The sequence below is a fragment of the Streptomyces sp. NPDC057854 genome, from assembly GCF_042797055.1.
In the GTDB taxonomy this organism is placed as follows: Bacteria; Actinomycetota; Actinomycetes; order Streptomycetales; family Streptomycetaceae; genus Streptomyces.
Map to the genome: position 1 here is coordinate 71,509 of NZ_JBHVMF010000003.1, position 111,317 is coordinate 182,825.

Consider the following 111,317-nt stretch of genomic DNA (forward strand, 5'->3'; position numbering starts at 1 on the left):
TCGGCGGCGTACGCCCTCGGACTCGTCCGGGGCGGCAAGCTCGCCGTGGAGCCCATGCTCAACATGGCCCGCGACACCCGCAGGGACGGGGAGATACGCCAGGTCGAGCTGGACCTCCCCCGGCGCGGCGGCGGACGCGGCGAGGCCCTCGCCGTCTCCGCGCGCGTCGCCCCGCTGGGCTCGCGGCTCGTGCTGCTCCTGGTCGAGGACCTGACGGAGGCCCGCCGTATCGAAGCGGTACGGCGCGACTTCGTCGCGAACGTGAGCCACGAGCTGAAGACCCCCGTCGGGGCGCTCTCGCTGCTCTCCGAGGCCGTCATGGACGCCTCGGACGACCCCGAGGCGGTCATGCGCTTCGCGGGCCGGATGCAGATCGAGGCGACCCGGCTGACCAACCTGGTCCAGGAGCTCATCGACCTCTCGCGGGTGCAGAACGACGACCCGCTGGAGGACTCCGAGCCGGTGTCCGTGGACGAGCTGGTCGCCGAGGCGATCGACCGCTCCCGGCACCCGGCCTCCACCAAGCAGATCACCATGGCCTCCGGCGGCGCCGCCGACCTGTACGTCTGGGGCAGCCGCGGCCAGCTCGCCGCCGCCCTCGGCAACCTCGTCGAGAACGCCGTCAACTACTCGCCGGCCCGGACCCGCGTGGGCATCGCCGCCCGCCGGGTCGCGGCGCCCGGCGGGGACCTCATCGAGATAGCCGTGACCGACCAGGGCATCGGCATCCCGGAGAAGGACCGCGAGCGGATCTTCGAGCGCTTCTACCGCGTCGACCCGGCACGCTCGCGTGCCACCGGCGGTACGGGGCTCGGGCTCGCGATCGTCAAGCACGTGGCCGCCTCGCACGGCGGAGAGGTCACGGTGTGGAGCACCGAGGGTCAGGGCTCCACCTTCACCCTGCGGCTGCCCGAGGCGGGCTCCGCACGGGACCGCCGGACCGCCGCCTCCTCCCTCACCCCCGATCTCATGACCGAACCGCTTCCCGCACCGGAGGTCCTTCCGTGACCCGAGTCCTTGTCGTCGAGGATGAGGAATCCTTCAGCGACGCCCTGTCGTACATGCTCCGCAAGGAGGGCTTCGAGGTCGCCGTGGCGGCGACCGGGCCCGACGGCCTCGACGAGTTCGAGCGCAACGGAGCGGACCTCGTCCTCCTCGACCTGATGCTGCCGGGCCTGCCCGGCACGGAGGTCTGCCGGCAGCTGCGGGGCCGCTCCAACGTCCCGGTCATCATGGTGACCGCGAAGGACAGCGAGATCGACAAGGTCGTCGGGCTGGAGATAGGAGCCGACGACTACGTGACGAAGCCCTTCTCCTCGCGCGAGCTGGTCGCCCGCATCCGCGCGGTGCTGCGCCGGCGCGGCGAGCCGGAGGAGGTCACCCCGGCGGCCCTGGAGGCCGGCCCGGTCCGCATGGACGTCGACCGGCACGTGGTGACGGTCGCCGGCGCGAAGATCGACCTCCCGCTGAAGGAGTTCGACCTCCTGGAGATGCTGCTGCGCAACGCGGGCCGCGTGCTCACCCGCATGCAGCTCATCGACCGCGTCTGGGGCGCGGACTACGTGGGCGACACCAAGACCCTCGACGTCCACGTCAAGCGCCTCCGCGCCAAGATCGAACCCGACCCCGGCGCCCCGCGCTACCTGGTGACGGTCCGCGGCCTGGGCTACAAGTTCGAGCCGTAGGATCCCCGCCCGCCCCGAGGCCGGGCGGAGCCCGGCGCAGCGTCCCGAAGCCCGGGAGGCCCCCAGGGGCCGAGCGGCGCGAGGGGCGCACGCGGGGCAGGGGCTCGAGCCCCGGACCCCGGTGCCCCGCGCTACCTGGTGACGGTCCGCGGCCTGGGCTACAAGTTCGAGCCGTAGGAAGGCCTGAGCGTACGCCGCTACGCCGAGAGGGGCGCCCCTGGTGGGGCGCCCCTCTCGGCGTGTGCGGGTGACTCAGTGGCCGGCGGTGGGGCTCGCCTCGCCGTGCCCGCCGGACTCGGCGCCGTGGCTGCCCGACTCGGAGCCGTGGCCGCCGTGCTCGCCCGACTCGGCCGTGGCCTCGGCGGACGGGGTGGCGCCGGGCGGGAGCGGGACCTCGGACGGGCCGAAGTCCTTGTAGTAGCTCGTCGACGGGACGACGAACGCCTCCAGGGAGACGTCACCGGTCTTGCTGAACGTGAACGTGACCTTCTGCGCGTCGCCGTTCTTCGCGGCCTCGTGGCCGTTCTCGATCGTGGCGGTGGCGTTGCCCGTGCCGCCGATGACGACGGAGCCGCCGGCCGGGACGACGACCGGGCCGCTGCCCTTGGCGGACTTCAGGGCGACCGGCGCGTTGCTGCCGGGCAGGCTGATGGACTCCAGCGTCTGCGGGGCGCGGCCGTTGTTGAAGACGGTCGCGGCGACGACGGCCGGGCCCTTGGCGCCGGCGGTCGGCTGGGTGATGACGACCGCGTTCTGGATCTTGACGTCGTCCACGGTGACGGCGGCGTTGTCCGGACGGATCTGGAGCGTCTGGGCGTCGTTGCCCGCACCGCAGGCGGACAGCGCGGCGATCGAGAACACGATGGCGGTGGCGGCGAGGGCGCCGCGTCGAAGGCTGCGGCTCACGGCGGCGGCAACTCCTAGGACGTACGGACGAGAGGGACTAAGGACCAGCTAAAGGTGCGTCAGCGCGCTTAGGTTACCGAGCCGCACTCTCCGTCCCGCACCCGACCCGCCCCTAAGCCCCCGCCGCCGCGCGGCGGCCGGTCCCGGCCCCGTGCCGCGCGGCCCCGGAGCGGCCCCCGTGCCGCCCGGAGCGGCGCCGCGCGCGGTGCGGCGGAGGCGTGGCCGGATCACATCCCATTGGCCCCGCGTTCACATAACCGACGTGATCAATTCCGTCGGCCGCGTCGCATTCCGCATGCCTTCCCTTACGGAAAAGCACCGGCGGACCGCCCGCTGATCAATTCCGGATTCTCGGCGCGATCCCTCCGTACGGGTGGTCGATCCTCGAACGGAGTACGCGAACGGGCCCCCTCCGGGTCGGACGAACCAGGACATAACGCCCTCTCTGGGGAGCCCGGGAAGTGTGTGACGCCCATGTTTCTCTCCGTCGACGCAGCCGCTCCGACCTGCGAATACCGCCTTCCGGAAGCCCTCCGCAGCACGCGGGCGACGCACTTGTCAAGCCCCGAGATATGCCCTGACCTGCGGAAACGCCATTCAGAAGAAGCCGTTTCCGTGTTACCCTGGATAGCCACGGAAGGGGTACCTGTCACATGACGTTCAAGGTTGGCGACACCGTGGTCTATCCCCATCACGGGGCCGCGCTGATCGAGGCCATCGAAACTCGCCAGATCAAAGGCGTGGACAAGACCTACTTGGTGCTCAAGGTCGCGCAGGGCGACCTGACGGTTCGCGTGCCGGCGGACAACGCGGAGTTCGTAGGCGTGCGCGACGTTGTCGGGCAGGACGGGCTGGACCGGGTCTTCGAGGTGCTGCGCGCGCCGTACGCCGAGGAGCCGACGAACTGGTCCCGCCGCTACAAGGCGAACCTCGAGAAGCTCGCCTCCGGCGATGTCATCAAGGTCGCCGAAGTGGTCCGCGACCTCTGGCGCCGCGAGCGCGAGCGCGGTCTCTCCGCAGGGGAGAAGCGCATGCTCGCCAAGGCGCGCCAGATCCTGGTGAGCGAACTGGCGCTCGCCGAGAACACCAACGAGGACAAGGCCGAGGCCCTCCTCGACGAGGTGCTCGCGTCCTGACGCCCGGCCTTCCAGGTCCGGCGCACATCACGCCCAGCAGCACTGCCGCGGTGCCCGCCGACGAGCTGTGAATCACCGATTCCCCGAATCACCGATTCCACAGTCCCGTCGCCGGGCACTGCGGCATGTCCGCCCCTCCTCAGTCCTCCCCCACACGCCCCCACGCACGAAAGAACCGGGACGCGTCCCGGCCACGGCTCCCGCATGGCGACGCCCCGACCGTCGTCACGGAAAGGGCCCGGTCGAGGCGTCGTCTCACAGCCTGCTGACGCCATACCCACGTCGCCCGCGGAAACAAACCTGCCGGAGTGCAACCGATGTCTGACGAAGCGCGTCCCCGTCGAACCGCCGTGGTGATCCCGGCCGCCGGGCGGGGCGTACGCCTCGGTCCGGGCGCCCCGAAAGCGCTGCGCGCGCTGAACGGCACCCCCATGCTCATCCACGCCGTCCGCGCCATGGCCGCCTCCCGCGCGGTCCAGCTCGTCGTCGTGGTCGCCCCCGCCGACGGCGTCGCCGAGGTCAAACACCTCCTCGACGCCCACGCCCTCCCCGAGCGCACCGATTACCTCGTCGTCGCCGGCGGCGACACCCGCCAGGAGTCCGTCCACCTCGGACTCAAGGCGCTCCCCGCCGGCATCGACACCGTCCTCGTCCACGACGCGGCCCGCCCCCTCGTCCCCGTCGACACCGTCGACGCCGTCATCGAGGCCGTCCGCGACGGCGCCGTCGCCGTCGTCCCCGCGCTCCCCGTCGCCGACACCGTCAAGGAGGTCGAGCCGGCCGCGCGGCCCGGCGACCCCGAACAGGTCGTCGCCACCCCGGTCCGCTCCCGCCTCCGCGCCGTCCAGACCCCCCAGGGCTTCGACCACGCCACCCTGGCCGACGCCCACGCCACCATCGCCCTCGCCGGCGACGGCGCCACCGACGACGCCGGCATGGTCGAACGGCTCGGCGTCCCCGTCGTCGTCGTCCCCGGCCACGAAGAGGCGTTCAAGGTGACCCGCCCCCTCGACCTCGTCCTCGCCGAGGCCGTACTCGCCCGCAGGAGGGCCAACGATGGCTTCTGATTCCCCCGTCCTCCCCCGCACCGGCATCGGCACCGACGTCCACGCCTTCGAGCAGGGCCGCCCCCTCTGGTGCGCCGGCCTCCTCTGGGACGACCGGGACAGCGACGGGTACGGACTCGCCGGGCACTCCGACGGCGACGTCGCCGCCCACGCCGCCTGCGACGCGCTCTTCTCCGCCGCCGGCGTCGGCGACCTCGGCGCCCACTTCGGCACCTCCCGCCCCGAGTACGCCGGCGCCTCCGGCACCACCCTCCTCGCCGAGGCCGCCCGCATCGTCCGCGCCGAGGGATACGAGATCGGCAACATCGCCGTCCAGGTCATCGGCGTCCGCCCCAAGATCGGCAAGCGCCGCGACGAAGCCCAGAAGGCGCTGAGCGAAGCGGCCGGCGCCCCCGTCTCCGTCTCCGGCACCACCACCGACGGGCTCGGCCTCACCGGCCGCGCCGAGGGCCTCGCCGCCCTCGCGACCGCCCTGGTGTACCCCGTACCGAGGTAGCGGCCGCGAAAATCGTGCCCCGGGACCCACGATCGGTCGCGGGGCACCGCCCCGCGCCCACTACCCTGGACCCGTGACTATTCGCCTGTACGACACCAGCGCCCGGCAGATCCGTGACTTCACCCCGCTCACGCCGGGCTCCGTCTCGATCTACCTCTGTGGCGCCACCGTCCAGGCGGCCCCCCACATCGGACACATCCGGTCCGGCCTCAACTTCGACATCATGCGCCGCTGGTTCGCCTACCGCGGCTACGACGTCACCTTCGTCCGCAATGTCACCGACATCGACGACAAGATCATCGCCAAGGGCCAGGACCAGAACCGCCCCTGGTGGTCGATCGGGTACGAGAACGAGCGCGCCTTCAACGACGGCTACGACGTCCTGGGATGCCTGCCGCCCACCTACGAGCCCCGCGCCACCGGCCACGTCCCCGAGATGATCGAGATGATGCGCGGCCTCATCGAGCGCGGCCACGCCTACGAGGCCGACGGCAGCGTCTACTTCGACGTCCGCTCCTTCCCCGGCTACCTGGAGCTCTCCAACCAGGACCTCGACGACCTCCGCCAGCCCGACGAAGGCGTCTCCGGCAAGCGCGACCCCCGCGACTTCGCCATGTGGAAGGCCACCAAGCCCGGCGAGCCCGACTGGGAGACCCCCTGGGGCCGCGGCCGCCCCGGCTGGCACCTCGAATGCTCGGCCATGGCCCACAAGTACCTCGGCTCCGCCTTCGACATCCACGGCGGCGGCCTCGACCTGATCTTCCCCCACCACGAGAACGAGATCGCCCAGGCCAAGGCGTTCGGTGACGAGTTCGCCCGCTACTGGGTCCACAACGCGTGGGTCACCATGAGCGGCGAGAAGATGTCGAAGTCGCTCGGCAACTCCGTCCTCGTCTCGGAGATGGTCAAGAACTGGCGCCCCATCGTCCTCCGCTACTACCTGGGCACCCCGCACTACCGCTCGATGATCGAGTACAGCGAGGAGTCCCTGCGCGAGGCCGAGGCCGCCTTCGGCCGCATCGAGGGCTTCGTCCAGCGCGCCACCGAGAAGGCCGGCCGGACCGTCCCGCCCGCCGCCGAGGTCCCCCCGGCCTTCGCCGAGGCCATGGACGACGACCTGGGCGTCCCGCACGCCCTCGCGATCATCCACACCACCGTCCGCCAGGGCAACAGCGCCCTCGCCGCCGACGACAAGGACGAGGCCATCGCCCGCCTCGCCGAGGTCCGCGCCATGCTCGGCGTTCTCGGCCTCGACCCCCTCGACCCCCAGTGGGCCGACGAGACCGGCGGCGGCGAAGAGCTCCACGGCGTCGTCGACACCCTCGTCCGCCTCGTCCTCCAGCAGCGCGAAGCCGCCCGCGAGCGCAAGGACTGGGCCACCGCCGACGCCATCCGCGACCAGCTCACCCAGTCCGGCCTCTCCATCGAGGACGGCCCCGACGGCCCCCGCTGGACCATCGCCAACCGGTAGAACACCCCGATGATGTGCCGCCCGGAGACCCGGGCGGCACACTTCACTTACAGACTTCATACGCACGCAGTCAGAGGAACAGGTAACAACCATGGCCGGGAACAGCCAGCGCAGGGGACGTCGCACGTCGAACAAGAAGGGCGCGACGGTCGGCAGCGGTGGCCAGCGGCGCAAGGGCCTCGAAGGCAAGGGCCCCACGCCCAAGGCCGAGAACCGCAAGGGCCACAAGGCGTACCGCGTCTCCAACGCCATGGCGCGCAACGCCGCCAAGCGCAAGCCCGTCGCCCGCCGCGGCGGCAAGGGCCAGGCCGAGATGGTCGTCGGCCGCAACCCCGTCTTCGAGGCCCTGCGCGACGGCGTCCCCGCCACCACCCTGTACGTCCAGCAGTTCATCGACAACGACGAGCGCGTGCGCGAGGCCCTCAACCTCGCCACCGGCCGCGGCACCATCAACATCATGGAGGCGCCGCGCCCCGAGCTCGACCGGATGACCAACGGCCTCAACCACCAGGGCCTCGTCCTCCAGGTCCCGCCCTACGAGTACGCCCACCCCGAGGACCTCGCCGCGGCGGCCTACGACGACCACGAGGACCCGCTGATCGTCGCCCTCGACGGCGTCACCGACCCGCGCAACCTCGGCGCCGTCGTCCGCTCCGTCTCCGCCTTCGGCGGCCACGGCGTCGTCGTCCCCGAGCGCCGCGCCGCCGGCATGACCGCCGGAGCCTGGAAGACCTCCGCCGGCACCGCCGCCCGCACCCCGGTGGCCCGCGCCACCAACCTCACCCGCTGCCTGCAGGAGTACCAGAAGGCCGGCCTCACCGTCGTCGGCCTCTCCGCCGACGGCGACACCGAGGTCCACGAGCTCGAAGCCCTCGAAGGCCCCGTCGTCATCGTCGTCGGCTCCGAGGGCAAGGGCCTCTCCCGGCTCGTCGGCGAGACCTGCGACCACCTCGTCCGCATCCCCATGCCCGGCGGCGCCGAGTCCCTCAACGCCGGTGTCGCCGCCGGCGTCGTCCTCTACGAGGCCGCCCGTCGCCGCAGGTGACCGCCCTCCCCCGGACGGACCGGAACCGTACGGGGGACCCGCCCCGGCCGTGATCTTGACGGACCTCGGACATCCGAGCCCGTCAAGGCAGTGTCCAAACCCCGCGTCACTCGGTTAGATGAGTGTGGACACCAGAACGCCCCGGCCGGGGTTCGACGATCAGCCCGCGCTGAGCATGGTCAAGGTGGATTCCGATCCCGCCCAGGTGATCGTGAACCACGCCAGCTTCCGTGTGCGGCTCGCGCCGGCCCAGCAGCCGAAGTTCGGCGCGAACCCGCGCGTGGCCGCCCTCTCCGGAGCCGGCGGCGCCGGGGCGCCGCGCCGACGACCCGTCGTGTGGACCGGCAAGGCCAACCCCGGAGCCACCGGACTCCTCCAGGCCGTACGCGAGTCCTCGGCAGCCCCGGCCGGCGCCGTCTCCACACTGGAGCCGACCACCCAGGCCATCCCCCGCATCGACGACACGATGCCCACCCCGATGGTCCCCGCCGAAGCCGCCGCGCCCCTCCTGCCGCCCATGCGACGGGCCGAAGGCGCCTACGACGACGTGTACGACCTGCGGCCCGAGCCCGAGGCGTACGAGGAGACCCGGCACGACGGCCGGCGCCACGGCTCCACGGAGACATCAGCCGCTTCCGCGGCGGGCGTCCGGCACGCGTACTACCCCGGCCGCCGCATGAACCTCGGCGTGGTGCTGCTGCCGCTCCGCGTCTTCCTCGGCTTCATCTCCATCTACGCCGGCATGGGCAAGCTCTGCGACCCCGTCTACTTCGACGGCGGCGAACGCGGCTCCATGGTCAAGTGGCTCACCCAGCTCCACCCCTGGCCGCTCGCCGAACCGCTCCGCGACTTCGCCCTCCAGCACCCCGTCGGCGCCGGACTCACCGTCGCCTTCCTCCAGGTCGTCGTCGGCGTCCTCACCGTCCTCGGCCTCTGGCAGCGCGTCGCCGCCGTCGTCGGCGCCCTCCTCTCCGCCGCCCTCATCCTCACCGTCAGCTGGCGCACCGTCCCCGTCTACGACGCGCCCGACATCATCTACCTCGCCGCCTGGTCCCCGCTGATCATCGCCGGCGCCCCCGTCTACTCCCTCGACGGACGCCTCGCCGGCGAAGCCTGGCGCACCCTCGGCCCCCGCGCCGAACTCTGGGAACTCCGCCGCCGGGTGCTGCGCCGCTCCATGCTGTACGCCTCCGTCGTCGTCGGCCTCACCCTCCTCATCGGCTCCGTCCTCGGCGGCGCCGTCCGCTCCACCGAGATGGTCACCGTCCCCGGCCCCAACGACGACCCGGTCAACCACCTCCCCGGCCAGCCGCTCCCCACCGAACCCGAGCGCCGCCGCACCCCCTCCGAGACCCCCCGCGACACCCGCCCCGAACCGTCGGAGGCCGAGACCACCGAAGCCGGCGAGGAGAGCCCGGCGACCGAGGAGGCCACCCGGCCCACCGAGACCGGCACCGGCCGCGAGACCGGCTCCACCCCGACCCAGGAACAGCGCCCCACCGCCACCGACGGCACAGGCGGCGGCACCGGCAGCCGTACCCCCACCCAGTCCGAGCCCGCGCCGCCGCCCACCACCAGCGACAGCCCGAGCGGCACCACCGACACCTCCACCGGCGGCGGTTCCTCGTCCACCGGCGGCTCCTCCACCGGCACCCCCACCCAGGAGACGCCCACTGAGGAGGCCCCCAGCAGCGGTGGCGACGCCCCGCAGAACCCGATCGGCGGCCTGCTCGGCTGACCCGCGGTCGCACCCGCACACACGAAGGCGGCACCACCCCCCCAGGGGCGGTGCCGCCTTCGCGCGTCTCAGTGGGTCTGCGCGGCCAGCTCCTTGGCGGCCTCCGTCAGGTCCTTCGCGGTGTCGATCGCCCTCCAGTACGCCCCCTGCGGCAGCGGGAAGCCGGCCAGGCGCCGCTCGCGGGCGAGGCGCGGGAACGCGGTCCGCTCGTGGTCCCCGACGTCCGGCAGCTCACGGACGAAGGCGGCGGAGAAGACGTACACGCCGGCGTTGATGAGGAACGGCGACGGCGGCGCCTCGACGAAGTCGGTGATGTGCCCGAACGTGTCGGTCTCGACGGCGCCCCATGGGATCCGCGGGCGGGCCAGGGCGAGCGTCGCGGTGGCGTCCCGCTCGTCGTGGAAGGCGGCCATCTCCCGCAGCGAGAAGCGGGTCCAGATGTCGCCGTTCGTGGCGTACCACGGCCGGTCCGGCTCCGGCAGGTGCGCGGCCGCGTACTTGAGGCCGCCGCCCCGGCCCAGCGGTTCGGTCTCGACGACCGTGGTCACCTTCAGGGGCAGCTCCGCCCCCTCCAGCCACTCCTGGAGGACCTCGGCGAGGTGCCCGCAGGAGACGACCGCGTCGGTCACGCCCTCGGCGGCCAGCCAGGAAAGCTGATGGCCGATGATCGGGGTCCCGGTACCCGGGATCTCGACCATCGGCTTGGGGCGGTCATCGGTGTAGGGGCGCAGCCGCGAGCCCTGGCCGCCCGCCAGGACCACGGCCTGCGTCGGAGTGGTGTGCATACGGGGAACCATAGGTCCCCCGCCGCCGCGGGCGCGGTGACGGCGCTCAGCTCGTCGCGCGCATCACGCCGGTCGCGTACGAGGTGTCGCAGACCGGGCGGGAGAAGGACTGGGCCCGGGCGGGGCCGTAGTGCTCGACCGCGGCGCGGCCGAGGGCGCGGGCGATCGACACGCAGTGCTCGGCGAGCGAGGGGCGGTTCTCCACCTCGCGCTGGAGGTGCGTCAGGGCGACGCCGGGGTCCTTCTCCTGGAGCTCGGCGAGGAGCCGGTCGCGCAGCACGTCCTGCGGGGCGCGGGACTTGGCGCGGGTGGAGACGTCCGAGGCGGAGGCGGTCAGCATCTGGCCTTCGGCGTCCTGGCCGGCCCACGGCACGGCGGACACCGCGAGCGTTCCCGACAGGACCAGGACGACGGGCAGGACGAGGGCGAGGGAGCGGCCGATTCGGCGGGCAGTGTGCGTCACGCAGGCGAGCGTAGCGGCCGGTAGTGATATGGCGACATTTAGTCACTCTCGCGGGCGATGGTTCGACGCGGCTTTTCGAATCCCGTGTTGACGCGGAGGGGTCGGGCGGGCCCCGAATGCCGGGGTTTTCCGGGGTAAGCCCGTTTAAACGAACGACCCCGCGTCCGCCAGGGACACGGGGCCGTTCGCCACGGGCCGGTTTCGGCCCCGGGGTCACTCGCTGATGCGCTGCTCCGTGGACTTGGAGAAGACGTGCAGCTCGCCGGCGCGCGGCACGACGTGCAGCGTGGAGCCCTTGGCCGGGATCTCGCGGCCGCCGACGCGGATCACGATGTCCTTGTCCTCGCCGCCGACGCGGGTGGAGCCGTAGACGAAGCCGTCGGAGCCGAGCTCCTCGACGACGTTCACGGTCACGGCCACGCCGTCCTTGCTGGTCGGGCCGGACACGTCGAAGTGCTCCGGGCGGACGCCGACGACGACGGTCGTGTCGCCGTTCGCGGCGGCGGCGGCGAGCGCGTCGCGCGGGACCGGGACGACGCTGTTGCCGAACTTGACGCCGCCCTCGGTGATCGGGACCTCGATCAGGTTCATGGCGGGGGAGCCGATGAAGCCGGCGACGAAGAGGTTCGCGGGCCTGTCGTACATGTTGCGCGGGGTGTCGACCTGCTGGAGCAGACCGTCCTTCAGCACGGCGACGCGGTCGCCCATGGTGAGGGCCTCGGTCTGGTCGTGGGTGACGTAGACCGTCGTGATGCCGAGCCGGCGCTGGAGGCCGGCGATCTGCGTACGGGTCGAGACGCGGAGCTTGGCGTCGAGGTTCGACAGCGGCTCGTCCATGAGGAAGACCTGCGGCTCGCGGACGATGGCGCGGCCCATGGCGACGCGCTGGCGCTGACCGCCGGAGAGCGCCTTCGGCTTGCGGTCCAGGTACTGGGTGAGGTCGAGGATCTTCGCGGCCTCTTCGACCTTCGCGCGGATCTCGCTCTTGTTGACGCCGGCGATCTTGAGCGCGAAGCCCATGTTGTCGGCGACGGTCATGTGCGGGTACAGCGCGTAGTTCTGGAACACCATGGCGATGTCCCGGTCCTTCGGCGGCAGGTGGGTGACGTCGCGGTCCCCGATGCGGATGGCACCCGCGTTCACGTCCTCCAGCCCCGCGAGCATCCGCAGCGAGGTCGACTTGCCGCAGCCCGAGGGCCCGACGAGGACGAGGAACTCGCCGTCGCCGATCTCGATGTCGAGCTGGTCGACGGAGGGGGTCTTGGCGCCGGGGTAGATCCGCGTCGCCTTGTCGAAAGTGACAGAAGCCATGGTGAAAGGTCCCTTCACCGGCAGGAACGTGCCGGACGATCCGAGTAAAGGAAGAGTTGAGGTCTAGTCCACCTGGGTGAACTCCGCTCGACGCTACCTGGCGGCGCCGGTTCTGTCAGCAGTCCGGGGGGCGTGAGATTTCCGACCGCGGGCCGGGCGGGGTTGGTTAGACTGCACTCGCTGCCGCCTTAGCTCAGTTGGCTAGAGCGCTTGACTTGTAATCTTGAGGTCGTCGGTTCGATTCCGACAGGCGGCTCTGTACGACGAAGACCCCGCCCCCGCCGTCCGGGGGGCGGGGTCTTCGCGGTAGCGTGCGGCGCGCGCACCCAGGGGGGGTGCCGTTGCGACGAAGGATGATCGCTTGCGCAAGACCATTGCTCTGGGGGGAACGGCCGCGCTGCTCGTGGCCGGGTTGGTGTCCGGGGGTTCCGCTTCCGCCGCCGACAGTTGGTATCCCGGGTTCGAGATCCGGGACCGGGTGATTCAGCCGGGTACGTGGCCGGCCGAGGTGAGTCCGACCGGGGTGTCGTACGACGGGCCGTTCTCCGGGACGCTCGTGTACGCCTTCAGCAAGGCGCCGCTGACCGACGCGGCGTGGACGCGGGGCGGTCTGCCCGCGGGGATGACGCTGCAGGCGGACGGCTGCGAGGCGCGGCCGGGGGTGACCGGGGTGTACACCTGCGCGGTCACGGACGAGAACTACTACCCGTACCTCGGCGTCGAGGCGTCGGCCGCGACCGCCGACAACACGACGCTGCACTACGGCTTCGTCTACGTGCCGGAGGGCGGGGACCTCGCCGCCGCCGTGAAGGAGGCGCAGACGGTCGACCTCTACGTGGAGGACCACCAGCGTGCCGCCCGTACCGTCACGGTGAAGACGGCGGAGCACGTCACGCAGAACACCGTCCAGCTGTCCACGCCGCCGGTGGCGCCCGGCACCACGGTGACGCACACCGCGAAGGTGCACGCGGTGGACAAGGGGCGGCTCGACATCGGCTTCGAGCCGGGCGAGGGCATGCGGCACTGGGAGGAGGGCGAGCTCCAGGTCGGCATCTCCAGCGTCCGGCAGGACTCCGGGACCACCGAGTGCGACCTGACCAGCGGGTACCTGTCGCCCGGCGGGGTGAGCTGCGAGATCGACCCCGGTACGGAGGGGCCGGTCGACGTCACCGTCACGTACACGGTGAAGGCGAGCCCGACCGCCGCGGCGTGGCGGATCGGCACGTACGCCATCTTCGAGGTGTACGACAGCGGCGTCGACAACCCGGAGGCCCGCAGCGAGTTCGCGGTGCAGAGCTCCCGGCCGGTGCCGACGCACCACGCGATGGTGTCCCGGGACAAGGGCGGGCTGCTGTACTGGCACCACGGCACCGGCAAGGCGTCCGCGCCGTTCCGGGAGTGGTCGGAGACGGTCGGGCGCGGGTGGGGCGTGTACAACGCCGTCACCAAGCTCGCGCCGATCACGACCGAGGCGGCCGGCGGCGGTGTCGTCGCGCGGGACACGTCCGGCGTGCTGTGGTCGTACCGGACCACCGGCAGCTCGTACGAGCCGCTGACCGCGCGGGTGCGGGTCGGTGGCGGCTGGGGGATCTACAACCAGCTCACCGGTGTCGGGGACGTCAGCGGTGACGGCCGGCCGGACATGATCGCGCGGGACACCTCGGGCGTGCTGTGGCTGTACAAGGGCACGACGAGCACGACCGCGCCGTTCGCGACCCGGGTGCGCATCGGCGGTGGCTGGGGCATCTACAACCAGTTCACCGGGGCCGGTGACCTCAACGGCGACGGGCGGGCCGACCTGATCGCCCGTGACACGTCCGGTGTGCTGTGGCTGTACCCGGCGACGGGCAAGGCCGACGTGCCGTACGGCACGCGGGTGCGGGTCGGGTCCGGCTGGCAGGGGTACTCGCTCGTGTCGTCCCCGGGCGACCTGACGGACGACGGGCGGGCCGACCTGGTCGCGCGGGACGGTTCCGGGAACGTGTACCTGTACAAGGGCACGGGCAGCGGTACGGCCCCGTACGCGGCGCGGGTGAAGATCTCGCTGGGCGAGGGTCCCGCCGTGACCTCGCTGAACGCGCTGCTCTGACGCGGCTGTGACGAAGGCCCCGGCCCCCGTGGGGGGGTCGGGGCCTTCGGCGTGCCGGGGGTCAGCGGCCGGCCACGCGGTTGGCCCAGCGCGCGACGCGGTCGGTGGTCGCGGCGTGGCCGGCGGTCTCGCGGCGGTCGGCGCCGCGGAAGGCGGCGTACATGCCCTGGACGCCGAGCCAGCGGAAGGGTTCCGGCTCCCACTTGCGGACCTTGTGGTTCACCCAGGGGAGGGTGGTGAGGTCGGTGGGGCCGGACTGGCCGGAGTCCTGCTGGATGAGGTCGCGCAGGGTGCGGGCGGCGAGGTTGGTGGTGGCGACGCCGGAGCCGACGTAGCCGCCGGCCCAGCCGATGCCGGTGGTGCGGTCGAGGGTGGCGGTGGCGCACCAGTCGCGGGGGACGCCGAGGACGCCGGACCAGGCGTGGTCGACGCGGACGCCCGCGAGCTGCGGGAAGAAGCGGATCAGCAGGTCGTGGAGGGCCCGGACGGTCTGGGGCTGGGTGCGGCCGTCGTTGTCGGTCTTCGAGCCGTAGCGGTACGGGACGCCCCGGCCGCCGAGGGCGATGCGGCCGTCGGCGGTGCGCTGGGCGTACATGTAGGCGTGGGCCATGTCGCCGAGGGTTTCGAGGCCGTTCCAGCCGACGGAGTCCCACTGGGCGTCGGTGAGCGGCTCCGTGGCGATCATGGAGGAGTTCATGGGGAGCCAGGTGCGGCGCTGGCCGGCGAGGGAGGCGGTGAAGCCCTCGGTGCAGCGCAGGACGTAGGGGGCGCGGACGGTGCCGTAGGGGGTGACGGCGTGCTTGGGCTTGATCTCGGTGACCGGGGTGGACTCGTGGATCGTGACGCCGAGGGCTTCGACGGCGGCGCGCAGGCCGGTGACGAGCTTGACGGGGTGGAGGCGGGCGCCGTGGGGGGTCCAGGAGGAGCCGACGGCGCCGGCGACGCGGATGCGGTCGGCGGTCTCGCGGGCGCCGTAGATCTCGCGGTCGGTCTCGCCGAAGGCGTGCTCGACGGCGTGGAACTCCTTGAGGCGGGTCAGCTGGGCGGGGGTGAGGGCGACTTCGAGGACGCCGCCGCGGTGCTGGTCGGCGTCGATCTTCTCGGCGTCGAGGACGTCGAGGACCTCGGTGACGGTGGCGTTCATGGCCTGCTGGAGGCGGACGGCGGCGTCGTGGCCGTGGAGTTTCGCGTAGCGGTCGCGGCCGGCGATGCCGTTGTAGAGCCAGCCGCCGTTGCGGCCGGAGGCGCCGTAGCCGCAGAAGCGGGCCTCCAGGACGACGATGTCGAGGAAGGGCACCGCCTTCTTGAGGTAGTAGGCGGTCCACAGGCCGGTGTAGCCGCCGCCGACGACGCAGACGTCGGCGGTGCGGTCGCCGGGGAGCGGTTCGCGGGGGTCCGGCAGTCCCTGCTGCGCGAACCAGAACGAGATGCCGCCGTTGACCGTGCTGGTGTTCATGTTGTCCCTCTTCCCGGTGCGTGGCGGGAGGGTACCGGGGGCGTCGGTCCCCTGGAAACGGGTGGTTCGGCGGCGGGCGGGCGCGGGGGCGCGCCGGGGTCGTAGGGTCGTGGGGTGATTCACGTACCGGAGGAACTGGCGAGGTCTCAGGAGCGGTACAACGGCGCGGCGGGGCGGGCGTTCGTCGCCGCGCTGCCGGGGCGGGCGGAGGAGTTCCTGGACCGGTGGGGGCTGCGGCTCGCGGGCGCCTCGATGCACGGGGTGGCGTCGCTGGTGCTGCCGGTGGAGCGGGCGGACGGGACGCCGGCGGCGCTGAAGCTCCAGCTGCTCGACGAGGAGAGCGAGGGGGAGCCGGCCGCGCTGCGCGCGTGGGGCGGCGACGGGGCGGTACGGCTTCTGGAGCACGATCCGGAGACGTGCACGATGCTGCTGGAACGGGCCGACGAGCGGCGGCACTTGTCGCGGCTGGGCGACGAGCGGGAGGCGGTGCGGGTCCTGGCCGGGCTGCTCGCCCGGCTGTCCGCGCTGCCCGCGCCGCCGGGGCTGCGGCGGCTGGACGCGATCGCCGCGCGGATGCTCGCCCGGGTGCCGGGCGTGGTGGCGCGGCTGGGCGCGGCGGACGCGGCGCTGCTGGCGGACTGCGCGGCGGCGGTCCGTGAGGTGGTGGGGGAGCCGGGGGACCGGCTGCTGCACTGGGACCTGCACTACGACAACGTGCTGGGCGCGGAGCGCGAGCCGTGGCTGGCGATCGACCCGAAGCCGCTGGCCGGGGATCCGGGCTTCGAGCTGCTGCCGGCGCTGACGGACCTGTGGAATCCGGATCCGGCGGAGATCCGGTGGCGGTTCGACCTGCTGACGGAGCGGCTGGGGCTCGACCGGGAGCGGGCGCTGGCGTGGACGCTGGGCCGGGTGCTGCAGAACGGGCTGTGGGAGGTGGAGGACGGCGCGCCGGCGCTGGACGCGGACCAGGTGGTCATCGCGCGGGCGCTGCTGGCACGCTGAGGGCATGATCCGTACCGCCACACCGGCCGACGTGCCCGTCATCCATGCCCTGATCCGTGACCTCGCGGAGTACGAGAAGGCCCTCGACGAGGTCCGGGCGACCCCCGGGCAGCTGCGCGAGGCGCTGTTCGGGGAGCGGCCGGCCGCCTTCGCGCACCTCGCGGAGACCGAGGACGGGAAGCCGGTCGGCTTCGCGCTCTGGTTCCTCAACTTCTCGACGTGGCGCGGGGTGCACGGCATCTACCTGGAGGACCTGTACGTGCGTCCGGAGGCGCGCGGCGGCGGTCACGGCAAGGCGCTGCTGACGGAGCTGGCGCGGATCTGCGTGGAGCGCGGCTACGAGCGGCTGGAGTGGTCGGTGCTGAAGTGGAACAAGCCGTCGATCGACTTCTACGAGTCGCTGGGCGCCCGCCCGCAGGAGGAGTGGTCGGTGTACCGGCTGACGGACGGGGCCCTGGCGGCGCTGGGCGCTCCGGCGACGGTGTAGGAAGTCCTCATGTGCAACGATCACGGCAATCACGGTGACGACATGGGCGTCGAGGCCCGGTTCCAGCGGATCACCGACTTCATCGAGGCGCGGCTGACCCCGCTGTTCGACCCGGCGAACGGCAGCGACCACGGTTTCGGGATGGACGACACCTCCCGCTCCCTGCGGGCCCTGCGGTACACGGTGCAGGCGGCCTCGCAGGTGGGCGGTCTGGTGGAGAAGCGGGAGACGGCGCCGGAGCTGCGCCAGGTGGTGGACCAGGCGCTGGAGCACAACTGGGACGTGCTGCGCTCCATCGCCCGGATGTGGGAGGACCACGAGGACTTCCGCAAGGAGTTCAAGGCGCACTCGTGGGACGTGCTCGGCGTCTGAGCCTGCGTCAGGGAATCAGGACCACCTTGCCCATCGTGCCCCGGGTCTCCAGGGCGCGGTGGGCTTTTGCCGCTTCGGCGAGGGGGAAGCGGTGGACGGCGGGGCGGAGGGTGCCGGCGGAGGCGGCGGCGAGGGCGGCGCGTTCGAGGTTCCGGACGTCGCCGCCGGCCTTCTGGATCATGACGGGGCCGAGGACGGAGCCGGAGGTGATGCCGCGCGCGGTGAGTTCGTCCTCGGTGAAGGTGAGGGGTTCGCCTTCGTGGATCCCGGTGCTGGACCAGCCGAAGACGAGGTGCTGTCCGCCCTTGCCGAGGAGGTCGACGGCGGCGCGGCCGGTGGCGCCGCCGACGGAGTCGAAGACGACGGTGGCGGTGCGGTCGCCGAGGAAGGCGCGGACGTCGGCGGGCCAGTCGGGGCGGGTGTAGTCGACGGCGAGGTCGGCGCCGTTGTCGCGGACGCGGGCGGTCTTGGCGGGGCCGCCGGCGAGGCCGACGACGGTGGCGCCGGCGTTCTTGGCGTACTGGACGAGGAGGGTGCCGATGCCGCCGGCGGCGGCGGGGACGATCGCGACCGAGTCGGGGCCGAGGTCGGTGAACTGGAGGATGCCGAGGGTGGTGCGGCCGGTGCCGATCATGGCGACGGCTTCGGCGTCGCCGAGGTGGTCGGGGAGGGCGTGGAGGCGGTCGGCGTCGGTGACGGCGCGTTCGGCGTAGCCGCCGGGGTTCATGCCGAGGTGGGCGACGACGCGCTTGCCGAGCCAGGAGGGGTCGGTGCCGTCGCCGAGGGCGTCGACGGTGCCGGCGACCTCGCGGCCGGGGACGGTGGGGAGCGCGGCGGGGGCGGGGAAGGGGCCGGGGTGGCCCTGGCGGAGGGCGGTGTCGAGGAGGTGGACGCCGGCGGCGGTGACCGCGATCCGGACCTGGCCGGGGCCGGGGACGGGGTCGGGCACCTCTTCGTAGGTGAGGTTCTCGGCGGGGCCGAAGGCGTGGAGGCGGACGGCGTGCATGACGGTTCCCCTGTCGTCGGTGGCGGTGCGTCTTGCGGAGGTGCTGTGCTGTGCGGCCCACCCTGCTACCTCGACCTTGGTTGAGGTCAAGGGCCGGTTGTCGGTGGCGTGCGCCACGATGGACGCATGAAGCGAACGACCAGGGCGCCCCGCCGGGTGGAGCTGCGGCTGCCGCCCCTGGAGCCGTACCAGGGCGGGCTGGAGCCCCACGGGGACTACGACGGCCTGGAGCTGGCCGGGCTCGATCTGGCGGGCGCGTCGGGGGAGGGCGCCCGCTTCCTGGACTGCGCGCTGCGCGCGTGCGCGCTCGACGAGGCGCGGCTGACGGGGGCGCGTCTCCTGGACTCCCGCCTGGAGGCCGTACGGGGCGTGGGCACCGACCTGTCGGAGGCGCAGCTGCGGGACGCGGAGGTGGTGGAGGCGCGGTTCGGGGGGACGCGGCTGCACGGCTCGGTGTGGGAGCGGGTGCTGGTGCGGGGCGGGAAGTGGGACTACCCGAACCTGCGGGGGGCGCGGCTGCGGGACGTCGTCTTCGAGGGGTGCGTGCTGGTGGAGCCGGACTTCGGCGGGGCGGTCCTGGAGCGGGTGTCGTTCGTGGACTGCGAGCTGGCCGGGGTGGACTTCTCGGGGGCGCGGCTGGCGGACGTGGACCTGCGCGGGGTGCGGCGGCTGGAGATCGCGCGCGGGGTGGAGTCGCTGGCGGGCGCGGTGGTCTCGACGGCGCAGCTGCTCGACCTGGCGCCGGTCCTCGCGGCGCGGCTGGGGGTGCGGGTGGAGGACTGAGAGGGGGCTAGCGGACGCGGGGGAAGCGGGCCTGGAGGTCCCAGACGGCCGGGTTGTCGGCCAGGCCCTCGTGCATGTCGGTGAGGTCGGCGATCAGGTCGTGGAGGAAGTCGCGGGCCTCGCGGCGGAGTTCGGCGTGCGCGAAGGTGAGGGGGCGTTCGTCGCCGGGCATCCAGTCCGCCTCGACGTCGACCCAGCCGAAGCGGCGCTCGAAGAGCATCCGGTCCGACGACTCGGTGAAGTCGAGTTCGGCGTACTGGGGGCGGGAGGCGCGGCTGCCGCGCGGGTCGCGGTCGAGCTGCTCGACGATGTCGCAGAGCGCCCACGCGAAGTCGAGGACCGGCACCCATCCCCAGGCTGTGGACAGCTCCCGGTCCTCCTTGGTGTCCGCGAGGTAGACGTCGCCGCAGAAGAGGTCGTGCCGCAGCGCGTGCACGTCCGCCCGCCGGTAGTCGGTCTGCGGGGGGTCGGGGAAGCGCCGGGAGAGGGAGTAGCCGATGTCGAGCACGCCCTGATGGTGTCACGGCCCCGCGGCGGTGTCAGACGCGGTGGACCGCCCGCGCCAGCCGCGGGCCCAGCCAGCGCTTGAGGCGGCGCAGCGGCTCCAGGCTGCCGGCGGCCCGGTCGAGCCGGTAGTAGAGCTGCGGGGGGACGTACGGCAGGAGGGGGGAGTGGCGCTGGCCGAGGAGCGCGAACATCTGCCCCGGCGGCAGGTCCATGTAGCGGGGCAGGTTCTCGTACCACTGGGCGCTGAGGCGGGCGGCGCTCTGCGCGGAGACGAGTTCGGCGCGGCGCCGCTTCCCGTAGAGACCAAGAGCGGTGTCGAGGTCGTCCGGGTGGGCGCGCAGGGCGGCGGCGAGCGCGAGGGCGTCCTCCAGGGCGAGGGTGGTGCCGGCACCGATCGAGTAGTGGGTGGTGTGGGCGGCGTCGCCGAGGAGGACGGTCCGGCCGTGGTGCCAGGCGCGGGTGGTGAGGGTGCGGAAGCGGAGCCACTGGGCGGGTTCGGCGCCCCGGTCGCGGCCGATGAGCTCGTGCCCGTCGAGGAGGTCGTGGAAGAGCTTCTCCAGCAGGGCCAGGCAGTCGGCCTCGGGCAGGGTGTCCAGGCCGAGGCCGGTCCAGGTGCCGGGGGCGCACTCGACGACGCAGGTGGAGCGCTCGCCGCTGAAGCCGTAGGCGTAGCACCAGATCCAGCCGTGCTCGGTCTCCTTGAAGGCGAAGCTGAAGGAGTCGAACACCTTGCTGGTGCCGAGCCAGATGTAGGGGTTGCGGCCGGTGGTGAAGGCGGCGCCGTACTGCTCGGCGTGCGCCTCCCGCAGCACGCTGTGGACGCCGTCGGCGGCGACGACGAGGTCCGCGCCGGCCAGTTCCGGCGCGTCCGGGCCGGCGACCGGGTGCTCGTACGCGATCTCGACGCCGAGCGCGGCGGCCCGGTCGGCGAGCAGGCCGAGCATCCGGCGGCGGCCGATGCCGAAGCCGGCGTCGCCGCGGTGCACGGTCCGCTCGTCGCGGACGATCGCCAGCCCGTCGGTCCAGGTCACCGACGCGTCGGCGACGGCGGCGGCGGACTCCGGGTCACCCGCCCGCAGCTTGTCGAGGAGCCCGGCCCAGTAGGTGACGCCCCAGCCGTAGGTGGAGCCGGCCGCGTTCCGCTCGTACACGGTGATCTCGTGCGCGGGGTCCTGGCGCTTCAGCAGGATCGAGAGGTACAGGCCGGCGGGCCCGCCACCGACGACGGCGATCTTCACGTGCGCTCTCCCACGGGGCGTGACGCTGTGTACGGGAACGACAGCGCACGGTAGCAGCCTCAGGGGAGCAGGCGCTGTTCCTTCGCGACGGCCACGGCGCCGGCCCGCGTGTCGACGCCGAGCTTGGCGTAGATCCGGCCGAGGTGGGTCTTCACGGTCGCCTCGCTGATGAAGAGCGCCCGGGCGATCTCCTTGTTGCCGAGGCCGTGCGCCAGCTGGCCGAGGATGTCCCGCTCCCGGTCGGTGAGCGACGGTCCCGCCGCGCCCCGCATCCGGTCCATGACCCGGCTCGCGACCGGCGGCGACAGCGCGGTGCGGCCCTGGGCGGCGGAGTGGATGGCGGCGAACAGCTCCTCGGGCCGCTCGGCCTTCAGCAGGTAGCCGGTGGCGCCCGCCTCGATGGCCCGGGTGATGTCGGCGTCGGTGTCGTACGTGGTGAGGACGAGGACGTGCACGCCGGTCGGCGCGATCCGGCGGGTCGCCTCCACCCCGTCGATGCCGGCACCGAGCTGGAGGTCCATCAGGACCACGTCCGGCTTCAGCTTCGCGGCCATCGCGACCGCCTCCTCGCCGCTGCCCGCCTCGCCGACGACCTCGATGTCGGGGGTGGAGCCCAGCAGGGCGAGCAGTCCGGCGCGGACCACGACGTGGTCGTCGCAGAGGAGGATGCGTACGGTCACGGGCGGGCCTCCACGGGGGGTGCGAGGGGGATGGCGGCGGAGAGCACCGTGCCCTCGCCGGGGGACGACTCCACCGTAAGCGTGCCGCCCAGCTGCTGGGCGCGGACCCGCATGGCCGGCAGGCCGTGGCCGCGGACGCCGGCGCCGTCCCGGCCCGCCGCCGGGTCGAAGCCGCTGCCGTCGTCGGCGACGTCCAGGACCACCTGGTCGTCCAGGTAGGTGAGGGTGAGCGCGGCGGAGGTGGCGGCGGCGTGCTCCCGGATGTTGGCCAGCGCGCCCTGCGCGATCCGCAGCAGCGCCGACTGCGCCCGGTCCGGCAGCGGCACCGGCGTGCCGTCGACCCGGAAGGCGGCCGACTCGCGGGACGCGAGCCCGCGCAGCGCCTGCTCCAGGCCGCCGCCCTCGGCGAGGTCGGCGGGGGCCAGGTCGTGGACGAAGCGGCGGGCCTCGGCGAGGTTCCGCTCGGCGATCGACTCGGCGGTCCGCACGTGCCGGCGGGCGGTGCCCGGGTCGCTGTCCCAGGTGCGGTCGGCGGCCTGCAGCAGCATCTGCTGGCTCGACAGGCCCTGCGCGAGGGTGTCGTGGATCTCCATGGACAGCCGCTGCCGCTCGGCGAGGGTGCCCTCGCGCCGCTCGATCGCGGCGAGTTCCCGGCGGGTGCGGATCAGGTCGTCGATGAGGGCGCGCTGGCGGGCCGCCTGCCGGTCGGCGTGGACGAAGACGCCGGTGGCGAGGGCGGCGACGGCCGGCGGGGCGACGATCAGGTTGGGGTCCCAGCCGCCGTGCGAGAGCTGCACCTGCGCGAAGACGACGAAGGCGGTGAGCAGGGCGACGAGGACGACGGACGCCTTGTGCGGCAGGGTCCGCAGGCCGGTGTAGAAGAGCGGGACCGCGCACCACGCGAAGCTGGGCGCGAGGACGACGAGCACCACCCACACGGCGACGACCGTGCACAGCCAGGCGATCCGGCGCGGTGTGGCGAGGGTGCCGAGGACCGGCCCGAGCACGTACAGCGCGGCGAGCGCGCCGCACAGTGCGATGATCCACGGGCTGCGGCCCTCCCAGTCGTGCCGCAGCAGGAACCGGGCCAGCGACGCCCCGAGCAGCAGGAAGAACACCACGTGCATGACGCGCGCGAGCCACCGCCCGTCGGGATCCTGCGCCCCGCGCGGACCGGCGCCGCCGTACGCGCCGGGGCCGGCCGGGGCGCCGGGGCCGTACGGGCCGGGGGCCGGGGCGCCGGTGCCGTACGGGCCGGCGGGGGCGGGCCGTCCGGGCACGGGGCCGCCGACGGGCGGGGCGGGGGTGGTGCGGCGGGCGCGCCGACCGGTCCGGTTCATCCGTCTCGCCTCCTCGCGCACGGCGCTGACCTGGGGGTACGTATCCATGCTGACCCGCGCGGACCACCCCGGCATAGCCGATCGGCTGACCCCCGCATCGTCCGGTGCGCGCCGGGACGGCAGCCGGACCGTGGACCGTACGGTGCCGGTGCCGGACCCAGGATGGATCTCGGAGCGGGGGAGACGCCCTCCTCCGCCGGACCGATCAGGTCCGCCACGACCTCCTCGGGAGCCACCATGAAGAAGAACCTCGTCCTCGGGGCCACCGCCGCCGCCGTCCTGGCCGCCGGCACCTTCGGCGCCGTCTCGGCGAACGCCTCCGCCCCGGCCGCCGCCCCCGCCGCCGTCGTCAAGGCCGACGCGGCCGGCGACCACCTGCGCCAGACCACGCACCTCACGGTCGACGCCGCCACCGACGCCGCCGAGGCCGTCCTGAAGGCCGCCGCCAAGGAGAACCAGCGCGTCTCGGTCGCCGTCGTGGACCGCAACGGCAACACGATCGTCACCCTGCGCGGCGACGGCGCCGGCCCGCAGTCCTACGAGTCGGCGATCCGCAAGGCGTACACCGCCGTGTCCTGGAACGCGCCGACCTCCGAGCTCGCCAAGCGCCTGGAGCAGGCCCCGAACCTGAAGGACATCCCGGGCACCCTGTTCCTCGGCGGCGGCGCCCCGGTCGCGGCCAATGGCGGCCCGATCGCCGGCATCGGCGTGGCGGGCGCCCCCTCCGGCGACCTGGACGAGAAGTTCGCCCGGGCCGGCGTCGCCGAGCTGGCGAAGTGACCCCGCTCCGGGCCCCCGGCCCGGAGCGACACCCCCCGAACCGGTGGGGGCGTTCGATTCCCCCCGACGGACGCCCCCACCGTCACCTTCTGTCCGGCTTGTCTAGGATCCGTACGTGACGTACGTGACGCGCGGGACGCGCGTGCTCCGGACCGGCCGGACCGGACGGTCCCCGAGGGCCGCCGCCCGCACGGCGGCGGCCCTCGTCGTGCTCGGCCTCCTCGCCGGCGGCTGCGTCCCGGCCGCCGGCGGCGGCGTACGGGGCACGCCGGGCGCGGCCGGGCTCAAGGACCCGTACTACCCCCGGCTGGGCAACGGGGGCTACGACGTCTCCCGCTACGCCCTCGACCTCGCCTACGACCCGGACGGCGGGCACCTCGACGGCACCGCGCGGATCACCGCCCGCGCCACCCAGGACCTGTCCGCCCTCAACCTCGACCTCTCCGGCCTCACCGTGGCCGGCGCCACCGTCGACGGCGAGCCCGCCGCCGTCAACCGGGCCGGCCACGAGCTGACCCTCCGCCCCCGCGACGAGCTGCGCGAGGGCGCCGAGTTCACGGTCACCGTCGACTACGCGGGCGTCCCGGAGCCGGTCACCGACCCCGACGGCTCCACCGAGGGCTGGCTGAGGACCCCCGACGGGGCCGTCGCCGTCGGCCAGCCCGCCGGCTCCATGTCCTGGTTCCCCGGCAACCACCACCCCTCCGACAAGGCGTCCTACGAGATCGCCCTGACCGCCCCCAGCCGCCTGACGGCCCTGTCCAACGGCGTCCGGGTCTCCTCCGGGCCCGTCTCCGGAGGCCGCACCCGCACGGTCTGGCGCCAGACCGAGCCGATGGCGTCCTACCTCGCCACCGTGATGATCGGCCGGTACGAGACCGGCACCGCCACCGCCCTCGGCGACGTGCCCGTCATCACCGCCGCCGAGCCGTCGCTGGCCTCCGCGACCGCCGCGCTCCGCGCCGAGATCCCCCGGATCCTCGCCCGCCAGCAGGACCGCTTCGGCCCCTACCCGTTCAGCGCCGCCGGGGCCGTCGTCACCCGCGACGGGCTGCTCGGCTACGCCCTGGAGACCCAGACCCGGCCCGTCTTCCCGGCCTCCTCCTTCGACCGCACGACCCTCGTCCACGAACTGGCCCACCAGTGGTACGGGAACTCCGTCACCCCCGAGAGCTGGCGGGACATCTGGCTCAACGAGGGCTTCGCCACCTACGCCGAGTGGCTGTACGCCGAGGAGCACGGCTCCGTGCCCGCCCGCGAGAGCTTCGCGTCGGCCTTCGCCGACGACGACAACTGGACCTTCCCGCCCGCCGACCCGCCCGCCGCCGAGAACCTGTTCGACCCGCCCGTCTACCGGCGCGGGGCGATGGTGCTGCACAAGGTGCGCGAGACCGTCGGCGACCGGGTCTTCGGCGAACTGCTGCGCGGCTGGGCCGCGAAGTACCGGCACGCCAACGCCTCTACCGAGGACTTCACCGCCTACGCGGAGTCGGTCGCGGGCCGGGACCTGGACGCGGTGTGGAAGGTCTGGCTGTACGGCGACGGCCGGCCCGAGCGGCCCTAGGCCGCCCCTTCCGGGGCGAGCGGCTTGCGGAGGACGACGCAGGGGCGGCCGTGGGCGAGGTCGGGGCGGCGGGCGGTCTCCTCGTAGCCGAGGGACGTCCAGAAGGCGAGGGCCTCCGGGTTGTTCTCCAGGACGGCGAGCTTGAGCCCCGTCCGGCCGGCGGCACGGAAGCGGTCCTCGACGCGGGCCGCCAGCCGGCGGCCGAAGCCCGCCCGGTGCTCGTCCGCATGGACCATCAGCAGGCCCAGCCACGGATCCGGGTCGGCCGGGTCGGGATGCTGCCCGAGGGTGACGGCGACGGCGACCAGCCGGCCCTCCGAACGGGCCAGCAGCACCTCGGACGAGGGCCGGGCCAGGTCGTCCGCGAGCGCGGCGGCGACCTGCTCGGGGCGGATCGCGTCCGGGTCCGGGAAGTCACCGCTGAGCTGCTGGAACTCGCGGTTCGACGCGTACAGCGCGGTGAGTTCGGTGAGCAGCGGCCCGGGCAGCGCGGCGCCGTCCTCCAGGGCCTTGGGCACAAGGGTCTCGACGATCACGCGGACAGGGTAGAGCCCCGGCGGTCCGGGACCGGCCGGGGCTCGGCGGCACCCACGGGCCGTGTCCGGGCCCGTGGGTGCCGAGGGGTGCTGCGGGTCGGGCGCCGACCGTCAGAGGTTCACGCCGAAGTCGCGGGCGATGCCCTCCAGGCCGGAGGCGTACCCCTGGCCGACCGCGCGGAACTTCCACTCGGCGCCGTGCCGGTACAGCTCGCCGAAGACCATCGCGGTCTCGGTGGCCGCGTCCTCGGAGAGGTCGTAGCGGGCGATCTCGGCGCCGCCGGCCTGGTTGATGATGCGGATGTACGCGTTGCGCACCTGGCCGAAGTTCTGCGCGCGGGAGACCGCGTCGTAGATGGAGACCGGGAAGACGATCTTGTCGACGTTCGCCGGGAGGCCCGCGAGGTTGACGTTGATCTGCTCGTCGTCGCCGCCGCCCTCGCCGGTGCGGTTGTCACCCGTGTGGACGATGGTCTGGTCCGGGGTGGACTTGTTGTTGAAGAAGACGAAGTGGGCGTCCGAGGCGACCCGGCCGGCGGCGTCGACACCGATGGCCGAGGCGTCCAGGTCGAAGTCGGTGCCGGTCGTCGTGCGGACGTCCCAGCCGAGGCCCACGGTGACGGCGGTCAGGCCCGGCGCCTCCTTGGTGAGGGAGACGTTGCCGCCCTTGGCGAGGCTCACTGCCATGGATGTCCCTTTCATCGTGACGCGCGTCGTCGTACGCCCGGAGAAACGCGGGGGAGCGCCCGGCGGTTCCCGGCCGGCGAAAACAGGGTGACGGCCCGGTCCCGCCGCGGGGAACATGGAGGGCATGTCAGGTCCGTATCAGATCCGCGGCTCCGTCTCGCTGCCCGAGGCCGAGCTCCAGTGGCGTTTCTCGCGCTCCTCGGGTCCCGGCGGCCAGCACGTCAACACCTCCGACTCGCGCGTCGAGCTGCGCTTCGACCTCGCCGCGACCGAGGCGCTGCCCGAGGTGTGGAAGGCCCGGGCCCTGGAACGGCTCGGCTCCCGGCTGGTCGACGGCGTGCTGACCGTACGGGCCTCGGAGCACCGCTCGCAGTGGCGCAACCGCGAGACGGCCGCCGTCCGCCTCGCCGCGCTCCTCGCCGAGGCGACCGCCCCGCCGCCCAAGCCCCGCAAGGCCACCCGCATCCCCCGCGGCATCAACGAACGCCGCCTGCGCGAGAAGAAGCAGCGCGCCGAGACGAAGCGGGGCCGGCAGGGCCGCGACTGGGGCTGAGCCCGCCGCGGCCGTCAGGCCAGGTGGCGGTAGCGGCCCCGGAAGTAGGTGAGGGGGCTGCCGTCGGGGGACGGCAGGGCGACCGAGAGGACACGGCCGATCACCAGGGTGTGGTCGCCCGCCACCACCCGGCTCTCCGTGCGGCACTCCAGGGTGGTGAGCGCCCCGCCGATCAGCGGGGCCCCGCTGACCTCGCCGCGGGTGTACGGCAGGTCGGCGAAGAGGAGCCGGTCCGAGACGCGGCCCTTCATCGCGAACCGCCCGGCCACGTGCCGCTGGCTCTCCGCCAGCACCGACACCGCCCAGACCGGGACCTCCTCCAGGAGGTCGTCCATGCGGGAGCCGTTGCGCAGGCTCACCAGGACCAGCGGCGGGTCCAGCGAGACCGACAGGAACGCGGTGGCGGTCATGCCGACGTCCTCGCCGCGCGGGCCGTCGTCGGGATCGTGCGCGGTCACCAGGACCACGCCGGCCGCGAGGCGGGACATCGCCGCCCGGAACTCGTCGTCGCTCACCCCCTCAGCATGAGGGATGGCGAGGTCCGTGACGGGCGGCGAGGGCGGGGTCTTCTGGAGCACACCGGCACGCTAGCCCCGGCCGCGCGCGGGCCGCATCGGCCCCGGGGACCAGTCCGGCGCCCGGCGCGGGTCCTAGGACCGCCGGCCCGGGGCACCCCGGCGCGCGCGGGTCACCCCCGACCCGCCGGATCACGCCATCCACGTGCTGTGACTTGAGTCACAGAGCCCACTATTTGCTGACCCTGTGTACCGGGTGCGCAGCTCGCTGTGATTCAGTGGCGGGGACAGTACAGCACGAAGCCGATGAGAACCCTGGAGTTGCTGTCGAGGTCTCGGGGAGAGCGAGCGATGGAGACCGAGTCGGAGCCGTACGTCCGTCTCTCGACCCTGCGACAGCTGCATCAGGTCGTGGCGGACCTGAACACCGCCCGCAGCCTGGCGGACACCCTGCAGACCGTCGCCGACGGCGTCGTCGCCGGTCTCAACTACCAGCTGGCCGCCGTCAACCTCGTCCGCCCCGACGGTGACCTGGTCGTCGCCGCGTTCGCCGGGGACCCCGCCGCCGAAGCCCTCATCACCGGCCGCGTCGGCTCCCGCGAGGCGTGGGACCGGCGGCTCGCCATGGGCGTCCCCTGGGGCGACCTGCGGTTCATCCCGCACACCGAGGGCTGGGTCCTCATGGACGACGACGTGCCGCAGTGGCACACCGACGGCCCCGCGCCCCGCTTCGAGGACGAGTGGCACCCGCACGACCGCCTCTACGCCCCCATGTACGCGTCGGGCACGGGCCGCGAACTGCTCGGCGTCATATCCGTCGACCGCCCGCGCAACGGCCGGCACCCCGGCCCCTGGGGACAGGAAGCCCTCCAGATGTACGCCTCCCAGTCCGCCATCGCGATCAGCAACGCCCGGCTCCGCTCCAACATGCAGCGCGCCCTCATCCGCCTGGAGCGCGAGCAGCAGGCCCTCCGCGCCAGCGAGGAGTCCTTCCGGCAGGCCTTCGAGTACGCCCCCTCCGGCATGGCCATCGCCGAGCTCGGCGGCGACCAGCACGGCCGGCTGCTCCGCACCAACGACGCCCTCTGCCGGCTCCTCGGCCGCCCCGCGTCCGTGATGCGCCGCTACTCCTTCGCCGACCTCGTCCACCCCGAGGACATCGGCACCCTGCTCCGCACCTCCGCCGAGGGCGGCCGGGCCGAGCTGCGGCTCGGCCGGCGCGACGGCACCTACGTCTGGGTGTCGCTGCGGAACTCGGTGGTCGCCGACGCCGCCGACGGGCCCCGCTTCCTGCTCACCCACGTCGAGGACATCGAGGAGCGCAAGCGGCACGAGCTCCAGCTCGCCCACCGCGCCTCCCACGACGCCCTCACCGGCCTGCCCAACAGCGCCGAGCTGCGCTCCCGGCTCTCCGCCCGGCTCTGCGAGCGCCCCGTCCCCTCCGGCACCGCCGCGGGCCCGGGCCCCGACGCCGGCTTCGGGTACGGCCCCGACCCGCTGCCGCTCGCCCAGGACGGCTACGAGTACGACCACGAGCACGAGCACGGCTTCGGCTTCGAGCCGGCGGGCGGCGGCGCGTACGACCACCACGTGCACACGGTCGCGCCGGCCGGCGGCGACACCGACGACGGCACCAAGGGGCTCGCGGTCCTCTTCTGCGACCTCGACGGCTTCAAGTCGATCAACGACCGCTTCGGGCACCACACCGGCGACGCCGTCCTCATCGAGGTGGCCCGGCGGCTCACCACCGGCGTCAGGGACGGTGACACCGTCGCTCGTCTGGGCGGTGACGAGTTCGTCGTCCTCGCCGACGGACTGGGCGCCGCCGACGCCGCCGACCTCGCCGTCCGGCTGCGGAACGCGATCATCCCGCCCATCCGGGTGGACGGCCGCGCGGTGCGGGTGGGGGCTAGTTTCGGCATCGGCTGGGCCGAGTGCGGGATGACCGTCGAAGAGGTCCTCAACTCCGCCGACCAGCGGATGTACGTGGAGAAACGGTCCCGTGCCAAGGTGCACCGCCGGGCCGGATGATCGTTCCCGGGACGGCGGGTTCATTCGTTCGGGGTAGGCTCGCCGGGTCGGCGACGGCTGGCGAGCATGGAGAGGATGACCCGGATGGCTGCCGGTAACGACGGCGCGAACAAGCCCGAGGACGACGATCCGTTCGGCTACCTGTACGCGGACGGACAGGCAGCGGCCGGCCGCGCCCCGCAGGGCGGCGGCTACGGCTACCCCGGCCCGGCGCAGGCCCAGCCGGGCGTCCCGCGCACCTCTTACAACCAGGTCAGGACGGTCGGCGAGCGCCAGTACGGGCAGCAGCCGGCCCAGCCGTACGTGCCGCCGCAGCAGCAGGCGCCGTACGGCCAGCCGCATCCGCAGTACGCGGCGCCCGAGACCTACGGCGGCGGCCAGCCGCCCCGCCACACCCCGCCCCCGCAGGGCCCGCGCGGCGGTGGCCGCGGCCCCAACACCAAGGGCCTGCTGATCGGCGCGGTCGCGGTCGTCGCGGTCGTGATCGGCGGTATCACCGCGGCGATCATCGGCAACCAGAACGACAAGAAGGACGAGTCGGCGGGCACCACGCCGACCGCCTCGGCCCCGGCCACCCCCAGCCAGGAGCCCACCGCCTCGGAGGAACCGTCCACCGAGCCGACCCAGGCCCCGCTGCCGAAGCAGGACGCGGCGACGCTCACGCTGGGCGGCGCCGCCACCGTCGGCAAGGACATCAAGGGCGCGAAGGGCCCGGGCGGCGCCTACGTGTCGCTCAACGGCGTCGGCGGCTCCGCGAGCTGGACCGTGGACGTCCCCGAGGCGGGCGACTACACGCTCAAGATCGTGTACAGCGTCCCGGGCAAGGACGCGGACGCCATGCTGACCGTGAACGGCCGCCCGCCGTACAAGATCAACATGAAGAACTACGCCCTCGCCCCGGAGGGCGACTGGGAGAAGGGGTGGACCACCACCTACGGCTACGCCACCCTCGACAAGGGCAGCAACTCCCTCAAGATCTCCTGCGAGCAGGGCAACTCCTGCGAGGCGATCATCGACCAGGTCTACCTGGAAGCGGGCAAGGCCGGTCAGTGACCCCCGGCGGCGGGGGCCCGCGGGTCACACCGCCGAAGACTCCGTGACGCGGATCTTCGGGAGGAGGTCGGCGAGGACCTGGGGGTCGTACTCGCCGGCCACCGGGGCGGCGACCGTCGCGGCCGAGAGGGCCGTCGCGTGGGCCAGGCGCTCCGGCCAGGGGGTTTCCGCGACCAGGCCGGCCAGGAGCGCGGCGACGACCGAGTCGCCCGCGCCCGTGGGGTTGCCGTGGACCCGCGCGGGCGGTGCCGCGTGCCAGAGGCCGTCCGGGGTGGCGGCGAGCAGGCCGTCGGGGCCCAGGGAGGCGACGACCGCGTGGGCGCCGCGGCGGCGGGCGTCCAGGGTGGCGCGGTGCGGGTCGCGGGAGCCGGTGAGGCCGGCCAGCTCGTCGGCGTTGGGCTTCACCAGGTCGGGGCGGGCGGCGATGCCGCGGCGGAGCGGTTCGCCGGAGGTGTCGAGGAGGACCGGGACGCCGGCCGCCCGGGCCGTACGGACCAGGTCCGCGTAGGCGCCCACGTGCACGCCCGGCGGGAGGCTGCCGCAGAGGGCGACGGCCGCGGCCCCGGGCAGGAGCTCCGCGTAGCGGGAGCGGAGGGCCGCCCACTCCTCGGGGGTGACGGCGGCGCCGGCCTCGTTGAACTGGGTGGTGTCGCCGGCGCCGGTGTCCACGACGGCGACCGTGCGGCGGGTGGCCGCCTCGGTGGCGACGAGCGCGTCGGTCAGCCGGGGGACCGGGGCCAGCAGCTCGCGGAGCCGGTCGCCGGTGGGTCCGCCGGCGAAGCCGGTGACGACCGTGTCGTGGCCGAGCGCGGCGAGCACCCGGGCGACGTTGACGCCCTTGCCGCCGGGCCGCTCGGCGCTGCGGGCGACGCGGTGGCTGGTGTGCGGGACGAGCGCCGGCACCTCGTAGGTGAGGTCCAGCGCCGTGTTGAGGGTGACCGTGACAATCACCTGTCCACCCCCCGTACTTCCGGTAAGACCTGTGGAGACAGCGCGATCATGCCAAAGGAACGGCGATCGGCCCAGACCCCGGGCCGCTCGCCGTCCCGTTTCCGCCCTGATCAGGCGGGATGTCAGGGGTGCCGGCCGGTCAGGCGGTCTGCGGCACCCGCGCGGTGACGCCCTGCGGGGCGACGATCCACTCGCCCTTGCGCATGACGCCCTTGACGTCGAAGGCGTCGTCCAGGACGACGAGGTCGGCGTCCTTGCCGGGCTCCAGGGAGCCGACCCGGTCGTAGACGCCGAGGAGGCGCGCCGGGTTGGCGGAGAGGGCCTGGACGACGGACTCGACGGGCAGCCGGTCGATCGTGGCGGCGCGCTTGAAGGCGCGGTCCAGGGTGAGGGTGGAGCCGGCGATGGAGCCGCCCTCGACGAGGCGGGCCACGCTGTCCTTCACCTCGACCTCCAGCGGGCCCAGCATGTAGCGCCCGTCGCCGAAGCCGGCCGCGTCCATGGCGTCGGTGATGAAGGCGACGCGCTCGGGGCCGGCGTGGTGGAAGGCGAGTTCCAGGGCGGCCGGGTGGAGGTGGGTGCCGTCGTTGATGAGCTCGACGGTGATCCGCTCGTCCTCCAGGAGCGCGGCGATCGGGCCGGGCGCGCGGTGGCCGAGGCCGGGCATCGCGTTGTAGAGGTGGGTGGCGACGGTGGCGCCGGCGTCGATGGCCTCGACGGTCTGCTCGTAGCTGGCGTCGGTGTGGCCGATGGCGGCGATGACGCCGTGCTCGGCCAGCAGGCGTACGGAGTCGATGCCGCCGGGCAGTTCGGTCGCGAGGGTGACCATCTTGGCCTGCCCGCGGGCGGCGTCGATCAGCTTGAGGACGTCGGCCGGGTGCGGGTCGCGCAGCAGGGTCTCGTCGTGGGCGCCCTTGCGGCAGGGGCTGATGAACGGGCCCTCGAAGTGCAGGCCGGCGATCTCGCCCTGTTCGGCGAGTTCGGACAGCAGGCCGGCCCGCGCGGTCAGGAACTCCATGTCGCCGGTGACGAAGGACGCGACGACGGTGGTGGTGCCGTGCAGCCGGTGGGTGTGGACGCCCCTGAGGACGTCGTCGACGGTGCCGGAGGTGAAGGAGGCGCCGCCGCCGCCGTGGTTGTGCATGTCGACGAAGCCGGGGACCAGCCAGTGGCCGGTGAGGTCGAGCACCGGGGCGCCCTCGGGGGCGGAGCCGGCGATCCTGCCGCCGTCGACGATCACGCGTCCGTTCTCGACGATCCCGGTGGGCAGCACGACACGTGCGCCGGAGAGAACCTTGTGATCGGACATCAGGCGGAGACCTCCGGGTCGGTGGGGTGCTGGTCGGCGAGCAGGTCCCAGGCGAGGAGGCCCGCGCCCAGGCATCCGGCGGTGTCCCCGAGGGCCGCCGGGACGATGGCGGGCAGCTTCTGGAAGGTCACACGTGCCTCCACCGCGGCCCGCAGGGGTGTGAACAAGGTTTCCCCGGCCTCGGCCAGTCCGCCACCGATGACGAGCGTGCGGGGGTCCAGCAGGGTGAGGGCGGTGACCAGGCCGTCGGCGAGGGCGTCCACCGCCTCCTGCCAGACCCGTACGGCCACGAGGTCGCCGGACTCGACCGCCTTGGCGCAGTCGGCGGCGTCCGCGTCGGGGTCGCCGGACGCCTCGGCCCACGCCTGGGAGACGGCGGAGGCGGAGGCGTACCGCTCCAGGCAGCCGCGCTGGCCGCAGCCGCAGGCGGTGCCGCCGGGGCGGACGACGACGTGGCCGATCTCGCCGGCGTAGCCGTGGGCGCCGGCCTCGATGCGGTCGCCGATGCCGATGGCGCCGGCGATGCCGGTGCCGAGGGGGACGAAGAGGAAGCGGTCGGCGCCGTTCCCGGCGCCGATGCGGCCCTCGGCGAGGCCGCCGGTGCGCACGTCGTGGCCGAGGGCGACGGGGAGGCCGCCGAGCCGGGCGCTGAGGAGCGCGCGCAGGGGGACGTCGCGCCAGCCGAGGTTGGCGGCGTAGACGGCGATGCCGTTCTCGGCGTCGACGATGCCGGGGACGGCGACGCCGGCCGCCGCGGCGTCCTCGCCGAACCGCTCCCGGCCGACGGCCTGGAGCTCCGCGGCGAAGCCGAGGATGGTCTCGACCACGGCGTCGGGGCCGCGGCGGCGCCCGGTGGCGCGGCGGGCCTCGTGGAGCAGGGTGCCGTCCGCCCCGACGAGGGCGGCCTTCATGCCGGTGCCGCCCACATCCAGGGCGATGACGTGTCTCACGGGGGACAGTCTCGCGCGAGACCGCCCTAAAGGTCTAGTCCACTGCCGAGGATTGTTGCGCTCGGATACAAATTCGAGGCCCATGGTGTGGGGGGTTTGTGGCGAAGGTCCCCCCGGAGTTGCGGAAGGGATACCCCACTGGTGTAGACCTCTTTCCCTGGGGTGGCCGGGACCTGTGGTCCCGCCCCGGACGAACATGCAGCTCACTGCTGCTCAACGACGAGCAAAAGGTGGATGAAGCCGTGGAGCGGCGACGATTCCTTGGACTGACCGCGGCCGCCGCCGCCCTCGGCCTGACCGCCACGGTCGCCGGCTGCGGCACCCTCGGCGGGGACGGCGGCGACGTGACCCTGCGCCTGGTCGCCGCCGACTACGACCTCACCGGCGGCAACACCACGCAGAAGTACTGGGACGGCGTCGTCACCGCCTTCCAGGCCGCCCACCCCGGCATCAAGGTCCAGGTGCAGATCGAGTCCTGGGACGACGTCGACCGCAAGGTCGCCGAGATGGTGAAGGCCGGCCAGGCCCCCGACGTCGCCCAGATCGGCGCCTACGCCGACTACGCCGCCGCCGGCCAGCTCTACTCCGCCGACGAACTCCTCACCATCCCCGTGCAGGCCAACTTCGTCCCCGCGCTCGCCGAGGCCGGCCAGCACGACCGCATCCAGTACGGACTGCCGTTCGTCGCCTCCACCCGCCCGCTCTTCTACAACACCGCCCTCTTCGACAAGGCCGGCGTCGAACCCCCCACCACCTGGGACGACCTCGCCGAGACCGCGGCCAAGCTGAAGGAGGCCGGGGTCCGCACCCCCTTCGCCCTCCCCCTCGGCCCCGAGGAGGCCCAGGCCGAGTCCCTGATGTGGCTGCTCGCCGCCGGCGGCGGCTGGACCGACGACTCCGGCCGGTACGCCGTCGACGCCGAGGCCAACGTCCAGACCTTCACCTGGCTGAAGGACGAACTCGTCGGCCAGGGCCTCACCGGCCCCGTCGCCCCCGGCAAGCTCAACCGCAAGGCCGCCTTCGCCGCCTTCGCGCGCGGTGAGGTCGGCATGCTCAACGGCCACCCGTCGCTGCTCCAGGAGGCCGCCAGGCAGGGCGTCAAGGTCGGCCAGGCGCCGCTGCCCGGCATCGACGGCCCCGCCAAGGCCACCATGGGCGTCGCCGACTGGATCATGGGCTTCAAGCAGAACGGCCACCGCCAGGAGATAGGCACGTTCCTCGACTTCGTCTTCAGCGACGAGAACGTGCTGAAGTTCGCCGGCGACAACGACCTGCTGCCCGTCACCGTCTCCGCCTCCACCCGCATGGAGACCGACGCCGAGCACGCGGGCCTGCGCCAGTTCCTGAAGGCGCTGCCCACCGCCCAGCTCCCGCCGGTCGGCAAGACCTCGTGGGCCAAGGTCAGCGAGACCATCAAGGCCGAGATCGGCAAGGCCGTCACCCCGGCGGGCCGCCCCGCCGACGTCCTCGGCGCCATCGCCCGCACGGCGACCACGGCGGAGGCGGCGGAGTAGCGCTCCCGGTTCTCTAGGCTGGACGCATGAGCGAAGAGCCGCGGGAGCCCGGGAGCGACCCCTCCGGACTGGGGGAGCGGGAGCGGGCCGTGCTCGCCGTCGAACGCCGCTCCTGGCCCGGCCCCGGCGCCAAGGAGCGGGCCGTCCGCGAGGGCCTCGGCCTCTCCCCGACCCGCTACTACCAGCTGCTCAACGCGCTCCTCGACGACCCGCGCGCCCTCGCCCACGACCCGGTCACCGTCAACCGGCTGCGCCGGGTCCGCGAGGAGAAGCGGCGCCGCCGATGACGCCGCCGGAGACCAAACCAGGAGCCTTGTCACGCTGACGGCGGCGGCCCGCGTGGGTAGGGTCGACCGTATGGTCAGCAGCCTTCCGCACCCGGCCACACCCGCCGGCCGCGACGGCCTGGACGCACTGCTCGCGCGTCCGTCCGAGGCCGTCGTCGCCCTCGACTTCGACGGGACGCTCGCCGAGATCGTCCCCGACCCCGAGCAGGCCCGCGCCCACCCCGGCGCCGTCCCCGCGCTCGCCGCCCTCGCCCCGCACGTCGCCGCCGTCGTCGTCGTGACCGGCCGCCCCGCCGGAGTCGCCGTCCGGCACGGCGGGCTCGCCGGCGTACCGGGCCTCGACCACCTCACCGTCCTCGGCCACTACGGCGCCGAACGCTGGGACGCCGCCACCGGCGCCGTCACCGCCGCCGCCCCCCACCCCGGCGTCGCCGCCGTCCGCGCCGAACTCCCCGGCTTCCTCGACCGGCACGGCGCCTGGCCCGGCGTCTGGATCGAGGAGAAGGGCCGCGCCGTCGCCGTCCACACCCGCCGCGCCCAGGACCCGCAGGGCGCCTTCGACGCCCTCAAGGACCCGCTCGCCGGACTGGCCGCCGCACACGGCCTCGTCCTGGAGCCCGGCCGCCTGGTCCTGGAGCTGCGGCCCCCGGGCATGGACAAGGGCGTGGCGCTGGCGGGGTTCGTACGCGAGAAGGACGCCGGCTCCGTGCTGTACGCCGGGGACGACCTGGGCGACCTGCCCGCCTTCGCCGCCGTGGAGAAGCTGCGCGGCGACGGCCTCCCCGGCCTCCTCGTCTGCTCCGGCTCGACGGAGGTCCCCGAACTCGCCGACCGCGCCGACCTGGCGGTGGACGGCCCGGCCGGGGTGGTCGCACTCCTGGCGGACCTGGCGAGGGCGGTACGGGGGGAGGACTGAAGGCACGCCCTCACCGCGTCCCAGACCCTCACCGCGTCACCGCAGCAGCAGGTCCACCACGCCCGTCAGGTCCTCCGACGGGTCGCCCTCGGCGAGGCGGCGGCGCATCAGGGCGAAGTAGGGGGTGAGGAGTTCGGGGCTGACGCCCTGGTCGGCGGCGGTGGTGAGGAAGGTGGGGGTGCCCGCGGTCTGCATGCCGAGGTTGCTCACCACGTTGGTCGTGTAGTCGCCGCTCGTCAGCTGGTCGGCGGTCTGGGTGATGTGCGGGCCGGCCATGGCCGTGAGCCATTCGGTGAGCAGCGGGGCGAGGGAGGCCGGGTCGACGTCCTCCTTGCGGATCAGCGCGAAGGCGTGGGCGACGCCGGAGAACATGCCGTACATGGCGCTGAGCAGGGCCACGTCGTGGAGGGCCGCGTGGCCCGGGTCGGTGCCGACGAACCGGGTGCCGAGGGGGACGGCGAGGGTGGCCTCGTGGGTCTCGAAGAGGTCCCGGGCGCCGCTGTAGAAGGCGTAGCCGCCGGCCTGCGGGACGCCGACCATCGGCGGGACGGCCATGATGCCGCCGTCCACGTAGCGGGCGCCGCGGGCGGTGGCCCAGGTGGCGCGGGCGCGGGCCTCGGCGGGGGTCGTGGTCGTGAGGTTGACGACGTCCTTGCCGGTGAGGTCGGCGGTGTCGAGGGCGGCCCCGACCGAGGCGTCGTCCAGCAGGCAGACGATCACCAGGCCGTTCGCCGCGATCGCGTCGGCGGCGGTGGCGGCGACCGTCGCGCCCTCCGCGGCGAGCGGTTCGGCGCGGGCGGCGGTGCGGTTCCAGACGGTGAGGGGGTGGCCGGCGGCGAGCCAGGCGTGGGCGAGGGCGGTGCCCATGGCACCGAGGCCGAGGAGGGTGACGGGGGTCTTGGCGTGCGCGGTCGCTGTCATGTCCCCAAGGCTCTGCCAGGGCCGCGGGCCGCTCAAGTACGCACTTGGGAGTGGGTGGTTACCCTGAGGTGAGCGAGCAGGTCAGGAGGGTGGACGGATGGCGACGGTGAACCGGCCCGAGGACGACGACGGGCACGTCTGCGGCATCGACACCGCCATGGAGGTCATCGGCGGCAAGTGGAAGGTGCTCATCCTGTGGGCGCTCCACGAGGGTCCCGAGCGGCGCTTCGGCGAGCTGCGGCGGATGGTGCCGGGCATCACGGAGAAGGTCCTGGCCTCGCACCTGCGGGAGATGGAGGCGGACGGGATCGTCCGCCGCGTCTCGTACGACGAGGTGCCGCCGCGCGTCGAGTACGGCCTCACCAAGGACGGCCTCCGCCTCAACGACGCCCTGGAACCGCTCGCGGCCTGGGGCCGGGAGCGGCGGGAGGCGTCCGGCGGGCAGGGGCAGGACTCCGGGCAGGGCGGTTAGGGCGGTCAGGACGGTTTGCGGAGGGCGTCCAGCTGGTCGAGGAACCAGCGCCGCGGCGGCAGGGCCGTGGCCGCCTCCGCGAGCCGGGCGGTGCGCGCGGCCCGCTCGTCCGGCGGCATCGTCAGCGCCCGGTGCAGCGCCTCGGCGGTGCCGGAGACGTCGTACGGGTTCACCGTGAGCGCGTGCTCGCGCAGCTCCCGGTAGGCGCCGGCGCCCCGCGACAGGACCAGGGCGCAGCCGGCGTCGGAGACCACCGGTATCTCCTTCGCGACCAGGTTCATGCCGTCGCGGACCGGGTTCACCAGGGCCACGTCGGCGAGGCGGTACGCGGCGAGGGAGCGGGTGAAGTCGTCCTCGACGGAGACCAGGACCGGCTGCCAGTCGGCGGTGCCGAACTCGGCGTTGATCTCCTCGGCCAGCTCCACGACGGACGCGGTGTACGCGCGGTACGACTCCAGGTCCTGCCGGGAGGGGTACGCGGACGCCAGGTGGACGACCTCGCCGCGCCACTCGGGGTGCGCGGTGAGCAGTTCGCGGTACGCGAGCAGGCCGCGCAGGATGTTCTTGGACAGTTCGGTGCGGTCGACGCGGACGATCGTCTTCCGGCCGCCGGTCTCCTCGCGGAGGCGGGCCAGCCGCTCGTCGACCTGGGGGCGGTGGGCGAGGGCCCGCAGGTCGTCGCCGTCGACGCCGAGCGCGTACACCCGGATCCGGGTGCCGTCCGTGCCGGACCCGCCCAGCCGGGCGCAGCAGGCGCGGAAGTGCTCCGCCCACTCCTCCGTGTGGAAGCCGAGCTCGTCGGCGCCCAGCATGCCCCGCAGCAGCTCCTCGACGATGTCGTCCGGCACCATCGCCAGGTACTCCGCCGACGCCCACGGGGTGTGCGTGAAGTGGCCGATCCTGAGGTCGGGGCGGAGCGCGCGGAGCATCCCGGGGACCAGTGCCAGGTGGTAGTCCTGCACCAGGACCGCCGCGCCGTCGCCGGCCTCGGCGGCCAGCGCCTCCGCGAACGCGCGGTTGTAGGCGCGGTACGCCTCCCAGCGGCGGCGGAACTCCGCGTCGAAGACGGGCTCGCGCGGGATGTCGTACAGGTGGTGGTGGAGGAACCAGAGCGTCGCGTTCGCCACGCCGTTGTACGCGTCGGCGTACACCTCCGGGTCGATGTCCAGCATCCGCACCCCGGGCTCCGCGACGCCGCGCCGGACGGCCTCGCGGTCGCCGTCGCCGAGCGCCGCGCAGACCCAGAGGCTGTCCTCGGAGTCCACGGCGCTGAGCCCGGAGACGAGGCCGCCCCCGCCCCGGCGGGAGGAGAGCGTGCCGTCGTCTCCGAGCGTGTACGAGACGGGCCCGCGGTTGGATGCGACGAGTACGGAAACCATGTGGCGAACCTAGCCCGTCCCGGAAACGCTCAAACGTACGTATACGAGACGCGCCGATCCGGCCACGGAGCGTCGCGCCGCAGGTCAGTCGCCCCGGCCGCGCATCGCCGCCCTGGCGACCAGGCCCGTGCCCGCGAGGACGACCGCCAGCGCGCCGAGCAGCCACAGCCGCTCCCCGCCGCGGCCGGTCGCGGCCATCGGCGCGGGGGGCGAGGGTGCCGGGGCCGGCGCGGACGGCGCCGGGGCCGGCCGCACCGTGCGCGGGCTCGCCGTCCCGGTGACCCGCGGCTCCGGCACCGGCACCGGGAACGCGAGCCCGGCGGGGGCGTCGGACTCCTTCTGGTACCGCTGCCCGAAGGGTTCGACGACGACGTCGGCGGCGGCGGCCGGTCCGGCCGCCGCGAGCGGGAGGGCGGTCGCGGCGAGGAGGCCGGCCGCGAGCACCCGGACGGCGTGAGATCGTACGAAGCGCATAAAAGGGCAATGTAGGCAAAACCGACGATCTGCGGACGTTACGCCACGCGGCGGTGCGCGTACTCCGCGATCTCGGCCATCGGCGGGCGCTCCTCCGTGTCCACCGCGTACGTCCGCGGCTCGAAACCGTGCGCGCCGCGCTCGAACTGGGTGAGCACCGGGCGGACGAGGTGGCCGCGCGAGAGCCGCAGCTGCGCCGTGCGGTAGATCGCCGCCGCCATCCGGCCGAGCGCCTGCCCGTCCTGGTGCCGGTGCTTGCGCACGCCCACGTCGACCTGCGCGAGCGCGTCGAGGCCCACCGTGTGCAGCGCGTCCACCAGCAGGCCCAGCTCCACTCCGTAACCGACGGGGAAGGGGAGCCGTTCCAGCAGCGAGCGGCGCGCCGCGTACTCGCCGCCCAGCGGCTGGACGAAGCCGGCCAGCCGCGGCCAGTGCAGATTCAGCAGCGGGCGCGCCACCAGCTCCGTCACCCGGCCGCCCTGACCAGGGGTGTCGCCGAACGGGCGGTCGTACATGGCCTTCACGAAGTCCACGTCGGGGTCGGTGAGCAGCGGTCCGACGATCCCCGTGACGAAGTCCGCCGAGAAGTCCCGCAGGTCCGCGTCCACGAAGCAGACCACGTCCCCGCTCGTCACCATCAGTGACCGCCACAGGACCTCGCCCTTGCCGGGGACGGCCGGTATCCCGGGGAGGATCGCGTCCCGCGCGACGACCCGCGCCCCGGCCGCCGCCGCGACCTCGGCCGTGCGGTCGGTGGAGCCCGAGTCGACCACCACCAGCTCGTCGACCAGCGGCACCGCCTCGGTCATCAGCTCGCGCCGGATCACGCGGACGATGTCCCCGACGGTCGCCTCCTCGTTCAGCGCGGGCAGCACCACACTGACCGTCGTCCCGCGCTTGGCGGCGAGCACCCGTTCCAGGGGGCGGTCGGACACGGACCAGGACCGCCGGGTCAGCCAGCGCTCCACTTCTTCCAGCAACGTGATCTCCATCTCGCGGATCGGACGACCGTCTCCACCTTCGAAGCCTTCGGTTACAGTCTTGAACAACGCGGAGGCCCGGTGCATGTCGGGGTCCCGCCCGCGTCTCACAATCGAATACCGCTCATCCAGAGGGGCAGAGGGATACGGCCCGTTGAAGCCCCGGCAACCCTCCAGTCGGTTTGTCTTGCGTCCGCGAGGCCCCCGGCTAGGGAAGGTGCCAAATCCGTCTCATGGCGAAATGCGCCATGAGGAAGATGAGGAGAAAGGGCCTCGCCTCCATGGCTGTACAGACCGTCGCACCCGCCAACGCCGCTGCCGACAACGCCGCCCCCGCCGTCGACCTCGGTCCCGCGTCCGGACTTTCCTGCCGCGAGTGCGGCGAGGTCTTCCCCCTCGGCCCGATCTTCGCCTGCGAGCTGTGTTTCGGCCCCCTCGAAGTGGCCTATGACCTGCCCACCGGCGACCCCGAGGAGCTGCGGAAGCGGATCGAGGCCGGACCCGCGAACATCTGGCGGTACGCGCCCCTGCTGCCCGTCCCCGCCGACGTCGCCGAGAAGCCGAACCTGAACCCCGGCTGGACCCCGCTCGTCAAGGCCGACAACCTCGCCCGCGAACTCGGCGTCGCCCCCGGCAAGCTGTTCGTCAAGGACGACTCCGGCAACCCGACCCACTCCTTCAAGGACCGGGTCGTCGCCCAGGCCCTGGAGGCCGCCCGCGCCTTCGGCTTCACCACCCTCTCCTGCTCCTCCACCGGCAACCTGGCCGGCGCCGTCGGCGCCGCCGCCGCCCGCGCCGGCTTCCGCTCCTGCGTCTTCATCCCGCACGACCTGGAGCAGGGCAAGGTCGTCATGGCCGGCGTCTACGGCGGTGACCTCGTCGCCATCGAGGGCAACTACGACGACGTCAACCGCTTCTGCTCGGAGCTCATCGGCGACCCGCTCGGCGAGGGCTGGGGCTTCGTCAACGTCAACCTCCGCCCGTACTACGGCGAGGGCTCCAAGACGCTCGCGTACGAGATCTGCGAGCAGCTCGGCTGGGTCATCCCCGACCAGCTCGTCATCCCGATCGCGTCCGGCTCCCAGCTGACGAAGATCGACAAGGGGCTCCAGGAGCTCATCAAGCTGGGCCTGGTCGAGGACAAGCCGTACAAGATCTTCGGCGCCCAGGCCGAGGGCTGCTCCCCGGTGTCCGCCGCCTTCAAGGCCGGCCACGACGTGGTCCGCCCGCAGAAGCCGAACACCATCGCCAAGTCCCTCGCCATCGGCAATCCGGCGGACGGCCCGTACGTCCTCGACATCGCCCGCCGCACCGGCGGCGCCGTGGAGGACGTCACCGACGAGCAGGTCGTGGACGCCATCAAGCTGCTCGCCCGGACCGAGGGCGTCTTCGCGGAGACGGCGGGCGGCGTGACCGTCGGCGTGACCCGCAAGCTCGTCGAGGCCGGCGTGATCGACCCGAACCTCACCACCGTCGTCCTCAACACCGGCGACGGGCTCAAGACCCTGGACGCCGTGGCCGACAGTTCTCAGGCGACCGCCACCATCCGCCCGAGCCTGGACGCGTTCCGCGACGCGGGCCTGGCCCACTGACTCAGAGAGGTACGACGACCGCCATGGCCGTGAACGTCCGCATCCCCACCATCCTCCGCACCTACACCGGCGGGCGGTCCGAGGTCCCCGCCGAGGGCGCGACCCTCGCCGAGGTCATCGCCGACCTGGAGAAGAACCACACCGGCATCGCCGCCCGCGTCCTGGACGACCAGGGCAAGCTGCGCCGCTTCGTGAACGTCTACGTGAACGACGACGACGTGCGCTTCGAGCAGGGCCTGGAGACCGCCACGCCGGACGGCGCGGGCGTCTCGATCATCCCGGCCGTCGCCGGCGGCTGCTGACCCCCGCCGCGGGCCGTTCGGCCGACCCCTTCGCCGTTACCCGGCGGTACTGAATTGCCCCCTCCGCGAGAGAAAGCGGAGGGGGCAATTCTGCATGGTTGAGCGCGGTAGAGTTGGGGAAGTCCCCTCCGCCGCTCATGCCGGACGCATATGAGTGCGGACCAGGACCTGACAAGAATGCGACAACAAGCGGCCGAAAAGCGCGCGCACTCTGCCCCTTATGTGCCCTTTGCCCGGCCCGACTTGCCCCGCAATTCGAGGATTTCTTCCCGATCCCCCTTTCCGCGCCCTTCAGAATTCCCGGTCGATTGCCCTGTTGCAGAGGGCAGTTGGACAGATACATTCAGCGGCGGTCGACGCGTTCCGGCGCAGGTTCTGACCCGGGTCCGCGAAGTGCGGGTCCGCTCAAGGGCCAGTACGTAATAGGGGAGTTAGGCATGGCTCAGGGCACCGTCAAGTGGTTCAACGCGGAGAAGGGCTACGGCTTCATCGCGGTCGACGGTGGTGCGGATGTTTTCGTCCACTACAGCGCCATCCAGATGGATGGGTACCGCAGCCTCGAAGAGGGCCAGCGAGTCGAGTTCGAGATCTCGCAGGGCCAGAAGGGTCCGCAGGCGGACATGGTCAAGGTCACCGCCTGAGGCACGGCGCGATCGGCCACCGGCGTCTCGTCGTCGAGGGGCCCGCATCCACCACGGATGCGGGCCCCTCGCGCGTTCCCGGACCGGTGCGGCGGGGCGGTCCGGGGGCGCGGCGGGCCCGCGCGGCGGGAGGGGGCGGCGTGGACCTGCCCGATCCACGAGAGTCGCTTGCACTCTCCTAGGGCGAGTGCTAATCATTGGCGTTAGCACTCGGAAGGTGAGAGTGCTACGAGGATCGAGCAGACGAGGCCGCCGACCCGGGTGGGGCAAGGAACCACGCGGAGCGCGGAGGCCGTCCGTCGCGGGCGTCGGCGCGTTCCTGGAGCGTTATCCACCCCATGTCCGGGAGGACCACTTCACATGGCCAAGATCATCGCGTTCGACGAGGAGGCCCGGCGCGGTCTCGAGCGCGGCATGAACCAGCTCGCTGACGCCGTCAAGGTCACCCTCGGCCCCAAGGGCCGCAACGTCGTCCTCGAGAAGAAGTGGGGCGCCCCCACGATCACCAACGATGGTGTCTCCATCGCCAAGGAGATCGAGCTCGAGGACCCGTACGAGAAGATCGGCGCCGAGCTGGTCAAGGAAGTCGCCAAGAAGACGGACGACGTCGCCGGCGACGGCACGACCACCGCCACCGTCCTCGCCCAGGCGCTCGTCCGCGAGGGCCTCCGCAACGTCGCCGCCGGCGCCAACCCGATGGCCCTCAAGCGCGGCATCGAGAAGGCCGTCGAGGCCGTCTCCGGCGCCCTGCTCGACCAGGCGAAGGAGGTCGAGACGAAGGAGCAGATCGCCTCCACCGCCTCCATCTCCGCCGCCGACACCCAGATCGGCGAGCTCATCGCCGAGGCCATGGACAAGGTCGGCAAGGAAGGCGTCATCACCGTCGAGGAGTCGCAGACCTTCGGTCTGGAGCTCGAGCTCACCGAGGGCATGCGCTTCGACAAGGGCTACATCTCGGCGTACTTCGCGACCGACATGGAGCGCATGGAGGCCGCGCTCGAGGACCCGTACATCCTCATCGTCAACTCCAAGATCTCCTCCGTGAAGGACCTCCTCCCGCTCCTGGAGAAGGTCATGCAGTCGGGCAAGCCGCTGCTGATCATCGCCGAGGACGTCGAGGGCGAGGCCCTGTCGACCCTGGTCGTCAACAAGATCCGCGGCACCTTCAAGTCCGTCGCCGTCAAGGCCCCGGGCTTCGGCGACCGCCGCAAGGCCATGCTCCAGGACATCGCCATCCTCACCGGCGGCACGGTCATCTCCGAGGAGGTCGGCCTCAAGCTCGAGTCGGCCGGTCTCGACCTGCTGGGCCGCGCCCGCAAGGTCGTCATCACCAAGGACGAGACCACCATCGTCGACGGTGCCGGTGACAGCGAGCAGGTCGCGGGCCGCGTGAACCAGATCCGCGCCGAGATCGAGAACAGCGACTCCGACTACGACCGCGAGAAGCTCCAGGAGCGCCTCGCGAAGCTCGCCGGCGGCGTGGCGGTCATCAAGGCCGGTGCCGCGACCGAGGTCGAGCTCAAGGAGCGCAAGCACCGCATCGAGGACGCCGTGCGCAACGCCAAGGCGGCCGTCGAGGAGGGCATCGTCGCCGGCGGTGGCGTGGCCCTGCTCCAGGCCTCCAGCGTCTTCGAGAAGCTGGAGCTGGACGGCGACGAGGCCACCGGTGCCGCGATCGTCAAGCTCGCCCTGGAGGCCCCGATCAAGCAGATCGCGGTCAACGCCGGCCTCGAGGGCGGCGTCGTGGTCGAGAAGGTGCGCAACCTGACCCCGGGCCACGGCCTCAACGCCGCGACCGGCGAGTACGTCGACCTGGTCGCCGAGGGCATCATCGACCCGGCCAAGGTGACGCGCTCCGCGCTGCAGAACGCCGCGTCGATCGCCGCGCTGTTCCTCACCACCGAGGCCGTCATCGCCGACAAGCCGGAGAAGGCCGCGGCCCCGGCCGGCGGCGGCATGCCGGGCGGTGACATGGACTTCTGATCCTGACGGATCGGTGGTTCATCGCTGAAACGCGAACCGAGGGCGGCACTCCCCAGCAGGGGGTGCCGCCCTCGGCGCGTTCCCGGCCCGCTCAGACGACGGGCCGGACGAGGGCCTCGGCGAGCGGTTCGCCGGTCCGGCGGGCGTACGCGACGCGCGCCTTCACCTCGGCGAGCGTCCGGGGCCGGTAGCCGGGGCCGCAGCAGTTCTGGCAGCAGGAGAAGTCGAAGCGCACCCCGGCTCGCAGCAGCACTGCCAGCACCCGCCACCCCTCGTCGTCCCGCCGCCGCGGCGGCTGGAACACCGCCCCGACCCCGGTCATCGGCTCCCCGCAGCGGGGACACCGGTGCTCCTGCCCGTGCTCGCGCCCCTGCTTGTACGAGCCCCGGCACGGCAGGCACACGTACGCCGTCCTGTGGATACGCATGGCGGCAGGGTAGGACGGCCCGGCCCCACGGGGCCCGCCCATTTCGGGGCGCCGCCGGACGGGGACCCTCCACTTCCCGTCGGGTTTCGGCCAGTTGTACGATCACGCCAGCCGGCAGGTGGGGGGCATCGGGCCAGCGCCCGCGTGAACGTCCCCGGCCGTCGTGCCGCCGTTCCGCGTCCCCCGCGCGCCTGTCGCCATCGACGTTCCGCACGAGGGGACCCCTTACTTGTCCGTCCGAAGAACCGTCGCGCTCGCCCTGAGCGCGACCCTGGCCCTCACCGGCCTCGCGGCCACCACGGGCCCGGCCGCGATGGCGGCCGACACCGCGCCGTACAGCGTGACGATCGACCCGTCGACCGCGCCGCACCTCACACCGTCCACCTCCGTCCTGGGCGTCGGCACCGGTGTGCAGCTCAGCAACAGCCTGCAGTCCCGCTGGAAGCGGCTCTCCGACGGCCGCGTCGCACACTCCCCGACGTGCGAGGCGGAATTCCCGTCCCCGTACGGATACGGCGACGTGTTCGTCTGCCCCGGCTCGTACGGCGGCGACGCCGTCGTCCACGACTTCGCGACCGGGCGCACCACGACGGTCAGCAACGACAGCGGCGACGAATGGTTTCCGCTCGTGGGCCGGCAGCAGCTGGTCCAGGCCGTGCGGGGGACCGGTGGCGTCACCCTCCGCTTCCTGGGGTACGGCGACAACGCGCCCGCCGACCGCGAGGTCTTCCTGCCGGGAGCCGACGCGGAGCCCCGGGTCCTCGCCCAGGACGGTACGAGCGCGATCCTCGCGTACGACGCCGGCGAGGAACGGACCGTCGGCCTGCTCGGGCTCGCGGAGGGCACGATCAGCCCGCTGCCGAAGCCGTCGTTCGCGGGCGGCGTCGTGTCCGCCGCGCTCGGCAAGGACCGGATCGTCCTCGCCGGACCGGCCGGCACGCCCGAGGTGTCCGTCGTCTCCCGCACGGACCCCGCCGCCCCTGGCCGGAGCCTCGCGCTCCCCCGGGACATCGCGGACAGCGGCGGAGCGCCGCGGCTCGTGGGCGAGTGGATCGTCGACCGGGTCGACCTGCCCATGACGGAGTACGGCAAGATCCCGGCAGACCTCTGGGCGGTTCCCCTCGACGGCGGCGCGCCCCGCGACCTCGGCATCACCGTCGACGACCAGTTGTCCTCGGTCATGCCCGGCACGGACGGGCACCTGTACACCGTGGGCAGCACGCCCGCCGGCCTGGCCGGCGCGTACCGCATCGCCCCGGCCACGGACGGCACCCCGGCCGTGACGCGGGTCTTCGCGCTCGGCGCGCCGTACCCGGGCGAGAACGTGACCCTGTCCCACGGGCGGCTCGTCGCACAGGGCTCCGACGCGGCCACGGAGCTGCGGCTCCGGGGCTACGACCTCGCCCTCACCGGGACGCACGCGGCGACCGCCCGGTGGAACTGCGACGCCACGGTCTCCGCCGCCAACTGCCCGGACCTCCTGGCCGGCGCCATCTATCCGGACGCGTGGACGGACACCGGCGACGGGCGCCTGGTCACTCTGGAGCAGGTCGGCCGACCGGGCTGCAGCGACTGCGCTGTCGCGGTGCACGTGACGACCCCGGGCAGTGGCGGCGCCACGCGCAGCGTGCTGGTCAAGCACGCGAGCGGGCTGCAGGTGTTCCAGATGGTGCGGGCCTCCGGCCGGTACGTGCACTTCTACGCCACCGCGGGGTCCACCGACCGCTCGATCGTCGCGGACATCGAGACCGGTACTGTGCTGCGCGACTCGGCCAACCTGAACCAGTCCCTGTGGGGCGGCCAGCTGTGGACGGGATCCGGCACGAACGGCACGGTCTCCGCCGTCGACGTGCGGACGGGTGCGACAGTCGCCACCGCCGACCTCGGCACGAGCTGTGTCTTCGGCCCGCTGCAGGTCGTCGGCAAGTGGATCATGCGCTCGTGCGCCTCGAACAGCCGAAAGGTGGTCGTCCACGATCGCGAGAAGCGCCAGTCGGTGTGGGCCGATCTGCCGTCCTCCAGTGAGCCGCAGCTCGGCGACGGGTTCCTCGCCTACGACGTGACGGGCAGCTTCACCAGCCTGTACACGGAGGACGTGCGCTCCGGGACGTCGCAGTGGCGGCAGCTGGGCGAACTCTCCCCCCAGTACGACGACGTCGAGGGCCGGAGGTGGACCGTCGACCGCTTCGGCGGAGGCGTCGCCTTCCTCGACCCCTGGCAGTCGTTCCGCGTGGAGGGTCTCGGCGGCGTCACCAGCCGGCTCGCCGCCATCGACGCCGACACCCCCGCGGCGAACATCAAGGCCGGTGCCTGGAAGCCGCGTTGGTGGCTGTCGAAGCCCGGTGCCTCGTGGAGCCTCTCGCTGAAGCACAAGATCAGCGGCAAGGTCGTGCGGACCCTGGCCGGCGGTGAGGCGCGCGGCATCGTGGCGCCGTCGTGGGACGGGAAGGACGCGTCCGGGAAGTACGTGGCCAACGGTGTCTACGTCTGGACGCTGACGGTGAAGCCGGCCGACGGGCACGGGGCCGACCTGGTCGTCTCCGGGGCCGTGGGCGTCACCGGTGCCGCCGCGGTCCGGCGGGACATGGCAGGCGATGACGGCTTCGGTGACCTGCTGGTGATGGACACCGCCGGGGCGATGTCGCTGTACCGGGGTACGGGGACGGGTGCCGTTTCGGCGCGCATCGCCGGGGTCGGGAACAAGTTCGCGACGACCTCGCTGTTCGTACCGGTCGGGGACCTGAACGGTGACCGGTGTGCGGATGTGTACGCGCGGGTGGGTGACCAGTTGCGGGCGTACCGGCCCGGGTGCGGAAAGGTGCTGACGGCGTCGTCGCCGTACACGCTCGTGGGTTCGGGCTGGGGTGGGTACGACGTGCTGACCTCGTCCGGTGACGTGAACGGGGACGGGTACGCCGATCTCGTCGCGCGGCAGGCGTCCAGAGGGGATGTGTACTTCTACGGGGGGACCGCGACGCACGCGCTCAAGGCGCGGGTGCGGATCGGGACCAACTGGAAGCTGTACAAGAAGATCGTCGGGGCCGGTGACCTGAACGGGGACGGGCGCGGGGATCTGCTCGGGCTCGACTCCGCCGGTGTGCTGTGGCGGTACTACGGGACCTCCACCGGCGGCGTGACCGCCCGGGTGAAGGTCGGTGGTGGCTGGGGCGGGTACTCCGCGCTCGTCGGGGTCGGGGACCTGTCCGGGGACGGCAGGGCCGATCTGCTGGCGCGGGACACGGCCGGGAAGCTGTGGCGGTACGCCTCCACCGGGGCCGGTACGTACGGCACCCGGGTGCTGGTCGGCAGCAGCGGCTGGAACGGGTTCAAGGGTCTGTTCTAGCGGTCTGTCCGCCCTCTCGTTCGCCGTCGGCGCACTCGGTGCGCCGACGGCGAACTGTTGCGGCGCGGCGCGGAGTTCGGTGGTCGACTGGGGCCATGGAGATTCTGGTTCTGGGCGGGACGGCATGGGTGGGCCGCGAAGTGGCGCGGCGGGCGCTGGCGCGGGGGCACGCGGTGACGTGTCTGGCGCGCGGGGAGAGCGGGGAGGTGGCGGAGGGGGCCGTGCTCGTGGCGGCGGACCGGCGGGAGCCGGGGGCGTACGACGCGCTGCTCGGCCGGGAGTGGGACGCCGTGGTCGAGGTGTCGTGGCAGCCGGGGTTCGTCCGGGGGGCGCTCGACGCGCTCGGCGGGCGGGCCCGGCACTGGACGTACGTGTCGTCCGGGAACGTGTACGCCTCGCAGGCCGAGGTCGGGGCCGACGAGTCGGCGGAGCTCCTGGCGCCGACCGACCGGGACGAGGTCGGGCGGGAGCTGTACGGCGAGGCCAAGGCGGCCTGCGAGCTGGCGTCCGCCGCCGCCGTCGGGGACCGGCTGCTGGTCGCCCGGGCGGGGCTCATCGGCGGGCCCGGCGACATCAGCGGCCGGACCGGCTACTGGGCGGCGCGGGCCGCGCGGGACCCCGAGGGGCCGATGCTGGTGCCGGACGAGCCGCTGCTGCCGACGCGGGTGATCGACGTGCGGGACCTCGTCGACTGGATCCTCGACTCGGCGGAGAAGGGGCGGACGGGCACCTTCGACACGGTCGGCCCGAACATGCCGCTGGGCGAGTGGATCGCGCTCTCGCGGGAGCTGGCCGGGCACACCGGGCCGGTCGTGCCGGCGCCGTCGGCGTGGCTGCTGGAGCAGGGCGTCGCGGAGTTCATGGGGCCCGAGTCGCTGCCGCTGTGGATCGTGGCCGAGGACTGGGGCGGCTTCCAGGCGCGTACGGGCGCCGCCGCTGCCGCCGCCGGGCTGCGGCAGCGGCCCTCCGCCGAGACGGTCGCCGACACGCTGGCGTGGGAGCGGGAGGAGGGCCTCGGCCGGGAGCGCCGGGCCGGCCTGAGCCCGGCGCGGGAGGCCGAGCTGCTGGCCCTGCTCGCGTCCTGACGGGCTCCTGACGGGCTCCTGATGGGCTTCTGATGGGCTTCTGATGGGCTTCTGATGGGCTCCTGAGAGGGGCCTGGCGGGGCCTGACGGGGTCCGGCGCCGGCCTCCCGCCGGTGTCAGGGGGCGACCAGGGCCGGGTCCTGGTCCGAGCGGCGCAGGGCGTCGGTGACGAAGCCGTTCCTCTTCAGCTCCTCGACGAGCGAGCGGAGGTACGCGACCGTCTCCGGCGCCCGGCCGGCCGTGGTGCCGACCGCCTGCCGGATCTCCATGAACCGGCCGTCGATCAGGCGCACTTCGGGGTGCGCGGCGACATAGGCGGCCATCGGCTGGCGGATGCCCGCGCCGGCCTCCAGGTCGAGCGAGCGGAAGGTGTCGACGCCCTCCGCGCCGCGGACGACGGTGGCGTGGGCGAGGGTGCGGGTGAGGTGGAGGTCGTACGCCGAGCCCTGCTTGACGCCGATCCGGACGCCGGGGGCGTCGACCTCCTCGACGGTGGTGAGCGGCGAGTCCCGGGGGACCGCGTACACGCCCTCGATGACGACGTACGGGGCGGTGAAGGCGACCTCCTTCTCGCGGGCCGGGTCCACGGCGAGGAAGCAGAGGTCGGCGCGGCCGTCCGCCATCGCCTCGAACGACTTGCGGGCCGCGTCGAAGCAGAGCGTCTCCACGGGGAGTCCGAGCCGCCGGCCGATCTCGCGGGCGAGGTCGACCGTGATGCCGGCGGGCTCCTCCGGTGTGCCCTGGGCGAGCACCGGGTTCCCCAGGTTGATGGAGGCGCGCAGCACTCCGGTGGGGGCGAGGTCGGCGGCGATCGCGGCGATGTCGTGTCGGTCGTGGCGCTTGGTCGTCATGAGTGCGGAGCCTACGGCGGGAAGGGCCGGGCGGGGCCGGATTCCGCGGGGCGGCGAGCGTACGGTTCCGGCCATCTGCACGTGCTTCCGGAGGTGATCCGTCCATATGGGGGCGGGGATTCCGGAGGGGTGACGGACGGTTCCCGGTCGGCGGGGGAGGGGCGATTTTTCGCCTCTGACCTCGGTGTTCTCACATGCAGGACACGAAGATCGAAGCTGGTCTAGACATTTATTCCGAGCGGCGGGTAGGTTGCGGACCGCGAGTTCTCGTGAACGTTTGCACGACCCCGGAAAATCCGTCTCCACTTTGTGAGGGAATCCCATGGTCAAGGCAATTGTCGGCATGGCGGACCGCGTGCTCGGCCGCGTTCTCCGCGAGGAGAGCGCCGAGGCGTACTGCGCCTGCCCCGCAGGCGGCAGCAGCTGGTGCTCCGGCTCCACGCTCTACGTGAAGGTCTGCTGTTCCTGGAACTGCGCGGCGGCGCCCACCTGCGTCACCAAGTCCTACCCGGGCGACTGCTGACGGCCCTTCCGGCAGCAGCGCGCAGTCCCCGCCGGTGAACCCCGCCCCGGTGCCGCCCCGCGCGGCCCGGGGCGGGGCCCGGCCGGACCCGTCCGACGGAGGAACCGCCCATGACCGACTCCCTGCTCCTCGCCGTCCGGTGCCTCGTGGCCGTCGTCTTCGCCGCCTCCGCGCTGGGCAAGGCGCGCGCACCCGGGGAGTTCCGCGCGACCGTGCGGGACATGCGCGTGGTGCCCCGCCGGCTGACCGGACCGGTCGCCGCGGCGGTGCCCGTCCTGGAGGTGGCCCTCGCCGCCGCCGTCTGGGTGCCCGCCCTCACCACCTGGGCGTTCGCCCTCTCCTTCGGCCTGATCGCGGCCTTCACCGCGGCCCTGGCCGCGGTCCTCCGCCGGGGGATCGACGCCTCCTGCTCCTGCTTCGGCGCCTCCCGCACTCGGGTCGGCCCCGCGCACCTCGTCCGCAACGCCGTCCTGCTCGCGGCCACCGCCGCCGGGCTCCTCGCCGCCCTCGCCGCGGGCGGCCCGGGACCCGTCCCGGCGGCCGGCGCCCTCGACGCCACCGGGGTGTTCGTCAGCCTGCTCGGCGCGGTCTGCGTGAGCGCGCTCGTCCTCTCCACGGACCTGCTCGCCGACGTCTTCGGCGCCGCCCGTGGCCCCCGTGCAACCCGTGGCACCCGTTGATCACGGCACCCGTGGAATCCGCCGGCGGGCCCCCTGAACCCGCCGAGAACCCAAGCGAGGCCCTTTCATGCTCATCGCCGCCGTCGTGCTGATCGGCTGTCTCTCCGTCTTCAATCTCTTCCTGCTGCTCGCGCTCGCCCGCCGCGTCTCCGCCGCCGGGCATTCCGGTGACGGGGAATACGTCTCCGACGCGCCGGAGAACAAGCTCCCGGACGGTTCTCCCGTCCCCGAATTCCACACCCGTACGCATTCCGGCGAGGAGATCGACCGGAATTCCGTCGCGAACGGATCCGTCATCGGATTCCTCTCCACGACCTGCGGGCCCTGCGTCGAGCAGGCGCCGGAATTCGCCCGCATGGCGAAGGACTTCCCGGGTGGCCGGAACCATGTGCTCGTCTTCCTCAAGGGCGGCGGCCCCGAACGGCAGCGGATGATCGACCTGCTCGACCCGGTGGCCCGCGTCGTCACCGAGGCCGCCGGCTCCGGGGGCGCCTCCGCCTCCTTCGGCATCGTCCGCTGGCCCAGCTACCTCGACGTCGACGCCGAGGGCCGGATCAGCGACCGCGGCCAGGTCGCCCCCGCCGCCCCGGTCTCCGCAGCCCCGGCCTCCGTCGCCCCGGCCCCCGCCGCCCCGGCCCCGGCCTCCCGGTGAAGCAGCCGAGGGCGGAGGTGGCGGCGGCCGGGCGGACCGCCGCCGGGCTCGCCTGGCGGGCCGGGCGCGGCGCGCTCCTCCTCTATCTCGCGGGCAGCGTCGTCGCGGGCCTGCTGCCCGCCGCCGCCGCGCTCCTCGTCCGCGAGCTGTTCGACGCCATCACCCAGCACCGGCCCGCCGACGCCCTCGTGCGCGTCGCCGTCCTCCTCGTGGCGGTCAGCCTCGGCATCGCGCTCGTCCCGGCCGTCACCGACTTCCTGCGCGAACAGCACGCCCGCCGGGTCCAGCTCCGCGTCCAGGACGAGCTGTTCGAGGGCGTCAACCGGCTCCCCGGACTGCGGTACTTCGAGAACCCGGCCTTCCAGGACGAGCTCCGGCTCGCCCAGGAGGCCGGCTCCTCCGCCCCCGGCATGCTCATCGGCTCGGTCGTCGGCGGCGTGCAGGCGCTCGTGACCTTCCTCGGCTTCCTCGTCACCGTCTGCCTCCTCAACCCGCTGCTCGGCGCGCTCACCGTCGTCATGGCGCTGCCGACCTTCCGGACCCAGCTCACCGCGGGCCGCCGCCGGGCCGCCGTCATCCGGGACATCGTCGCCCGCAGCCGCCGCCAGATGTTCTACGCGAGCCTGCTCACCGACACCGACGCGGTGAAGGAGATCCGCCTCTTCGGCCTCCAGGACCACTTCAAGGACCGGGCGCGGGCCGAGCTGCTGGCCGCGTCGGAAGCCGAGCGCCGCACCGAACTCCGTAACCTCGTCAGGGGAGTCGGGCCGGCCGTGCTCGGCGTCGCCGTCTACGGCGCCGGACTCGTCTGGGTCGTCCGGGCCGTCGGCGCGGGCACCCTCTCCGTCGGCGACGTCTCCGTCTTCCTCGCCGCCACCGCCGCCATCCAGACCGGCGTCGGCCAGCTAGCGAGCACCGGCAGCAACGCCTACCAGGCCCTGCTCACCTTCGTCTCGTACCGGGCCCTGCGCGACCTCCCGCCCGACCTGACCGCGCCCGAGGGCCCCGCGGAGGAACCCGGCCCGCTGCGCTCCGCGATCACCTTCGAGAACGTCTGGTTCCGCTACGCCGACGACGGCCCGTGGGTGCTGCGCGGCGTCGACCTGACGCTCACCGCCGGCCAGGCCACCGCGCTCGTCGGCCTCAACGGCGCCGGCAAGAGCACCCTGGTGAAGCTGCTCTGCCGGCTGTACGACCCCACCGAGGGCCGCATCCTGTGGGACGGCACCGACATCCGCCGCTTCCCGCCCGACGCGTACCGCCGCCGGCTCGGCGTCGTCTTCCAGGACTACGGCCGCTACGACCTCACCGCCGGCGAGAACGTCGGCCTCGGGCGGCTCGACCGGGCCGGCGACCCCGCCGCCGTCGCCGGAGCGGCGCGCGCCGCCGGCGTCCATGACCGGCTCGCCCGGCTGCCCGCCGGATACGCCACCCTGCTCAGCCGGATCTTCGTCCCCGACGGCGACCAGGGCGGCCCCGGCGCCGGCGGCCAGTCGCTGTCCGGCGGCGAGTGGCAGCGGGTCGCCGTGGCCCGCGCGTTCATGCGCGCCGACGCCGACCTGATGATCCTCGACGAGCCCAGCGCCGGGCTCGACGCGGAGGCGGAGAAGGAGATCCACGACAGCCTGCGCACCCTGCGCGGCGGCGCGACCGGCGTGCTCGTCTCGCACCGGCTGAGCGCCGTCCGCGACGCCGGCCGGATCGTCGTCCTCGGCGAGGGCCGGGTCGTCGAGGAGGGGACGCACACGGCGCTGATGGAACGCGGCGGCCGGTACGCGGAGCTGTTCACGCTCCAGGCGGACGGCTACCGCGCGGACGCCCCGGTCCCCGACCCGGTGGCCTGAGGAGGAGCGAGGCGGACGTGGAGGCGGACATGGGCGGGTACGGGTACGCGGTCCTGGGCGGCGCGGCCGGCGTGCTGCTGCTCCTGGCGGCGCTGCGCCGCTTCCTCTCGCGGCTGCGGATCAACGGGCCCAGCATGATGCCGGCCCTGCGGGACGGCCAGCGGGTCCTCGTCCTGCGCGGCGGCGCGGCCCGGCTGCGTACCGGCCGGATCGTCGTCGTCGCCCCGCCCGAGGGGCTGGTCCGGGCGCGCGGCGGCGGGGACCCGGCGGCCCGGCCGCCGCTGGTGGTGAAGCGGGTGGCCGCGCTGCCCGGGGAGCCGGTCCCGCCGGAGGTGTGCGCGGCGGCCGGGGTCGCTCAGGGGGCGCTGGTGCCGCCGGGCCGGATCGCCCTGCTCGGCGACAACCCGGCCTTCAGCACGGACTCCCGCTTCTGGGGCCTGCTGCCGGTGTCGAGCGTCGTCGGGGTGGTGCTCGACCCGGCCGCGTAGCCGACGGAGGTCCGGACGCCCCCCACGCGGATGCGCGGGGGGCGTCCGGACCTCCGGGGCGGGTGGGCCGGGCGTACGTCAGACCTGCACGGGCCGCGGTTCGGCCTCCGGGGTGCCGGCGCCGGGCTGCGGCCCGCCGGCCGCCACCGGGGCGGGTGCCCCGGCCGCCGCCGCCTCCGGGTCCACGTCGAACTCCTCGATCATCGCGCGGCTGAAGCCCCAGAAGTAGGTGGCGACGAAGCCGACGGCGTACCCGACGAGCAGACCGCCCGCGTAGATCGCGATCGTCGTCCCGAGGCCCTTGTCGCCGTCGAGCAGCGGGAACAGCGCCCAGCCGGACGGGCCGATGGCGGTGGAGCCGACCTTGTCGCCCAGCATGCTGAAGAGGCCGATGAAGCCGCCGCCGAACGCGCCGCCGACGCAGGCCGTGACGAACGGGCGGCCCAGCGGCAGGGAGACGCCGTAGATCAGCGGCTCGCCGACGCCGAGGAAGCCGGCCGGGAGGGCGGACTTGATGGTGCGGCGGAGGGAGCCGTTGCGGGGCAGCTTCAGGTAGACCGCCATGGCCGCGCCGACCTGGCCGGCGCCCGCCATCGCCAGGATCGGCAGGAGGACGGTGTAGCCCTGCTGCTCGATCAGGGTGGTGTGGATCGGGATGAGGGCCTGGTGCAGGCCGAGCATCACCAGCGGCAGGAACAGGCCGCCGAGGAGGAAGCCGGCCCCGGCACCCGCGTGCTCCAGCAGCCAGTTGGCGAAGTCGCCGATGGCCTGCGACACCTCGCCGGCGACGAACATCAGGCCGAAGATCGTGACCAGGCCGGAGACGAGCACGGTGAGCGTCGGGGTGACGAGGACGTCCAGCGACTCCGGCACCCAGCGGCGGCACCACTTCTCCACGTACACGGCGAGGACGGCCGCGCCGAGCGCGCCGAGGACGCCGCCCTGGCCGGGGGAGAGCGCCTGGCCGAAGACCTCGATCTTGGCGACGCCCGCGTAGACGATGATGGCGGCGACCGCGCCGCCGAGGATCGGGGTGCCGCCGAACTCCTTGGCGGTGTTGTAGCCGACGAAGACCGCGATGAGGGCCATGAAGCCGCTCGCGATCGCGGCGAGCGCCGGGGTGACGGCGGGCAGCCATCCGAGGTTGACGAGGAGGCCGTTGAGGCCGGCGATGATGCCGCAGCCGATGAGGGCGGGGATCAGCGGGACGAAGATGTTCGCGATCTTCCGCAGGAAGAGCTTGAACGGGGTGGCGTTCTTCGCCTTCCGCGCCGCCTTGATCGCGGCGCCCTTGCCGGCCAGTTCCTCGGCGGAGGGCGCGGGCGCCGGGGCCGCCGCGGGCGCCTCGGCCTCCTCGGCGACCAGAGCCTCGAACTCCGGGGTCACGCGGGCGACCGTGCCGGGGCCGAGGACGATCTGGTACGTGTCGTCCTCCACCACCCCCATCACGGACGGCAGGGCCTTCAGGGCCTCGTCCCGGACGAGCGAGCGGTCGCGCAGACCCAGCCGGAGGCGGGTCATGCAGTGGGCCACGGAGGTGATGTTCCCGGCGCCGCCGACGAGGGGCAGGATCGCGGCGGCGGTGGCGCGGTTCTTGTCGTCTGTGCTCATGGTGCGGTGGTGCCTTGCTGTGAGGGGAGGGGCGGGGGCGGGCCTCAGGGGGTGGTCGCGTGCAGCGCCGCACGCAGGTGCCCGTGGGACTCCTCCAGCCGGCGGGCGGCGGTGGCGGCGTCGACGTCGGCGAGGAGGATCAGGATGGCGTTCTTCACCTCCCCCCGGGCGGCGGCGAGGGCGGCCTCGATCTGCTCGTCGGGGGCGCCGGTCGCGAGCGCGACGATGCGGCGCGAGCGGGCCTGCAGCTTCTCGTTGGAGGCGCGGACGTCGACCATGAGGTTCCCGTAGGTCTTGCCGAGCCGGATCATGGTGATCGTCGAGATCATGTTGAGGACGAGCTTCTGGGCCGTACCGGCCTTCAGCCGGGTGGAGCCGGTGAGGAGTTCGGGGCCGGTGACGACCTCGATGCCGTGCTCGGCGGCGGCGGCGAGCGCGCTGTCCGCGTTGCAGGACAGGCCGATGGTGAGCGCCCCGGCGGCGCGGGCGTGCTCGACGGCGCCGATGGCGTACGGGGTGCGGCCGGAGGCGGAGACGCCGACGACGGTGTCGTCGGGGCCGACGCCGAGGGCGTCGAGGTCGGCGGCGGCGAGCTCCTTGGAGTCCTCGGCGCCCTCGACGGCCTTGACCATGGCGGACGGGCCGCCCGCGATCAGGCCGACGACCCGGGAGGGGTCGGTGTTGAAGGTGGGCGGGCACTCGCTGGCGTCGAGGACGCCGAGCCGGCCGGCGGTGCCGGCGCCGAGGTAGAGCAGCCGGCCGCCGCGGGCCATCCGCTCGGCGGTGGCGTCGACGGCGGCGGCGATCGCGGGGAGCGCGCGGGCCACGGCGGCGGGGACGGTGCGGTCCTCGCCGTTCATGAGCTCGGCGATCTCCAGGGTGGACAGCCGGTCGATCTCGGCCAGTTCGGGGCGGAACGCCTCGGTGGTGAGGGTGGCCAGCTGGGCGCGGAGTTCGGAGTACGTGGAGGACACGGGCGGCTGCTTTCTCTCCTGGTTCAGCGGGTGGTGGTGCGGGGCGAGTGGCGGTGGGCGAGGGCTTCGTACGAGGCCGCGAGGGCAGGGGCCGCGGTCTCGTACGTGCGCTGGGTGATGACGGTGAACAGGCAGTCCACGACGAGCAGTTGGCTGGTGCGGGACGACATGGCGGCCGGCCGGAGCTCGCTCTCGCGGGCGGTGGAGGTGGTCAGCACGTGGTCGGCGTACTGGCTGACCGGGCCGTCCGGGCGGCCGGTGACCGCGACGGTGGTGGCGCCGTGCTCGAAGGCGACCCGGAGCGGTTCTATGACGTCGCCGGTGGAGCCGGAGTGGGTGATGGCGAGCGCCACGTCGCCGGAGCGGAGCTGGACGGCGTTGGTGACGGCGAGGTGCGGGTCGGAGTGGGCGTGCGCGATCAGCCCGATCCGGAGCAGCTTCTGCACCAGGTCCTGGGCGACGAGACCGGAGGCGCCGACGCCGTACACGTCGATGCGGCGGGCGGCGGCGCAGGCGGCGGCGACCGCGCCGAGCTGGACGGTGTCGAGGGCGGCGGCGGTGTCGGCGAGCGTCTGCCGCTCGTCGTGGGCGAGCTTGGCGACGACGTCGGCGACCGGGTCGTCGACGGCGATGTCGGCGGTGACGGACGGCGCCCGCCCGGACTGCTGCTGGGCGGCGAGCCCGGCGAGCGCGAGCCGCAGGTCGCGGTAGCCGGGGTAGCCGAGGAGACGGGCGGTGCGGACGACGGTGGCCTCACTGGTGCCGGTCAGCTCGGCGAGCCCGGTGACCGTGAGCGCGGCGCAGCCGGCCGGATCCCCGGCGACGGCCTCGGCGACCCGCTGCATGGAGCGGGTCATGGAAGGGGAGAGGGTCCGTACCTTGGCGGCGAGGGCGGCGGGTGCGGGGGGCGCCTCGCTGCTGAAAGTTTCCTTCACGTCATGGGTCACGCCTGAAAGATACTTTCATGGTGGGGGGTGGGACAAGGGGCTGGAGGGCTGGGGTGGAGGGGGACCTTGGTCCTGGGGGTGGGGAAGGGGCGGTGGGGTCTGGGGCGGATGGGGGTACGGCCCGGACCGGAAGGCGGCCGGCCTTCGTCCTCCCGCGCCGCACGGGGGACAATGGCCCCATGGACGACATCGACCCCGTGGAGCAGGCGCTGCACGCCGCCCGCGCACTGGTGCTGGCCGACCTCGCGGCCCGGGACGTGGCCGCCGCGCAGGTCGTGTCGATGGTGGAGGACGCGGTGACGCACCGCCGCTGGTGGGTCGAGCAGTGGCCCGAGGGCGTGGAGTACGTGGCGGGCCTGGTCGCCCAGGACGTCCAGGACGCCCTGCTGGAGGCGTACGGCCGCTGGCCCCTCTGCCCCGTCTGCTCCGCCGGCGACCCCCACGCCCTCGACGTGGAACCGGAACTGGGCCCGGACCCCCACTGGGTCTGCGCCAAGCAGGGCGTGGTGGTGGCCCGGGTGGGCGGCCTGACGTGACCGCGCCGGCCGGCCCCTCCGCCGCTTCGCCCGGCGCTCCGGCCGGCGCGGGGCCCCGCCCGTGACCCTCTACATCGACCCGCCGACCTGGCCCGGCCACGGCCGCATGTGGTCCCACCTGATCAGCGACGTCTCCTTCGACGAGCTCCACGCCTTCGCCGCCGCCCTCGGCGCCCCCGCCCGCGGCTTCGACCGCGACCACTACGACATCCCGTCCGACTGGTACGCGAGGGCGGTCGCGGCCGGCGCGGTCGAGGTCGGCTCCAAGGAACTCCTCGCCCGCCTCACCCGAGCGGGCCTCCGCCGCCCGAAGCACCGCCCGGCGGGTTAGCGGAAGAGGTCGTCCAGCGCGTCGGACAACGGCGGGGTGCTCCGCCCGGGCGTGCCTCCTGCGTCCGCCGGGCGGGACGCGAGGCGACGGACGGAGTTGGAGGCTCCCTTCCGAGGTACCACGGTAGACCATGGGGGACCATGACCTTCTGACCCCAGTGGCCGGTTCACGCCAATCCCGGCGATGCTTGTTGGCGGCCGTCTCGTCCTGGGGAAGCTTCGCGTGCAATAACCCGCAACCGATTGGATCAGGGAGCGCGTTGTGGATCTACAGTTCATCGGGATCGATCCCAATACGGCGGCGAGGGATCGCCGACAGTCTGGGTCGAGGAGGGCTCGGCTGACCTGGTGCTTCAGGGGATCAAGGCCGAAGAGGTCCTGAAGACGCTGATCAGCGGCACGGAATGGGTCGCCGGCCATAAGGTGGGCATCCCCGGGCACGAGACGGTGATCCGCATTCCCGCACGCATGGTGCCGATCTTGAGGAAGGCGTGTGATGTCGCGGAACAGCGTGCCGAGCTTCGCTGAGCTCTTGGCCGACACTCGCCACAGCGCGGTGCATCTGGAGATGCGGGACGTCTACGCCGTCGGCGATGAGGCCGAAGAGTTCGAGCAGTTCAAACGCACGGGCAGCTTGGAACTGGATCCTGAGGCGCGATGGTGGCCGGGCTGGCTGGGCATGGTGAGAGAGGCAGTCGGCCGGGGCGTGGTGATGCGCAGGGCCCGCATCGTGTCCGAGCCGGTGACCGACTACATCCGCTGGGAGCACGCTTCCACCCCGTTGAACATCGGAGCCGGCGAGTCGGTTCGTTGGCTGCCGAGGCGTCAGGCGCTGGACATCGCGCTGCCGGGGGCCGACTTCTGGCTCTTCGACAACCGGCTCGTGCAATTCAACATTTTTACCGGCGAGGGTGATTGGGCATCTCCCCCGAAGGAGTTCAGCGAGGACCCCGCCGTGGTCGCGCTCTGTGCGGCGGCCTTCGAGGCCGTATGGGAACGTGCTGTCGATCACGAGAAGTACACCGTCTGACCACGACCACCGGACAGCCAGCTCATGCCCGTCTCCCCCTCGTCAAGCGCTCAGGCGGCCCGCGAGGCCCTCGCGGTACGCCTCTCGCACCTGCGCATGGACGCCGGACTCACCGGGGACGAGTTGTCCGCCCGGTGTGGTTGGCATCCTGCCAAGACGTCCCGTATCCAGGGCGGCAAGGCGATGCCGACCGATGCGGACATCCGTGCCTGGTGCGCCGCGTGCTCCGCCGACGACCAGGCGGAAGATTTGATCGCCACCGCCCGCGCGGTCGACTCCATGTACCAGGAGTGGCGCAGGCTCCACCGCAATGGCATGCGCCGGGCTCAGGACGATGTCTACACGGCCGTCGCGCAGGCGGCACACCAGCGCGTGTACGCCTCCAACGTGGTACCCGGTTTCTTCCAGACCCCTGCCTACGCCACCGCCCTGATGCGGTCCATCACCGACTTCCAGGGCACCCCGGACGATGTCACCGAGGCTGTTGCGGCACGGGTCGCCCGCAGTCGGTTCCTCTACGAAGGCGGTCACCGCTTCGCCGTCGTCCTGGAGGAGTCAGTGCTGCGCCACCGGATCGGAACTGCCGAAGCGATGGCCGGCCAGCTACGGCATCTCTTCACCGTCATGCCCCTGGCCAGTGTCTCCCTCGGAGTGATCCCTTTCGGTGCCGAGCGCACCGTGTGGCCGTTGGAAGCCTTCTACCTCTACGACGATGAGCGCGTGGCAGTGGAAACCCTCACGGCGAGGATCGCCGTGGTCCAGCCTCGCGAACGGGCCGACTACGCGAAAGCGTTCGGCAAGTTGGCGCAGATGGCCGTCTACGGCGACCGGGCACGAGACCTGATCCAGTCCGCCATCCAGGCCCTCGGGTGAATCTGCGCAAGAATTCGCAATCTCGTTGAGCCCGTCCGCTCCGCACCCCGATGCTCTCGTCATCCCCTTCGAGCCCGTCGGAAGGCGTAGCGCATGAGGTCCGACCCCCACTGGCAGCAGGTCCCCGTCGTCCTGACCGCACCCTCCCTGCCGGTTCCCCGCCCGCACCCCGGATGTCGTGAGTGCGGCCGTCTCGACCAGTGCCGCAGGGCAGCCGGGCGGGAGCACGACTACAGCCTCGTGTCGGACTGCAACGTCCGGATGCGAGAGCACCAGAGGCGGGCGCACTGATGGAGATGCGGGTCTGGCGCGAGGCTCGGGCCGTGTCCGGTGACGCGGCGGAAGCCCTCCGTACGGCGATGGCCGCGCTGGGACTGCCCGAGACGGCCTGGCGCGGGATCAGGACGGCCGTCACCCACCGTGGGGTCGCGTACGTCCATGTGGGTCTCATCCCGGCCGCCGCGGCCGCGGCGGTGGCGGAAGCGCTGGGCGCTTCGCCCGCGGCCACAGACTTCCGGCCCTGAGCCGGGAGGCGGCGGCGGGAACGCGCCGCCGGCTGAACGATCCGACCGAGCGACAAGGAGTTCTTGTGACGACTCTGGTGGAGACCCGGGCCGACAGGCGCGGCCGTGAACTCGTAAGTCCCGAACTCTTCGAGAAACTGGCCGCGTTCTGCGCCGACGAGTACGGTCTCGGCGCGGACGCGGCCCGCAGGGCCATGGACGAGGCGCTGGCCTTTCTCTACGTGGCGGGGACCACGGAGAAGGAGCACGTCATGGCGCCGAGCCGGGCCGTGGACCCTGCCTGGCACACGTTCCTGCTGCACAGCCAGGAGTACTCGGCCTGGTGCCAGGAGCACTTCGGCCGCTACCTGCACCATGCGCCGAACTCCAAGACGCGGACCGTGGGGCTGATGTACGACGTCACGGACGCGATCCGCGACGCGGGGTTCGCCGTGGACGCGTCGCTGTGGGGGATCGCCGCCGACTGCAACGAACCCGCGTGCTGCTCCGACGGCCCGTGCTGCTGACCTGACCCACTGGACGAGGCGTGGCCCGGACGTGGAGAAGACGTCCGGGCCGCGCTGTCATCGGAACCGAGGAGCATGACGCACGTCAAGGGGGCGGAAGGCCGCACGCGTACGTGTGTCTTCCGCCTGTTCGGGACCGTCGTCGGGTACGCCACCCACCACCTGGACGGCCGGCGACTGGGAGAGATCGGCGTGGTCGGCCCTCTGTCGTCGGGTGTGGATGCGTCCTGGCTGTGGCGGGTGGCGGCGGCGATGGGCAGGGAGGGCGCCTCCGAGCGGGAGAAGGGCCGGTGGATCATGCTGCAGGCCCACCGGGCCTTCGTCTGCGGCGACCTCCTCGCCCGCTGGGAGTCCGCCTGCTGGAAGCTGGCGCCCGGGGGCAGACGTATCGGCTTCGACGGGGCCTACTGCAACCGGTACGAGCTGTGGACCGGGAACCTCACCGTGGAGGGGGCCGCCCCGGACGCCGTCAGCGGCTCGTTGTGGTCTTCGTCTCCGTCGCCGCGACCTGGGCGCCGATGACGACGCGGGACGTGCCGGGGCGGGTGAGGCGGAGGGCGAGGGCGGCGGTGGCGAGGGCCAGGAGGGTCATGGCGGCGCCGGCCCAGGCGGGGGAGGCGTAGCCGAGACCGGCGTCGATGACGGTGCCGCCGAGCCAGGGGCCGCCGGTGTTGCCGAGGTTGAAGGCGGCGGTGGTGGTGGCGCCGGCGAGGGTGGGGGCGGCGCCGGCGACGTTGAACATGCGGGCGTTGAGGGCGGGGGCGGTGTAGAAGGCGGAGACGCCGAGGAGGAAGGAGAGGAGGACGGTCGCCACGGGGCTGGAGGCGAAGAGGGCCAGGGCCACCAGGAAGACGGTGGAGGCGGTGATGCCGGTGAGGAGGACGCCGAAGAGGTGGGCGTCGGCGACCCGGCCGCCGATCGTGGTGCCGATGAGGGCGCCGATGCCGAAGAGGGCGAGGACGGCCGTCACCCAGGACTCGCCGAGGCCGGAGACGTCGGTGAGGAGCGGGGCCAGGTAGGAGAAGGCGCAGAAGACGCCGCCGGCGGCGAGCGCGGTGATCACGATCGCGAGGAGGACCTGGCGGTCGCGGTAGATCGTGAGTTCCTGGCGGAGCCGGGGACGGGTCTCCGGGAGCGGGATGTGCGGGATGCGGGTGACGACGCCGGCGAGGGCGATCGCGGAGGCGGCGCCGACGGCCCAGAAGGCGGAGCGCCAGCCGAGGTGCTCGCCGAGGAAGGCGCCGGCGGGGACACCGAGGACGTTGGCGATGGAGAGGCCGCCGATCATGACGGCCATGGCGCGGGCGCGGGAGCTCTGCGGGACCATCGCGATGGCGACGGCGGCGCCTACGGCCCAGAAGCCGGCGCAGGCGAGGGCGCTGATCACGCGGGACGCGAAGAGGATCGCGTAGTTCGGGGCGAGGGCGCCCGCTATCTGGCCGAGGCCGAAGACGGTGATCAGGGCGATCAGGGTGGTCTTGCGGGGGAGGCGGAGGGTGGCGACGGCGAGCAGCGGGGCGCCGACGACCATGCCGATGGCGAAGGCGGAGATGAGCAGGCCGGCCTGCGGGATGGAGACGTCCATGTCCCGGGCGATGGGCTGGAGCAGGCCGGACAGCATGAACTCGCTCGTGCCGAGCGCGAAGACGGAGAGGCCGAGGATGTAGACGGCCAGGGGCATCCGGGGGGCCGGGGACGCCGGGGAGGCGGTGGGGGAGGGTGTGGGGGAGGGCTGGGCGGGCTCGGCGGAGGAAGACGGCATGACATGCGTCAACCGGTTGGTCATGCCTGTCATTCCGGACGGGGCGGGGCTTCTCGCGATGCGAGACGCGGGCCCGCGTGGCCTGCGGGTTCGCGGGGCCGGCTTACGGGCGGTAACAAGATGATCAAGGTCCGCGGGGGTGTCCCTTTTCGATCTTCCGGCGGCCCCGTCCGGCGTGGGATCGTCGCCGCGTAAGCGGCAGCGCCGGCTCGCGGGGTGGGGTGAGGACGCCGGCGTACGTCGTGCTGCCCGCGTTCATCTGTCATGCCCATGGCCGGAACTCGGTCTCGTGGGGCGGTGCCGCCCGCACCGACCACGAGAAACGCAGAGGCATCCCATGTCATTGCTCGGAGACGCCGGCAGACGCCGGCGTCGGCTCCGCAAGGCCCTCACCCGGGCCACCGGTACGACGGCGCTGCTCACCGCGTCCGCCGTGCTCACCGGCCTCGTCCAGGCGCCCCCCGCCGTCGCCGAGACCACGCCGGAGGAGGACACCGGCTACATCCGCAACAGCATCGGCGAGGACCGGCGGCTCGACCGCTGCCTCACCGGCGTCGCCCTCCACATCGGCGGCGGACAGCTCAAGGCCAAGGCCATCGAGGGCCTCACCGGCACCGACGAGCAGCTCCGCACCGTCGTCGGCGACATCGGCTGGATCGGCTTCGGCCCGCTCGGCCAGGCCCGTGACGCCGACGAGGAGGCCGGCAGCGCGTACTCCACCGCCGTCCGCGACCGCAACACCGCCCTCGAGACCGCCAACAAGCCCTACGTCGAATCCGCCTGGGCCAGCGACGACATGGACTGGCACGTCCCCGAATTCGGCGAGGACGTGCGCCAGTTCACCCTCGTCACCCAGAAGGAACTGGCCTGGCGCCTCGGCTGGGACGGCCACAGCAACGCCGGCGCCGAAGCCGTCGCCCGCGCCCGCGCCGTCGCCGCGGAGAACCGCGGCAAGGACGACTGGCACGACTGGGCCGCCGACTCCATGCTGATGGACAGCGAGGTCAACAACACCCGGTACACCAACGGGACGACCTCCAGCGACATCGCCGCCTACCTGCGGCGCGGCGGCTTCGCCACCGAGGCCCCCGCCAAGGACTCGCCCGCCTACCGGGTCGAGGTCGAGGACCTGAAGCAGGCGTGGTCCGCCTGCGACAGCCAGAACCCCGTCGACCCGCGCCGCATGCTCAACGCGCCCGTCATGACCGCCATGGTCGAGTGGGAGCAGGAGTACGCCGGGCAGGCCCCGCAGCGCGCCGTCATCATCCAGGCCGAGGCCGACGCCGCCGCGGCGACCCGCGAGGCCGCCGACGACATGATCGAGGCCATCGGCCTCGCCTGGCGCGCCGAGCAGATCCTCACCTGGCGCAAGTACTGGCAGGACGAGCTCGCCGCCGACCCCGACACCATCTTCGACAAGCCCGACCAGGCGATGTACGACAAGGCGGCGGCCGAGCTCGCGCAGCTCCGCGCCGACGCCGCCGCCCTGGTCGTCTCGGCGAACGCGCAGGCCGCCAAGGCCGCCACCGCCGCCGGGAAAGCCGCGACCGCCCAGCAGGAGGCGTGGGCCGTCGCCGACACCGCGAAGGTGCCGCGCGGCCGTGGCCTGATGTATGCCCAGCAGTCCGTGCAGGTCGCCCGCGCGTCCTCGGCCGCCGCTGCTGCCGCCGCGAAGGCCACCGCCACCGCGAGGGCCGCCGCCGACGCGACGGTCGCCGACGCGGACGCGCTGCTGGCGAAGGCGCAGACCGAGTCGAAGGCGATCAGCACCGAGTTCCGCCGGGTCGCCGCCGAGGAGGCCGCCGCGCAGGCGAAGGCCGCCGCGGACAGCGCCGTCGCGAACGCCACGGCCGCTGCCGAGGCCGCCGACACGGCCGTCGCCGCCCGGACCACTGCCGAGCAGAAGCGGGACAAGGCGAAGACCGCCGCCGCGACCGCCGCGACCGAGCGGGCCAAGGCGCAGACGGAGAAGGCCACCGCCGTCGCCGAGCGCGCCAAGGCCGCCGCCGAGCGCGCGAAGGCCGTCGAGGCCGAGGGCCGGGCCGGTACGCAGAAGACCGCCGCCCAGTCCGCGGACACCGCCGCCGGCACCGCGAGCGCCGACGCCACGGCCAAGCGGAAGACCGCCGACGAGAAGGCGAAGGCCGCCCGGGCCGCCCGCGAGAAGGCGGTCGCCGCCCTCCAGGGCAAGCTCGCCGCCGCCGCCCGCGCCGCCGCCCTGGAGGCCGCCGCCGCGGCGGCCGCCGGCACCGCGACGGCCGCGGAGACGCGCGCCGCCGCCGACGCCGCCCGTACCGCCGCCACCCAGGCGGCGCAGGCGGCGACGGCCGCGCAGACCGCCGCCGACCAGGCCACCGCCGCCGCGGTGTCCGCACGGTCCGCCGCCACCACCGCCGAGGGCGCCGCCCGGCGCGCCGAGGCGAACGCGAGCAAGGCGTGGGAGGCGTACTACACCTCCCTCGGCGCCGCCTCCACGGCCCGCGCCGCCGCCGCGACCGCCCTCGACGCCTCCCAGGACGCCGCCTTCCGCGCCGACCTGGCCGCCACCGCCTCGCAGAACGCGACCGCGCAGGCGGAGAAGGCCCGGCAGGAGTCCGCCGCCGCGCAGACCGACGCCGCCGACGCGGTGACGTCCGCCGGCGTCGTCGTCGGCCGCGCCTACGCCGCCGGACAGGCCGCCCTGGCCGCCCGCGACGTGGCCCGCCAGGCCGTCGCCGCGGCGGGCGAGGCCGTCTCCGTCGGCACGCCGTACCAGGAGAAGGACGCCTCCGCCGCGTTCGCCGTGCTCGTCGGCCAGTCTTCCAAGACGATCGCCGAACAGCAGGCCGCCGCCGCCGAGGCCAAGGCCGCGGAGGCCGCCCAGGCCGCCGCCGACGCGCAGGCCGCCGCCGCGCAGGCCCAGGGCGACGCGAAGCTCGCGGCCGAGGCCGCCGCCCGCGCCGCCGCCGACTCGGTCCGCGCCACCGAGGCCGTCACCCGCGCCCAGGCGTCCGCCGCCCTCGCGACGGACGCCCAGGCCGGTGCCAAGACCGCCGCCGACGCCGCCTCCGGCCACGCCCAGCAGGCCGGGAACGACGCCGCCAGCGCCCGTACCACGGCCGACGAGGCGAACTCCGCCGCCCTGGAGGCCGACCGGGAGGCCACCGACGCCGAACGGCACGCCGCCGAGGCGCAGGAGAAGGCCGGCCGGGCCGGCGAGGCCGCCGCCGACGCCGCGAAGAAGGCGACCGACTCCGAACAGGCCGCCAAGGACGCCGAGTCCAAGGCGTCCGACGCCACCGGCGACTCCACCGCCGCCGAGGAGGCCGCGAAGAAGGCCGAGGAGGAGCAGCGGGCCAAGAACGAGGCCGCGCACAAGGAGGCGCTGGCCGAGGGCGTCACCCCGATCGAGGGCGGCGCCAACAACTGGCCGGTGCTCGGCGAGCGGGAGGAGAAGATCCTCCTGGACGCCTGCGGCCAGACCTGCGTCGACGACTACCGCGAGGGCCTCGGCGCCGTCTCCGTCGACATCGTCACGTGGGCGACGGAGAACGGCGGCCGGATCCTCTTCGAGCAGCTCGACGCCGCGAAGGTGAAGCAGTGCCTGGCCGGTTCGGACGTCGAGGAGTGCCTGTGGCAGCTCGTCGACGTCGCGTCGAACGCGGCGATCGTGGGCCGGATGCCCGCGCTCTCCCAGGCCATCGAGCAGGTCGCCGGCGGCGTCCGGCAGATCTTCACCGACGCCGACAACGCCCTGCGCCGCCTCCACGAGCTGACCGAGGTCATCCGCGACGCGCGGGCGACCCCGCGCCTCGACCGCTGCCTCACCGGCGTCGCCCTGCACGCCGGCGGCGCGAAGACCAAGGCCAAGGCCATGGAGGGCCTGACCGGCACGAACGAGCAGCTGCGCGCCGTCGTCGGCGACATCGGCTGGATCGGGTTCATGCCGCTGGGCGTCGCCGGCGACCAGGACAAGCAGGCCGGGTACGCGTACCTGGACACCATCGCGGCCCGCAAGGCGCTCCTGGAGGACGCCAACCGGCCGTACGCGATGAGCTCGTTCGACGACGGCATCACCCTGCACGCACCGGAGTTCGGCGCCGACGTCCTCGGCTTCACCCACTCCACGCTGGCGAAGCTCATCGACCGCATCGGCTGGGACGGACACACCAACGCCGGACCCGAAGCCCTCGCCAAGGCGCGGGCGATCACCGAGCAGAACCGCGGCAAGGACGCCTGGCACGACTTCGCCGCCGACTCCATGCTGCGGGACACCAGCGTCGCCAACACCCGCTGGGCGGGCGGCACCACCGCCGCCGACATCGCCGCGTACCTGCGGCACGGCGGCTTCCCCGCCGGCAAGGTGACGCCGGACAGCCCGCACTTCCGGGCCGAGGTCGAACACCTCAAGCAGGCGTGGGCCACCTGCAACCACGCCGAGCCGGTCGACCCGCGCAACGCCCTCTCCGAGGCCGCCTCGCAGGCGTCCGTCGAGTGGGAGGCCGAGTACGCCGGTCAGGCCGCGCCCCGCGCGGTCATCATGCAGGCCGAGGCGGACGCCGCCGCCGCGACCCGCGCCGCCACCGACAACATGGTGGAGGCCATCGGGCAGGCGTGGCTCGCCGACCAGATCCTGCGCTGGCAGAAGTACTGGCACGACGAACTGGAGCGCGACCCGGACCACATCCTCAAGCCGAAGCAGGCGCTCTTCGACCGCGCGAAGACGGACCTCGCCAAGGCCCGGGGCCGCGTCCAGGCGCTGAAGACCGCCGCCGCCGACCAGGCCGTCGCCGCCCGAGCCGCCTCGGCGCGCGCGGTCACGGCCCAGCAGCAGGCGTGGACCATCGCGGACGCGGCCGAGGTGCCGCGCGGCCGGGGTCTGATGTACGCCCAGCAGTCGGTGCAGGTCGCCCGCGCGTCGGGCGCCGCCGCCACCGCCGCCGCCAAGGCGACGGAGACGGCCCTGAACGCGGCCAACGCCACGGTCTCCACGTCGCAGGCGCTGCTGGCCCTGGCGAAGACCGAGGCGCACGCGGTCAGCACCGAGTTCCGCCGGATCGCCGCCCAGGAGGCCGCCGCCCAGGCGAAGGCCGCCGCGGACAGCGCCGACGCGTACGCCGCGTCCGCCGCGAACAACGCGGCCGTCGCGAAGAAGGCGAAGGAGGACGCCGCCGCCGCCGAGGAGCGGGCCCGCCAGGCCGCCGCCGACGCGCAGCGGACCCGCACCGTCGCCGAGCTGGAGCGCGCGAACGCGGCGGCCTACCGCGCCACCGCCGAGCGCGAGCGGGACGCCGCCGCCGGCCACGAGGCCGACGCCGTCGCCCAGGGCCGCATCGCGAGCGACGCCCGCGCCTCCGCGGAGGCGTCCGGCGTGGTCGCCTCCGACAAGCGCAAGGTCGCCGAACAGGCGGAGCGGGACGCGGTCGCCGCCCGCGACAACGCGCTGGAGGCGGAGCAGCGGAGGGATTCGCTGATCGCGAAGGCGGAGGCCCTGGAGGCGCATGCCGCCGCCGTGGTCGGTACGGACGCGGCCACGGCCGCCCGGGCCGCCGCGACCGACGCCCGGTCGGCGGCGGACACCGCCACCACCGCCGCCACCAACGCGCGCGCGTCGGCGAACGCGGCCACGGCCGCCGCCGTCAACGCCCGCGAGGCCGCCACCCAGGCGCAGGGCGCCGCGTCCCGGGCCCGGGCCGCGGCCGACGCCACCTGGGCGTCGTACCTGGTCGCCGTCGGCGCCGCCGCCACCGCGCACGCGAAGGCCGCCGAGGCCATCGACGCCGCCGAGGCCGCCGCGGCCGACGCGGCGGGCGCCAAGGCGGAGTCGGAGAAGGCGACCGCGGCGGCCAAGACCGCCAAGACCGAGGCGGCGGGTGCCGTCAGCGAGGCGAAGCAGACCGCGCACTGGGCGGCGGTGACCGCCGGCAAGGCCCAGGCGGCCGTCGCGTCCTCGCTGGCGGCCCGCGACTCCGCCGCCGCCGTGACCCGGCCGGCGAACGAGGCCATCGCGCTCGGCACGCCGTACCAGGAGCAGGACAGCTCCGCGGCGTTCGCGGTCCTGACGGGGCAGTCGTCCCTGACGATCGCCCAGCAGCAGGCGGCGATCGCGGCGGCCACGGCCGGTCTCGCGGAGTCGTTCTCCGCCGAGGCGAAGGCGCTCGCGGCGCAGGCCGCGGCGGACATGAAGCTGGCTCTGGAGGCGTCGGCCGCGGCCGCCGCCGACGCGCTGCGCGCCGCCCAGGCGTACCAGCGGGCGCAGGCGTCGGCCAACCAGGCCGCCGCCGACGCGAAGGCCGCGCAGGCGTCGGCGAACCGCGCCGACGGCTACGCGCAGTCGGCCGGGGTCGACGCGATGGCGGCGAACTGGGCGGCGAACGACGCCGAGCGGGACGCCATCGCGGCGGACGCCGCGGCGACGGAGGCGGAGAAGGACGCCGCCCACGCGCGTGAGGTCGCCACCCAGGCGGAGACCGACGCGGCGGCGGCCAGGACCGCCGCCGACAAGGCGGAGGTCGACGCGACGGCCGCCGAGAAGGCCGCCGCGGGCGCGCGGGAGGCCGCCGAGGAGGCCCAGGCGGCGGCGGACCGCACCGAGACGACCGGCAACACGGAGCAGATCGAGCAGGGCGTCACCACCGGCATCGGCGGGGTGTGGGCGGTCCTCGACCACATCGAGTACGTCGGCGACCCGCAGAACGTCGTCAAGGACAACTGCAACCCGATCATCCACATCGGGGACTGCACGATCACGGCGGACATCACGTACCGGTCGCACGTCGACCTGTTCATGTGCATGGAGCCGGCGCTGACGGGGCCCTGCCCGAAGGCGGACACGGTCTACCTGGGGCAGGAGGTGGGCGAGAAGACCACCGAGCGGCTGACCAAGGTGCTGACGATGGTCGAGTTCAACTCGGGCATCGATCCGGTCGACGTGCTCCTGGGCGACTTCATCGGCTGCGCCAAGCTGATCACCCCGGGCCTGTCGGGAGGCAGCTGGGGCGACTGCGCCTGGGCGGCCGGCTGGTTCGTCGCGGGTGCGCTGTTCAAGTCCGCGAAGGCGGCGGTGACGGCGATGGACGCGGCGGTGAAGACCGGCATCGGCTTCACCGAGGCGCTGGTGGCGCTGCGTTCGCTGGGACTGGCCGAGGGTGTCGTCACCGGCATCATCACCAAGGTCATCGCGAAGCTCCAGAAGGCGTGCGAAACGGTCGACAACGTCACGCCGAGCGGTTTCTCGGCGATGTCGTACTCGACCGTGTCGGTCGCGGCCGCAGCCACCGGAAACCCGAATTGCTGGCTGAAGCCGGGTGGCCCGGGATTCTGGGTGGCGACCACCGAGAGCAAGTCGGCGAAGGCCGCCGCCTATGAATTCCAGATCACCGGAGTTCCCAACGGAATCGGGTACCAGCTCCGGAACACGCCCAACCCCACGGGCGTGGTGGCGATCGACGGATTCACCGGCACCACGCTGATCGAGGCGAAGGGCCCGACGTACGAGTTCCTGCTGTCGATCCGCCCGACCCTCATCGAGGAGGACTGGGTGCCGCAGGCGCTGCGACAGGTGCGGGGTGCCCCGCCGGGCTATCCGCTGCACTGGTACGTCGCGGAGCAGAAGCCGTACGAGGTGGCGAAGAAGCTGTTCAGCGAGCACGACGAGCTGAGGCACATCCAGGTGATCCACGTTCCGGCCCAGTGACGGCCGGCCGGCGGCCCCGTCCTCCGGGGCGGGGCCGCCGGCCCTCGTGGTAGGAGAGGACCCATGAGTTCCGAGATCTTCGTCAGCCGGTTCGAGAACGGTGGACCGGCCCCCCTGGACCTGAGCGCCGCGCGGGAGCTCCTCGCCCCCCACGTGGTGGCGGAGGACCCCTCGCTGAACCTCGTGCAGATCAGCACGGGCGAGCGGGAGTCGGCCGACGTCTACTTCAGCGGTCCCGGCACGGTCACGTTCCACCACGCCGGCGGGGAGGGGGTCATGGACCTCCTGGCCGAGCTGCTCCGGCGGCTCGACGCGGTGGCCGTCGTCCCGGGCGGTCCGGTGATCGTCCGCCGGGAGGCGGACCGCGAGGGCCTGCCGGCGGGGATGGCGGACGTCTTCCCCGTGGTCGTCGCCCTGACGGGGGCCGCGATCGCGGAGGCGATCCGCACGGCGTGAGTCCGTACGGCGGAGGGGCCCCGGCGCACCGCGCCGGGGCCCCTCCGTGTGCGGGCCGCCGTCACAGCCGGTCGAGCTGGGCCTTCACGACGGGTTCCGGGATGGCCGCCTTGGCGGGGTCGAGCATGTTGACGCCGTAGAAGGCGGCGACGATGCCGCCGCTGCGGACGACCGTGTACGTCATGGGCATCTTCTGCTTGCCGATGTCGCCGGTGATCCGGTACGCGACGGCCTGGTCGCCCAGCTTCGGCGCGGGCAGCTTCTCGACCTTGCCGTAGGTGAGGCCGAGGGTCTTGAAGCCCTTGGGGCAGGCGCCGGCGGCGGTGCCGAGTTCGTCCATGACGCGGGTGGCGTTCTCCTCGGAGTGGGAGGCGAGCCACATGGAGCCGACGGTGGCGTTGGCGGCCTCGGTGGCCTGGAGCGACCGGTGGGCGGTGGCGACCGGGTCGATGTGGGTGAAGCCGCCGATCATGCTGGCGAGCGGCTGGCACTTCTTCTGGTCGGCCTCCATGTCGCGCCCGGCCTCCACCTCCGCCTTGGAGACCTTCTTGGCGTCGTACCCGGCGGTCCTGCCGGTGAGGATCGCCCGTTCCAGGGCGGGGGTGTCGAGCGTGCCGAGCCGCTTCGCCTCCGCGGATTCCTTCTCCTGCGCGCTTGCCGTGTCCTTGCCGGCGGCGGCCTTCGGCTTCCTGTCGCCGGAGCCCCCGGAATTCCCGGAATCGTCGGATTCGCCGCTGCACGCGGCCGCGAGGAAAAGAGCCGGTATCAGCGCGGCGACGGGGAGAACCCTGCGCAGTCTCATGTTCGTTTTTCTTTCCGGGATTTCACGCACGTGCGGATCGGATCACAGGCGAAATGATCTTACCGGCGGTAGTGAGAGCACCGGATCACGGTTCGGCCTCATTCCGCGGTGAGGTCCGCGAGTTCCTTCACCAGGTTCTGCCGCGCCTTTTCCTCCCAGGCCGCCGCGCCGTACGGGGTGCGGAAGAGGCGGGGGAGGGCGAGGAGGTGGCGGAGGACGGCGGCGCGGCCTTCGCGGAAGGCGGCGTCGGGGACGAAGGCGTACTCCTCGCGGACCGCCGCCGCGTACCCCCGGTAGGTATCCGGGTCGGTGGCGAGGATCGCGAGGTCGGCGTCGCAGAGGGTGGCGCCGTTGAGGTCGCCGGGCTCCGGGTCGTGGGTGACGGTGAGGCGGACCAGGCGGGCCACCTCGGCGACCTCGTGCTCGGTCAACCCGGCTTCGCGCAGGGCGCGTTCGGCGAGGGAGGCCGAGCGCTCCTCGTTCTCGGAGCGGTCGGGGCGGTAGACGGCGTCGTGGAACCAGGCGGCCAGCCGGACGAGTTCGAGCTCCCCGCCCTCGCCGCCCTGGTCGGTGAGCTCGTCGATCCGGTCGAGGACCGCGCGCAGGTGGGCGGTGGAGTGGTAGCGGCGCTGCGGCTCGGCCCAGCGGGCGAGGAGGTCGCGGCCGTACGGGGCGGGGTCGGGGCCCTCGCGGCCGGCGCGGGCGGCGAGCAGCGTGGCGTTCCAGCGCGCGAGCAGATCGCTGTCGTCGGGTGCGGTCATGCGCGCATTGTGCCCGGCGGGGAGGGGCGCGTCCGGCGGAGGCGTGCCCCCTTCGCTGCGACGACACCCGCTCATCCCTGCGGAAGCGCCCGCTCACCCTTCCCTCTTACATACCCCCCACGGGTATGTTACGGTGCTCCGCGAAGGTACCCCCCAGGGGTATATATCCGGCCCAGGCCACCGGTCGGCCGTGAGTGAAGGGCAGTGCGATGTCAAACGTCAACCCCCGGCGCTGGTGGGCACTTCTCGTGCTCGCCGCCGCCCAGTTCATGGTCATCATGGACACCTCGATCATCGGAGTGGCGCTCCCCGAGATGCAGAAGGACCTGGGCTTCTCGCAGAGCGAGCTCCAGTGGATCTTCAACGCCTACGTGATCGTCTTCGGCGGTCTGCTGCTCCTCGGCGGACGCCTCTCCGACCTCGTCGGAGCCCGGAAGATCTTCGTCTCCGGCTGGGCCGTCATGATCGCCGGCTCGATCGTGGCCGCCGCCGCGCAGACCGCCTGGGTCGAGATCGTCGGCCGCGCCGTCCAGGGCGTCGGCGGCGCGCTCATCGCGCCCTCCGCGATGACCCTGCTCATGATGCTCTTCATGCACGACCCGAAGGAGCTCGGCAAGGCGATGGCGCTGTACGGCGCCGCCGCCCCGGCCGGCGGCACCGCGGGCGTCTTCCTCGGCGGCGTGTTCACCGAGTGGATGAGCTGGCAGTGGGTCTTCATCATCTACGTGCCGATCGGCCTGGCCACCCTCGCCGCCACCAAGCTGCTCCCGCAGGTCGAGTCCCGCCGCGGCTCCGTGGACGTGCTCGGCGCCGTCGCCGTCACCGCCGGTCTCGCGCTCGCCGTCTTCGCCGTGGTCCGCGCCCCCGAGGTCGGCTGGGGCGCCACCGCCACCGTCCTCCAGCTGGCCGGCGCCGCCGTCCTCCTGATCCTCTTCCTCGTGATCCAGAAGTCGGTCCGCGAGCCGCTCATGCCGCTCAGCGTGTGGCGGGTCCCGCGCCTCGGCTCCGCGAACCTGGCGATGACGCTGCTCGGCGCCGCCTGGATCCCCATGTGGTACTTCCTCAACCTGTACCTCCAGCAGGTCCTCGGCTTCGGCGCCTTCGAGTCCGGTGCCGCGCTGCTCCCGATGACCGTGCTGCTGATGATCTTCATGACGGCGATCACCGCCCGCCTGATGATGAAGGTCGGTGCCAAGCCGCTCGTCGCCGGCGGTCTGCTGGTCCTCGCGGCCGGTCTGGTCTGGCTGGCGGCCGTGCCGCCGACCGGTTCCTTCCTGGTCGACGTCCTGCCGGCCTCGCTGGTCGCCGCGCTCGGCATGTCCCTCGCCTACATCCCGGCGATGATCGCCGCGATGTCCGGCGCCCCGCAGGAGCAGGCCGGCCTCGCCTCCGGCATCGTCAACACCACCTACAACGTCGGCTCCGCGCTCGGCCTCGCCGCGCTCACCGCGGTCGCGATGTCGCAGGGCGCCGACCAGCTGGGCAACCTGCCCAAGCTGACCGACGGCTTCTCGGCCGCCTTCATCGGCGCCGCCGTCATCGCCGCCGTCGGCGGTGTCATCACCCTCCTGGTGATGAAGAGCGACAAGGCCGTGGCCGCCGAGGCCGCCGCCGCGCCGCAGGGCGAGAAGGTCGCCGCCTGATCCCCGCCCCGAAGGGGCCGCCCGATGTCCCCCCGCGGACGTCGGGCGGCCCCTTTTCCGTGCCCCGCGCGCCGCCCCCCCCGTGTGCCCCGCCCCCTGCGCCCCGCTTCCCCGTACCCCACCCGCGAGAGGAACAGAACACCGTGGAACTCCGTACCCGTGCCGTGCACGTCGTCAACGAGCCCTTCGGTGACGGCAGCTGGCCGCTGTCCGTGCCGCTCGTCCAGTCCTCCGCCTTCGCCTTCGACTCGGCCGCCGAGCTGGCCGGCGCGATGGCCGGCCCCGACGGCCGGTACGTCTACAGCCGCCGCGGCAATCCGACCGTCCGCGCCCTGGAGCAGACCCTCGCCGGCCTGGAGGGCGGCGCCGGGGCCCTCGCCTTCGCGTCCGGGATGGGCGCGATCAGCGGCGTGCTGCTCGCGCTGCTCCGGCCCGGCGACCGGGTGATCGCCCAGCGCTGCCTGTACGGCGGCACGTTCTCCGTCCTGTCCGACCTCGCCGGACGGTACGGGATCGACGTCGTGTACGTCTCCGGGGACGACGTCGCCGAGTTCGAGGCGGCGGCCGTCCACCCGGCGGCCCGCGCGCTGGTCCTGGAGACCGTCGCCAACCCCACCGGGCGGGTCGCCGACCTGCCGGGGCTGCTCGCCGCCGCCCGGCGGCTCGGGGTGACGAGCGTGGTGGACAACTCGCTCGCCTCGCCCGTGCTGTGCCGGCCGCTGGAGCTGGGCGCGGACGTCGTCGTGCACTCCGCCACCAAGTACCTGGCCGGCCACTCCGACGTGCTGGCCGGCGCCGCCGTCTTCGCGGACGAGGAGCTGCGCGGCCGGGTGTGGCCGCGCACGGTCGAACTCGGCGCCTGCGCCGACCCGTTCGCTGCCTGGCTGGTGCTGCGGGGGATACCGACGCTGCCGCTGCGGATGCGGGAGCACTGCGCCAACGCGGCGGCGCTCGCCGAGCTGCTGGCCGTCCACCCCCGGGTGACGGCCGTGCACTACCCGTGGCACCCGTCCCACCCCTCGTACGCCCTCGCGCGGACGGTGCTGGCGGGTGGCGGCGGGCTGCTCTCCTTCGAGCTGGACGGGGGCCGGGAGGCGGGGCGGGCGCTGGTGGAGCGGGTGCGGCTGGGCCGGCTCGCGCTGTCGCTCGGCGGGGTGGAGACGCTGCTGGCCCACCCGGCGTCCACCTCCCACCGCGAGCTGGACGGCGAGGCGCTGGCGGCGGCCGGGATCGCGCCGGGGCTGGTGCGGATGTCGGTGGGGATCGAGGCGGTCGACGACCTGTGGGCGGACCTCGAACAGGCCCTGGCGCGGAGCTAGTTCCGGTCGTCACGGAATACCGCGCGATCCTTCTTTTGGGTTGACAAAATAAACGAGCCATTCGTAGATTGGGTGATGCCAGGAAACGTAGAACTCCTAGGTCAAGGGGGGCGTCCGATGCGCTACTTCGAGGACTTCCGGCCGGGCGACGTGCACGAACTGGGCACCGTCACCGTCACCGCGGAGGAGGTGCTGGAGTTCGGCCGGCGCTTCGACCCGCAGCCCTTCCACACCGACCCGGAGCGGGCGAAGGACTCGCCGTTCGGCGGTCTGATCGCCAGCGGCTTCCACACCCAGTCGCTCTTCATGCGGCGGTACGTGGACGGCCTGCTCGCCTACAGCGACTGCCTCGGCTCGCCCGGCATCGACGAGGTGCGCTACCTGCGCCCGGTCCGCCCCGGCGACGTCCTGACCGCGCGCGTCGAGGTCCTCGGCGCGACCCCGTCGCCGTTCAATCCCGCCACCGGCACCGTCAAGCCGCGGTGCACGCTCGTGGCCGCAGACGGGACGGCCGTGTTCAGCATGATCCTGCACAGCATCTTCCGCCGGCGCCCCGCCGACACCGAGGCCGCGCATCCGTCGTCGATGCCCGCGGCCGAGGACCCCGTCGGCTGCACGGGGGCCCGGGCCAAGGTCTGTGTCCCGGTCATGACCGCCTGACGGGGCCGTATACCCGTCCGGCCCTGAGCACGGCCGTCCGTGAACCCACCGCACTCCCGACCGAAGGGGGACCTCCCGTGGAGGCCGTATCCCGCACCGCCCAGTGGACCGCCGCCGCGCGGGCCCTGGAGACCGAGCGCGAGGACCGGCTGTTCGCCGATCCCTACGCGCGCACCGTCGCCGACGAGACCGGCTTCGAGCTGCTGAAGCGCTACGACGGCGGCGGCATCGTGCCGTTCCTCGCCATCCGCACCACCTACCTCGACCGGGCCGTCGTGCGGGCGGTCGAGGAGCGCGGCATCCGCCAGGTCGTGTTCCTCGCCGCCGGCATGGACACCCGCTTCTACCGGCTGCCCTGGCCCGACGGCGTCACCGTCTACGAGCTGGACCGCCCCGCGCTCCTCGACGCCAAGGCCCGGATGCTGGCGGATGAGCCGGAGCCGGCCGGCCGCACCCGCGTCGCCGTCCCCGTCGACCTCACCCAGGACTGGACCGGCCCGCTCAAGGAGGCCGGCTGGAAGAGCGAGGAACCCGTCCTCTGGGTCGTCGAGGGCCTGCTGTTCTTCCTGCCCGAGCAGGCCGTACGCACCCTGATCGCGACGCTCGCCGCCCACTCGGCGCCCGGCACCGTGCTGCTCGGCGACCTCATCTCCCGGTCCGCCCTCACCAACCCGCTCGCCCGCGGCTTCATGAAGGCGCTGGAGGAGGACGGCAACCCGTGGCTCTTCGGCACCGAGGAGCCCGAGGACCTGCTCGCCGCGTGCGGCTGGTCCGTCCGCGAGGTCCGGCAGCCCGGCGAACCCGGCGCCGACTTCGGCCGCTGGCCCTACCCGGTGCCCGCCCGCACGGTCCCCGGCGTCCCCCGCTCCTTCCTGTTCACCTGCGACCTGCCCACCGGCCACGACCAGAAGGGGGCCGCGTGAGCGCCCACGACTTCCACCAGCGCGTCATCAGCGACGCCGGCGCCGCCGTCCGCGGCCTGACCGTCGCCCTCGGCGAGCGCCTCGGGCTGTACAAGGCGCTCGCCGAGCACGGCCCCGTCACCGCCGCCGGCCTCGCCGCGGCGACCGGCACGAACGAGCGGTACGTCGAGGAGTGGCTGCACGCCCAGCTCTCCGCCGGGTACGTCGAGCGGCACCCGAGCTCGCTCACGTACACGCTCCCCGCCGACCACGCCCAGGTCCTCGCCGACCCGAAGGCCGTCACCTTCGCGGCCGGCTTCTTCACCGCGCTGAAGGCGCTGTACGCCACCGAGGACCTGCTGGTCGACGCGTACCGGACCGGCGACGGCGTCGGCTGGGCCGAGCACGACCCGGCCCTCGACACCGGCATGGGCTCCTTCTTCCAGCCGGCGTACGAGCACCGGCTGGTCCCCGAGTGGCTGCCCGCCCTCCACCAGGTCACCGACAAGCTGGCGGCCGGCGGCACCGTCGCCGACGTGGGCTGCGGCGTCGGCCACACCACCCTCCTCATCGCGAAGGCGTTCCCGGCGGCCACCGTCCACGGCTTCGACTACTCCGAGGAGGCCGTCGCGATCGCCCGCCAGCTCGCCGAGGAGGCCGGCCTGTCCGACCGGGTCGTCTTCGAGGTGGCGTCCGCCGACGACTACCCCGGCTCCGGCTACGACCTGGTCTGCTTCTTCAACGCCCTGCACGACATGGGCGACCCGGTCGCCGCCGCCCAGCACGTCCACAAGTCCCTGGACGCCGACGGCACCTGGATGCTCGTCGAGTCCAACGTCTCCCCGCAGGACGTCGACACCCAGACCCCCGCCGCCCGCATGTTCATGGCGCTGTCCGCCGTGATGTGCCTGCCGGTCGCCGTCGCCCAGCGCGGCCCGCACGCGCTCGGCAACCACTCCGGCGAGAAGGCGTTCCGGTCGATCGCGGAGGAGGCCGGCTTCACCCGCTGGCGGCGCGCCGCCGAGACCCCGGTGAACGCGGTCTACGAGGTCCGCCCGTAACGCGGCGAGCGCGCCGCAGACACGAAGGAGCCAGAACCATGGGCGTCGCCGCCCCCCTCCCCGTCAACGACCGCTTCCTGGAGGTCCTGAACCGCCTCAGCGAGCGCTCCGTCGAGGACTACTACAACCCGTACCAGACCTTCGAGTGGCCCGAGACCCTGGAGGAGAACCGTTTCTGGATGACGCCGGAGCTGCTCACCGTCCACGGCACCGAGCACGAGGAACGCCTCGGCGAGGAAACGCTTCAGCGCCTCTCCAAGTGGGAGTCGGTCAACTTCTACAGCCTCAACGTGCACGGCATCCGCGAACTCCTCATCGAGGTCGTCGGCCGCATCCACATGCCCGGATTCGAGGTCCCCTCCGACTTCTTCCACCACTTCATCGGCGAGGAGAACGAACACATGTGGTTCTTCTCCGAGTTCTGCCGCCGCTACGGGAACAAGATCTACGGCTCCACCGCCATGCGCGCCGACGCCGCCTGGGAGCCCGAGGTCGAGAACTTCCTCGTCTTCACCCGCATCCTCTTCTTCGAGGAGCTGGTCGACCACTACAACTCCCGGATGGCGAAGGACGACTCCCTCTGCCACACCATCCGCGAGGTCAACCGCATCCACCACCAGGACGAGTCCCGGCACATCGCCTTCGGCCGCGAGCTCGTCTCCCTGCTGTACCAGCGCATGTGCGAGGCCGTGCCCGCCGGCCGCGTCCGGGAGGTGGAGGCGTACCTCAAGCGGTACGTCGTCTACAGCGTCAACTCCCTCTACAACCCGCACGTGTACAAGGACGCCGGCATCGCCGACCCGCTGGGCATGCGCAACGCCCTGATCGCCGACCCGGCCCGCCGCGCCCACGAGCGCAAGGCGATCCGCAAGCCGCTCGCCTTCTTCCTGAGGACCGGGATCTTCTCCGACGACACCCTGCCCGTCCTGTAGAGGACCGGTCCTGCGCGCGAACCCACCCGAGAGGTGAACCGACCATGACCGCCACCATCCCCGAGACCCCCGGGGCGACCAGGGGCCTGCCGTCCCTGGGACCGGAGGGGACCCGCCTGCTGCGGCTCCTCGACGACACCTTCGAGCGCTGGGGCGTGTCCGCGGGCGCCCGCCCGGTGACGATGCCCCCGCTGCTGCCCGCCGCCGACCTGGCCCGGCTCGACTACTACGACAACTTCCCCCACCAGGCCGTCCTCGCCGCCCCCCTCGACCTGGAGAAGCGGCTCACCACCCCCTTCGACGGCGACCGCGGCCACTGGCCGGCCGCCGCCCTCGAACCCGCCGGACTCGGCCTGCCGTCCGCCTCCTGCTACGCCGTCTACCTGGACCACCGCGGCAGGCAGGTCGCCGACGACACCCTCGTCACGGTCTGCTCGTGGTGCTTCCGCAAGGAGACCCACTACGAGGGGATGCGCCGGCAGCTCGGCTTCCGGATGCGGGAGGTCGTCGCCCTCGGCACCCGCGAGCACGCCGAGGACCACCTGACCGCCTTTACCGCCCGCGTCGACGCCTTCGCCGAGGCCGTCGGGCTGAGCCTGCGCAAGGAGGCCGCCTGCGACCCCTTCTTCGACAAGGGCGGCTCCAAGGCGCTGCTCCAGCGCCTCACCCCGGTGAAGTACGAGTTCCTGTACGAGGACCTGGCGATCGCCTCCGTCAACACGCACCGGAACTTCTTCGGCGAGCGCTGTGACATCACGCTCGCCTCGACCGGAGGCCCGGCCTTCACCAGCTGCGTCGCCTTCGGCCTGGAACGCTGGCTGTCCGCGCTGACCCGCCGCCACGGCGGCTGGGAGGCGGCCACCCGGGCGGTCCTGGACGCGGCCGGGCCGGTGATCTGACGTGCCGGCCCGTCCCGTCGCCCCGCCGGCGGGCGGCCTGGGCTGGGCGAACCTCGGCATGGACATCGTGTCCGTCAACCGTGTCCGCCGGCTCCTCGCACAGTACGGGGAGCGCTTCTTCGAGCGGATGCTCACGCCCGGCGAACTCGCCGACTGCCGCACCTCCACCGGGCTCGACGTGCTGAGCCTGTGCGGACGGATCGCGGCCAAGGAAGCGGCCTTCAAGACCTTACGGGTCCGGGGCAGGTTCCTGCCCTGGCCGGACATCGTGGTGCGGCGTTCCGACGGCGGCTGGCCGCTCGTCGAACTCCACGGCGCCGCAGCCGAGATGGCCGCCGGATCCGGCATCGCCGAGATCACCGTGTCCATCAGCCACGACGTGGACTACGCGGTGGCGGTCGCCGCCCCGATCATCGCCCCCACCCCACCCGCGCAACCGAGTTGAGGAGTGAACCCCCATGGCCGACGGCCTGCAGCAGGTCAAGAACTGGATCCTGGACCGCCACCCGGAGCGCCAGGACATCGCCCCCGACCTCGACCTCATCGAGAACCGGCTGATCGACTCGCTCTCCTTCGTGGAGTTCGTCTTCCTGCTGGAGCAGGAGAGCGGCGTCTCCATCCAGATGGAGACCCTGGAGGTCGACGCCATCCGCACCCTCGCCGCCATCGAACGGCACTTCTTCCCCGCCCCGGTGGAGGTGCAGGCGTGACCGGCCGCCTCTTCACCTCGGAGTCCGTCACCGAGGGACACCCCGACAAGATCGCCGACCGGATCAGCGACACGATCCTGGACGCGCTGCTCGCCCAGGACCCGCAGGCCCGCGTCGCCGTCGAGACGCTGATCACCACCGGCCAGGTCCACATCGCCGGCGAGGTCACCACCACCGCCTACGCGCCGATCGCCCAGCTCGTCCGGGACGCCATCCTGGACATCGGCTACGACTCCTCCGCCAAGGGCTTCGACGGCGCCTCCTGCGGCGTCTCCGTCTCCATCGGCGCCCAGTCCCCGGACATCGCGCAGGGCGTCGACACCGCCTACGAGTCCCGGGTGGACGGCGAGGACGACGAGCTCGCCGCCCAGGGCGCCGGCGACCAGGGCCTGATGTTCGGCTACGCCTGCGACGACACCGCCGAGCTGATGCCGCTGCCCATCGCCCTCGCGCACCGGCTCTCCCGCCGCCTCACCGAGGTCCGCAAGGACGGCACCGTGCCGTACCTGCGGCCCGACGGGAAGACGCAGGTCACCATCGAGTACGACGGCGACCGCCCGGTCCGCCTCGACACCGTCGTCGTCTCCTCGCAGCACGCCGCCGACATCTCCGTCGAGGGCCTGCTCGCGCCCGACGTCCGCGAGCACGTCGTCGAGCACGTCCTCAAGGAGCTCGTCGAGGAGGGCGTCAGCCTGGAGTCCGACGGCTACCGGCTGCTGGTCAACCCGACCGGCCGCTTCGAGGTCGGCGGCCCGATGGGCGACGCCGGCCTCACCGGCCGGAAGATCATCATCGACACGTACGGCGGCATGGCCCGCCACGGCGGCGGCGCGTTCTCCGGCAAGGACCCGTCGAAGGTGGACCGCTCGGCGGCGTACGCCATGCGCTGGGTCGCCAAGAACGTCGTCGCCGCCGGCCTCGCCCGCCGCTGCGAGGTGCAGGTCGCGTACGCCATCGGCAAGGCCGAGCCCGTCGGCCTCTTCGTCGAGACCTTCGGCACCGGGACCGTCCCCGTCGACCGCATCCAGCGGGCCGTCACCGAGGTCTTCGACCTGCGCCCGGCCGCGATCATCCGCGACCTGGACCTCAAGCGCCCGGTGTACGCGGCGACCGCCGCGTACGGCCACTTCGGCCGCGAGCTGCCCGACTTCACCTGGGAGCGCACCGACCGCGTGGACGCGCTGAAGCAGGCGGCGGGGGTCTGACGTCATGCGGATCGCTGTCACGGGCTCCATCGCGACCGACCATCTGATGACCTTTCCCGGACTGTTCGGCGAGCAGCTGCTCGCCGACCGGCTCGACCGGGTCTCCCTGTCGTTCCTCGCCGACAACCTGGAGGTCAGGCGCGGCGGCGTGGCAGCGAACATCGCCTTCGGCCTGGGCGTGCTCGGGCTGCGGCCCGTCCTCGTGGGCGCGGTCGGCGCCGACTTCGAGCCGTACCGGGTGTGGCTGAAGGACCACGGCGTCGACACCGACGCGGTGCGGGTCAGCGAGACCCTGCACACCGCCCGGTTCGTCTGTACCACCGACCGGGACCAGAACCAGATCGCCACCTTCTACGCGGGGGCGATGGCCGAGGCGCGCGCGATCGACCTCCGCGAGGTCGCCGCCCGCACCGGCCGGCTGGACCTGGTCCTGGTCTCCCCGGACGACCCCGGGGCGATGCTCCGGCACACCCGCGCCTGCCGCGCCCTCGGGATCCCGTTCGCCGCCGACCCGTCGCAGCAGCTCGCGCGGCTCGGCGGCGCCGAGGTGCGGGAGCTGGTGGACGGGGCCCGGTACCTGTTCACCAACGAGTACGAGACCGCCCTGCTGCTGGAGAAGACCGGCTGGACGGAGGCGGAGGTGCTGCGCCGGGCAGCCACCTGGGTCACCACCCACGGCGAGGCGGGGGTGCGGATCCGGGCCGCCGGCCGCGCGCCGCTGGCCGTCCCCGCCGTCCCCGTCCCGGCCGTGGCCGACCCGACGGGCGTCGGCGACGGCTTCCGGGCCGGTTTCCTCGCCGCGACCCTGTGGGGCGTGCCCGAGCGGTACGCGGCCCGGCTGGGCTGCGCCGTCGCGGCGACCGTCCTCGGCGCGGTCGGCACGCAGGAGTACGCGCTCCGCCGCGAGCCGCTGCTCGACCGGATCCGGGCCGTGTACGGCGCCGGCAGCGCGGCGGCGCTGCTGCCGCACCTGAGGGGGCTGACGTGAGGCGTTCGCTGCGGGAGGAGTTCGCCCGGCGGGTCGTCGTCGCGGACGGCGCCATGGGCACCATGCTCCAGGCCGCCGATCCGACCCTGGACGACTTCACCGGCCTGGAGGGCTGCAACGAGATCCTGAACGTCACCCGGCCCGACCTGGTCGCGGCCGTCCACCGGGAGTACTTCGCGGCGGGCGTCGACTGCGTCGAGACCAACACCTTCGGCGCCAACCTGGCCGCGCTCGCCGAGTACGGCATCGAGGACCGCGTCCACGACCTGTCGGAGGCGGGCGCCCGGGTGGCCCGCGAGGTCGCCGACGCGTTCACCGCCGCCGACGGCCGGCCGCGCTGGGTCCTCGGCTCCATGGGCCCCGGCACCAAGCTGCCGACCCTCGGGCACGTCGGGTACGGGCCGCTGCGCGACGCGTACCAGCAGAACGCCGAGGGCCTGGTGTGCGGCGGTGCCGACGCGCTGCTCGTGGAGACCTCGCAGGACCTGCTCCAGACGAAGGCGGCCGTCGTCGGCGCCCGCCGCGCCCTCGACTGGACCGGCGTGGACCTCCCCGTCATCGTCCAGGTGACCGTGGAGACCACCGGCACCATGCTGCTCGGCTCGGAGATCGGCGCCGCGCTGACGGCGCTGGAGCCGCTGGGCATCGACATGATCGGCCTGAACTGCGCGACGGGCCCGGCGGAGATGGCCGAGCACCTGCGCCATCTGGCCCGGCACGCGCGCGTGCCGCTGTCCGTGATGCCCAACGCCGGCCTGCCGGTCCTCACCGCCGACGGCGCCCACTACCCGCTGAGCCCGGAGGAACTGGCGGACGCCCAGGAGGAGTTCGTCCGGACGTATGGGCCCGCGCTGGTCGGCGGCTGCTGCGGGACGACCCCCGCGCACCTGCGGGCGCTCGTGGAGCGGGTGCGGGGCGCGGCCGTCCTGGACCGCGCCCCCGCCGCCGAACCGGGCGCCGCGTCGCTGTACAGCCACGTGCCCTTCCGGCAGGACACCGCGTACCTGGCGATCGGGGAGCGGACGAACGCCAACGGGTCGAAGAAGTTCCGCGAGGCCATGCTGGACGGGCGGTGGGACGACTGCGTGGAGATGGCGCGGGACCAGATCCGCGAGGGCGCGCACCTGCTGGACCTGTGCGTGGACTACGTGGGCCGGGACGGCGTCGCCGACATGGAGGAGCTGGCGGGCCGGTTCGCGACGGCGTCGACCCTGCCGATCGTGCTGGACTCCACCGAGGTGGACGTGCTGCGGGCCGGCCTGGAGAAGCTGGGCGGCCGGGCGGTCGTCAACTCGGTGAACTACGAGGACGGCGACGGACCGGAGTCCCGCTTCGCGAAGGTCGCGGCGCTGGCCCGCGAGCACGGCGCCGCGCTGATGGCGCTGACCATCGACGAGGAGGGGCAGGCCCGGACGGCGGAGAAGAAGGTAGAGATCGCGGAGCGCCTGATCGCCGACCTCACCGGCACCTGGGGCTTCCGCGACTCCGACCTCCTCATCGACACGCTGACCTTCACCATCTGCACCGGTCAGGAGGAGTCCCGGAAGGACGGCATCGCGACGATCGAGGCCATCCGGGAGCTGAAGCGCCGGCATCCGGACGTGCAGACGACCCTCGGTCTGTCGAACATCTCCTTCGGCCTCAACCCGGCCGCCCGGCTCGTCCTGAACTCGGTGTTCCTGGACGAGTGCGTGAAGGCCGGCCTGGACTCGGCGATCGTGCACGCGTCGAAGATCCTGCCGATCGCCCGGCTGGAACCCGAGCAGGTCGAGGTGGCGCTCGACCTCATCCACGACCGCCGGCGGGAGGGCTACGACCCGCTCCAGCGGCTCCTGGAGCTGTTCGAGGGCGCCACCACCCAGTCCCTCAGGGCCGGGAAGGCGGAGGAGCTGGCGGCGCTGCCGCTGGAGGAGCGGCTGAAGCGGCGGATCGTCGACGGCGAGAAGAACGGCCTGGAGGCCGACCTCGACGCGGCCCTGGAGGTCCGGTCCGCGCTGGAGATCGTCAACGAGGTGCTGCTCGACGGCATGAAGACGGTCGGGGAGCTGTTCGGGTCCGGGCAGATGCAGCTGCCGTTCGTGCTCCAGTCCGCCGAGGTCATGAAGACCGCGGTGGCGCACCTGGAGCCGCACATGGAGAAGGCGGACGCGGCCGGCAAGGGCACCATCGTGCTCGCCACCGTCCGCGGCGACGTCCACGACATCGGCAAGAACCTCGTGGACATCATCCTGTCCAACAACGGCTACGACGTCGTCAACATCGGCATCAAGCAGCCCGTCTCCGCGATCCTCGAAGCCGCCGAGGAACACAACGCCGACGTGATCGGCATGTCCGGCCTCCTCGTGAAGTCCACCGTGATCATGAAGGAGAACCTGGAGGAGCTGAACGCCCGCGGCCTCGCCGCCAGGTATCCGGTGATCCTCGGCGGCGCCGCCCTCACCCGGGCCTACGTCGAACAGGACCTCCACGAGCTGTACGACGGCGAGGTCCGCTACGCCCGCGACGCCTTCGAGGGCCTGCGGCTCATGGACGCGCTGATGGCGGTGAAGCGGGGCGTCCCCGGCGCCGCCCTGCCGCCGCTCAAGCAGCGCCGGGTGCCCAAGCGGGAGACCCCCCTGGAGGTGCGCGAGCCCGAACCGGCCGGCCGCTCCGACGTGGCCGCCGACAACCCCGTACCCGAACCGCCCTTCCTCGGCACCAGGGTCGTCACCGGCGTCCCGCTCGCCGACTTCGCCCCCTGGCTCGACGAGACGGCGCTCTTCAAGGGCCAGTGGGGGCTCAAGGACTCCGGGACGATCGAGGCGGAGGGCCGGCCCCGGCTGCGCGCCCTCCTCGACCGGATCGCGCGCGAGGACCTGGTGGAGGCGGCCGTCGTGTACGGCTGGTTCCCCTGCGTGTCCAAGGGCGACGACCTGATCGTCCTGGACGAGGACGGAGGCGAGCGGACCCGCTTCACCTTCCCCCGCCAGCAGCGGGGCCGCCGCCTCTGCCTCGCCGACTTCCACCGCGCCGAGGACTCCGGCGAGGTCGACGTCGTCGCCCTCCAGGTCGTCACCGTCGGCTCGCGGATCGGGGAGGAGACCGCCCGGCTCTTCGCCGCCGACGCCTACCGCGACTACCTCGAACTCCACGGCCTGTCCGTGCAGCTCGCCGAAGCCCTCGCCGAGTACTGGCACGCGCGCGTGCGCCAGGAGTGGGGGATCGCCGCGGCCGACCCGGCCGGCCTCGACGGCATGCTGCGCACCGAGTACCAGGGCTGCCGCTACTCCCTCGGCTACCCGGCCTGCCCCGACCTGGAGGACCGCGCCAAGATCGCCGCGCTCCTGCGGCCGGAGCGGATCGGGGTGCACCTCTCCGAGGAGTTCCAGCTCCACCCCGAGCAGTCCACCGACGCGATCGTCGTCCACCACCCGGAGGCGAGCTACTTCAACGCGGGAGGCCGGCGCCTGTGAACCCCACCTTCTCCTTCGAGTTCTTCCCGCCGAGGACCGACCGCGGCGAGCAGACCCTGTGGGACGCGATCCGGCGCGTGGAGGCCCTGAAGCCGGACTTCGTCTCCGTCACGTACGGGGCGGGCGGCTCGTCCCGCGACCGGACCGTCGAGGTCACGAAGCGGATCGTCACCGAGACCACCCTGCGGCCCGTCGCCCACCTGACGGCCGTCGGGCACTCGGTCGCCGAGCTGCGGGCCATCATCGGCGCCTACGCGGACGCCGGGGTGCGGGACGTGCTCGTGCTGCGCGGCGACCCGCCGGGCGACCCGCGCGGGCCGTGGACGCCGCACCCGCAGGGCTTCACGTACGCCTGGGAACTGGTCGAACTCGTGCGCTCGCTGGGCGACTTCAGGATCGGCGTGGCCGCCTTCCCGGAAGGCCACCCGAGGTCCGACGACCCGCGGACCGACCTCGCGCACTTCGTCGCCAAGTGCCGGGCGGGCGCCGACTACGCCATCACGCAGATGTTCTTCGACCCGGAGGACTACCTGCGGCTGCGCGACCGGGTCGCCGCCGCCGGCTGCGACACCCCGATCATCCCGGAGATCATGCCGGCCACCGACGTCCGCCAGATCCGCCGCTTCGCGGAACTGAGCGACGCCGCCTTCCCCGAGGACCTGGCGCACCGCCTGGAGGCGGCTAAGGACGACCCGGCCGCCGCGTACCGCACCGGCGTCGAGCACGCCACGGCGATGGGCCTGCGGCTCCTCGACGAGGGCGCGCCGGGCCTGCACTACATCACCCTCAACAAGTCGACGGCCGCCCTGGAAATCCACCGGACCATCCTCAGCGCAAGGAGAGTTGCCGCTCATGTCTGACTTCACCGACTTCAAGGTCGCCGACATCGGCCTCGCGGACTTCGGCCGCAAGGAGATCACCCTGGCCGAGCACGAGATGCCCGGCCTGATGGCGATCCGCCGCGAGTACGCCGAGCAGCGGCCGCTCGCCGGCGCCCGCATCACCGGCTCCCTGCACATGACCGTGCAGACGGCCGTCCTCATCGAGACGCTGGTCGCGCTCGGCGCCGAGGTCCGCTGGGTGTCCTGCAACATCTACTCCACCCAGGACCACGCCGCCGCCGCGATCGCCGCCGCCGGCATCCCCGTCTTCGCCTGGAAGGGCGAGACCCTGGAGGAGTACTGGTGGTGCACCGAGCAGGCCCTCACCTGGCCCGGCGCCGACGGCCCCAACATGATCCTGGACGACGGCGGCGACGCCACCCTCCTCGTCCACAAGGGTGTGGAGTACCGCAAGGCCGGCGTCCTGCCGGAGGCCGCCAACGACGAACTGGCCGTCGTCCGCGCCCTGCTGGAGAACAGCCCGCTGGACTGGCCGGCCCTCGCCGCCGGCATCCGCGGCGTCACCGAGGAGACCACCACCGGCGTCCACCGCCTCTACGAGATGCACCGCGCGGGACAGCTCCTCTTCCCCGCGATCAACGTGAACGACGCCGTGACCAAGTCGAAGTTCGACAACAAGTACGGCTGCCGGCACTCCCTCATCGACGGCATCAACCGCGCCACCGACGTTCTCATCGGTGGCAAGACGGCCGTGGTCTGCGGCTACGGCGACGTCGGCAAGGGCTGCGCCGAATCCCTGCGCGGCCAGGGCGCCCGCGTCATCGTCACCGAGATCGACCCGATCTGCGCCCTCCAGGCCGCGATGGACGGCTACCAGGTGACCACCCTGGACGAGGTCGTGGAGACCGCCGACATCTTCATCACCACCACCGGCAACAAGGACATCATCATGGCGTCCGACATCGCCCGCATGAAGCACCAGGCGATCGTCGGCAACATCGGCCACTTCGACAACGAGATCGACATGGCCGGCCTCGCCGCCGTCCCCGGCATCGTCAAGGACGAGGTCAAGCCGCAGGTCCACACCTGGACGTTCCCCGACGGCAAGGTCGTCCTCGTCCTGTCCGAGGGCCGGCTGCTCAACCTCGGCAACGCGACCGGCCACCCGTCCTTCGTGATGTCGAACTCCTTCGCCGACCAGACCCTCGCCCAGATCGAGCTCTTCACCAAGCCCGAGCAGTACCCCGTCGACGTGTACACCCTCCCGAAGCACCTGGACGAGAAGGTCGCCCGCCTCCACCTCGACGCCCTCGGCGTCAAACTCACCGTCCTCAGCGACGACCAGGCCGCCTACCTCGGCGTCCCCGTCGACGGCCCGTACAAGCCCGACCACTACCGCTACTGACCCCGCATGTGTACCGAACGCGACCCGTGGCTCCCCGACCGGCTCCTGCGCACGGAACGGGACCTGCTGATGCCGCTGCTGCGCCGCACCCCCGAGGAGGCGTACGAGCTCCGCACCGCCTGCCCCGGCTGGACCGCCCGCCAGGTCCTCGCGCACTGCGCGGCGGCGCTGGTCCGGATCGTGGAGGGCCGGCTGGAGGAGGGCGTCTTCCTGCCGGAGGCCAACGCCCGGGACGTCGCCGAACGGGAGGACTGGCCGCTCGGCCGGATCCTCGACGAGCTGGAACGGGGCATGACCGAGGCGGGCCCGGTGATCGCCGGGCACGAGGACGGGCGGCTCGACGCCGTCGCCCTCGGCGAGTGGGTGCACGCCGGGGACGTGCGGGAGGCGTTCGGCGAACCCGGCGCCTACTGCGGCGACGCCCTGGCCCTCGCCCTGCCGCTGCTGTCCGTCACCAGCCGCCGCCGGGAGACGCCCCGCCTGGTCGGCCGGCTCACCGGCCACCCGGAGGAGGTGTCCCTCGGCAACGCGATCGAGGGACGCCCCCCGGCCGTCTTCCACGGCGACGCCGCGACCCTCATCCGCATCTACGCGGGCCGCCCGCTGGTCCGCACCCGGTACGCCCTCACCGGCGCCACCGAACAGGAACTGCTCATCTACCGCTGAACGGTGGCAACGGGCCGGCCGCCCGAAAACCCTTTGCGGGGCGGGAAGCGGGGCCGCCACCCTTCCCCCATGAGCAGTCATCCCTCCCCCCGGCCCGTCGCGGAGCTGTTCTCCGCCGACGGCCGCCTCCTCGCGATCCCGCGCCGCCCGGCCCGCCGGGCGGCGCTCCTCGCCCACCTCGCCGACACCCTCTTCACGCCCGGCCGCGTCTACCGCGAGGCCGAGGTCAACGAGGCGCTGAAGACCGTCCACGACGACTACCCGGCGCTCCGCCGCCACCTGGTCGTCGCCGGGCTGCTCGCCCGGACGAAGGACGGCGCGGCCTACCACCGACAGCAGACCGGCCCGGCCACCGGAGGCGCGATCCCCGCCGTCGCGTGACCGGCGCGGTGGTGGCCGGCCTGCTGGCCGGCTACGGCATCGCGATCCCGGTGGGCGCCGTCGGCGCGCACCTGGTGGCGGTCGCGGCCCGCAGCCCGTGGCGTACGGGGGCGGGCGCGGCGCTCGGCGTCGCGGCGGCCGACGGGCTGTACGCCCTGGTGGCGGTTGCCGGCGGGGCGGCGCTGGTGCCGCTCCTCGCGCCGGTGGCGGCGCCGCTGCGGTGGGTGTCGGCGGGCGTCCTGCTGGCCCTCGCGGCGGCCTCGGCCCGTACCGCGCTCCGCGCCCACCGGGCCGGCGCCCCGCCGGACGCGCGGCCGGTGACGGCCCCGCGCCGGGCGTTCTGGACCTTCCTCGGGATCACCGTCCTGAACCCGGTGACGGTCGTCTACTTCACGGCCCTCGTCCTCGGCGGGCACGCCACGACGGGGCCGGCGGAGGCGGCCGTGTTCGTCGCGGCGGCGTTCGCGGCCTCGGCGAGCTGGCAGCTGCTGCTGGCGTCCGCCGGCACCCTCCTCGGCCGCGCCCTGACGGGCGCCCGCGCCCGGCTCCTCACGGGCCTGGCGTCGAGCGCCCTGATCGCCCTGCTCGCCGTCGGGACGGTGACCTAGTACGGCTGGACCCGCACGTGTGCGGCGCCCGGGACGCCGGCCTGCAGCAGCTCATCCTCCCCGGGGCGCGGCGCCGGACGGGAACCGGAGCCGGTCCCGCCGCCGTCCTCGCCGGGGTCACGACGTACCCGAACGGAAGGCGCCCGCCCATGACCGGCACGGCCACCCGCCACCTCTACCTCACCCGGCACGCCGAGGCCACGCCCGACGAGTCCGGGCTGTCGGAGCGGGGCCGCCGCCAGGCCGCGCTGCTCGGCGACCGGCTCCGGGGCGCTCCGCTGACCGCCGTCCACCACGGGCCGCTCGCCCGGGCGGCGGAGACGGCGCGGCTGGTCGGCGCGCGGCTCGACGGCGTTCCGGTCGGGGTCCGCGAGGAGGCCGGGGACTACGTCCCGTACCGGCCCGCCCGGGAGGAGCTGCCGGCGGACGCGGCCGGCGCGATGCTCGGGTTCCTGGAGCGGTTCCCGGCGGAGGAGGTCGCGCGGGGCGCGGAGCTGGCCGCCGCGGCGGTCGCGCGCTTCACGGGGCCCGTCGCCGGGGACGAGCCCGTCCACGAACTGGTCGTGACGCACACCTTCCTGATCGGGTGGCTGGTGCGGGCGGCGATGGACGCGCCGCCGTGGCGGTGGATGGGCCTCAACCACGCGAACGCCGGTCTGACGGTGATCCGTTACGCCCCCGGCCGCCCCGCCGCCGTCCTGCTCTTCAACGACACCGGCCACCTTCCCGCGCCGCTGCGCTGGACGGGCCTGCCGTCGGCGGACCACGTCTGAGCCGTCAGTCGATGTGGACGATCTGGAACGCCTCCGCCATGCGCCCCGGCGGCAGGCCGGCCGCCGTGGCGTGCTCCGACAGCCAGGTGCGCAGCAGGCCCGCGAGGTCGTCGAAGTGGGCGGTCTGCGAGGTGTGGATGCGCAGGGCCTCGACCTTGCGGTCGAAGACGGACGTGACGTCGACGTACTGGTTCGGGGTGGGGCCGGTCATGAGCCACAGCTCGTGCACGATCCACGGTTCCAGGCCCTCGTCGCGCAGGAGCGCGGGGTGGGCGAAGGGGTTGCGGGCCTCGGGGTAGACCGCGCGCAGGCAGGCGTCGCCGACGGCGCGGTGGTCGGGGTGGAGGTCGGCGACCCGGGCCCAGTTGATCTCGGGGGACGGGATGATGATCCGCTGCGGCCGGACCTGCCGGATGACCCGGCACAGGTCGCGGCGGAGGTCGACGGTGGGCTCGACGAAGCTGTCCGGGTAGCCGAGGAAGCGGACGTCGGCGACGCCGCTCAGCTTCGCCGAGTGGACCTGTTCGGCGCGGCGCAGGTCCGCCATCGCCTGCCGGGGGAGCATCGGGTCGTATCCGCCGGCGCCGCCGTCGGTGACGATGCAGTACGTGACGCGGGTGCCGCGCTCGATCCACAGCATGACGGTGCCGCTGACGCAGAACTCGATGTCGTCCGGGTGCGCGGCCACCACCAGCAGTGATTCCGGCGCGCTGCGGAAGGTCGGGGGGTCGGTCGCGAAGTCCTCCATGGCTCAAGCCTGTTGGGGGCCCGGGGGCGTCGCAAGGCCAACCCGTGGCGTGAACAGGACATGGCACTTACGCGCCATTCAAAAAATTGGTAGATTCAAATCAATGAACGTCCTGCCTGGATGACGACGACACGGAGGCGACCGGCATGTGCAGGATCCTCGGCTCCCTCGCCGCCGGGGCGGACCGCCCCGACCCGGCCGCGCTCGCATCGGCCTCGGCGCGCCAGCGCCACGGCGGCCCCGACGAACACCGCGTGCTCAGCGGCCCCGGCTGGTCCCTCGGCTGCGACCGGCTCGCCGTCACCGACCCGCGCGGCGGACACCAGCCCTACCGGCTGCCCCACCTCCCCGGCGTCCTCGCCGTCCTCAACGGCGAGATCTACAACCACGCCGAACTGCGCCGGACCCTCGCCGCCCGCGGCCACCGCTTCCCCGACCGCTGCGACGGCACCGTCCTGCCCGCCCTCTACGCCGAGTACGGGCCCGCCTTCGCCGAACACCTCGACGGCATGTTCGCCGTCGCCGTCCTCGACCTGCGGCCCGGCCGCACCCAGCTCGTCCTCGCCGTCGACGACATGGGCATGAAGCCGCTCCACCTGCACCACGACCCCGAGGACGGCTCCACCCGCTTCGCCTCCGAGATCCCCGCGCTCCTCGCCTTCGGCGGCGTCCGGTTCCGCCCGCGCGAGGACTCCCTCGACACCGTCCTCGCCACCCGGACGTCCTTCACCACCGGCACCGCCCTCGACGGCGTCAGCGTCCTCCCGCCCGGCGCCACCGCGCTGATCCGGCCCGGCGCCGCGCCCGTCGTCCGCCGCCGCGGCCCCCACCGGGCCGCCCCCGTCGGCGACACCCAGGACGTGCTGCGCCGCGAGGTCCGCCGGCTCGCCGACGCCGACGTGCCGGTCTGCGCCGTCACCAGCGGCGGCCTCGACTCCGGCCTCGTCACCGCCCTCGCCGCCGAACACGCCCGCGAGACCGACGCGCCGCCGCTGCACACCTTCCACCTCACCTACCGCGGCACCTGGCCCGGCTCCGAGGCCGCCCACGCCCGCGCCGTCGCCCGCCGTGCCCGCACCGTCCACCACGAGATCGCCCTCGACCCCGACGAACTGCCCTCCCTCCTCACTCGCACCGTCCGCCACCTCGGCCAGCCCAACGCCGACCCCATCACCCTCTCCACCTACGCCCTCTTCCGCGCCGTCCGCCACAGCGGCTTCACCGTCGCCCTCACCGGCGACGGCGCCGACGAACTCTTCGGCGGCTACGACCGGATGGCGGCGGCCCTCGCCGCACCGCCCGGCACCGACTGGGCCGCCGCCTACACCGACGCGCTCGCCGCCGCCCCCCGCCTCCTCCGCGAGCACCTGTACACCGCCCAGTACCGCGCCCACATCGCCGACACCGGCTCCGCCGCCGACCGCGTCGAGCAGGAACTCCGCTCCGCCGAAGCCGTCGGCGCCGACCGCGTCACCGCCATGACCGCCCTGGAGACGCGCTGGCGGCTGCCCGCCTACCACCTGCGGCGCGTCGACCACCTCGCCATGGCCTGGGCCGTCGAGACCCGGCTGCCGTTCTGCCAGCCGGCCGTCGTCACCCACGCCCGGTCCCTGCCCGCCTCCGCCCGCACCGGCAAACGCGCCCTGTACGAGGCCGGCGCCGAACTGCTCCCCGCCGCCGTCCTGCGCCGCCCCAAACAGCCCTTCACCCTCCCCGTCGAGGCGATGATCGCGCCCGGCGGCCCGCTCCTCGACACCGTCCGCGAACTCCTCTCCCCGGCCCGGCTCGTCCTCGGCGGCAAACTCCGCGCCGACCGCGTCGCCCGCCTCCTCGCCCGCCAGCTGGAGCGCCCCAACCGCGCCGACGCCCAGGCCCTGTGGGCCCTCGCCGTCCACGAACTGTGGACCGACGTGGTCCGCGCGATGCGGGTCCCGGCCGACTGTGCGGCGGCCTGACCCCCCGCCGCCCTCCGGGCTCCTCGTCCGGGCCCACGACGCGCCCGGCGCGACCCTGGTCGTCCGGGTGGGGCCCGGCGACGGCGGCGTCCTCGGGCTCGGCCGGGAACTGGCCCGGCTCGACCCCCGGTGGCGGAAGATCGCCTTCTACGGCGAGGACCGCGACGGCACCCTGCGCTACCGCTTCGTCCAGGCCCTGCCCGGCGGCCGGTTCGACTTCCGCGCCGGGTGCGGGCACTCGCTGCTCGCCTGCGTCGTCGCCGCGGGCCGCCCCGGACCGGTGACCGTCCGCGCGCTCACCACCGGCGACACCGTCCTGTGCGAACCGGAGCCGGACGGCGGCGCGTACACCCTGCACTTCCTCCGCCCGCCCGACGCCCCCGGCACCCTCCCCACCGGCCGCCCCCGCGACCGCCTCCTCGGCGTGCCCGCCAGCCTTGTCGCGTACGGCAACCCCTACGTCTTCGTCGAGGCCCGCCGGGTCCGCGGCCACGCCCACCTGCTCGCCCTGCGCGCCGAGGCCGCCCGGCTCCTCGGGCACCCGCCGCACTCCGCCCTCCCGAAGATCGCCACCGTCGACGCCACGTCCGCCGGACTCGCCGTCCGCGCGCTCACCGTCGGCGGCTGGCACCCGCGGCTCGCCCTGACCGGCGCGGCGGCCCTCGCCGCCGCCGGGGCGCTGCCCGGCACCGTCGTCCCGCCCGTCCGGGGCCCGGTCCGCACCCCCGGCGGCACCGTCACCGTCTCCGCCCGCCCCGACCGGGTCAGCGTCCACCACAAACGGGCGACCGTGCTGCGCGCCTGCCCGCTGCCGTGGCGCATCCACGCAACGGCGTGAACGCGCAGCCCGTTCACCCGCCTCGGCGCGCGCACCCTCTGCCACGCTGAAAAGGACCGGCCATTGGAAGCCGTATCCGTGGGGAGAGCAGACGCACATGAAATTCGAGAATCTGCGTGTCGTCGTGACCGGCGCGTCCCGCTACTTCGGCCGCGCGCTCGCCGTCGGATTCGCCCACCTCGGCGCCGAGGTCTACGTGTCGGCGCGGACGGTGGAGGCGGCGGAGCGGACCCGCGCCGAGGTGCTGGGCTCGGCCCGCGACCGCATCCACGCCTTCGGCTGCGACCTCAGCCGGCCCGCCGAGATCCGCGAGTTCGCCTCCCGCGTCGGCGAACACACCGACCGCGTCGACCTGTTGGTGAACAACGGCGCCCGCTGGCTCGACGCCATGGACCTGGAGGCCACCAGCGACGCCGAGATCGTGGAGACCATCGAGTCCACGGCCGGCGGCACGGTCCTCATGGTCAAGCACTTCCTGCCGCTGCTGCGCGGCTCGCTGCGGCCCGACATCGTCAACATGGTGGCCGTGCGGGACGCCGAGGGCGCCTCCGCGACCGCCGCCGGCGGCGCGCACGAGGCGTTCTGGGCGGCGAAGAGCGCGCAGGCCGGCTTCGCGGACATCCTGGCCCGCCGGCTGCGCCCCTCCGGCGTGCGGGTCTTCTCCCTCTTCCCGCCGGACTTCTCGACCGCCGACCCGCGCTTCGCCGAGTGGGACGGCACAGACCCGAGCGGCGCCGCCGCCGACGACAAGCTCACCACCCAGGCGCTCTTCGAGTGCATCGTCTACGCCGTCGAGCAGCCCCGCGACTGCTTCATCCGCTCCTTCCACTTCGAGCCCCGCTGAATCACCCCTTTCGCGCCGACGCTCAGGAGGCTTCCGTGAGCACCCCCGTCTGGATCACCGCGACCCCGCCCGCCACCCACGGCGAGCTGCACATCGGCCACCTCGCGGGGCCGTACGTGGCCGCCGACGTCCTGACCAGATACCTGCGGGCCGAGGGCGAGCCGGTCCGCTTCACCACCGGCACCGCCGACCACGCGAGCTCCGTCGAGGTCCGGGCGCTGCGGCTCGGCCGCAAGCCGGAGGAGGTCGCGGAGGGCTACCGGGCCGCGATCACCGCCGACTGGCTGCGCTCCGGCGTCGCCTTCGACCACATCGTCCGCCCGCGCCGCGACAAGGGGTACGCCCGCTGGGTGCGGGAGCTGTTCGCCCGCCTGTACGCGGACGGCGTCATCGCCCCGCGCACCCGCCTGCTGCCGTACTGCGAGCCGTGCGACCGCTGGCTGTACGGGGCGCACGCCACCGGCTCCTGCCCGCACTGCGGCGCGGCCAGCGACGGCGGGATGTGCCACGAGTGCGCCCGGCCCAACGACGGCGGCGACCTCATCGGGGCGCGCTGCGCGCTCTGCGGCACCGCGGCGACGGCCCGCCGCTGCCGCCGGCTGTACATCCCGCTGGAGCCGTTCCGGGAGACGCTGGCCGAGTACTGGGCGGCGGCCGGGCTGCCGCCGAGGCTGGCGGCGCTGTGCGAGTCGCTGGTGGAGGACGGGCTGCCGGACATCGCGGTCGGGCACCCGGCCGAGTGGGGCCTGGAGGTGCCCGTGGAGGGCTTCCCGGACCACCGGATCGACGGCTGCTTCGAGGTCGCGGCCATGCACCTGTTCGGGCACGACGCCGAGGGGCCGCTGCCGGCCCGCGCCATCCACTTCTGCGGCTTCGGGCACTCCTTCTGCCACGCGGTGCTGCTGCCGGTGCTGCTGCTCGCGCAGGGCGTGAAACTGCCGCAGGACTTCAACGTCAACGAGTCGTTCGTGATCGAGGAGGGGGTGCGGGAGGGCAACGCGTGGGCGCTGGACCTGCTCACCGAGTACGGCTCCGACACGCTGCGCCGGCACGTCCTCCAGGCCCGCCCGCTGGGCCGCCGCACCGTCTTCCGGCGGGAGCTGCTGGCCACCGCCCGGCGCGAGCTGGACGACAACTGGAACAGCTGGCTGTCCCGGCTCTTCGCGGCGGTCCGCGAGGAGTGCGACGGGCGCGCCCCGCAGGCCCTGCCCGGCGGCACCGGCTGGGAGGTGCTGGAGCGGCGGCTGCACCGGGCGGTGGACGACCTGCGCGAGGCGTACGGCCCCGACGCCTTCGACCCGCGGCGGGCGGTCGCCGTCCTCGACGAGATGGTCCGCTCGGCGGCCGACTTCGGGTACGTCAACGCGCACGAGCGCTGCCGTCCCGTCACCGCCTGCCGCCACCTGCCCGCGCTGGCCGCGCAGCTGGCGGTGGCGTCGGCGCTGACGGCGTGGGCACGGCCGGTGATGCCGGAGGGCGCGGACCGGCTGGCGGCGGCGCTGCGGGTGGAGCCGGGGCGGGCGGTGGACTGGCACGCGCTGATCCCGCCGCTGCCGGGCACCCGGCTCGCCCCGCCGTCGGGCCCGGTCTTCGGCTTCTGAGCCCCGCACCCCCACCCGTACTTCTAAGCCACTAAGAAGTCCGATACAGGAAACCGTCCTTCACCCCCGCCGCGTGGTCCCGGCGCGACACGCGCGGGGGCGCGCGGCTCCCCCACCTGAGGAGCCCTTCGTGTCCCTGCGCGTCGCCATGCTCAGCGTCCACACCTCCCCGCTCCACCAGCCCGGAACGGGGGACGCCGGCGGCATGAACGTCTACATGGTCGAACTCTCCCGGGCACTCGCCGGACAGGGCGTGGAGGTGGACCTGTTCACCCGCTGCCAGGACGCCGGCGAGCCCCGGTCCGCGGACCTGGCGCCCGGGGTGCGGGTCCGGCACGTGGTGGCGGGCCCGCGCCGGCCGGTGGCGAAGGAGGCGGTGCCGGACCTGGTGCTGCCCTTCGCGCTGGGCCTGCTGCGCGAGCCCGGCCGGTACGACCTGGTCCACTCGCACTACTGGCTCTCCGGGCAGGCGGGCGGCATCGCCGCCTTCGGCTGGGGCACCCCGCTGGTGCACACCGCGCACACCCTGGCCCTGGTGAAGAACGCGCATCTGGCCGCCGGCGACGCACCCGAGCCGCCCGCCCGGATCCTCGGCGAGCGGCGGCTGGCGGCGGAGGCCGACCGGCTGATCGCCAACACGGCGGACGAGGCCGAGGCGCTGCGGAGCCTGTACGAGGCGGACCCGGACCGCACCGAGGTGGTCCGCCCGGGCGTGGACCTGCGGACCTTCGCGCCCGGGCCGGGGCCGGACGCGGGGCGGGCGGCGGCGCGGGCGCGGCTCGGCCTCCCGGCGGACGCGTTCGTGCCGCTGTACGCGGGCCGGATCCAGCCGCTGAAGGGGCCGGACGTGCTGGTGCGGGCGGTGGCCGAGCTGCTGCGGATGGCGCCGGGGCTGCGGGAGCGGCTGCTGGTGCCGGTGATCGGCGGGCACTCGGGGGCGGGGGAGCAGGGCGCGGTGGCGCGGCTGGCGGCGGAGTTGGGCGTGACGGATGTGCTGCGGCCGTGTCCGCCGGTGCCGCAGGCGCGGCTCGCGGAGTGGTTCCGGGCGGCGGACGTGCTGGTGGTGCCGTCGCGGAGCGAGTCGTTCGGGCTGGTGGCGGCGGAGGCGCAGGCGTGCGGGACGCCGGTGCTGGCGGCGGCGGTGGGCGGGCTGCCGACGGCGGTGTGGGAGGGGGTGACGGGGCTGCTCGTCCGGGGTCACGATCCGGTGGAGTACGCCCGCCGGCTGCTGTGGCTGGCGGCGAACCCGCGGGCGCGGGCGACGATGGGCGTGGCGGCGGCCGGGCACGCGCGGGGGATGAGCTGGCGGGGGGCCGCGGCGCGGACGGTGGAGGTGTACGAGTCGGCGCTCGCCGGGCCGGGACGGGGTGACGCGCCGGTGGCACGGGTGGGGCAAGGGCGGCGGCACGCCCCTGCCCCGGCGGCCCCTCTCTCCTGGAGGAACGAGAAGGCCGTAGCACGAGTCTAGCATCTCTTTTGGTTCGACCAAAGGTTAGGAGCGCTACGGACCAGCCAATTCCGTTGCGGTGAAGGCCGATTGACGCACTCACGCCATGGCAGGTCCACGCATCGGAGAACTCTGGATCCGCCAACGGCGCCTCGCCAGAATGGAGTTGTTCTCAGGGAGGCCCGGCGGCACGGGCCCCCGGGAACGGGAATCAGCACATTCGCCCTGACGACTCCTGGAGGAATCATGTCCGTCGAGCAGAACTCCGGAATGCAGAAGACCGTCCGCCAGTTCCTGGTCGCCCTCACCGCCTGTCTCGCCGTCGCCGGCGCCGCGGTCTACGCGGTCACCCCCGGCGGCACCCCGGAAACCCCGGTCCAGCACGCCGGCGTCACCGTCGACTGGCCGCACACCACGGCCACCGCCACCCCCGCCCCGCCGGTGAACTGAACCGGCGGAAAGGCGAACCCCCGGAAAACCGGAGCGCGGCACATCCGGCCGCGATTCCCGAAAGCCCCGTGATCGGCCTGCCACGATCACGGGGCTTTCCCGTGCCCGCGAATCATGCGGCGCCGGCCGGGGAATTCAGTCCAGCCAGCCGAGCCGAACCGCGCGCACCCCGGCCTCGAATCGCGTCGACGCGCCCAATTCCTGCATGAGTTCCGAGAGCATCCGGCTCACCGTGCGCAGCGAGACCCCCAGGTTCCGCGCGATCTTCTCGTCCTTCATGCCGTCCGCGAGCATCTGGAGCGCCGCCCGCTGCTGCTCCGACAGGCCGTCGCCGCCCCGCTCGGGCGCCACGTCGTCGCCGTACGGGGTGGCGGTGTGCCAGCAGTGCTCGTACAGGCTCAGGAAGGAGCCGACCAGCAGCGGGCCGCGGGCCAGGATCGCGCCCCGGCCGGGCTCCTCGGGGTGCAGCGGCACCATGGCGTACTGCTGGTCGACCAGGATCATCGTCATGGGCAGCTCGGTCGCGATCCGCACCTCGACGCCCAGCTCGGCGCGGCGCTTCAGGACGGCCGCCGCCTCCGGCCGGACCGCGTCCTGGGTGCGGTAGACCGCGCGGATCCGGACGCCCTGCGCGAGCTTGCGCGCGTCCCGCTCGAAGATCCGCTCGGGGACCTGGCGGGCCGGTCCGGTGGGGTACATCGAGCAGGACGCCTCCTGGGTGACGTCGACGATGTCCTCCAGGGCCTGCTGGATCCGCCGGTAGTCGGTGATCGTCTCGACGGCGATCTCGGAGCCGGCCAGGGTGCCGGGCCGCAGGAAGGTCCCGGCCAGCGTCTCCAGGGTGCCGTACGCCTGGTCGGCCTCGGCGAGGTGTTCGCGGAGCCGGGCCCGCTCCCGGTCCAGGATCCGCAGCAGCGCGATCTCCGGGTCCACCGAGGCGACCGCGTCCTCCTCGGGGCGCCAGTCCTCGTCGCGCAGGTCGGCGGCGGTGGCGTGCCGGCTGGTGGTCGGGACGATCAGGCCCAGCGAGAGCAGTTCGGCCCGACATCGCTCGTACTCCTCCGGCGCGAGACCTAACCCGGCGGCGACCTCCGTGTAGTTCGACACCCCGCGACGGCGCAGCTCCTGATAGAGCGCCACCAGCAGCCCGGTCCCGCCGCCCACCGTGCCGCCGCCCGTCGTGACCATGGCGAACTTCCCCCCTCGTCGTCGTGAGATCGACCGTCCCCAACCGTCAGGCTACGCGCTGTGCCCCGGCCCGCCGGGGTCGTCGGGACCGTTCTCGCCGTCCAGCAGGCCCAGCCGGGCCGCCTTCACGCCCGCCTCGAAGCGGCTGGCCGCGCCCAGTTCCTGCATCACCTCGGAGATGAGCCGGCTGACCGTGCGCAGCGACACCCCGAGGTTCCGGGCCACCTGCTCGTCCTTGATGCCGGAGGCGAGCATCCGCAGCGCGGCCCGCTGCTGCTCGGTCAGCCCGTCGCCGCCGTGCGCGCCGGCCTCCGGGTCGCCGTACGGGGTGGCGGCGCGCCAGCAGTACGCGTACAGCGCCCGGTAGGCGCGGACCAGGCCCGGGCCGCGGGCCAGGATCGCGGGGGAGCCGGGGTCGCGCGGGTCGGTGGGCAGCAGCGCGAAGGACTCGTCGGCCAGCACCATGTTCATGGGGACGACGGGGGAGAGCCGGATCTCGGTGCCGAGCGCGGTGCGGGCGGCGAGGTGCTGGTCCATCTCGGGGACCTGGCCGACCCGGTGGCTGTACATGGCCTGGACGCGGACCCCGCGGGCCACCCGCTCCCGGTCCCGGTCCAGCTCCAGGGCCATCTCCTCGCGGCGGACCGAGCCGGTGGCCATGGTGTGGACGGAGCTCCGGGCCGTCTTCGTCAGGTCGGCGAGCGCGCGGCGGATCCGTTCCGGGTCGTCGACGATCTCCACCTCGACCTCGGAGCCCGGTTCGGTCCCGGCCCGCAGGAACGGTCCGGCCAGGGTCTCCAGGGCGGTGTGGGCGCGGCTGGTCTCGGCGAGCCGGCTCTCCAGCCGGTCCCGCTCGTGCCGCAGCAGCCCCAGCAGGGCCACGTCGGGCGCGACGACCGCGGGTGCCTCCGGCTCCGGTCCGACCAGGCCGAGGCCGGTCAACTCGGCGTGGGCCCGGTCCCGTTCGGCGTCGGTCAGCTGGACCGCGCGGGCCGCTTCGGCGAGCCCGGCGCCCGGGGCGGCGCGGAGCGCCTGGTAGAGGGCGAGGGCCTGCTCGCCTCCTGTACGTACTCCGGCGGCGTTCTTGGACACGGCGGCAGCGGACTCCCCTCGGATCGCGCGGATCCCGTCGACAAAACGCCCCGGCAGACCCTGCCACACATTCGAACGTTCCGCACGAGGTTCAGGGGCGGAGCGGTCCGGGCGGGATCAGGCGGACTCTTCCGCGCAATCGGGGCACAGCCCCTTGAAGACCAGCTCGGTCTCGGCGGTCCGCCAGCCCGGCAGGCTGCCGCGCGGCGGCGCGGGCGCGGGCGCCGCCACATTCTCCACCCGGCCGCACCGCACGCAGAGCGCGTGCTGGTGCCGGGGGCCCGAGATCTCGAAGACGGCCGGGAGCCCCGGCCGGTCGAACTTCGCGACCAGGCCGGTCTCCTGGAAGTGGCGCAGCATCTCGTAGACGGCCTGGCTGGTGAGCGTGCCCAGCCGCTCGCGGGCGGTGGCGGTGATCGCCTCGACGTCGAGGTGGCCGCCGGCGGCGAGCACCGAAAGGACCTCCAGGCGCGGCCCGGTGACCCGCAGGCCCACGTCCCGCAGGCGCTGGATCACCGCCTCGCGGCCCGTCAGCTCTTCCACGACTGCCCTCTCGCCCATCTGGTCCGCCCAAACGTTTGAGGGCATCGTACCTCTTGCCCGCCCGCCCCGACAGGCGGCCGCCGGTCAGTCGTCCGTACGGCAGACCAGCAGCACCGACTCCGTGCGGTCGTCGATCCGCTGCCGCCGCCGGCCCTCGATGTGCAGCCCCGCCGCGTGCAGTTCGGCCGCCAGCCGGTCCTGGTCCACGATCCACTTGTCGGTGGTCAGCACCGTCCGCTCCGACGCCAGCTTCCCGGTCCTCGTCGCGTAGTACGTGACCCGCTCGCTCATCGCCCCCAGGTCGAAGTCCTGCCGCGCCACCACCCACTCGTCGATCCCGTCGAACCGCGGCACCTGGAACGCCCAGGTCCGGCGCGGCTCCGCGACCAGACCCGGCCACCGGTGCGCCGTGTAGTCCAGGGCCAGCGCCCCGCCCGCCTCCAGGTGGTCCGCGACCTCCCGCAGCAGCCCCGGCCGGCGGGCCGGCGGGACCGCCGACACCATCGCGCCCGCCAGCAGCGCCAGCCGGTAACTCCCGCGCAGCCGCAGCCGGGTGAGGTCCGCCCGGTGCGTCACCACCAGACCGGCCACCTGCGGGCCGATCCGGCGGGCCCAGGCGTCGAGGCGCTCCAGTGCGGAGGCGTCCCGGTCCACGGCCTCCACGGCGAAGCCGTGCCGGGCGAACGGGACGGCGAGCCGTCCCGCGCCGGAGCCGAGGTCCAGGACGGGTCCGCCGGTGGAGCGGGCGAGGCCCAGGTACCGGACGATGTCCGCGCTGTGCGGGCCGAGCAGCGCGTCGTGCAGCCACACCGACCCCTCGTCCATCGCGGCGACGGACTCCAGGCCGGGCAGCGCGTCGGCGGCGATCCGCACCCCCGCCGCCGGGGAGGGGGCCCGCTCCCGGTCGTATCGGGACGGCAGGACCGGCGCGAGCGCTGCGGGCACGGCGGGCAGGGAAGTGCCGCTCGGGGTGTGCATCGCTCCTCCAGGGGCTCGCTCGGTCCATGCCGTCCGGACGAGGCGCCCGTGCCGCCGGGTCCCCGCCGCTGCACCCATCCTGACCTGCGCCGCACCCCCCGATCCACCGGATCGGGCTGCGTGAACACGCGATGGCGTGCATCCGCCACGCCCCCTCGGGGGGCGCACCAGGGCGGACGGCGGTTCAGACCGCGCGGCCCCAGCGGGTCGGGCCGATCTCCGCGAAGCCCCGCTTCCGGTAGAAGGGGAGCGCCGGGTCCGCCGGGACCGGCAGCTGGACGCGCTGCTCGCGCGCCGCGTAGCCGCGGACGCGGTCGGTGGCCGCCGCGAGCAGGGCCGTACCGACGCCGCGGCGGCGCGCGGACTCCTCGACCGCCAGCGCGTACAGCTCGCCCTCGCCCGGCACCGGCACCCCGCAGGCGGCGGCGCCGACCAGCCGGCCCTCCGGGTTCTCCGCGACCAGCCAGCCGAGCCAGCCGGGCGCGCCTCCCGGAATTTCGATTTCCGCGCGTATCCGCGGCAGCGCGCATTGGGTGGAGATCAGCCGGCGCAGCGGGATTTCCTCCAGCATTCCGGCATAGCTGCTCCGGATCGCGTCGGCGAGCAGCCGGGATATCGGAGTCGCGTCGCCGGCCGCTGCCGTACGGACGCCAGCGAGCTGCATTGGATCTGTACCCTTCGCCGTGCCGAGCGCCGTGGTGAGCCGGAGTGCCAACATACCCACAATAGCGACGGATTCCCGTTCGCGTGACCGATGCGAAATCTACGAATTCACTTAGTAAATACGGGAGTTGGTCCGGACATCAGGCGGGAAAGGAACAACAGGCGACGACGAGCGGAGCCATCGCGAGAGCCGCCGCGCCGATCGTCAGCAGCCCGCGCAGCACGGGGTGTCCGGCGCTGTGCGGGGTGAGGATCCGGCGCATCCGGAGCGCCGCCGAAGGACCGCCCGCGGCGAACGCGGCGCGCGGCGCGCGGCCGGCGGCGAGGGCGTAGAGCGCGGTGGCGAGCGCGTCGCGGGTGCAGCGGCGCAGCGCCCGGTCGTCGGCGGTCATCTCCAGCAGCAGCGGGACCGCCGTCGCGCCGTGCCGGGCGAGCGGCAGCCGCCGGAACACGGTGCCGAACGCCTCGGCGGCGGCGACGAGCAGGTGGTGCCGGCCGGCGATGTGCGCCCGCTCGTGCGCGAGGGCGGCGGCGAGCTGCGCGGGCGTGAGGGTGTCGACGGCGCCGGAGGAGACGACGACCCGGCGGATCCGGCCGGGCAGGCAGTAGACGGCGGGCCGGGCGTGGTCGAGGACGGTGGCGCGCAGCTCGGGGTCGTAGCGGCCGATCAGGCGCAGCACGTCCCCGTGCGCCCGGCGGGCGCGGCGGGCCCGGAGCAGGCCGCGGGCGAGCGCGGCGAGCGGCACGGCGAGGACGGCGGAGGCCGCCGCCAGTGCGGCGGCCTCCCGCCCGCGCAGCGCGAGCAGGTCGCCGGGGGCGGGGGGCCGGAGGGTGAGCACCATGTCGGTGAGGCGGTGGCTGGAGTCGTTCGGCAGCAGCAGCTGTGCGGCCAGCAGGGCGGTCGCGACCATGAAGACGGTGCCGCAGGCGGCCCAGACGGTGAGGGCGAGCCGGGGGGCCTGCTGGGCCCACCGGGCCCGGACGAGCAGCCAGGGGACGGCGAGCCCGGAGAGCAGCGCGAGGCCGAGGGGGACGAGGGCGTGGTGGTTCACGCGCCCCCTCCGCGGCGGTCCGCGCCCGGTGCCGAGCCGTCCCGGGCGGGGCCGCCGGGGCCCTCGCCGCGGGCGGCGCGGAGGGCCGCGTCGAGGGCTTCCACGTCCTCGTCGGAGATGGCCTCGACGAAGCGGAGGAGGGCGGCGGGGCGGTCGGGGCTGTCGCCGAGGGCGTCGCGCATGAGGCCGGCGGTGTACTCCTCGCGGCCCCGGACGGGTTCGTACAGCCAGGCGCGGCCCGCCTTCTCGCGGCGGAGCCAGCCCTTGCGGTGCAGGATGTCGGCCACGGTCATGACGGTGGTGTAGGCGACCCGGCGGTCGCGGTTGATGTCGTCGACGATCTCGCGGACGGTGGCGGGCCGCTGCCAGGCCCACAGCCGGTCCATGATCTCCGCCTCCAGCTCTCCCAGCCGGCGCACGTGCATCCCCTCCCCTCGCGGGCGGCTCATCGTACGGGTCGCACACCCGCCCGAGGTATACCCCCTGGGGGTAGCGTGGCGGGTTCGTGACGGCCCCGGACACGGCCGCCGCCCCCGTGCGGCGGCCCGCTGGCGCGGGCCCCTCGCACGGGGGCGGTGCCGGTACTCCGTCAGGTCCGGATCAGCCGGGCGATCGCCTTCGACGCCTCGCCCACCTTCACCTTCGCCTCGTCCCCGCCGGCCGCGATGGCCTCGGTGACGCAGCAGCTCAGGTGCTCGTCGAGGAGGGCGACCGCGCAGGACTGGAGGGCCGCGTTGATCGCGGAGACCTGTGTCAGGACGTCGATGCAGTAGGCGTCCTCGTCGACCATCCGCTGCACCCCCCGGACCTGTCCCTCGATCCGCCGGAGCCTTCTGATGATGTCTTCCTTGTGCTGTACGTAACCGGCCACGGCGGGCTCCCGTCAGGTCAAGGGTCCGGAGTCACTTGTCCGCGGCCTGGAAGCCGCGCAGCCGGAGGCTGTTGCCGACCACGAAGACCGAGGAGAAGGCCATCGCGGCGCCGGCGATCATCGGGTTGAGCAGGCCGGCCGCCGCGAGCGGCAGGGCGGCCACGTTGTAGGCGAAGGCCCAGAAGAGGTTCGAGCGGATGGTGCCGAGCGTCTTGCGGGAGAGCCGGATGGCGTCCGCCGCGGCCCGCAGGTCGCCCCGTACGAGGGTGAGGTCGCCGGCCTCGATGGCGGCGTCGGTGCCGGTGCCCATCGCCAGGCCCAGGTCGGCCTGGGCGAGCGCGGCGGCGTCGTTGACGCCGTCGCCGACCATGGCGACCGAACGGCCCTCCGCCTGCAGCTTCTTGACGACGTCCACCTTGTCCTGCGGCATGACCTCGGCGATGACCTCGCCGATGCCGACCTCGGCGGCGACGGCCTCCGCGACCGCCTTGTTGTCGCCGGTCAGCAGGATCGGCGTCAGGCCCAGGCCCTTGAGCCGGCGGATCGCCTCCGCGCTGGTCTCCTTGATCGCGTCGGCGACCTCCAGGACCGCGCGGGCCTCCCCGTCCCAGGCGACCGCGATGGCCGTCTTCCCGGCCTTCTCCGCCGCGTCCTTCGCGGCCTTGAGGCTCGCCGGGAGGGACATCGCCCACTCCTCCAGCAGCTTCTCGCGGCCGACCAGGACGGCGTGTCCGTCGACGACGCCCTGGACGCCGAGACCGGGGATGTTGGCGAAGTCCTCGGGGGTGGGCAGGGTGCCGACCTTCGCGGCGGCGCCGGTGGCGACGGCCTGCGCGATCGGGTGCTCGGAGGAGTGCTCCAGCGCGCCGGCCAGCCGCAGCACGTCGGTCTCGTCCGTACCGGCGGCGGTGTGCACCTTGAGGAGGGTCATCCGGCCGGTGGTGACGGTGCCGGTCTTGTCCAGGACGATGGTGTCGACCTTGCGGGTGGTCTCCAGGACCTCGGGCCCCTTGATCAGGATGCCGAGCTGCGCGCCGCGGCCGGTGCCGACCATGAGGGCGGTCGGGGTGGCCAGGCCCAGGGCGCACGGGCAGGCGATGATCAGGACGGCGACGGCGGCGGTGAAGGCGGCGGTCAGGCCCTGCCCGGTGCCGAGCCAGAAGCCGAGGGTGCCGAGCGACAGCGCGATGACGATCGGCACGAAGACGGCCGAGATCCGGTCGGCGAGCCGCTGCGCGGCGGCCTTGCCGTTCTGCGCGTCCTCGACGAGCTTCGCCATCCGGGCGAGCTGGGTGTCGGAGCCGACGCGGGTGGCCTCGACGACGAGCCGGCCGCCGGCGTTCAGGGTGGCGCCGGTGACGGCGTCGCCCACGCCGACCTCGACCGGCACGGACTCGCCGGTCAGCATGGAGGCGTCCACGGCGGACGAGCCCTCGACCACGGTGCCGTCGGTGGCGATCTTCTCGCCCGGGCGAACCAGGAAACGGTCCCCGACCTGCAGTTCGGCGGTCGGGACGGTGACCTCGCGGCCGTCCTTCAGGACGGTCACTTCCTTGGCGCCCAGCTGCATCAGCGCCTTGAGCGCGGCGCCCGCCTTCCGCTTCGAGCGGGCCTCGAAGTAGCGGCCCGCCAGGATGAAGGCGGTGACGCCGGCGGCGGCCTCCAGGTAGATGTTCCCGGCGCCGTCGGTGCGGGCGATCGTGAACTCGAAGGGGTGCGTCATCCCCGGCGTACCGGCGGTGCCGAAGAACAGCGCCCACAGGGACCACAGGAACGCGGCGATCGTGCCGACCGAGATCAGCGTGTCCATGGTGGCCGCGCCGTGCTTGGCGTTGGTCCAGGCGGCGCGGTGGAACGGCCAGGCGGCGTAGGTGACGACCGGCGCGGCGAGCGTGAGGCTCAGCCACTGCCAGTACTCGATCTGGAGCGCCGGGACCATCGCCATCGCGATGACCGGCACGGCGAGGGCGACGGCGGTGACGAGCCGCTGCTTCAGCGGGCGCAGCTCCTCGTCGGCCTTCTCCTCGTCGGTCGGGCCGCCGCCGGAGGCGCCCGGCGTCTCGCTCTTCGGCGGCTCGGGCTCGGCGGCGGTGTAGCCCGTGGCCTCGACGGTCGCGATCAGGTCGGCGACCGGGATGTCGGCGGAGAAGGTGACCTTCGCCTTCTCGGTGGCGTAGTTGACGGTGGCCTCGACCCCGTCCATGCGGTTGAGCTTCTTCTCGATCCGGGCCGCGCACGAGGCGCAGGTCATGCCGCCGATGGCGAGCTCGACCTGGGCGGTGCCGGGGGTCGTCGTGGTCATGAAACTGCTCCCTGTCTTCTTCCTGTGCACGGGGGCCGGGGCCCGGGCGGGGGTACGGGACGGGCCCCGGCGGCCGGATCGGTCAGGCGCCGCCGACCTGTGGTCAGGCGCGCCCGGTCAGCTCGTAGCCGGCGTCGTCCACGGCCGCGGCGACGGCGGCGTCGTCGGGCGCGCCGTCCGTGGTGACGGTCACCCGGCCGGCCTCGACGTCCACGTCGACGGAGAGGACGCCGTCCAGGGCGCTCACCGACTTCGTGATGGCCGTGCGGCAGTGGCCGCAGGTCATGCCGGAGACCGCGTAGACCGTGCTGGTGGCGTCGGCGACGGCGACCGCGGTGGTGGTGCCGGTCGAGCAGCTGTTGTCGGGGGTGCAGCAGGAACCCATGTCGTCCTCCATCGTGTGTCCAGTGGACCGCGATACCCTCGGGGGGTATCTGCGGCATGGCTCCATGTATACCCCCCACCCGTATTCGGCGCAAGTGCCGGACCGGCTTGACTTGATACCCCCTAGGGGTATGGTGAAGTGCAGGGAGCAGAAAAACGCCCGCCACCGCGCATCAGGGAGAGCAGCCATGAACACCGGAGTGAAGATCACTGCCTTCGCCGCCGCGCTCGCCGCGACCTTCGGCACCGCGTACGGCGTCGGGAAGGGGTTCGGCCCGATCGACGAGCCGAAGAAGGCGGAGCACGCCGGACACGCCACCGCCACGCCGGAGCCCTCCGCCTCCGCCGGCGGCCACGGCGGCCACGAGGAGGCCCCCGCCCCGGCCGGCGCCGCACTCCCCGGCGGCCTCCAGGTCTCCGACGGCGGCTACACCCTCGCCCTGGAGACCCCCACCCCGCCGGTCGGCCGCAGCACCCTGAAGTTCTCCGTCAAGGACGCCGCCGGGAAGAAGGTCACCGCCTTCACCACCGAGCACGGCAAGGAACTGCACTTCATCGTCGCCTCGCGCGACCTGACGGTCTTCCGCCACCTCCACCCCGAGAAGTCCGCCGACGGCACCTGGACCGTCGACGCCGACCTGCCCGCCGCCGGCGGCTACAAGGCGTTCGCCGACTTCAAGCCCGCCGCGAAGGGCGCGAAGAACCTCACCCTCGGCGTCGACCTCGCCGTCCCCGGAGCCTGGACCCCGAAGCCGCTCCCGGCCGCCGCCCCCACCGCCACCGTCGACGGCTACCAGGTCCGCCTCGGCGGCACCCTCGACCCCGGCAAGGCCGGTGAGCTGCGCCTCACCGTCACCAAGGGCGGCAAGCCGGTCACCGACCTGGAGCCGTACCTCGGCGCGTACGGCCACCTCGTCGCCCTCCGCCAGGGCGACCTCGCCTACCTCCACGTCCACCCCAACGAGGGCGGCCCCGGCCCCGACGTCTCCTTCACGGCCACCGCCCCGAGCCCCGGCACGTACCGCCTCTTCCTCGACTTCCAGCACGAGGGCAAGGTCCGCACCGCCGCCTTCACCGTGAAGGCCGGCGCGCCGGGCGCGGCCCCGGCGTCCACCGCGACGCCGTCGGACACGGCCGAGCACGATGCGGGAGGTCACTCGCACGGCTAGTCTGGTCATTGGACTAGACCTGTAGCCGTCATTCATGGAGGAATGGGCGCAATGAGCAACCGTGCTGTCCTGGAGGTGATCGCCCTGGACGAGCAGGACGCGGTCGCCGCCCAGACCGGGGGCGCCGACCGCCTCGAACTCGTCACCGACATGGCGGCGGACGGCCTCACCCCGGCGACGGCGGTCTTCACCGCCATCCGCCGCGCGGTCGACATCCCGCTCAGGGTCATGCTCCGCCTCGCGGACGGCTTCGCGGCCGGGGACGTCGACGCGCTCACCGGCCGGGCGGAGGAGCTCCGCGCGGCCGGCGCCGACCAGTTCGTCCTCGGCTTCCTCACCGCCGACGGCGAGCCCGACCTCGTCGCCGTCGAACGGCTCGTCGCGGTCCTCGACGGCGCCCACTGGACCTTCCACCGCGCCATCGACCGCGCCGCCGACCGCGACGGCCTGCGCAAGCGCCTCGCGGACCTCCCCGGCCTCGACACCTACCTCACCGCCGGCTCCGCCGCCGGCGTCGACAGCGGCCTCCCGGTCCTCGAAGCCGAGGCCGCCCGGGCCGGCGAACCCGGCTACGAGCCGCAGATCCTCGTCGGCGGCGGCCTCCGCCTCGACC

Annotated in this window: 107 protein-coding genes, 1 tRNA gene, 1 pseudogene and 1 riboswitch (2 of these 110 only partly in view); of the genes and pseudogenes, 70 read left to right on the top strand and 39 right to left on the bottom strand. The window is 73.6% G+C overall.

Features of this window, described 5'->3' with window-relative positions; genetic code table 11:
* On the top strand, nt 1-1,008 hold the 3' portion of the coding sequence (locus ACFVQZ_RS06540) for a cell wall metabolism sensor histidine kinase WalK (protein ID WP_030495563.1). Its footprint begins 225 nt before the window's first position; 1,008 of the gene's 1,233 nt are visible here — the last part of the coding sequence; its start codon lies off the left edge, out of view; its stop codon occupies nt 1,006-1,008.
* Nucleotides 1,005-1,685 carry a response regulator gene (locus ACFVQZ_RS06545; protein ID WP_030495564.1) on the top strand — a complete coding sequence of 227 codons (681 nt, stop codon included), beginning with the start codon at nt 1,005-1,007 and terminating at the stop codon, nt 1,683-1,685. Before ACFVQZ_RS06540 ends, ACFVQZ_RS06545 begins: the two co-directional genes overlap by 4 nt.
* Nucleotides 1,686-1,937: 252 nt before the next feature.
* Here the strand turns inward: ACFVQZ_RS06545 and ACFVQZ_RS06550 are convergent, their stop codons facing one another.
* Nucleotides 1,938-2,591 (bottom strand): DUF461 domain-containing protein, encoded by a 654-nt coding sequence (locus ACFVQZ_RS06550; RefSeq protein WP_383620112.1) that lies wholly within the window; start codon nt 2,589-2,591, stop codon nt 1,938-1,940.
* A gap of 653 nt (nt 2,592-3,244) precedes the next feature.
* On the opposite strand from ACFVQZ_RS06550, the gene ACFVQZ_RS06555 reads away from it, so the two are divergent.
* From ACFVQZ_RS06555 to ACFVQZ_RS06580, 6 genes are all read left to right on the top strand, one after another.
* Nucleotides 3,245-3,727 carry a CarD family transcriptional regulator gene (locus ACFVQZ_RS06555; protein WP_003953493.1) on the top strand — a complete coding sequence of 161 codons (483 nt, stop codon included), beginning with the start codon at nt 3,245-3,247 and terminating at the stop codon, nt 3,725-3,727.
* Between the two features lie 317 nt (nt 3,728-4,044).
* On the top strand, nt 4,045-4,794 hold the full coding sequence (gene ispD, locus ACFVQZ_RS06560) for a 2-C-methyl-D-erythritol 4-phosphate cytidylyltransferase (protein WP_030495566.1): 750 nt from the start codon (nt 4,045-4,047) through the stop codon (nt 4,792-4,794).
* Nucleotides 4,784-5,290: a 2-C-methyl-D-erythritol 2,4-cyclodiphosphate synthase gene (gene ispF, locus ACFVQZ_RS06565; RefSeq protein WP_030495567.1), complete on the top strand. Its 507-nt coding sequence runs from the start codon at nt 4,784-4,786 to the stop codon at nt 5,288-5,290. The genes ispD and ispF overlap by 11 nt, the downstream gene beginning before the upstream one ends.
* A 73-nt stretch (nt 5,291-5,363) precedes the next feature.
* On the top strand, nt 5,364-6,761 hold the full coding sequence (cysS, locus tag ACFVQZ_RS06570; RefSeq protein ID WP_030495568.1) for a cysteine--tRNA ligase: 1,398 nt from the start codon (nt 5,364-5,366) through the stop codon (nt 6,759-6,761).
* Between the two features lie 91 nt (nt 6,762-6,852).
* A complete protein-coding gene (gene rlmB / locus ACFVQZ_RS06575; protein WP_030495569.1) occupies nt 6,853-7,806 on the top strand; it encodes a 23S rRNA (guanosine(2251)-2'-O)-methyltransferase RlmB in 954 nt (317 codons plus the stop codon).
* A 118-nt stretch (nt 7,807-7,924) separates the two neighbouring features.
* The gene (locus ACFVQZ_RS06580; RefSeq protein WP_383620117.1) at nt 7,925-9,544 is read left to right on the top strand and encodes a DoxX family protein; all 1,620 of its coding nucleotides are present in this window, start codon (nt 7,925-7,927) and stop codon (nt 9,542-9,544) included.
* Between the two features lie 68 nt (nt 9,545-9,612).
* On the opposite strand, the gene ACFVQZ_RS06585 is transcribed toward ACFVQZ_RS06580, so the two are convergent.
* The 3 genes from ACFVQZ_RS06585 to ACFVQZ_RS06595 all read right to left on the bottom strand — a co-directional run bounded on the left by ACFVQZ_RS06585 (nt 9,613) and on the right by ACFVQZ_RS06595 (nt 12,103).
* Entirely contained in the window at nt 9,613-10,329 is a 717-nt protein-coding gene (locus ACFVQZ_RS06585; RefSeq protein WP_030495571.1) for a nucleotidyltransferase family protein, read from the bottom strand.
* 46 nt (nt 10,330-10,375) lie between these two features.
* A complete protein-coding gene (locus ACFVQZ_RS06590; protein ID WP_030495572.1) occupies nt 10,376-10,792 on the bottom strand; it encodes a hypothetical protein in 417 nt (138 codons plus the stop codon).
* A gap of 213 nt (nt 10,793-11,005) precedes the next feature.
* Complete coding sequence (locus ACFVQZ_RS06595; protein ID WP_030495573.1) at nt 11,006-12,103, bottom strand: sn-glycerol-3-phosphate ABC transporter ATP-binding protein UgpC; 1,098 nt, start codon at nt 12,101-12,103, stop codon at nt 11,006-11,008.
* Between the two features lie 182 nt (nt 12,104-12,285).
* Here ACFVQZ_RS06595 and ACFVQZ_RS06600 point away from each other — a divergent pair.
* Nucleotides 12,286-12,359: transfer RNA gene (locus tag ACFVQZ_RS06600), tRNA-Thr, on the top strand.
* A 105-nt stretch (nt 12,360-12,464) separates the two neighbouring features.
* On the top strand, nt 12,465-14,192 hold the full coding sequence (locus tag ACFVQZ_RS06605) for an FG-GAP repeat domain-containing protein (protein ID WP_383620120.1): 1,728 nt from the start codon (nt 12,465-12,467) through the stop codon (nt 14,190-14,192).
* Between the two features lie 61 nt (nt 14,193-14,253).
* Here the strand turns inward: ACFVQZ_RS06605 and ACFVQZ_RS06610 are convergent, their stop codons facing one another.
* The gene (locus ACFVQZ_RS06610) at nt 14,254-15,648 is read right to left on the bottom strand and encodes an NAD(P)/FAD-dependent oxidoreductase (RefSeq protein ID WP_383620122.1); all 1,395 of its coding nucleotides are present in this window, start codon (nt 15,646-15,648) and stop codon (nt 14,254-14,256) included.
* Between the two features lie 114 nt (nt 15,649-15,762).
* On the opposite strand from ACFVQZ_RS06610, the gene ACFVQZ_RS06615 reads away from it, so the two are divergent.
* The 3 genes from ACFVQZ_RS06615 to ACFVQZ_RS06625 are packed head-to-tail and all read left to right on the top strand — an operon-like array spanning nt 15,763 to nt 17,509.
* Nucleotides 15,763-16,650, top strand: coding sequence for an aminoglycoside phosphotransferase family protein (locus ACFVQZ_RS06615; RefSeq protein ID WP_030495576.1), 888 nt, complete (start codon nt 15,763-15,765; stop codon nt 16,648-16,650).
* A gap of 4 nt (nt 16,651-16,654) precedes the next feature.
* Nucleotides 16,655-17,137, top strand: a complete 483-nt coding sequence (locus tag ACFVQZ_RS06620) for a GNAT family N-acetyltransferase (RefSeq protein ID WP_030495577.1) — start codon at nt 16,655-16,657, stop codon at nt 17,135-17,137.
* A gap of 9 nt (nt 17,138-17,146) precedes the next feature.
* On the top strand, nt 17,147-17,509 hold the full coding sequence (locus tag ACFVQZ_RS06625; protein WP_321192889.1) for a hypothetical protein: 363 nt from the start codon (nt 17,147-17,149) through the stop codon (nt 17,507-17,509).
* A gap of 7 nt (nt 17,510-17,516) precedes the next feature.
* On the opposite strand, the gene ACFVQZ_RS06630 is transcribed toward ACFVQZ_RS06625, so the two are convergent.
* Nucleotides 17,517-18,515, bottom strand: coding sequence for a zinc-binding dehydrogenase (locus ACFVQZ_RS06630; RefSeq protein ID WP_030495579.1), 999 nt, complete (start codon nt 18,513-18,515; stop codon nt 17,517-17,519).
* A gap of 126 nt (nt 18,516-18,641) precedes the next feature.
* On the opposite strand from ACFVQZ_RS06630, the gene ACFVQZ_RS06635 reads away from it, so the two are divergent.
* The gene (locus ACFVQZ_RS06635) at nt 18,642-19,298 is read left to right on the top strand and encodes a pentapeptide repeat-containing protein (protein WP_383620127.1); all 657 of its coding nucleotides are present in this window, start codon (nt 18,642-18,644) and stop codon (nt 19,296-19,298) included.
* Nucleotides 19,299-19,305: 7 nt separating this feature from the next.
* Here the strand turns inward: ACFVQZ_RS06635 and ACFVQZ_RS06640 are convergent, their stop codons facing one another.
* Genes ACFVQZ_RS06640 through ACFVQZ_RS06655 form a run of 4 tightly spaced genes read right to left on the bottom strand, consistent with a single transcriptional unit; the run spans nt 19,306 to nt 22,850 of the window.
* Nucleotides 19,306-19,806 carry a hypothetical protein gene (locus ACFVQZ_RS06640; protein ID WP_030495581.1) on the bottom strand — a complete coding sequence of 167 codons (501 nt, stop codon included), beginning with the start codon at nt 19,804-19,806 and terminating at the stop codon, nt 19,306-19,308.
* A 31-nt stretch (nt 19,807-19,837) separates the two neighbouring features.
* Nucleotides 19,838-21,043: an FAD-dependent monooxygenase gene (locus ACFVQZ_RS06645; RefSeq protein ID WP_383620129.1), complete on the bottom strand. Its 1,206-nt coding sequence runs from the start codon at nt 21,041-21,043 to the stop codon at nt 19,838-19,840.
* 59 nt (nt 21,044-21,102) lie between these two features.
* Nucleotides 21,103-21,723, bottom strand: coding sequence for a response regulator transcription factor (locus tag ACFVQZ_RS06650; protein WP_030495583.1), 621 nt, complete (start codon nt 21,721-21,723; stop codon nt 21,103-21,105).
* Nucleotides 21,720-22,850 (bottom strand): sensor histidine kinase, encoded by a 1,131-nt coding sequence (locus tag ACFVQZ_RS06655; protein ID WP_051787971.1) that lies wholly within the window; start codon nt 22,848-22,850, stop codon nt 21,720-21,722. Before ACFVQZ_RS06655 ends, ACFVQZ_RS06650 begins: the two co-directional genes overlap by 4 nt.
* Before the next feature lie 450 nt (nt 22,851-23,300).
* Between ACFVQZ_RS06655 and ACFVQZ_RS06660 the strand changes: the two genes are divergently transcribed.
* The gene (locus ACFVQZ_RS06660) at nt 23,301-23,843 is read left to right on the top strand and encodes a heme-binding protein (protein ID WP_030495585.1); all 543 of its coding nucleotides are present in this window, start codon (nt 23,301-23,303) and stop codon (nt 23,841-23,843) included.
* Nucleotides 23,844-23,958: 115 nt separating this feature from the next.
* Complete coding sequence (locus ACFVQZ_RS06665) at nt 23,959-25,407, top strand: M1 family metallopeptidase (protein WP_383620133.1); 1,449 nt, start codon at nt 23,959-23,961, stop codon at nt 25,405-25,407.
* Here the strand turns inward: ACFVQZ_RS06665 and ACFVQZ_RS06670 are convergent.
* On the bottom strand, nt 25,404-25,943 hold the full coding sequence (locus ACFVQZ_RS06670) for a GNAT family N-acetyltransferase (protein WP_383620136.1): 540 nt from the start codon (nt 25,941-25,943) through the stop codon (nt 25,404-25,406). The two genes, ACFVQZ_RS06665 and ACFVQZ_RS06670, sit on opposite strands and share 4 nt — an antisense overlap.
* 111 nt (nt 25,944-26,054) lie before the next feature.
* A complete protein-coding gene (locus tag ACFVQZ_RS06675; protein ID WP_030495588.1) occupies nt 26,055-26,630 on the bottom strand; it encodes a TerD family protein in 576 nt (191 codons plus the stop codon).
* A 115-nt stretch (nt 26,631-26,745) separates the two neighbouring features.
* Between ACFVQZ_RS06675 and arfB the strand changes: the two genes are divergently transcribed.
* Entirely contained in the window at nt 26,746-27,183 is a 438-nt protein-coding gene (gene arfB, locus ACFVQZ_RS06680) for an alternative ribosome rescue aminoacyl-tRNA hydrolase ArfB (protein WP_383620139.1), read from the top strand.
* Nucleotides 27,184-27,197: 14 nt separating this feature from the next.
* Here the strand turns inward: arfB and ACFVQZ_RS06685 are convergent, their stop codons facing one another.
* Nucleotides 27,198-27,761: a flavin reductase family protein gene (locus ACFVQZ_RS06685; RefSeq protein WP_081959179.1), complete on the bottom strand. Its 564-nt coding sequence runs from the start codon at nt 27,759-27,761 to the stop codon at nt 27,198-27,200.
* 288 nt (nt 27,762-28,049) lie between these two features.
* Here ACFVQZ_RS06685 and cdgB point away from each other — a divergent pair, with 288 nt between their 5' ends.
* Together cdgB and ACFVQZ_RS06695 are read left to right on the top strand one after the other, a co-directional pair.
* Nucleotides 28,050-29,729 carry a diguanylate cyclase CdgB gene (gene cdgB / locus ACFVQZ_RS06690; RefSeq protein ID WP_383620142.1) on the top strand — a complete coding sequence of 560 codons (1,680 nt, stop codon included), beginning with the start codon at nt 28,050-28,052 and terminating at the stop codon, nt 29,727-29,729.
* 84 nt (nt 29,730-29,813) lie between these two features.
* On the top strand, nt 29,814-30,782 hold the full coding sequence (locus tag ACFVQZ_RS06695) for a carbohydrate-binding protein (RefSeq protein WP_383620145.1): 969 nt from the start codon (nt 29,814-29,816) through the stop codon (nt 30,780-30,782).
* A gap of 24 nt (nt 30,783-30,806) precedes the next feature.
* Here the strand turns inward: ACFVQZ_RS06695 and ACFVQZ_RS06700 are convergent, their stop codons facing one another.
* The 3 genes from ACFVQZ_RS06700 to ACFVQZ_RS06710 form a co-directional block, all read right to left on the bottom strand.
* The gene (locus ACFVQZ_RS06700) at nt 30,807-31,733 is read right to left on the bottom strand and encodes a 1-phosphofructokinase family hexose kinase (RefSeq protein WP_383620148.1); all 927 of its coding nucleotides are present in this window, start codon (nt 31,731-31,733) and stop codon (nt 30,807-30,809) included.
* A gap of 139 nt (nt 31,734-31,872) precedes the next feature.
* Nucleotides 31,873-33,042 (bottom strand): N-acetylglucosamine-6-phosphate deacetylase, encoded by a 1,170-nt coding sequence (gene nagA, locus ACFVQZ_RS06705; RefSeq protein WP_030495595.1) that lies wholly within the window; start codon nt 33,040-33,042, stop codon nt 31,873-31,875.
* Nucleotides 33,042-33,992 (bottom strand): ROK family protein, encoded by a 951-nt coding sequence (locus tag ACFVQZ_RS06710; protein ID WP_383620151.1) that lies wholly within the window; start codon nt 33,990-33,992, stop codon nt 33,042-33,044. The genes nagA and ACFVQZ_RS06710 overlap by 1 nt, the downstream gene beginning before the upstream one ends.
* A gap of 230 nt (nt 33,993-34,222) precedes the next feature.
* Between ACFVQZ_RS06710 and ACFVQZ_RS06715 the strand changes: the two genes are divergently transcribed.
* The 3 genes from ACFVQZ_RS06715 (at nt 34,223) to otsB (ending at nt 36,709) form a co-directional block, all read left to right on the top strand.
* Nucleotides 34,223-35,506 (top strand): ABC transporter substrate-binding protein, encoded by a 1,284-nt coding sequence (locus ACFVQZ_RS06715; RefSeq protein WP_383620154.1) that lies wholly within the window; start codon nt 34,223-34,225, stop codon nt 35,504-35,506.
* 26 nt (nt 35,507-35,532) lie between these two features.
* On the top strand, nt 35,533-35,793 hold the full coding sequence (locus tag ACFVQZ_RS06720; RefSeq protein WP_383620157.1) for a DUF3263 domain-containing protein: 261 nt from the start codon (nt 35,533-35,535) through the stop codon (nt 35,791-35,793).
* A gap of 70 nt (nt 35,794-35,863) precedes the next feature.
* The gene (gene otsB, locus ACFVQZ_RS06725; RefSeq protein ID WP_383620160.1) at nt 35,864-36,709 is read left to right on the top strand and encodes a trehalose-phosphatase; all 846 of its coding nucleotides are present in this window, start codon (nt 35,864-35,866) and stop codon (nt 36,707-36,709) included.
* A gap of 36 nt (nt 36,710-36,745) precedes the next feature.
* On the opposite strand, the gene ACFVQZ_RS06730 is transcribed toward otsB, so the two are convergent.
* Nucleotides 36,746-37,630: an NAD(P)-dependent oxidoreductase gene (locus ACFVQZ_RS06730; protein WP_383620162.1), complete on the bottom strand. Its 885-nt coding sequence runs from the start codon at nt 37,628-37,630 to the stop codon at nt 36,746-36,748.
* 97 nt (nt 37,631-37,727) lie between these two features.
* On the opposite strand from ACFVQZ_RS06730, the gene ACFVQZ_RS06735 reads away from it, so the two are divergent.
* Nucleotides 37,728-38,102, top strand: coding sequence for a helix-turn-helix domain-containing protein (locus tag ACFVQZ_RS06735; protein ID WP_030498273.1), 375 nt, complete (start codon nt 37,728-37,730; stop codon nt 38,100-38,102).
* Nucleotides 38,103-38,107: 5 nt separating this feature from the next.
* Here ACFVQZ_RS06735 and ACFVQZ_RS06740 read toward each other — a convergent pair whose 3' ends face one another.
* The 3 genes from ACFVQZ_RS06740 to ACFVQZ_RS06750 all read right to left on the bottom strand — a co-directional run bounded on the left by ACFVQZ_RS06740 (nt 38,108) and on the right by ACFVQZ_RS06750 (nt 40,935).
* A complete protein-coding gene (locus tag ACFVQZ_RS06740; protein WP_383620165.1) occupies nt 38,108-39,481 on the bottom strand; it encodes a trehalose-6-phosphate synthase in 1,374 nt (457 codons plus the stop codon).
* Between the two features lie 84 nt (nt 39,482-39,565).
* The gene (locus ACFVQZ_RS06745) at nt 39,566-39,955 is read right to left on the bottom strand and encodes a hypothetical protein (RefSeq protein ID WP_383620167.1); all 390 of its coding nucleotides are present in this window, start codon (nt 39,953-39,955) and stop codon (nt 39,566-39,568) included.
* Nucleotides 39,956-39,993: 38 nt separating this feature from the next.
* Complete coding sequence (locus tag ACFVQZ_RS06750; RefSeq protein WP_030498270.1) at nt 39,994-40,935, bottom strand: glucosyl-3-phosphoglycerate synthase; 942 nt, start codon at nt 40,933-40,935, stop codon at nt 39,994-39,996.
* 121 nt (nt 40,936-41,056) lie between these two features.
* Nucleotides 41,057-41,199, top strand: a riboswitch (SAM riboswitch).
* 17 nt (nt 41,200-41,216) lie between these two features.
* Between ACFVQZ_RS06750 and thrC the strand changes: the two genes are divergently transcribed.
* The 4 genes from thrC (at nt 41,217) to groL (ending at nt 45,453) form a co-directional block, all read left to right on the top strand.
* A complete protein-coding gene (gene thrC, locus ACFVQZ_RS06755) occupies nt 41,217-42,527 on the top strand; it encodes a threonine synthase (protein ID WP_383620169.1) in 1,311 nt (436 codons plus the stop codon).
* A gap of 23 nt (nt 42,528-42,550) precedes the next feature.
* Nucleotides 42,551-42,829, top strand: a complete 279-nt coding sequence (locus tag ACFVQZ_RS06760; protein ID WP_030498268.1) for a MoaD/ThiS family protein — start codon at nt 42,551-42,553, stop codon at nt 42,827-42,829.
* Between the two features lie 437 nt (nt 42,830-43,266).
* Complete coding sequence (locus tag ACFVQZ_RS06765; RefSeq protein ID WP_030498267.1) at nt 43,267-43,470, top strand: cold-shock protein; 204 nt, start codon at nt 43,267-43,269, stop codon at nt 43,468-43,470.
* A 360-nt stretch (nt 43,471-43,830) separates the two neighbouring features.
* Nucleotides 43,831-45,453, top strand: a complete 1,623-nt coding sequence (gene groL / locus ACFVQZ_RS06770) for a chaperonin GroEL (protein WP_030498266.1) — start codon at nt 43,831-43,833, stop codon at nt 45,451-45,453.
* 91 nt (nt 45,454-45,544) lie between these two features.
* Here the strand turns inward: groL and ACFVQZ_RS06775 are convergent, their stop codons facing one another.
* Complete coding sequence (locus ACFVQZ_RS06775) at nt 45,545-45,880, bottom strand: deoxyxylulose-5-phosphate synthase (protein WP_383620171.1); 336 nt, start codon at nt 45,878-45,880, stop codon at nt 45,545-45,547.
* 229 nt (nt 45,881-46,109) lie between these two features.
* On the opposite strand from ACFVQZ_RS06775, the gene ACFVQZ_RS06780 reads away from it, so the two are divergent.
* Both ACFVQZ_RS06780 and ACFVQZ_RS06785 read left to right on the top strand, forming a co-directional pair.
* Nucleotides 46,110-49,223 carry an FG-GAP-like repeat-containing protein gene (locus ACFVQZ_RS06780; protein ID WP_383620173.1) on the top strand — a complete coding sequence of 1,038 codons (3,114 nt, stop codon included), beginning with the start codon at nt 46,110-46,112 and terminating at the stop codon, nt 49,221-49,223.
* 95 nt (nt 49,224-49,318) lie between these two features.
* A complete protein-coding gene (locus ACFVQZ_RS06785) occupies nt 49,319-50,308 on the top strand; it encodes an NAD-dependent epimerase/dehydratase family protein (protein WP_383620176.1) in 990 nt (329 codons plus the stop codon).
* A gap of 116 nt (nt 50,309-50,424) precedes the next feature.
* Here ACFVQZ_RS06785 and ACFVQZ_RS06790 read toward each other — a convergent pair whose 3' ends face one another.
* Nucleotides 50,425-51,159: a transporter substrate-binding domain-containing protein gene (locus ACFVQZ_RS06790; protein WP_383620179.1), complete on the bottom strand. Its 735-nt coding sequence runs from the start codon at nt 51,157-51,159 to the stop codon at nt 50,425-50,427.
* A 322-nt stretch (nt 51,160-51,481) separates the two neighbouring features.
* Here ACFVQZ_RS06790 and ACFVQZ_RS06795 point away from each other — a divergent pair, with 322 nt between their 5' ends.
* The 5 genes from ACFVQZ_RS06795 (at nt 51,482) to ACFVQZ_RS06815 (ending at nt 55,346) form a co-directional block, all read left to right on the top strand.
* Entirely contained in the window at nt 51,482-51,682 is a 201-nt protein-coding gene (locus ACFVQZ_RS06795; protein ID WP_321193488.1) for a hypothetical protein, read from the top strand.
* 110 nt (nt 51,683-51,792) lie between these two features.
* Nucleotides 51,793-52,362, top strand: a complete 570-nt coding sequence (locus ACFVQZ_RS06800) for a MauE/DoxX family redox-associated membrane protein (RefSeq protein WP_383620183.1) — start codon at nt 51,793-51,795, stop codon at nt 52,360-52,362.
* Between the two features lie 67 nt (nt 52,363-52,429).
* Nucleotides 52,430-53,014: a hypothetical protein gene (locus ACFVQZ_RS06805; protein WP_063835414.1), complete on the top strand. Its 585-nt coding sequence runs from the start codon at nt 52,430-52,432 to the stop codon at nt 53,012-53,014.
* On the top strand, nt 53,011-54,858 hold the full coding sequence (locus tag ACFVQZ_RS06810) for an ABC transporter ATP-binding protein (RefSeq protein WP_383620186.1): 1,848 nt from the start codon (nt 53,011-53,013) through the stop codon (nt 54,856-54,858). The genes ACFVQZ_RS06805 and ACFVQZ_RS06810 overlap by 4 nt, the downstream gene beginning before the upstream one ends.
* A 17-nt stretch (nt 54,859-54,875) precedes the next feature.
* Entirely contained in the window at nt 54,876-55,346 is a 471-nt protein-coding gene (locus ACFVQZ_RS06815; RefSeq protein WP_383620189.1) for a S26 family signal peptidase, read from the top strand.
* A gap of 78 nt (nt 55,347-55,424) precedes the next feature.
* Here ACFVQZ_RS06815 and ACFVQZ_RS06820 read toward each other — a convergent pair whose 3' ends face one another.
* From ACFVQZ_RS06820 to ACFVQZ_RS06830, 3 genes are read right to left on the bottom strand one after another with little or no spacing between them, the layout of a single operon-like run.
* The gene (locus ACFVQZ_RS06820; RefSeq protein ID WP_030498256.1) at nt 55,425-56,957 is read right to left on the bottom strand and encodes a PTS transporter subunit EIIC; all 1,533 of its coding nucleotides are present in this window, start codon (nt 56,955-56,957) and stop codon (nt 55,425-55,427) included.
* A 44-nt stretch (nt 56,958-57,001) separates the two neighbouring features.
* Entirely contained in the window at nt 57,002-57,931 is a 930-nt protein-coding gene (gene murQ / locus ACFVQZ_RS06825) for an N-acetylmuramic acid 6-phosphate etherase (protein WP_383620192.1), read from the bottom strand.
* Between the two features lie 23 nt (nt 57,932-57,954).
* Nucleotides 57,955-58,878, bottom strand: a complete 924-nt coding sequence (locus tag ACFVQZ_RS06830; RefSeq protein ID WP_383620194.1) for a MurR/RpiR family transcriptional regulator — start codon at nt 58,876-58,878, stop codon at nt 57,955-57,957.
* Between the two features lie 179 nt (nt 58,879-59,057).
* Between ACFVQZ_RS06830 and ACFVQZ_RS06835 the strand changes: the two genes are divergently transcribed.
* The 8 genes and pseudogenes from ACFVQZ_RS06835 (at nt 59,058) to ACFVQZ_RS06870 (ending at nt 63,199) form a co-directional block, all read left to right on the top strand.
* Complete coding sequence (locus ACFVQZ_RS06835) at nt 59,058-59,414, top strand: hypothetical protein (RefSeq protein WP_030498473.1); 357 nt, start codon at nt 59,058-59,060, stop codon at nt 59,412-59,414.
* A gap of 61 nt (nt 59,415-59,475) precedes the next feature.
* Complete coding sequence (locus ACFVQZ_RS06840; RefSeq protein ID WP_030498472.1) at nt 59,476-59,745, top strand: DUF4031 domain-containing protein; 270 nt, start codon at nt 59,476-59,478, stop codon at nt 59,743-59,745.
* Between the two features lie 261 nt (nt 59,746-60,006).
* Nucleotides 60,007-60,272: pseudogene (locus ACFVQZ_RS06845) on the top strand (hypothetical protein).
* Entirely contained in the window at nt 60,241-60,774 is a 534-nt protein-coding gene (locus ACFVQZ_RS06850) for a DUF6879 family protein (RefSeq protein WP_383620196.1), read from the top strand. The pseudogene ACFVQZ_RS06845 and the gene ACFVQZ_RS06850 overlap by 32 nt, the downstream one beginning before the upstream one ends.
* Nucleotides 60,775-60,798: 24 nt before the next feature.
* Nucleotides 60,799-61,647, top strand: a complete 849-nt coding sequence (locus tag ACFVQZ_RS06855) for a helix-turn-helix transcriptional regulator (protein ID WP_030498469.1) — start codon at nt 60,799-60,801, stop codon at nt 61,645-61,647.
* Between the two features lie 323 nt (nt 61,648-61,970).
* Entirely contained in the window at nt 61,971-62,171 is a 201-nt protein-coding gene (locus ACFVQZ_RS06860; protein ID WP_383620198.1) for a hypothetical protein, read from the top strand.
* 65 nt (nt 62,172-62,236) lie between these two features.
* The gene (locus tag ACFVQZ_RS06865) at nt 62,237-62,677 is read left to right on the top strand and encodes a glycine-rich domain-containing protein (protein ID WP_383620201.1); all 441 of its coding nucleotides are present in this window, start codon (nt 62,237-62,239) and stop codon (nt 62,675-62,677) included.
* 75 nt (nt 62,678-62,752) lie between these two features.
* Nucleotides 62,753-63,199 carry a hypothetical protein gene (locus tag ACFVQZ_RS06870; RefSeq protein WP_383620203.1) on the top strand — a complete coding sequence of 149 codons (447 nt, stop codon included), beginning with the start codon at nt 62,753-62,755 and terminating at the stop codon, nt 63,197-63,199.
* Here the strand turns inward: ACFVQZ_RS06870 and ACFVQZ_RS06875 are convergent.
* Nucleotides 63,147-64,358 carry a Cmx/CmrA family chloramphenicol efflux MFS transporter gene (locus ACFVQZ_RS06875; RefSeq protein ID WP_383620453.1) on the bottom strand — a complete coding sequence of 404 codons (1,212 nt, stop codon included), beginning with the start codon at nt 64,356-64,358 and terminating at the stop codon, nt 63,147-63,149. The genes ACFVQZ_RS06870 and ACFVQZ_RS06875 overlap by 53 nt on opposite strands.
* A 418-nt stretch (nt 64,359-64,776) precedes the next feature.
* Between ACFVQZ_RS06875 and ACFVQZ_RS06880 the strand changes: the two genes are divergently transcribed.
* Both ACFVQZ_RS06880 and ACFVQZ_RS06885 read left to right on the top strand, forming a co-directional pair.
* On the top strand, nt 64,777-72,114 hold the full coding sequence (locus ACFVQZ_RS06880) for a hypothetical protein (RefSeq protein WP_383620204.1): 7,338 nt from the start codon (nt 64,777-64,779) through the stop codon (nt 72,112-72,114).
* Between the two features lie 63 nt (nt 72,115-72,177).
* Nucleotides 72,178-72,570 (top strand): hypothetical protein, encoded by a 393-nt coding sequence (locus tag ACFVQZ_RS06885; RefSeq protein WP_383620206.1) that lies wholly within the window; start codon nt 72,178-72,180, stop codon nt 72,568-72,570.
* Nucleotides 72,571-72,631: 61 nt separating this feature from the next.
* Here ACFVQZ_RS06885 and ACFVQZ_RS06890 read toward each other — a convergent pair whose 3' ends face one another.
* Both ACFVQZ_RS06890 and ACFVQZ_RS06895 read right to left on the bottom strand, forming a co-directional pair.
* Nucleotides 72,632-73,372, bottom strand: a complete 741-nt coding sequence (locus ACFVQZ_RS06890) for a hypothetical protein (protein WP_383620209.1) — start codon at nt 73,370-73,372, stop codon at nt 72,632-72,634.
* A 98-nt stretch (nt 73,373-73,470) separates the two neighbouring features.
* The gene (locus ACFVQZ_RS06895) at nt 73,471-74,133 is read right to left on the bottom strand and encodes a hypothetical protein (RefSeq protein ID WP_383620211.1); all 663 of its coding nucleotides are present in this window, start codon (nt 74,131-74,133) and stop codon (nt 73,471-73,473) included.
* A 209-nt stretch (nt 74,134-74,342) separates the two neighbouring features.
* Here ACFVQZ_RS06895 and ACFVQZ_RS06900 point away from each other — a divergent pair, with 209 nt between their 5' ends.
* The 18 genes from ACFVQZ_RS06900 to ACFVQZ_RS06985 all read left to right on the top strand — a co-directional run bounded on the left by ACFVQZ_RS06900 (nt 74,343) and on the right by ACFVQZ_RS06985 (nt 92,579).
* Nucleotides 74,343-75,776 carry an MFS transporter gene (locus ACFVQZ_RS06900; RefSeq protein ID WP_030498463.1) on the top strand — a complete coding sequence of 478 codons (1,434 nt, stop codon included), beginning with the start codon at nt 74,343-74,345 and terminating at the stop codon, nt 75,774-75,776.
* Between the two features lie 143 nt (nt 75,777-75,919).
* Entirely contained in the window at nt 75,920-77,095 is a 1,176-nt protein-coding gene (locus ACFVQZ_RS06905) for a trans-sulfuration enzyme family protein (RefSeq protein WP_383620214.1), read from the top strand.
* 117 nt (nt 77,096-77,212) lie between these two features.
* Nucleotides 77,213-77,755: a MaoC family dehydratase gene (locus tag ACFVQZ_RS06910; protein WP_030498461.1), complete on the top strand. Its 543-nt coding sequence runs from the start codon at nt 77,213-77,215 to the stop codon at nt 77,753-77,755.
* Nucleotides 77,756-77,832: 77 nt separating this feature from the next.
* Nucleotides 77,833-78,678 (top strand): SAM-dependent methyltransferase, encoded by an 846-nt coding sequence (locus ACFVQZ_RS06915; protein WP_030498460.1) that lies wholly within the window; start codon nt 77,833-77,835, stop codon nt 78,676-78,678.
* Complete coding sequence (locus ACFVQZ_RS06920) at nt 78,675-79,718, top strand: class I SAM-dependent methyltransferase (RefSeq protein WP_030498459.1); 1,044 nt, start codon at nt 78,675-78,677, stop codon at nt 79,716-79,718. The genes ACFVQZ_RS06915 and ACFVQZ_RS06920 overlap by 4 nt, the downstream gene beginning before the upstream one ends.
* Nucleotides 79,719-79,756: 38 nt before the next feature.
* On the top strand, nt 79,757-80,650 hold the full coding sequence (locus ACFVQZ_RS06925; RefSeq protein WP_383620218.1) for a diiron oxygenase: 894 nt from the start codon (nt 79,757-79,759) through the stop codon (nt 80,648-80,650).
* A gap of 44 nt (nt 80,651-80,694) precedes the next feature.
* Entirely contained in the window at nt 80,695-81,549 is an 855-nt protein-coding gene (locus ACFVQZ_RS06930) for a hypothetical protein (RefSeq protein ID WP_030498457.1), read from the top strand.
* A gap of 1 nt (nt 81,550) precedes the next feature.
* Nucleotides 81,551-81,994: a holo-ACP synthase gene (gene acpS / locus ACFVQZ_RS06935; RefSeq protein WP_051788492.1), complete on the top strand. Its 444-nt coding sequence runs from the start codon at nt 81,551-81,553 to the stop codon at nt 81,992-81,994.
* 13 nt (nt 81,995-82,007) lie between these two features.
* Nucleotides 82,008-82,259, top strand: coding sequence for an acyl carrier protein (locus ACFVQZ_RS06940; protein WP_030498455.1), 252 nt, complete (start codon nt 82,008-82,010; stop codon nt 82,257-82,259).
* Nucleotides 82,256-83,464: a methionine adenosyltransferase gene (gene metK / locus ACFVQZ_RS06945; protein WP_030498454.1), complete on the top strand. Its 1,209-nt coding sequence runs from the start codon at nt 82,256-82,258 to the stop codon at nt 83,462-83,464. Before ACFVQZ_RS06940 ends, metK begins: the two co-directional genes overlap by 4 nt.
* Before the next feature lie 4 nt (nt 83,465-83,468).
* Nucleotides 83,469-84,452 carry a carbohydrate kinase family protein gene (locus tag ACFVQZ_RS06950; protein ID WP_383620222.1) on the top strand — a complete coding sequence of 328 codons (984 nt, stop codon included), beginning with the start codon at nt 83,469-83,471 and terminating at the stop codon, nt 84,450-84,452.
* Nucleotides 84,449-87,904, top strand: a complete 3,456-nt coding sequence (metH, locus tag ACFVQZ_RS06955) for a methionine synthase (protein ID WP_383620225.1) — start codon at nt 84,449-84,451, stop codon at nt 87,902-87,904. The genes ACFVQZ_RS06950 and metH overlap by 4 nt, the downstream gene beginning before the upstream one ends.
* Complete coding sequence (gene metF / locus ACFVQZ_RS06960; protein WP_383620227.1) at nt 87,901-88,764, top strand: methylenetetrahydrofolate reductase [NAD(P)H]; 864 nt, start codon at nt 87,901-87,903, stop codon at nt 88,762-88,764. The genes metH and metF overlap by 4 nt, the downstream gene beginning before the upstream one ends.
* Nucleotides 88,757-90,151 (top strand): adenosylhomocysteinase, encoded by a 1,395-nt coding sequence (ahcY, locus tag ACFVQZ_RS06965; RefSeq protein WP_383620230.1) that lies wholly within the window; start codon nt 88,757-88,759, stop codon nt 90,149-90,151. The genes metF and ahcY overlap by 8 nt, the downstream gene beginning before the upstream one ends.
* Nucleotides 90,152-90,157: 6 nt before the next feature.
* Nucleotides 90,158-90,817 (top strand): maleylpyruvate isomerase family mycothiol-dependent enzyme, encoded by a 660-nt coding sequence (locus ACFVQZ_RS06970; protein WP_030498450.1) that lies wholly within the window; start codon nt 90,158-90,160, stop codon nt 90,815-90,817.
* Nucleotides 90,818-90,886: 69 nt separating this feature from the next.
* Nucleotides 90,887-91,198, top strand: a complete 312-nt coding sequence (locus ACFVQZ_RS06975) for a DUF2087 domain-containing protein (protein ID WP_383620233.1) — start codon at nt 90,887-90,889, stop codon at nt 91,196-91,198.
* A complete protein-coding gene (locus ACFVQZ_RS06980; protein WP_383620236.1) occupies nt 91,195-91,806 on the top strand; it encodes a LysE family transporter in 612 nt (203 codons plus the stop codon). The genes ACFVQZ_RS06975 and ACFVQZ_RS06980 overlap by 4 nt, the downstream gene beginning before the upstream one ends.
* A 149-nt stretch (nt 91,807-91,955) precedes the next feature.
* Entirely contained in the window at nt 91,956-92,579 is a 624-nt protein-coding gene (locus ACFVQZ_RS06985) for a histidine phosphatase family protein (protein WP_383620238.1), read from the top strand.
* Between the two features lie 4 nt (nt 92,580-92,583).
* Here the strand turns inward: ACFVQZ_RS06985 and ACFVQZ_RS06990 are convergent, their stop codons facing one another.
* Nucleotides 92,584-93,327, bottom strand: coding sequence for a PIG-L deacetylase family protein (locus ACFVQZ_RS06990; RefSeq protein ID WP_030498446.1), 744 nt, complete (start codon nt 93,325-93,327; stop codon nt 92,584-92,586).
* 146 nt (nt 93,328-93,473) lie between these two features.
* Between ACFVQZ_RS06990 and asnB the strand changes: the two genes are divergently transcribed.
* The 6 genes from asnB to ACFVQZ_RS07020 all read left to right on the top strand — a co-directional run bounded on the left by asnB (nt 93,474) and on the right by ACFVQZ_RS07020 (nt 100,462).
* Nucleotides 93,474-95,282 carry an asparagine synthase (glutamine-hydrolyzing) gene (gene asnB / locus ACFVQZ_RS06995; RefSeq protein ID WP_383620241.1) on the top strand — a complete coding sequence of 603 codons (1,809 nt, stop codon included), beginning with the start codon at nt 93,474-93,476 and terminating at the stop codon, nt 95,280-95,282.
* On the top strand, nt 95,269-96,120 hold the full coding sequence (locus tag ACFVQZ_RS07000) for a hypothetical protein (RefSeq protein ID WP_051788491.1): 852 nt from the start codon (nt 95,269-95,271) through the stop codon (nt 96,118-96,120). Before asnB ends, ACFVQZ_RS07000 begins: the two co-directional genes overlap by 14 nt.
* Nucleotides 96,121-96,217: 97 nt before the next feature.
* Nucleotides 96,218-96,964, top strand: a complete 747-nt coding sequence (locus ACFVQZ_RS07005) for an SDR family oxidoreductase (RefSeq protein WP_030498443.1) — start codon at nt 96,218-96,220, stop codon at nt 96,962-96,964.
* 35 nt (nt 96,965-96,999) lie between these two features.
* The gene (locus tag ACFVQZ_RS07010; protein ID WP_030498442.1) at nt 97,000-98,565 is read left to right on the top strand and encodes a class I tRNA ligase family protein; all 1,566 of its coding nucleotides are present in this window, start codon (nt 97,000-97,002) and stop codon (nt 98,563-98,565) included.
* A 148-nt stretch (nt 98,566-98,713) separates the two neighbouring features.
* The gene (gene mshA, locus ACFVQZ_RS07015; protein ID WP_383620455.1) at nt 98,714-100,033 is read left to right on the top strand and encodes a D-inositol-3-phosphate glycosyltransferase; all 1,320 of its coding nucleotides are present in this window, start codon (nt 98,714-98,716) and stop codon (nt 100,031-100,033) included.
* 225 nt (nt 100,034-100,258) lie between these two features.
* Nucleotides 100,259-100,462, top strand: a complete 204-nt coding sequence (locus ACFVQZ_RS07020; protein WP_030498440.1) for a hypothetical protein — start codon at nt 100,259-100,261, stop codon at nt 100,460-100,462.
* A 135-nt stretch (nt 100,463-100,597) separates the two neighbouring features.
* On the opposite strand, the gene ACFVQZ_RS07025 is transcribed toward ACFVQZ_RS07020, so the two are convergent.
* The 10 genes from ACFVQZ_RS07025 to ACFVQZ_RS07070 all read right to left on the bottom strand — a co-directional run bounded on the left by ACFVQZ_RS07025 (nt 100,598) and on the right by ACFVQZ_RS07070 (nt 109,536).
* The gene (locus ACFVQZ_RS07025) at nt 100,598-101,650 is read right to left on the bottom strand and encodes a LuxR C-terminal-related transcriptional regulator (RefSeq protein ID WP_030498439.1); all 1,053 of its coding nucleotides are present in this window, start codon (nt 101,648-101,650) and stop codon (nt 100,598-100,600) included.
* Nucleotides 101,651-101,701: 51 nt separating this feature from the next.
* A complete protein-coding gene (locus ACFVQZ_RS07030) occupies nt 101,702-102,742 on the bottom strand; it encodes a LuxR C-terminal-related transcriptional regulator (RefSeq protein WP_383620245.1) in 1,041 nt (346 codons plus the stop codon).
* A gap of 117 nt (nt 102,743-102,859) precedes the next feature.
* Nucleotides 102,860-103,285 carry a Fur family transcriptional regulator gene (locus tag ACFVQZ_RS07035; RefSeq protein ID WP_051788489.1) on the bottom strand — a complete coding sequence of 142 codons (426 nt, stop codon included), beginning with the start codon at nt 103,283-103,285 and terminating at the stop codon, nt 102,860-102,862.
* A gap of 84 nt (nt 103,286-103,369) precedes the next feature.
* Entirely contained in the window at nt 103,370-104,263 is an 894-nt protein-coding gene (locus ACFVQZ_RS07040; protein ID WP_051788488.1) for a class I SAM-dependent methyltransferase, read from the bottom strand.
* Between the two features lie 184 nt (nt 104,264-104,447).
* The gene (locus tag ACFVQZ_RS07045; protein WP_030498435.1) at nt 104,448-104,927 is read right to left on the bottom strand and encodes a GNAT family N-acetyltransferase; all 480 of its coding nucleotides are present in this window, start codon (nt 104,925-104,927) and stop codon (nt 104,448-104,450) included.
* Nucleotides 104,928-105,066: 139 nt separating this feature from the next.
* Nucleotides 105,067-105,978 carry a M56 family metallopeptidase gene (locus ACFVQZ_RS07050; protein ID WP_030498434.1) on the bottom strand — a complete coding sequence of 304 codons (912 nt, stop codon included), beginning with the start codon at nt 105,976-105,978 and terminating at the stop codon, nt 105,067-105,069.
* Complete coding sequence (locus tag ACFVQZ_RS07055; RefSeq protein WP_051788496.1) at nt 105,975-106,397, bottom strand: BlaI/MecI/CopY family transcriptional regulator; 423 nt, start codon at nt 106,395-106,397, stop codon at nt 105,975-105,977. The genes ACFVQZ_RS07050 and ACFVQZ_RS07055 overlap by 4 nt, the downstream gene beginning before the upstream one ends.
* Nucleotides 106,398-106,567: 170 nt before the next feature.
* A complete protein-coding gene (locus ACFVQZ_RS07060) occupies nt 106,568-106,849 on the bottom strand; it encodes a metal-sensitive transcriptional regulator (protein WP_030498432.1) in 282 nt (93 codons plus the stop codon).
* Between the two features lie 31 nt (nt 106,850-106,880).
* Nucleotides 106,881-109,151 carry a heavy metal translocating P-type ATPase gene (locus ACFVQZ_RS07065; RefSeq protein ID WP_383620252.1) on the bottom strand — a complete coding sequence of 757 codons (2,271 nt, stop codon included), beginning with the start codon at nt 109,149-109,151 and terminating at the stop codon, nt 106,881-106,883.
* A 103-nt stretch (nt 109,152-109,254) separates the two neighbouring features.
* Nucleotides 109,255-109,536, bottom strand: coding sequence for a heavy-metal-associated domain-containing protein (locus ACFVQZ_RS07070; RefSeq protein ID WP_383620253.1), 282 nt, complete (start codon nt 109,534-109,536; stop codon nt 109,255-109,257).
* 187 nt (nt 109,537-109,723) lie between these two features.
* Here ACFVQZ_RS07070 and ACFVQZ_RS07075 point away from each other — a divergent pair, with 187 nt between their 5' ends.
* Together ACFVQZ_RS07075 and ACFVQZ_RS07080 are read left to right on the top strand one after the other, a co-directional pair.
* Nucleotides 109,724-110,704, top strand: coding sequence for a hypothetical protein (locus tag ACFVQZ_RS07075; protein ID WP_383620256.1), 981 nt, complete (start codon nt 109,724-109,726; stop codon nt 110,702-110,704).
* Between the two features lie 51 nt (nt 110,705-110,755).
* On the top strand, nt 110,756-111,317 hold the 5' portion of the coding sequence (locus ACFVQZ_RS07080) for a copper homeostasis protein CutC (protein ID WP_383620259.1). The gene runs 128 nt beyond the window's last position; the window shows 562 of its 690 coding nt (coding positions 1-562); the start codon lies at nt 110,756-110,758; the stop codon falls past the right edge of the window.

Bases quoted from the DNA above. Each gene is read 5' to 3' on its own strand.
- ACFVQZ_RS06555 (WP_003953493.1), top strand. From the start codon at position 3,245: ATGACGTTCAAGGTTGGCGACACCGTGGTCTATCCCCATCACGGGGCC.
- ispD (WP_030495566.1), top strand. From the start codon at position 4,045: ATGTCTGACGAAGCGCGTCCCCGTCGAACCGCCGTGGTGATCCCGGCC.
- ispF (WP_030495567.1), top strand. From the start codon at position 4,784: ATGGCTTCTGATTCCCCCGTCCTCCCCCGCACCGGCATCGGCACCGAC.
- rlmB (WP_030495569.1), top strand. From the start codon at position 6,853: ATGGCCGGGAACAGCCAGCGCAGGGGACGTCGCACGTCGAACAAGAAG.
- ACFVQZ_RS06580 (WP_383620117.1), top strand. From the start codon at position 7,925: ATGAGTGTGGACACCAGAACGCCCCGGCCGGGGTTCGACGATCAGCCC.
- ACFVQZ_RS06585 (WP_030495571.1), bottom strand. From the start codon at position 10,329: ATGCACACCACTCCGACGCAGGCCGTGGTCCTGGCGGGCGGCCAGGGC.
- ACFVQZ_RS06595 (WP_030495573.1), bottom strand. From the start codon at position 12,103: ATGGCTTCTGTCACTTTCGACAAGGCGACGCGGATCTACCCCGGCGCC.
- ACFVQZ_RS06610 (WP_383620122.1), bottom strand. From the start codon at position 15,648: ATGAACACCAGCACGGTCAACGGCGGCATCTCGTTCTGGTTCGCGCAG.
- ACFVQZ_RS06620 (WP_030495577.1), top strand. From the start codon at position 16,655: ATGATCCGTACCGCCACACCGGCCGACGTGCCCGTCATCCATGCCCTG.
- ACFVQZ_RS06625 (WP_321192889.1), top strand. From the start codon at position 17,147: ATGTGCAACGATCACGGCAATCACGGTGACGACATGGGCGTCGAGGCC.
- ACFVQZ_RS06630 (WP_030495579.1), bottom strand. From the start codon at position 18,515: ATGCACGCCGTCCGCCTCCACGCCTTCGGCCCCGCCGAGAACCTCACC.
- ACFVQZ_RS06635 (WP_383620127.1), top strand. From the start codon at position 18,642: ATGAAGCGAACGACCAGGGCGCCCCGCCGGGTGGAGCTGCGGCTGCCG.
- ACFVQZ_RS06655 (WP_051787971.1), bottom strand. From the start codon at position 22,850: ATGCACGTGGTGTTCTTCCTGCTGCTCGGGGCGTCGCTGGCCCGGTTC.
- ACFVQZ_RS06660 (WP_030495585.1), top strand. From the start codon at position 23,301: ATGAAGAAGAACCTCGTCCTCGGGGCCACCGCCGCCGCCGTCCTGGCC.
- ACFVQZ_RS06675 (WP_030495588.1), bottom strand. From the start codon at position 26,630: ATGGCAGTGAGCCTCGCCAAGGGCGGCAACGTCTCCCTCACCAAGGAG.
- arfB (WP_383620139.1), top strand. From the start codon at position 26,746: ATGGAGGGCATGTCAGGTCCGTATCAGATCCGCGGCTCCGTCTCGCTG.
- cdgB (WP_383620142.1), top strand. From the start codon at position 28,050: ATGGAGACCGAGTCGGAGCCGTACGTCCGTCTCTCGACCCTGCGACAG.
- ACFVQZ_RS06695 (WP_383620145.1), top strand. From the start codon at position 29,814: ATGGCTGCCGGTAACGACGGCGCGAACAAGCCCGAGGACGACGATCCG.
- nagA (WP_030495595.1), bottom strand. From the start codon at position 33,042: ATGTCCGATCACAAGGTTCTCTCCGGCGCACGTGTCGTGCTGCCCACC.
- ACFVQZ_RS06720 (WP_383620157.1), top strand. From the start codon at position 35,533: ATGAGCGAAGAGCCGCGGGAGCCCGGGAGCGACCCCTCCGGACTGGGG.
- otsB (WP_383620160.1), top strand. From the start codon at position 35,864: ATGGTCAGCAGCCTTCCGCACCCGGCCACACCCGCCGGCCGCGACGGC.
- ACFVQZ_RS06730 (WP_383620162.1), bottom strand. From the start codon at position 37,630: ATGACAGCGACCGCGCACGCCAAGACCCCCGTCACCCTCCTCGGCCTC.
- ACFVQZ_RS06735 (WP_030498273.1), top strand. From the start codon at position 37,728: ATGGCGACGGTGAACCGGCCCGAGGACGACGACGGGCACGTCTGCGGC.
- ACFVQZ_RS06740 (WP_383620165.1), bottom strand. From the start codon at position 39,481: ATGGTTTCCGTACTCGTCGCATCCAACCGCGGGCCCGTCTCGTACACG.
- ACFVQZ_RS06745 (WP_383620167.1), bottom strand. From the start codon at position 39,955: ATGCGCTTCGTACGATCTCACGCCGTCCGGGTGCTCGCGGCCGGCCTC.
- thrC (WP_383620169.1), top strand. From the start codon at position 41,217: ATGGCTGTACAGACCGTCGCACCCGCCAACGCCGCTGCCGACAACGCC.
- ACFVQZ_RS06760 (WP_030498268.1), top strand. From the start codon at position 42,551: ATGGCCGTGAACGTCCGCATCCCCACCATCCTCCGCACCTACACCGGC.
- ACFVQZ_RS06765 (WP_030498267.1), top strand. From the start codon at position 43,267: ATGGCTCAGGGCACCGTCAAGTGGTTCAACGCGGAGAAGGGCTACGGC.
- groL (WP_030498266.1), top strand. From the start codon at position 43,831: ATGGCCAAGATCATCGCGTTCGACGAGGAGGCCCGGCGCGGTCTCGAG.
- ACFVQZ_RS06775 (WP_383620171.1), bottom strand. From the start codon at position 45,880: ATGCGTATCCACAGGACGGCGTACGTGTGCCTGCCGTGCCGGGGCTCG.
- ACFVQZ_RS06785 (WP_383620176.1), top strand. From the start codon at position 49,319: ATGGAGATTCTGGTTCTGGGCGGGACGGCATGGGTGGGCCGCGAAGTG.
- ACFVQZ_RS06790 (WP_383620179.1), bottom strand. From the start codon at position 51,159: ATGACGACCAAGCGCCACGACCGACACGACATCGCCGCGATCGCCGCC.
- ACFVQZ_RS06795 (WP_321193488.1), top strand. From the start codon at position 51,482: ATGGTCAAGGCAATTGTCGGCATGGCGGACCGCGTGCTCGGCCGCGTT.
- ACFVQZ_RS06800 (WP_383620183.1), top strand. From the start codon at position 51,793: ATGACCGACTCCCTGCTCCTCGCCGTCCGGTGCCTCGTGGCCGTCGTC.
- ACFVQZ_RS06805 (WP_063835414.1), top strand. From the start codon at position 52,430: ATGCTCATCGCCGCCGTCGTGCTGATCGGCTGTCTCTCCGTCTTCAAT.
- ACFVQZ_RS06820 (WP_030498256.1), bottom strand. From the start codon at position 56,957: ATGAGCACAGACGACAAGAACCGCGCCACCGCCGCCGCGATCCTGCCC.
- ACFVQZ_RS06835 (WP_030498473.1), top strand. From the start codon at position 59,058: ATGGACGACATCGACCCCGTGGAGCAGGCGCTGCACGCCGCCCGCGCA.
- ACFVQZ_RS06850 (WP_383620196.1), top strand. From the start codon at position 60,241: ATGTCGCGGAACAGCGTGCCGAGCTTCGCTGAGCTCTTGGCCGACACT.
- ACFVQZ_RS06855 (WP_030498469.1), top strand. From the start codon at position 60,799: ATGCCCGTCTCCCCCTCGTCAAGCGCTCAGGCGGCCCGCGAGGCCCTC.
- ACFVQZ_RS06870 (WP_383620203.1), top strand. From the start codon at position 62,753: ATGACGCACGTCAAGGGGGCGGAAGGCCGCACGCGTACGTGTGTCTTC.
- ACFVQZ_RS06875 (WP_383620453.1), bottom strand. From the start codon at position 64,358: ATGCCCCTGGCCGTCTACATCCTCGGCCTCTCCGTCTTCGCGCTCGGC.
- ACFVQZ_RS06880 (WP_383620204.1), top strand. From the start codon at position 64,777: ATGTCATTGCTCGGAGACGCCGGCAGACGCCGGCGTCGGCTCCGCAAG.
- ACFVQZ_RS06885 (WP_383620206.1), top strand. From the start codon at position 72,178: ATGAGTTCCGAGATCTTCGTCAGCCGGTTCGAGAACGGTGGACCGGCC.
- ACFVQZ_RS06890 (WP_383620209.1), bottom strand. From the start codon at position 73,372: ATGAGACTGCGCAGGGTTCTCCCCGTCGCCGCGCTGATACCGGCTCTT.
- ACFVQZ_RS06895 (WP_383620211.1), bottom strand. From the start codon at position 74,133: ATGACCGCACCCGACGACAGCGATCTGCTCGCGCGCTGGAACGCCACG.
- ACFVQZ_RS06900 (WP_030498463.1), top strand. From the start codon at position 74,343: ATGTCAAACGTCAACCCCCGGCGCTGGTGGGCACTTCTCGTGCTCGCC.
- ACFVQZ_RS06910 (WP_030498461.1), top strand. From the start codon at position 77,213: ATGCGCTACTTCGAGGACTTCCGGCCGGGCGACGTGCACGAACTGGGC.
- ACFVQZ_RS06925 (WP_383620218.1), top strand. From the start codon at position 79,757: ATGGGCGTCGCCGCCCCCCTCCCCGTCAACGACCGCTTCCTGGAGGTC.
- ACFVQZ_RS06930 (WP_030498457.1), top strand. From the start codon at position 80,695: ATGACCGCCACCATCCCCGAGACCCCCGGGGCGACCAGGGGCCTGCCG.
- ACFVQZ_RS06940 (WP_030498455.1), top strand. From the start codon at position 82,008: ATGGCCGACGGCCTGCAGCAGGTCAAGAACTGGATCCTGGACCGCCAC.
- ACFVQZ_RS06950 (WP_383620222.1), top strand. From the start codon at position 83,469: ATGCGGATCGCTGTCACGGGCTCCATCGCGACCGACCATCTGATGACC.
- ahcY (WP_383620230.1), top strand. From the start codon at position 88,757: ATGTCTGACTTCACCGACTTCAAGGTCGCCGACATCGGCCTCGCGGAC.
- ACFVQZ_RS06970 (WP_030498450.1), top strand. From the start codon at position 90,158: ATGTGTACCGAACGCGACCCGTGGCTCCCCGACCGGCTCCTGCGCACG.
- ACFVQZ_RS06975 (WP_383620233.1), top strand. From the start codon at position 90,887: ATGAGCAGTCATCCCTCCCCCCGGCCCGTCGCGGAGCTGTTCTCCGCC.
- ACFVQZ_RS06985 (WP_383620238.1), top strand. From the start codon at position 91,956: ATGACCGGCACGGCCACCCGCCACCTCTACCTCACCCGGCACGCCGAG.
- ACFVQZ_RS06990 (WP_030498446.1), bottom strand. From the start codon at position 93,327: ATGGAGGACTTCGCGACCGACCCCCCGACCTTCCGCAGCGCGCCGGAA.
- asnB (WP_383620241.1), top strand. From the start codon at position 93,474: ATGTGCAGGATCCTCGGCTCCCTCGCCGCCGGGGCGGACCGCCCCGAC.
- ACFVQZ_RS07005 (WP_030498443.1), top strand. From the start codon at position 96,218: ATGAAATTCGAGAATCTGCGTGTCGTCGTGACCGGCGCGTCCCGCTAC.
- mshA (WP_383620455.1), top strand. From the start codon at position 98,714: ATGCTCAGCGTCCACACCTCCCCGCTCCACCAGCCCGGAACGGGGGAC.
- ACFVQZ_RS07020 (WP_030498440.1), top strand. From the start codon at position 100,259: ATGTCCGTCGAGCAGAACTCCGGAATGCAGAAGACCGTCCGCCAGTTC.
- ACFVQZ_RS07025 (WP_030498439.1), bottom strand. From the start codon at position 101,650: ATGGTCACGACGGGCGGCGGCACGGTGGGCGGCGGGACCGGGCTGCTG.
- ACFVQZ_RS07040 (WP_051788488.1), bottom strand. From the start codon at position 104,263: ATGCACACCCCGAGCGGCACTTCCCTGCCCGCCGTGCCCGCAGCGCTC.
- ACFVQZ_RS07045 (WP_030498435.1), bottom strand. From the start codon at position 104,927: ATGCAGCTCGCTGGCGTCCGTACGGCAGCGGCCGGCGACGCGACTCCG.
- ACFVQZ_RS07065 (WP_383620252.1), bottom strand. From the start codon at position 109,151: ATGACCACGACGACCCCCGGCACCGCCCAGGTCGAGCTCGCCATCGGC.
- ACFVQZ_RS07070 (WP_383620253.1), bottom strand. From the start codon at position 109,536: ATGGGTTCCTGCTGCACCCCCGACAACAGCTGCTCGACCGGCACCACC.
- ACFVQZ_RS07075 (WP_383620256.1), top strand. From the start codon at position 109,724: ATGAACACCGGAGTGAAGATCACTGCCTTCGCCGCCGCGCTCGCCGCG.